108 protein-coding genes and 7 pseudogenes (2 of these 115 cut by a window edge) are annotated in these 112,615 nt (G+C 61.0%); 44 read left to right on the top strand and 71 right to left on the bottom strand.

What is annotated here, in order from left to right:
* Positions 1–368: the 3' portion of a peptidoglycan-binding protein LysM gene (gene lysM, locus ACZ5YA_RS18435; protein ID WP_054459342.1), read on the top strand. Its footprint begins 79 nt before the window's first position; the window shows 368 of its 447 coding nt (coding positions 80–447); its start codon lies beyond the left edge, outside the window; the stop codon is at positions 366–368.
* Between the two features lie 294 nt (positions 369–662).
* Here lysM and ffh read toward each other — a convergent pair whose 3' ends face one another.
* On the bottom strand, positions 663–2,069 hold the full coding sequence (gene ffh / locus ACZ5YA_RS18440) for a signal recognition particle protein (RefSeq protein WP_054459340.1): 1,407 nt from the start codon (positions 2,067–2,069) through the stop codon (positions 663–665).
* 106 nt (positions 2,070–2,175) lie between these two features.
* Here ffh and ACZ5YA_RS18445 point away from each other — a divergent pair, with 106 nt between their 5' ends.
* The 4 genes from ACZ5YA_RS18445 to ACZ5YA_RS18460 all read left to right on the top strand — a co-directional run bounded on the left by ACZ5YA_RS18445 (position 2,176) and on the right by ACZ5YA_RS18460 (position 4,572).
* Entirely contained in the window at positions 2,176–3,018 is an 843-nt protein-coding gene (locus tag ACZ5YA_RS18445; RefSeq protein ID WP_059373914.1) for a cytochrome C assembly family protein, read from the top strand.
* A 1-nt stretch (position 3,019) separates the two neighbouring features.
* The gene (locus tag ACZ5YA_RS18450; RefSeq protein WP_059373915.1) at positions 3,020–3,283 is read left to right on the top strand and encodes a PP0621 family protein; all 264 of its coding nucleotides are present in this window, start codon (positions 3,020–3,022) and stop codon (positions 3,281–3,283) included.
* 72 nt (positions 3,284–3,355) lie between these two features.
* Positions 3,356–3,934 (top strand): 1,6-anhydro-N-acetylmuramyl-L-alanine amidase AmpD, encoded by a 579-nt coding sequence (ampD, locus tag ACZ5YA_RS18455; protein WP_251878910.1) that lies wholly within the window; start codon positions 3,356–3,358, stop codon positions 3,932–3,934.
* A 17-nt stretch (positions 3,935–3,951) separates the two neighbouring features.
* Positions 3,952–4,572 (top strand): glutathione S-transferase family protein, encoded by a 621-nt coding sequence (locus ACZ5YA_RS18460; RefSeq protein ID WP_059373917.1) that lies wholly within the window; start codon positions 3,952–3,954, stop codon positions 4,570–4,572.
* A gap of 17 nt (positions 4,573–4,589) precedes the next feature.
* Here ACZ5YA_RS18460 and ACZ5YA_RS18465 read toward each other — a convergent pair whose 3' ends face one another.
* Positions 4,590–5,408 (bottom strand): IclR family transcriptional regulator, encoded by an 819-nt coding sequence (locus ACZ5YA_RS18465; RefSeq protein ID WP_059374026.1) that lies wholly within the window; start codon positions 5,406–5,408, stop codon positions 4,590–4,592.
* Positions 5,409–5,737: 329 nt separating this feature from the next.
* Between ACZ5YA_RS18465 and ACZ5YA_RS18470 the strand changes: the two genes are divergently transcribed.
* Genes ACZ5YA_RS18470 through ACZ5YA_RS18485 form a run of 4 tightly spaced genes read left to right on the top strand, consistent with a single transcriptional unit; the run spans position 5,738 to position 9,900 of the window.
* Positions 5,738–6,739, top strand: a complete 1,002-nt coding sequence (locus ACZ5YA_RS18470) for a 2-dehydro-3-deoxygalactonokinase (RefSeq protein WP_059373918.1) — start codon at positions 5,738–5,740, stop codon at positions 6,737–6,739.
* A 9-nt stretch (positions 6,740–6,748) separates the two neighbouring features.
* Positions 6,749–7,402: a 2-dehydro-3-deoxy-6-phosphogalactonate aldolase gene (locus tag ACZ5YA_RS18475; protein ID WP_280015946.1), complete on the top strand. Its 654-nt coding sequence runs from the start codon at positions 6,749–6,751 to the stop codon at positions 7,400–7,402.
* Entirely contained in the window at positions 7,399–8,547 is a 1,149-nt protein-coding gene (gene dgoD, locus ACZ5YA_RS18480; RefSeq protein ID WP_059373920.1) for a galactonate dehydratase, read from the top strand. Before ACZ5YA_RS18475 ends, dgoD begins: the two co-directional genes overlap by 4 nt.
* Positions 8,548–8,589: 42 nt before the next feature.
* Positions 8,590–9,900 carry an MFS transporter gene (locus ACZ5YA_RS18485; protein ID WP_118931497.1) on the top strand — a complete coding sequence of 437 codons (1,311 nt, stop codon included), beginning with the start codon at positions 8,590–8,592 and terminating at the stop codon, positions 9,898–9,900.
* Between the two features lie 77 nt (positions 9,901–9,977).
* Here ACZ5YA_RS18485 and ACZ5YA_RS18490 read toward each other — a convergent pair whose 3' ends face one another.
* The 3 genes from ACZ5YA_RS18490 to ACZ5YA_RS18500 all read right to left on the bottom strand — a co-directional run bounded on the left by ACZ5YA_RS18490 (position 9,978) and on the right by ACZ5YA_RS18500 (position 12,921).
* Positions 9,978–11,177 (bottom strand): MFS transporter, encoded by a 1,200-nt coding sequence (locus ACZ5YA_RS18490; RefSeq protein WP_059373922.1) that lies wholly within the window; start codon positions 11,175–11,177, stop codon positions 9,978–9,980.
* Between the two features lie 183 nt (positions 11,178–11,360).
* Positions 11,361–12,134: an IclR family transcriptional regulator gene (locus ACZ5YA_RS18495; protein WP_059373923.1), complete on the bottom strand. Its 774-nt coding sequence runs from the start codon at positions 12,132–12,134 to the stop codon at positions 11,361–11,363.
* Complete coding sequence (locus tag ACZ5YA_RS18500) at positions 12,124–12,921, bottom strand: IclR family transcriptional regulator (protein ID WP_118931585.1); 798 nt, start codon at positions 12,919–12,921, stop codon at positions 12,124–12,126. Before ACZ5YA_RS18500 ends, ACZ5YA_RS18495 begins: the two co-directional genes overlap by 11 nt.
* A 175-nt stretch (positions 12,922–13,096) precedes the next feature.
* Here ACZ5YA_RS18500 and ACZ5YA_RS18505 point away from each other — a divergent pair, with 175 nt between their 5' ends.
* The 6 genes from ACZ5YA_RS18505 to ACZ5YA_RS18530 all read left to right on the top strand — a co-directional run bounded on the left by ACZ5YA_RS18505 (position 13,097) and on the right by ACZ5YA_RS18530 (position 20,636).
* A complete protein-coding gene (locus ACZ5YA_RS18505; RefSeq protein ID WP_464091056.1) occupies positions 13,097–14,263 on the top strand; it encodes an acyl-CoA dehydrogenase family protein in 1,167 nt (388 codons plus the stop codon).
* A gap of 62 nt (positions 14,264–14,325) precedes the next feature.
* A complete protein-coding gene (locus ACZ5YA_RS18510; protein WP_118931493.1) occupies positions 14,326–15,309 on the top strand; it encodes a Bug family tripartite tricarboxylate transporter substrate binding protein in 984 nt (327 codons plus the stop codon).
* Positions 15,310–15,327: 18 nt separating this feature from the next.
* Complete coding sequence (locus tag ACZ5YA_RS18515) at positions 15,328–16,299, top strand: tripartite tricarboxylate transporter substrate binding protein (protein WP_464091057.1); 972 nt, start codon at positions 15,328–15,330, stop codon at positions 16,297–16,299.
* A gap of 3 nt (positions 16,300–16,302) precedes the next feature.
* Complete coding sequence (locus tag ACZ5YA_RS18520; protein WP_464091058.1) at positions 16,303–17,466, top strand: acyl-CoA dehydrogenase family protein; 1,164 nt, start codon at positions 16,303–16,305, stop codon at positions 17,464–17,466.
* Positions 17,467–17,484: 18 nt separating this feature from the next.
* A complete protein-coding gene (locus tag ACZ5YA_RS18525; protein ID WP_280015950.1) occupies positions 17,485–18,480 on the top strand; it encodes an acrylyl-CoA reductase family protein in 996 nt (331 codons plus the stop codon).
* Positions 18,481–18,497: 17 nt separating this feature from the next.
* Positions 18,498–20,636 carry an acetate--CoA ligase family protein gene (locus ACZ5YA_RS18530; RefSeq protein WP_464091059.1) on the top strand — a complete coding sequence of 713 codons (2,139 nt, stop codon included), beginning with the start codon at positions 18,498–18,500 and terminating at the stop codon, positions 20,634–20,636.
* Positions 20,637–20,736: 100 nt separating this feature from the next.
* Here the strand turns inward: ACZ5YA_RS18530 and ACZ5YA_RS18535 are convergent, their stop codons facing one another.
* The 3 genes from ACZ5YA_RS18535 to ACZ5YA_RS18545 form a co-directional block, all read right to left on the bottom strand.
* A complete protein-coding gene (locus tag ACZ5YA_RS18535; RefSeq protein ID WP_059373930.1) occupies positions 20,737–21,006 on the bottom strand; it encodes a helix-turn-helix domain-containing protein in 270 nt (89 codons plus the stop codon).
* Between the two features lie 112 nt (positions 21,007–21,118).
* On the bottom strand, positions 21,119–23,017 hold the full coding sequence (gene htpG / locus ACZ5YA_RS18540; protein ID WP_059373931.1) for a molecular chaperone HtpG: 1,899 nt from the start codon (positions 23,015–23,017) through the stop codon (positions 21,119–21,121).
* A 173-nt stretch (positions 23,018–23,190) separates the two neighbouring features.
* Positions 23,191–24,594: a DKNYY domain-containing protein gene (locus tag ACZ5YA_RS18545; RefSeq protein ID WP_464091060.1), complete on the bottom strand. Its 1,404-nt coding sequence runs from the start codon at positions 24,592–24,594 to the stop codon at positions 23,191–23,193.
* Between the two features lie 181 nt (positions 24,595–24,775).
* On the opposite strand from ACZ5YA_RS18545, the gene ACZ5YA_RS18550 reads away from it, so the two are divergent.
* Positions 24,776–26,164: a uracil-xanthine permease family protein gene (locus ACZ5YA_RS18550; protein ID WP_059373933.1), complete on the top strand. Its 1,389-nt coding sequence runs from the start codon at positions 24,776–24,778 to the stop codon at positions 26,162–26,164.
* A gap of 824 nt (positions 26,165–26,988) precedes the next feature.
* On the opposite strand, the gene ACZ5YA_RS18555 is transcribed toward ACZ5YA_RS18550, so the two are convergent.
* From ACZ5YA_RS18555 to ACZ5YA_RS18615, 13 genes are read right to left on the bottom strand one after another with little or no spacing between them, the layout of a single operon-like run.
* Entirely contained in the window at positions 26,989–27,288 is a 300-nt protein-coding gene (locus ACZ5YA_RS18555; protein WP_086911755.1) for a DUF2274 domain-containing protein, read from the bottom strand.
* Positions 27,285–28,586: a TraB/TrbI/VirB10 family type IV secretion system protein gene (locus ACZ5YA_RS18560; protein ID WP_086911754.1), complete on the bottom strand. Its 1,302-nt coding sequence runs from the start codon at positions 28,584–28,586 to the stop codon at positions 27,285–27,287. Before ACZ5YA_RS18560 ends, ACZ5YA_RS18555 begins: the two co-directional genes overlap by 4 nt.
* Before the next feature lie 2 nt (positions 28,587–28,588).
* Entirely contained in the window at positions 28,589–29,602 is a 1,014-nt protein-coding gene (gene trbG, locus ACZ5YA_RS18565; protein WP_086911753.1) for a P-type conjugative transfer protein TrbG, read from the bottom strand.
* Positions 29,599–30,303 (bottom strand): conjugal transfer protein TrbF, encoded by a 705-nt coding sequence (gene trbF, locus ACZ5YA_RS18570; protein ID WP_086911752.1) that lies wholly within the window; start codon positions 30,301–30,303, stop codon positions 29,599–29,601. The genes trbG and trbF overlap by 4 nt, the downstream gene beginning before the upstream one ends.
* A 12-nt stretch (positions 30,304–30,315) precedes the next feature.
* Positions 30,316–31,701: a P-type conjugative transfer protein TrbL gene (gene trbL, locus ACZ5YA_RS18575; protein ID WP_086911751.1), complete on the bottom strand. Its 1,386-nt coding sequence runs from the start codon at positions 31,699–31,701 to the stop codon at positions 30,316–30,318.
* A 5-nt stretch (positions 31,702–31,706) separates the two neighbouring features.
* Positions 31,707–31,985 carry an EexN family lipoprotein gene (locus tag ACZ5YA_RS18580; protein WP_086911750.1) on the bottom strand — a complete coding sequence of 93 codons (279 nt, stop codon included), beginning with the start codon at positions 31,983–31,985 and terminating at the stop codon, positions 31,707–31,709.
* Positions 31,986–31,995: 10 nt separating this feature from the next.
* A complete protein-coding gene (gene trbJ, locus ACZ5YA_RS18585; protein ID WP_086911749.1) occupies positions 31,996–32,724 on the bottom strand; it encodes a P-type conjugative transfer protein TrbJ in 729 nt (242 codons plus the stop codon).
* Complete coding sequence (gene trbE / locus ACZ5YA_RS18590; RefSeq protein ID WP_086911748.1) at positions 32,721–35,189, bottom strand: conjugal transfer protein TrbE; 2,469 nt, start codon at positions 35,187–35,189, stop codon at positions 32,721–32,723. Before trbE ends, trbJ begins: the two co-directional genes overlap by 4 nt.
* A gap of 10 nt (positions 35,190–35,199) precedes the next feature.
* Positions 35,200–35,472 (bottom strand): VirB3 family type IV secretion system protein, encoded by a 273-nt coding sequence (locus ACZ5YA_RS18595; RefSeq protein WP_086911747.1) that lies wholly within the window; start codon positions 35,470–35,472, stop codon positions 35,200–35,202.
* Entirely contained in the window at positions 35,469–35,801 is a 333-nt protein-coding gene (locus tag ACZ5YA_RS18600; protein WP_086911746.1) for a TrbC/VirB2 family type IV secretion system protein, read from the bottom strand. The genes ACZ5YA_RS18595 and ACZ5YA_RS18600 overlap by 4 nt, the downstream gene beginning before the upstream one ends.
* Positions 35,798–36,829, bottom strand: coding sequence for a P-type conjugative transfer ATPase TrbB (gene trbB / locus ACZ5YA_RS18605; RefSeq protein ID WP_464092859.1), 1,032 nt, complete (start codon positions 36,827–36,829; stop codon positions 35,798–35,800). Before trbB ends, ACZ5YA_RS18600 begins: the two co-directional genes overlap by 4 nt.
* A gap of 7 nt (positions 36,830–36,836) precedes the next feature.
* The gene (locus ACZ5YA_RS18610) at positions 36,837–37,313 is read right to left on the bottom strand and encodes a ribbon-helix-helix protein, CopG family (RefSeq protein ID WP_086911745.1); all 477 of its coding nucleotides are present in this window, start codon (positions 37,311–37,313) and stop codon (positions 36,837–36,839) included.
* Positions 37,310–39,331, bottom strand: a complete 2,022-nt coding sequence (locus ACZ5YA_RS18615; protein WP_086928645.1) for a conjugal transfer protein TraG — start codon at positions 39,329–39,331, stop codon at positions 37,310–37,312. The genes ACZ5YA_RS18610 and ACZ5YA_RS18615 overlap by 4 nt, the downstream gene beginning before the upstream one ends.
* A gap of 605 nt (positions 39,332–39,936) precedes the next feature.
* On the opposite strand from ACZ5YA_RS18615, the gene ACZ5YA_RS18620 reads away from it, so the two are divergent.
* A complete protein-coding gene (locus ACZ5YA_RS18620) occupies positions 39,937–41,256 on the top strand; it encodes a Rieske 2Fe-2S domain-containing protein (protein WP_220637671.1) in 1,320 nt (439 codons plus the stop codon).
* Between the two features lie 15 nt (positions 41,257–41,271).
* A complete protein-coding gene (locus tag ACZ5YA_RS18625) occupies positions 41,272–42,261 on the top strand; it encodes a PhnD/SsuA/transferrin family substrate-binding protein (protein WP_086911742.1) in 990 nt (329 codons plus the stop codon).
* Between the two features lie 59 nt (positions 42,262–42,320).
* Here the strand turns inward: ACZ5YA_RS18625 and ACZ5YA_RS18630 are convergent, their stop codons facing one another.
* The 3 genes from ACZ5YA_RS18630 to ACZ5YA_RS18640 are packed head-to-tail and all read right to left on the bottom strand — an operon-like array spanning position 42,321 to position 45,077.
* On the bottom strand, positions 42,321–42,899 hold the full coding sequence (locus ACZ5YA_RS18630; RefSeq protein ID WP_220637672.1) for a MarR family winged helix-turn-helix transcriptional regulator: 579 nt from the start codon (positions 42,897–42,899) through the stop codon (positions 42,321–42,323).
* A 13-nt stretch (positions 42,900–42,912) separates the two neighbouring features.
* Positions 42,913–44,112, bottom strand: a complete 1,200-nt coding sequence (locus tag ACZ5YA_RS18635) for a Gfo/Idh/MocA family protein (RefSeq protein WP_464091061.1) — start codon at positions 44,110–44,112, stop codon at positions 42,913–42,915.
* Positions 44,109–45,077, bottom strand: coding sequence for a PDR/VanB family oxidoreductase (locus tag ACZ5YA_RS18640; RefSeq protein WP_464091062.1), 969 nt, complete (start codon positions 45,075–45,077; stop codon positions 44,109–44,111). The genes ACZ5YA_RS18635 and ACZ5YA_RS18640 overlap by 4 nt, the downstream gene beginning before the upstream one ends.
* A gap of 233 nt (positions 45,078–45,310) precedes the next feature.
* Here ACZ5YA_RS18640 and ACZ5YA_RS18645 point away from each other — a divergent pair, with 233 nt between their 5' ends.
* The 4 genes from ACZ5YA_RS18645 to nadC are packed head-to-tail and all read left to right on the top strand — an operon-like array spanning position 45,311 to position 47,727.
* Entirely contained in the window at positions 45,311–45,646 is a 336-nt protein-coding gene (locus tag ACZ5YA_RS18645; protein ID WP_157896436.1) for a type 2 periplasmic-binding domain-containing protein, read from the top strand.
* A 41-nt stretch (positions 45,647–45,687) separates the two neighbouring features.
* On the top strand, positions 45,688–46,341 hold the full coding sequence (locus ACZ5YA_RS18650) for a Bug family tripartite tricarboxylate transporter substrate binding protein (RefSeq protein WP_157896435.1): 654 nt from the start codon (positions 45,688–45,690) through the stop codon (positions 46,339–46,341).
* 19 nt (positions 46,342–46,360) lie between these two features.
* Entirely contained in the window at positions 46,361–46,849 is a 489-nt protein-coding gene (locus ACZ5YA_RS18655; RefSeq protein ID WP_086911737.1) for a bacteriohemerythrin, read from the top strand.
* Positions 46,850–46,869: 20 nt separating this feature from the next.
* The gene (gene nadC / locus ACZ5YA_RS18660) at positions 46,870–47,727 is read left to right on the top strand and encodes a carboxylating nicotinate-nucleotide diphosphorylase (RefSeq protein WP_464091063.1); all 858 of its coding nucleotides are present in this window, start codon (positions 46,870–46,872) and stop codon (positions 47,725–47,727) included.
* A 277-nt stretch (positions 47,728–48,004) separates the two neighbouring features.
* Here nadC and ACZ5YA_RS18665 read toward each other — a convergent pair whose 3' ends face one another.
* The 7 genes from ACZ5YA_RS18665 to ACZ5YA_RS18695 all read right to left on the bottom strand — a co-directional run bounded on the left by ACZ5YA_RS18665 (position 48,005) and on the right by ACZ5YA_RS18695 (position 55,544).
* The gene (locus tag ACZ5YA_RS18665) at positions 48,005–49,009 is read right to left on the bottom strand and encodes a Bug family tripartite tricarboxylate transporter substrate binding protein (RefSeq protein ID WP_086926855.1); all 1,005 of its coding nucleotides are present in this window, start codon (positions 49,007–49,009) and stop codon (positions 48,005–48,007) included.
* A 216-nt stretch (positions 49,010–49,225) separates the two neighbouring features.
* Positions 49,226–50,239 carry a Bug family tripartite tricarboxylate transporter substrate binding protein gene (locus tag ACZ5YA_RS18670; RefSeq protein WP_086911734.1) on the bottom strand — a complete coding sequence of 338 codons (1,014 nt, stop codon included), beginning with the start codon at positions 50,237–50,239 and terminating at the stop codon, positions 49,226–49,228.
* Positions 50,240–50,413: 174 nt separating this feature from the next.
* Positions 50,414–51,751 (bottom strand): IS1182 family transposase, encoded by a 1,338-nt coding sequence (locus tag ACZ5YA_RS18675; protein ID WP_086910894.1) that lies wholly within the window; start codon positions 51,749–51,751, stop codon positions 50,414–50,416.
* 106 nt (positions 51,752–51,857) lie between these two features.
* Positions 51,858–52,841, bottom strand: a complete 984-nt coding sequence (locus ACZ5YA_RS18680) for a PdxA family dehydrogenase (RefSeq protein ID WP_157896434.1) — start codon at positions 52,839–52,841, stop codon at positions 51,858–51,860.
* A gap of 16 nt (positions 52,842–52,857) precedes the next feature.
* Complete coding sequence (locus tag ACZ5YA_RS18685; protein WP_086911732.1) at positions 52,858–53,688, bottom strand: alpha/beta fold hydrolase; 831 nt, start codon at positions 53,686–53,688, stop codon at positions 52,858–52,860.
* Positions 53,689–53,718: 30 nt separating this feature from the next.
* Positions 53,719–54,216: an aromatic-ring-hydroxylating dioxygenase subunit beta gene (locus ACZ5YA_RS18690; protein ID WP_157896433.1), complete on the bottom strand. Its 498-nt coding sequence runs from the start codon at positions 54,214–54,216 to the stop codon at positions 53,719–53,721.
* Positions 54,217–54,227: 11 nt separating this feature from the next.
* Positions 54,228–55,544 carry an aromatic ring-hydroxylating oxygenase subunit alpha gene (locus ACZ5YA_RS18695; RefSeq protein ID WP_210570454.1) on the bottom strand — a complete coding sequence of 439 codons (1,317 nt, stop codon included), beginning with the start codon at positions 55,542–55,544 and terminating at the stop codon, positions 54,228–54,230.
* Positions 55,545–55,674: 130 nt separating this feature from the next.
* Between ACZ5YA_RS18695 and ACZ5YA_RS18700 the strand changes: the two genes are divergently transcribed.
* The 11 genes from ACZ5YA_RS18700 (at position 55,675) to ACZ5YA_RS18750 (ending at position 65,851) form a co-directional block, all read left to right on the top strand.
* Entirely contained in the window at positions 55,675–56,301 is a 627-nt protein-coding gene (locus tag ACZ5YA_RS18700) for a MarR family winged helix-turn-helix transcriptional regulator (RefSeq protein ID WP_220637679.1), read from the top strand.
* A gap of 31 nt (positions 56,302–56,332) precedes the next feature.
* Positions 56,333–57,403, top strand: a complete 1,071-nt coding sequence (locus ACZ5YA_RS18705) for a DODA-type extradiol aromatic ring-opening family dioxygenase (RefSeq protein WP_220637680.1) — start codon at positions 56,333–56,335, stop codon at positions 57,401–57,403.
* A gap of 8 nt (positions 57,404–57,411) precedes the next feature.
* On the top strand, positions 57,412–58,632 hold the full coding sequence (locus ACZ5YA_RS18710) for an NAD(P)/FAD-dependent oxidoreductase (RefSeq protein ID WP_220637681.1): 1,221 nt from the start codon (positions 57,412–57,414) through the stop codon (positions 58,630–58,632).
* 23 nt (positions 58,633–58,655) lie between these two features.
* A complete protein-coding gene (locus tag ACZ5YA_RS18715) occupies positions 58,656–58,991 on the top strand; it encodes a non-heme iron oxygenase ferredoxin subunit (protein WP_220637682.1) in 336 nt (111 codons plus the stop codon).
* Positions 58,988–60,016 (top strand): amidohydrolase family protein, encoded by a 1,029-nt coding sequence (locus ACZ5YA_RS18720; RefSeq protein WP_464091064.1) that lies wholly within the window; start codon positions 58,988–58,990, stop codon positions 60,014–60,016. Before ACZ5YA_RS18715 ends, ACZ5YA_RS18720 begins: the two co-directional genes overlap by 4 nt.
* A gap of 38 nt (positions 60,017–60,054) precedes the next feature.
* Positions 60,055–60,846: a 2-keto-4-pentenoate hydratase gene (locus tag ACZ5YA_RS18725; RefSeq protein WP_464091065.1), complete on the top strand. Its 792-nt coding sequence runs from the start codon at positions 60,055–60,057 to the stop codon at positions 60,844–60,846.
* 11 nt (positions 60,847–60,857) lie between these two features.
* Entirely contained in the window at positions 60,858–61,799 is a 942-nt protein-coding gene (locus ACZ5YA_RS18730) for an acetaldehyde dehydrogenase (acetylating) (RefSeq protein ID WP_086911723.1), read from the top strand.
* Between the two features lie 13 nt (positions 61,800–61,812).
* A complete protein-coding gene (gene dmpG / locus ACZ5YA_RS18735) occupies positions 61,813–62,868 on the top strand; it encodes a 4-hydroxy-2-oxovalerate aldolase (protein WP_086911722.1) in 1,056 nt (351 codons plus the stop codon).
* A gap of 178 nt (positions 62,869–63,046) precedes the next feature.
* Positions 63,047–63,911 (top strand): IS5 family transposase gene (locus ACZ5YA_RS18740; protein WP_156445078.1). Its coding sequence is split into 2 segments (ribosomal slippage): positions 63,047–63,465 and positions 63,464–63,911, totalling 867 coding nucleotides; the frame shifts between segments, so codons are not numbered across the junction.
* Between the two features lie 69 nt (positions 63,912–63,980).
* Positions 63,981–64,253 (top strand): hypothetical protein, encoded by a 273-nt coding sequence (locus ACZ5YA_RS18745; protein ID WP_464091066.1) that lies wholly within the window; start codon positions 63,981–63,983, stop codon positions 64,251–64,253.
* A gap of 5 nt (positions 64,254–64,258) precedes the next feature.
* Positions 64,259–65,851: a methyl-accepting chemotaxis protein gene (locus tag ACZ5YA_RS18750; RefSeq protein ID WP_220637686.1), complete on the top strand. Its 1,593-nt coding sequence runs from the start codon at positions 64,259–64,261 to the stop codon at positions 65,849–65,851.
* Here ACZ5YA_RS18750 and ACZ5YA_RS18755 read toward each other — a convergent pair.
* From ACZ5YA_RS18755 to ACZ5YA_RS18805, 11 genes are all read right to left on the bottom strand, one after another.
* Positions 65,746–66,021 (bottom strand): transposase, encoded by a 276-nt coding sequence (locus ACZ5YA_RS18755; RefSeq protein WP_370632954.1) that lies wholly within the window; start codon positions 66,019–66,021, stop codon positions 65,746–65,748. The two genes, ACZ5YA_RS18750 and ACZ5YA_RS18755, sit on opposite strands and share 106 nt — an antisense overlap.
* Positions 66,022–66,082: 61 nt before the next feature.
* Positions 66,083–66,712, bottom strand: coding sequence for an IS630 family transposase (locus tag ACZ5YA_RS18760; RefSeq protein ID WP_464091067.1), 630 nt, complete (start codon positions 66,710–66,712; stop codon positions 66,083–66,085).
* Between the two features lie 41 nt (positions 66,713–66,753).
* Complete coding sequence (locus ACZ5YA_RS18765; protein WP_464091068.1) at positions 66,754–67,200, bottom strand: helix-turn-helix domain-containing protein; 447 nt, start codon at positions 67,198–67,200, stop codon at positions 66,754–66,756.
* 90 nt (positions 67,201–67,290) lie between these two features.
* Positions 67,291–68,106, bottom strand: a complete 816-nt coding sequence (locus ACZ5YA_RS18770) for a sulfite exporter TauE/SafE family protein (RefSeq protein WP_464092860.1) — start codon at positions 68,104–68,106, stop codon at positions 67,291–67,293.
* A gap of 217 nt (positions 68,107–68,323) precedes the next feature.
* Positions 68,324–69,322: a dihydrodipicolinate synthase family protein gene (locus ACZ5YA_RS18775; RefSeq protein ID WP_086926849.1), complete on the bottom strand. Its 999-nt coding sequence runs from the start codon at positions 69,320–69,322 to the stop codon at positions 68,324–68,326.
* A gap of 211 nt (positions 69,323–69,533) precedes the next feature.
* Positions 69,534–71,927 carry an efflux RND transporter permease subunit gene (locus ACZ5YA_RS18780; protein WP_464091069.1) on the bottom strand — a complete coding sequence of 798 codons (2,394 nt, stop codon included), beginning with the start codon at positions 71,925–71,927 and terminating at the stop codon, positions 69,534–69,536.
* 5 nt (positions 71,928–71,932) lie between these two features.
* Positions 71,933–73,021 carry a YCF48-related protein gene (locus ACZ5YA_RS18785; RefSeq protein WP_086911717.1) on the bottom strand — a complete coding sequence of 363 codons (1,089 nt, stop codon included), beginning with the start codon at positions 73,019–73,021 and terminating at the stop codon, positions 71,933–71,935.
* A 135-nt stretch (positions 73,022–73,156) separates the two neighbouring features.
* A complete protein-coding gene (locus ACZ5YA_RS18790; RefSeq protein WP_464091070.1) occupies positions 73,157–74,518 on the bottom strand; it encodes a DUF1329 domain-containing protein in 1,362 nt (453 codons plus the stop codon).
* 10 nt (positions 74,519–74,528) lie between these two features.
* Entirely contained in the window at positions 74,529–76,202 is a 1,674-nt protein-coding gene (locus ACZ5YA_RS18795) for a DUF1302 domain-containing protein (protein WP_464091071.1), read from the bottom strand.
* 102 nt (positions 76,203–76,304) lie between these two features.
* Complete coding sequence (locus tag ACZ5YA_RS18800) at positions 76,305–77,840, bottom strand: aldehyde dehydrogenase family protein (protein ID WP_013801316.1); 1,536 nt, start codon at positions 77,838–77,840, stop codon at positions 76,305–76,307.
* A gap of 75 nt (positions 77,841–77,915) precedes the next feature.
* On the bottom strand, positions 77,916–78,824 hold the full coding sequence (locus ACZ5YA_RS18805; protein ID WP_086911714.1) for a VOC family protein: 909 nt from the start codon (positions 78,822–78,824) through the stop codon (positions 77,916–77,918).
* Positions 78,825–79,095: 271 nt separating this feature from the next.
* On the opposite strand from ACZ5YA_RS18805, the gene ACZ5YA_RS18810 reads away from it, so the two are divergent.
* Both ACZ5YA_RS18810 and ACZ5YA_RS18815 read left to right on the top strand, forming a co-directional pair.
* Entirely contained in the window at positions 79,096–79,686 is a 591-nt protein-coding gene (locus tag ACZ5YA_RS18810) for a MarR family winged helix-turn-helix transcriptional regulator (RefSeq protein WP_464091072.1), read from the top strand.
* Between the two features lie 98 nt (positions 79,687–79,784).
* A complete protein-coding gene (locus ACZ5YA_RS18815; protein WP_005801445.1) occupies positions 79,785–80,864 on the top strand; it encodes an IS630 family transposase in 1,080 nt (359 codons plus the stop codon).
* 34 nt (positions 80,865–80,898) lie between these two features.
* Here the strand turns inward: ACZ5YA_RS18815 and ACZ5YA_RS18820 are convergent, their stop codons facing one another.
* From ACZ5YA_RS18820 to istA, 14 genes and pseudogenes are all read right to left on the bottom strand, one after another.
* Positions 80,899–82,359 carry an aldehyde dehydrogenase family protein gene (locus ACZ5YA_RS18820; RefSeq protein WP_220637694.1) on the bottom strand — a complete coding sequence of 487 codons (1,461 nt, stop codon included), beginning with the start codon at positions 82,357–82,359 and terminating at the stop codon, positions 80,899–80,901.
* A gap of 4 nt (positions 82,360–82,363) precedes the next feature.
* Positions 82,364–83,413, bottom strand: coding sequence for a cupin domain-containing protein (locus tag ACZ5YA_RS18825; protein WP_464091073.1), 1,050 nt, complete (start codon positions 83,411–83,413; stop codon positions 82,364–82,366).
* Positions 83,414–83,452: 39 nt separating this feature from the next.
* Positions 83,453–84,415: a dihydrodipicolinate synthase family protein gene (locus ACZ5YA_RS18830; protein ID WP_464091074.1), complete on the bottom strand. Its 963-nt coding sequence runs from the start codon at positions 84,413–84,415 to the stop codon at positions 83,453–83,455.
* Positions 84,416–84,492: 77 nt separating this feature from the next.
* Positions 84,493–85,107 (bottom strand): glutathione transferase GstA, encoded by a 615-nt coding sequence (gstA, locus tag ACZ5YA_RS18835; protein ID WP_464091075.1) that lies wholly within the window; start codon positions 85,105–85,107, stop codon positions 84,493–84,495.
* Positions 85,108–85,185: 78 nt separating this feature from the next.
* Positions 85,186–85,881 carry a TetR/AcrR family transcriptional regulator gene (locus tag ACZ5YA_RS18840; protein ID WP_464092861.1) on the bottom strand — a complete coding sequence of 232 codons (696 nt, stop codon included), beginning with the start codon at positions 85,879–85,881 and terminating at the stop codon, positions 85,186–85,188.
* A gap of 187 nt (positions 85,882–86,068) precedes the next feature.
* The gene (locus ACZ5YA_RS18845) at positions 86,069–86,659 is read right to left on the bottom strand and encodes a 2-hydroxychromene-2-carboxylate isomerase (RefSeq protein ID WP_007179242.1); all 591 of its coding nucleotides are present in this window, start codon (positions 86,657–86,659) and stop codon (positions 86,069–86,071) included.
* 158 nt (positions 86,660–86,817) lie between these two features.
* A complete protein-coding gene (locus ACZ5YA_RS18850) occupies positions 86,818–87,336 on the bottom strand; it encodes an aromatic-ring-hydroxylating dioxygenase subunit beta (RefSeq protein WP_464091076.1) in 519 nt (172 codons plus the stop codon).
* Between the two features lie 29 nt (positions 87,337–87,365).
* Positions 87,366–88,724, bottom strand: a complete 1,359-nt coding sequence (locus tag ACZ5YA_RS18855; RefSeq protein ID WP_464091077.1) for an aromatic ring-hydroxylating oxygenase subunit alpha — start codon at positions 88,722–88,724, stop codon at positions 87,366–87,368.
* Between the two features lie 56 nt (positions 88,725–88,780).
* Positions 88,781–89,614 carry a 3-(cis-5,6-dihydroxycyclohexa-1,3-dien-1-yl)propanoate dehydrogenase gene (hcaB, locus tag ACZ5YA_RS18860; protein WP_086926839.1) on the bottom strand — a complete coding sequence of 278 codons (834 nt, stop codon included), beginning with the start codon at positions 89,612–89,614 and terminating at the stop codon, positions 88,781–88,783.
* Between the two features lie 98 nt (positions 89,615–89,712).
* Positions 89,713–90,741, bottom strand: a complete 1,029-nt coding sequence (locus tag ACZ5YA_RS18865) for a 2Fe-2S iron-sulfur cluster-binding protein (RefSeq protein WP_464091078.1) — start codon at positions 90,739–90,741, stop codon at positions 89,713–89,715.
* 23 nt (positions 90,742–90,764) lie between these two features.
* Positions 90,765–91,106 (bottom strand): non-heme iron oxygenase ferredoxin subunit, encoded by a 342-nt coding sequence (locus tag ACZ5YA_RS18870; RefSeq protein ID WP_086926838.1) that lies wholly within the window; start codon positions 91,104–91,106, stop codon positions 90,765–90,767.
* A gap of 233 nt (positions 91,107–91,339) precedes the next feature.
* Positions 91,340–91,465: pseudogene (locus tag ACZ5YA_RS18875) on the bottom strand (IS4 family transposase); the annotation flags it as partial.
* 274 nt (positions 91,466–91,739) lie between these two features.
* On the bottom strand, positions 91,740–92,084 hold the full coding sequence (locus tag ACZ5YA_RS18880; protein WP_007179249.1) for a hypothetical protein: 345 nt from the start codon (positions 92,082–92,084) through the stop codon (positions 91,740–91,742).
* A pseudogene (istA, locus tag ACZ5YA_RS18885) lies at positions 92,074–93,604 on the bottom strand (IS21 family transposase). Before istA ends, ACZ5YA_RS18880 begins: the two are co-directional and overlap by 11 nt.
* A 183-nt stretch (positions 93,605–93,787) precedes the next feature.
* Between istA and ACZ5YA_RS18890 the strand changes: the two are divergent.
* The gene (locus ACZ5YA_RS18890; protein WP_157896431.1) at positions 93,788–93,994 is read left to right on the top strand and encodes a hypothetical protein; all 207 of its coding nucleotides are present in this window, start codon (positions 93,788–93,790) and stop codon (positions 93,992–93,994) included.
* On the opposite strand, the gene ACZ5YA_RS18895 is transcribed toward ACZ5YA_RS18890, so the two are convergent.
* Together ACZ5YA_RS18895 and ACZ5YA_RS18900 are read right to left on the bottom strand one after the other, a co-directional pair.
* A complete protein-coding gene (locus tag ACZ5YA_RS18895; protein ID WP_086911705.1) occupies positions 93,963–94,982 on the bottom strand; it encodes a universal stress protein in 1,020 nt (339 codons plus the stop codon). The genes ACZ5YA_RS18890 and ACZ5YA_RS18895 overlap by 32 nt on opposite strands.
* Before the next feature lie 140 nt (positions 94,983–95,122).
* The gene (locus ACZ5YA_RS18900) at positions 95,123–95,467 is read right to left on the bottom strand and encodes an FAD-dependent monooxygenase (protein ID WP_236748516.1); all 345 of its coding nucleotides are present in this window, start codon (positions 95,465–95,467) and stop codon (positions 95,123–95,125) included.
* Between the two features lie 78 nt (positions 95,468–95,545).
* On the opposite strand from ACZ5YA_RS18900, the pseudogene ACZ5YA_RS18905 reads away from it, so the two are divergent.
* The 6 genes and pseudogenes from ACZ5YA_RS18905 to ACZ5YA_RS18930 all read left to right on the top strand — a co-directional run.
* Positions 95,546–95,842: pseudogene (locus ACZ5YA_RS18905) on the top strand (IS110 family transposase); the annotation flags it as partial.
* Positions 95,814–96,665, top strand: a pseudogene (locus ACZ5YA_RS18910) (IS5 family transposase); the annotation flags it as partial. The pseudogenes ACZ5YA_RS18905 and ACZ5YA_RS18910, both read left to right, overlap by 29 nt.
* Positions 96,666–96,803: 138 nt before the next feature.
* Entirely contained in the window at positions 96,804–97,133 is a 330-nt protein-coding gene (locus tag ACZ5YA_RS18915; protein WP_157896430.1) for a hypothetical protein, read from the top strand.
* A gap of 38 nt (positions 97,134–97,171) precedes the next feature.
* Positions 97,172–97,945, top strand: a complete 774-nt coding sequence (locus ACZ5YA_RS18920) for a hypothetical protein (RefSeq protein ID WP_086911703.1) — start codon at positions 97,172–97,174, stop codon at positions 97,943–97,945.
* Positions 97,946–98,205: 260 nt separating this feature from the next.
* Positions 98,206–98,721, top strand: a pseudogene (locus ACZ5YA_RS18925) (hypothetical protein); the annotation flags it as partial.
* A 221-nt stretch (positions 98,722–98,942) separates the two neighbouring features.
* The gene (locus tag ACZ5YA_RS18930; protein ID WP_086911694.1) at positions 98,943–100,322 is read left to right on the top strand and encodes an IS4 family transposase; all 1,380 of its coding nucleotides are present in this window, start codon (positions 98,943–98,945) and stop codon (positions 100,320–100,322) included.
* 73 nt (positions 100,323–100,395) lie between these two features.
* Here the strand turns inward: ACZ5YA_RS18930 and ACZ5YA_RS18935 are convergent.
* From ACZ5YA_RS18935 to ACZ5YA_RS18985, 11 genes and pseudogenes are all read right to left on the bottom strand, one after another.
* Positions 100,396–100,787 (bottom strand): annotated as a pseudogene (locus tag ACZ5YA_RS18935) (aldolase/citrate lyase family protein); the annotation flags it as partial.
* 520 nt (positions 100,788–101,307) lie between these two features.
* Positions 101,308–103,263, bottom strand: a complete 1,956-nt coding sequence (locus tag ACZ5YA_RS18940) for a relaxase/mobilization nuclease and DUF3363 domain-containing protein (protein WP_086911693.1) — start codon at positions 103,261–103,263, stop codon at positions 101,308–101,310.
* Positions 103,264–103,590: 327 nt separating this feature from the next.
* Positions 103,591–104,103 (bottom strand): S26 family signal peptidase, encoded by a 513-nt coding sequence (locus ACZ5YA_RS18945; protein ID WP_086911692.1) that lies wholly within the window; start codon positions 104,101–104,103, stop codon positions 103,591–103,593.
* On the bottom strand, positions 104,100–104,606 hold the full coding sequence (locus ACZ5YA_RS18950) for a DUF2840 domain-containing protein (protein WP_086913973.1): 507 nt from the start codon (positions 104,604–104,606) through the stop codon (positions 104,100–104,102). Before ACZ5YA_RS18950 ends, ACZ5YA_RS18945 begins: the two co-directional genes overlap by 4 nt.
* An 11-nt stretch (positions 104,607–104,617) precedes the next feature.
* The gene (locus ACZ5YA_RS18955) at positions 104,618–104,881 is read right to left on the bottom strand and encodes a chromosome partitioning protein ParB (protein WP_086911691.1); all 264 of its coding nucleotides are present in this window, start codon (positions 104,879–104,881) and stop codon (positions 104,618–104,620) included.
* Positions 104,878–105,612, bottom strand: a complete 735-nt coding sequence (gene parA, locus ACZ5YA_RS18960) for a ParA family partition ATPase (protein WP_236748648.1) — start codon at positions 105,610–105,612, stop codon at positions 104,878–104,880. Before parA ends, ACZ5YA_RS18955 begins: the two co-directional genes overlap by 4 nt.
* Before the next feature lie 202 nt (positions 105,613–105,814).
* Positions 105,815–106,627, bottom strand: a pseudogene (locus ACZ5YA_RS18965) (replication initiator protein A); the annotation flags it as partial.
* Between the two features lie 43 nt (positions 106,628–106,670).
* Positions 106,671–106,958 carry a helix-turn-helix transcriptional regulator gene (locus tag ACZ5YA_RS18970; RefSeq protein WP_418134768.1) on the bottom strand — a complete coding sequence of 96 codons (288 nt, stop codon included), beginning with the start codon at positions 106,956–106,958 and terminating at the stop codon, positions 106,671–106,673.
* Positions 106,959–107,050: 92 nt separating this feature from the next.
* Entirely contained in the window at positions 107,051–107,590 is a 540-nt protein-coding gene (locus ACZ5YA_RS18975; RefSeq protein ID WP_236748649.1) for a DNA -binding domain-containing protein, read from the bottom strand.
* A gap of 13 nt (positions 107,591–107,603) precedes the next feature.
* On the bottom strand, positions 107,604–107,849 hold the full coding sequence (locus tag ACZ5YA_RS18980) for a transcriptional regulator domain-containing protein (RefSeq protein ID WP_236748650.1): 246 nt from the start codon (positions 107,847–107,849) through the stop codon (positions 107,604–107,606).
* Between the two features lie 117 nt (positions 107,850–107,966).
* Positions 107,967–108,308, bottom strand: coding sequence for a DUF2958 domain-containing protein (locus ACZ5YA_RS18985; RefSeq protein WP_086911689.1), 342 nt, complete (start codon positions 108,306–108,308; stop codon positions 107,967–107,969).
* A gap of 146 nt (positions 108,309–108,454) precedes the next feature.
* Here ACZ5YA_RS18985 and ACZ5YA_RS18990 point away from each other — a divergent pair, with 146 nt between their 5' ends.
* A complete protein-coding gene (locus ACZ5YA_RS18990) occupies positions 108,455–108,763 on the top strand; it encodes a helix-turn-helix domain-containing protein (RefSeq protein ID WP_086911688.1) in 309 nt (102 codons plus the stop codon).
* A 13-nt stretch (positions 108,764–108,776) separates the two neighbouring features.
* Here the strand turns inward: ACZ5YA_RS18990 and ACZ5YA_RS18995 are convergent, their stop codons facing one another.
* Positions 108,777–109,121, bottom strand: a complete 345-nt coding sequence (locus ACZ5YA_RS18995; RefSeq protein ID WP_418134783.1) for a DUF2958 domain-containing protein — start codon at positions 109,119–109,121, stop codon at positions 108,777–108,779.
* Positions 109,122–109,703: 582 nt separating this feature from the next.
* On the opposite strand from ACZ5YA_RS18995, the gene tnpC reads away from it, so the two are divergent.
* Entirely contained in the window at positions 109,704–111,134 is a 1,431-nt protein-coding gene (tnpC, locus tag ACZ5YA_RS19000; protein ID WP_013801324.1) for an IS66 family transposase, read from the top strand.
* An 833-nt stretch (positions 111,135–111,967) separates the two neighbouring features.
* On the opposite strand, the gene ACZ5YA_RS19005 is transcribed toward tnpC, so the two are convergent.
* Positions 111,968–112,615, bottom strand: partial view of a DUF932 domain-containing protein gene (locus ACZ5YA_RS19005; RefSeq protein ID WP_086911686.1) — the 3' portion only. 180 nt of this gene lie beyond the right edge of the window; only the last 648 of its 828 coding nucleotides appear in the window; the start codon falls outside the window, past its right edge — the gene reads right to left on this strand; its stop codon occupies positions 111,968–111,970.

A 112,615-nucleotide genomic window follows, 5' to 3' on the forward strand; every position in this document is an offset into this window, starting at 1 on the left:
AATTGAAGAAAGAGCTCGATAAGCACGGCCTGAATGCCGACGGCTTGCAGATCTCGGTCGATGGCGACAAGGTCACGGTGGCGGGCGAGGCCCTCAGCACGGAAGCGGCCGAGAAGATCACTCTGGCGCTGGGCAACACCGTGGGCGTGGCCCAGGTGGACAACCAACTGAAGGTGAAGCAGGCCACCCCGGAAGCCAAGATGTACACGGTACAGAAGGGCGACAACCTGTGGAAGATTGCCGAGGCGCAATACGGCAAGGGCCAGGGCGCGAAGAACAACCTGATCTTCGAAGCCAACAAGCCCATGCTGACCAGCCCCGACAAGATCTATCCGGGCCAGGTGCTGCGCATCCCGCCCCTGTCCTGATCATTGCGATAAATCGGACAGGCCGGAAGGCACCCATGCGCTTTCCGGCTTGCATCGCGGCAGGCGCCCCCTGCTAGCCGCGATTACTTGGCCAGACGCAACGTCTGGCCATTTTTTTGCCCGTCTCTCCAATAAAAAATGCCCCAACAGGGGCATTCCAGTCGGGCGCAAGAAGGCCTTTTTCCGCCGGGCCGCCCCAAGGAAAAAGAGCCCCCTCGGGAGGCAGAGAGCTCACGCAGTGAGCGAAGCGTGGGGGCACCGCAAGCGCACGCAGTGCGCGCGCCGTGGGTGGCCTCACTTCATTCCAAAGCGGCCCAAGCCCTTCATGCCGCCCATGGCGCGCATCATCTTGGCCATGCCGCCCTTCTTCATCTGCTTCATCATGCCCTGCATCTGGTCGAACTGCGCGAGCAGGCGGTTGACTTCCTGCACCGGCACGCCGGAACCGGCCGCGATGCGGCGCTTGCGCGAGGCCTTGATGAGTTCGGGCTTGGCGCGTTCGGCCGCGGTCATGGAATTCAGGATGCCTTCGGTGCGGCGCAGCTGCTTTTCAGCCTGCCCACCCTGCAGCTGGCCAGCGGCCTGCTGGAACTGGGCCGGCAGCTTTTCCAGCAGCGAGCCCATGTCGCCCAGCTTCTTCACCTGGCCGAGCTGGTCGCGGAAGTCGTTCAGGTCGAACTTGTTGCCCGACTTGATCTTCGCGGCCAGCTTCTGGGCTTCGGCGATGTCGATGTTCTTCTGAGCCTGTTCGACCAGCGACACGATGTCGCCCATGCCGAGCACGCGTTGCGCCATGCGCTCGGGGTAGAAGGGCTCCAGGCCATCGAGCTTTTCCGAGACGCCGACGAACTTCAGCGGCTTGCCGGTGACGTGGCGCACCGACAGGGCCGCGCCGCCGCGGGCGTCGCCGTCCAGCTTGGTCAGCACCACGCCGGTCAGGGGCAGCGCTTCGGCGAAGGCGCGCGCGGTGTTGACCGCGTCCTGGCCCTGCATGGCGTCGACCACGAACAGCGTTTCCACCGGCTTGACCAGGTCATGCAGCGCGCGGATTTCGCGCATCATGGCCTCGTCGATGCCCAGACGGCCGGCCGTGTCCAGGATCAGCACGTCATAGTGATGGCGGCGCGCATGGTCCACCGCGTTGCGGGCGATGTCCTCGGGCTTCTGGCTGGGGTCGGACGGCAGGAAGTCCACGCCAACCTGGGCCGCCACGCTCTTCAGCTGATCGATAGCGGCTGGGCGATAGACGTCGGCGGACACCACCAGCACTTTCTTCTTGCCGGTCTTGCGGCCGTGCTGGGTGTGCTGGCCTTCGCTGAGCCAGCGCGCCAGCTTGCCGGTGGTGGTGGTCTTGCCGGCGCCCTGCAGGCCTGCCATCAGGATGACGGCGGGCGGCTGCACCGCCAGCGACAGTTCGCCGGAGTCGGCGCCCAGGTCGCCGCCCATCAGGGCGGTCAGCTCCTTGTGGACCACGCCCACCAGGGCCTGGCCCGGGCTGAGGCTGCTGGCGACTTCTTCGCCCAGCGCCTTTTCCTTCACGCGCGCGACGAACTCGCGCACGACGGGCAGGGCCACGTCGGCTTCCAGCAGCGCCATGCGCACTTCGCGCAGCATCTCCTGGGTGTTGGCCTCGGTCAGGCGGGCTTCCCCGCGCAGCGTCTTGACGACGCGCGACAGGCGTTGAGTTAGGTTATCGAGCATGAGAGGCGTTTCCGCTTAAACTAGTTGATTGAACGGTGGCCGCAGGCGCGGATTCTGCGCTTTCGGGCGGCATGCGCCCCAAGGCCCCATCCAGACAACGGTTTCTATGTCACTAGGCATTGTATTTCACACGGCGGCTGCCTTGGCGTACGCGGTGCTCGGGGGGTCGCTCTGGATCCGCCTGGCCGGCGCCGGCGGCGTGGAACAGACGGGAAAAATCGCCCGCCTGTGCCTGCTGGGAGCCCTGGTTCTCCATGGAATCGGGCTGCAACAATCGATGCTGGGCACCCAGCACCTGTTCATAGGGTGGGCGCTGGCCCTGTCCGCCGCCATCTGGTTGGGCATGGTGGTGTTCTGGCTGGAAAGCCTGCTGGTGCGCATAGACGGCCTGCAATTGCTGCTGCTGCCGGCAGCCACCATCGCCAGCGGCCTGGCCGCCATCTTCCCCCAGGGCCAGTTCGTGCCCCACGCCAATGACGCCTGGCTGCGCGTCCACCTGCTGATCGCCCTGGCGGCCTACGGCCTGATCACCATCGCCGCGCTGCACGCCATGATGATGGCGCTGCTGGACCGCCACCTGCACCGTCCGCTGGACGCCCCCGCCGAACGCAGCATCATCGGCCGCGTGCTGGACTCCCAGCCGCCGCTGCTGGTGCAGGAACAGCTGCTGTTCCGCATCATCTGGATCGGCTTCATCGTGCTGACGCTGGCCGTGGGCACGGGATCCGTGGCGTCCATGAAGCTGACGGGCAAGATCCTGCCGTTCGACCACAAGACCGTGTTCACGCTGTTGTCATGGCTGACCTTCGGCGTGCTGCTGGCCGGCCGCCACATCTGGGGCTGGCGCGGCCGCGTCGCCCTGCGCTGGACGCTGACGGGTTTCGGGTTCCTGATTCTGGCCTATACCGGCAGCCGGTTCGTGCTGGAAATGATTCTGCATCGAGGTTGAAGTGGGCAAGTTGCTGTTCTGGATTGTTCTGATCATCCTGGTGCTGTTCGTGGCCCGCCTGGCCGGCCGCATGGCAGCCGCGCGGCAAGCCGGCCAGCAGGGCGCGAAGAAGCCCAAGACCGATGCGCGCGGCCCCAAGCCGCTGGAGTCCATGGTGCGCTGCGCCCACTGCGGCATCCATCTGCCCCGCTCCGAGGCCTTGCAGCAGAACGGCCAGACCTGGTGCAGCGCGGAACACGCGCGTCTGGGCCCGGCCCGGCACTGATCCGCCTGATTAGAGGCTTGCCGCCCCGCACGGCATAATGCGTGTTGGAAACCACACGCATGCTCTCTTCCCATGGCCTTGCTTCTGGATCGTCATGGCTGGCTGGCGCCAGCCCCGGGTGTTTCGCTCATGCCCTCCCCCAACTGCGATGCGCGCCCCGCCGGCGCGCAGGCGTCGCTGCTGGTGCTGCACAACATCAGCCTGCCGCCGGGCCAATTTGGCGGCCCTGAAGTCGCGGGGCTGTTCCTGAACACCCTGGACTACGGTTCGCATCCCTGGCTGGAACGGCTGCGCGGCCTGCGCGTGTCGGCGCATTTTTTCATCCGCCGCGACGGCAGCATCGTCCAGTTCGTGTCCACCGACGAACGCGCCTGGCATGCGGGCGTGTCGCGCTTTGCAGGCCGCGAACGCTGCAACGATTTTTCCATCGGCATCGAGCTGGAAGGCACTGACACCTTGCCCTATGCCGAACCCCAGTACCTGGCCCTGCGCAAGCTGACGCCAGTGCTGCGCGCGCGCTATCCCCTGGCGGCAGCCTGGGGGCACGAGCACATCGCCCCCGGGCGCAAGACCGACCCCGGGCCCGCTTTCAACTGGACGCGCTTTGCGCGCGACAGCGGCTTTGCACGGCGGCAGCTGCCGCCCGTCTGACACTACAAGGAATGGTTATGTTGAAGATCTGGGGACGCCTGACTTCCGTCAACGTTCAGAAAGTCATGCTGGCGGTGCGCGAACTGGCGCTGCCACATTCCTTCATTCAGGCGGGCGGCCCGTTCGGCGTGGTCGACACGCCCGAATTCGCCAAGCTGAATCCCAACCGCACCGTGCCACTCATCGACGACGGCGGCTTCGTGCTGTGGGAATCGAACGCCATCGTGCGCTATCTGGCCGCGCGCTACGGCGCGGGCAGCCTGTGGCCGGAAGACGTCTGCATGCGCGCGGATGCGGACCGCTGGATGGACTGGCAGGCCACCGAATGGCAAGGCGTCATGGGGCCCGCGTTCCTGGGCCTGATCCGCACGCCCGAGGATAAGCGCGACCGCGCCGCCATCGAAAACTCGGTCAAGCGTTCAAATGCGCGCGCCCAGATCCTGGACCAGGCCCTGCAGGGCCGCGAGTTCATCGCTGGCCGCCACCTGACCATGGGCGATATCGCCCTGGTCTGCTCGGCCCACCGCTGGCTGGCCCTGCCGATCGAACGGCCCGACACGCCGGCGCTGTCGGCCTGGTACCGCCGCGTCATGATGCGTCCGGCCCCGCAGGGCGTGCTGACGCTGCCGCTGGAATAAGACGCAGGGCCGCGGCCTCAGCCGCGGTCCACCTTCCACCCCAGTTCCGCTGAAATCCCCGCCGCGGCGCCCTGCACCACGGCGACCATGTCGCGCATGCGCTCCAGCGACATGTAGGGCACCGTGCTGGACACGCTGATCGCCGCGACGATGCCGCTGGAAGCGTCGCGCACGGGCGCCGCCACGCAGCGGATCGACGGCTCGTTGTCTTCCAGATCGAACGCATAGCCGTGGGCGGCATAGTCGCGCATGCGGTCGCGGAAGGCCTCCCAGGTCGGGCTGCCGCCTCCCGCGCGCGACGACACCGGCGCGCCGACGCGGTACAGCGCTTTCCATTGCGGCTCTTCGGTATCCAGCAGCAAGGCCTTGCCCACGCCGGTGGCGGCCAGCGGCATGCGGTGCCCCACGCGGGAGCGCATCTCCAGCCCCTTCTTGCCGGGGATCTTTTCCAGGTACAGGACTTCGTCGTTGTCGCGCACGGCCAGGTGGATGGTGTCGCCCGTCTGCTCAGCCAGGCTGTCCAGGTAGGGACGCGCCAGCGTCGCCATCGGAAAGGCTTCGCGCGCCTGGAAGCCCAGTTCGATCAGCTTCGGCCCCAGCACATAGCCCACGCCGGGCAAAGACCGCAGATAGCGTTCCTGCACCAGGCAACTGGCCAGCCGGTGCGTGGTGCTGCGCGCCACGCCGATGCGGGCGCAGATTTCCTTCAGGTCGCGCGCGCCGCCGGACACGGCCTGCACCACCGCCAGGCCGCGCATCAGCGTCTGCGTGCCCGCGGGCGCGGCGGCATCGGGATCCAGGGTGGGCGTACGGTCGGGAGTCTGCGTGGAGGTCATGAAAGCGGGGCCGGGCAACAAGAGACGAGTGCAAGCATAACCGCCGCGATCGCGGCGGGATGCGGGGATAAGACGCGGATTGCGGGCGATTCCCGCAAAGAACGCCGAGGAGGTGAAACAAGCTTCACCTCCATTTATTCCCTCTATATGGGATTTAATTCTATATTTTGAGATTTTTCAAGCGCTGATCTAGAATTTTTCCCATCGCCCGCCGCGCGCTCACCTACGCCCGGCAGGCATGAGACAACAAGGTCCGCAGAACCCTGCCCCGCGCCAGCCTCACCGCGCGTCCGCAGCCCGGTTTGCGGCCGGAAACGAGACAGCTTCTGATGACTACCGGATCTCCCGCCCGCGCGGCGCTTATCGCGCTGGATTGGGGCACCTCCTCGCTGCGCGCCTACCGGCTGGATGCCGCCGGCCGCACGCTGGATACGCGCCATCTGCCCTGGGGCATCATGCGCCTGCCGCAGCCGCTGCAGGACGGCGCCGCCACCACCGCCCTGTCGGGCTTCGAACTGGCTTTCGAACAAGCCTGCGGCGACTGGTTGCGCGCCGAACCGGCCCTGCCGGTGATCGCCTGCGGCATGGTCGGCAGCGCCCAGGGCTGGAAGGAAGCCGCCTACCTGGACGTGCCGGTCGACCTGCAGCGCATCGGCACGCTGCTGACCAAGGTCGAGCGCGAGGGCGGCCCCGCCCTGCACATCGTGCCCGGCCTGATCCAGCGTCACGGCCTGCCCAACGTCATACGCGGCGAAGAAACCCAGGTCGTCGGCGTGATGGCGGACCAGGCGACCCGCAGCGCCGACAGCGTCCTGATCGGCCTGCCCGGCACCCATTCGAAGTGGGTCAGCGCCCGCCGCGGCCGCGTCACCCACTTCGACACCTTCATGACTGGCGAGGTCTACGCCGCGCTGCGCGGCCACACCATCCTGGGCCGGACCATGGCGGACGCCGCCAGCGCCGACATGGCCGCCTTCGAACGCGGCCTGAAGGTCGCCGGGGCGCCGGCCGGGCGCGCGGGCGTGCTGTCCACCATCTTCAGCACGCGCGCGCTCGGCCTGACCGGCGAACTGGCGCCCGAATCGCAGGCCGACTATCTGTCGGGCCTGCTCATCGGCCATGAAATCGCGGCGCTGGCCGGCATGCTGCAGCAGCAGGGCGAACTGCCCCGCATCGTGCTTTGCGGCGACGCCGCGCTGTGCCGGCGCTACATCCAGGCCATGCAGCACTACGGCCTGGGCACGCCCGAACAGGCGCAGAACGCCACCGAGCGCGGCTTGTGGCACCTGGCCGTCTGCGCCGGGCTGGTCGCCTCGCCCTCCACGGAATAGGAATCGAACATGAACCATCCCGGTCTGCAAACCGCCATGGCCCACTGCGGCCTGATCGCCATCCTGCGCGGCATCAAGCCCGCCGAGGCCGAAGCCATAGGGCTGGAGCTCTACGCCGCCGGCTTTCGCCTGATCGAAGTGCCGCTGAATTCGCCCGACCCGCTGGACAGCATCCGCGCGATGCGCGCGGCGCTGCCCACCGACTGCCTGATCGGCGCGGGCACCGTGCTGGACCCCGAGGACTGCGCCCGCGTCCAGCAGGCCGGCGGCGAACTCATCGTCATGCCGCACAGCGACGCCGCCGTGATCCGCGCAGCCAAGGCGCTGGGCATGGCCTCCTGCCCCGGCGTCGCCACGCCCACCGAAGCCTATGCCGCGCTGGCCGCAGGCGCCGACGTGCTGAAGATGTTCCCGGCCGAGCAGCTCGGCCCCGCCGTGCTGAAGGCCTGGCGCGCCGTGCTGCGCCCGCCGATCGCGCTGGCGCCCGTGGGCGGCATCACGCCCGACAACATCGCCATCTACGCCCAGGCGGGCGCCAGCGGCTTCGGCCTGGGCTCCGCCTTGTACAAACCCGGCCTGTCGGCCGCCCAAGTCGGCCAGAACGCGCGCGCATTCATCGCGGCCTGGCAACGCGCCTATCCCGCCCAGGAGACCCAAGCATGAAGATCACCAAGCTCACCACCTACATCGTGCCGCCGCGGTGGTGCTTCCTGAAGATTGAAACGGACGCCGGCATCGTCGGCTGGGGCGAGCCCGTGGTCGAAGGCCGCGCCCATTCGGTCGCCGCCGCCGTCGAGGAACTGTCCGACTACCTGATCGGCAAGGATCCCCGCAACATCGAAGACCACTGGACCGTGCTGTACCGCGGCGGCTTCTACCGCGGCGGCGCCATCCACATGAGCGCGCTGGCCGGAATCGATCAGGCCCTGTGGGACATCAAGGGCAAGGATCTGGGCGTGCCCGTGTCGCAGCTGCTGGGCGGCAACGTGCGCGACCGCATCCGCGTGTACTCATGGATCGGCGGCGACCGCCCGGCCGACACCGCGGCGGCCGCCAAGAGCGCCGTGGAGCGCGGCTTCACCGCCGTGAAGATGAACGGCACCGAGGAGCTGCAGTACATCGATTCCTTCGACAAGGTCGAGAAATGCCTGGAGAACGTGGCCGCCGTGCGCGACGCGGTCGGCCCCAACGTCGGCATAGGCGTGGACTTTCATGGCCGCGTGCACAAGCCCATGGCCAAGGTGCTGATGAAGGAGCTGGACCCGTTCAAGCTCATGTTCATAGAAGAGCCGGTGCTGAGCGAACACTACGAAGCGCTGAAGGAACTGGCCCCGCTGACCTCCACCCCGATCGCGCTGGGCGAACGCCTGTTCTCGCGCTGGGACTTCAAGCGTGTGCTGTCCGAGGGCTATGTGGACATCATCCAGCCCGATCCCTCGCACGCCGGCGGCATCACCGAAACCCGCAAGATCGCGGCCATGGCCGAAGCCTATGACGTGGCGCTGGCCCTGCACTGCCCGCTGGGCCCGATCGCGCTGGCCACCTGCCTGCAGATCGACGCCGGTTGCTACAACGCCTTCATCCAGGAACAAAGCCTGGGCATCCACTACAACGCCGCCAACGACCTGCTGGACTATGTCAGCAATCGCGAAGTCTTCGCCTACGAGGACGGCATGGTCGCGATTCCGCAAGGCCCCGGCCTGGGCATCGAGGTCAACGAGGAATACGTGAAGGAGCGCGCCGCCGTGGGCCACCGCTGGCGCAACCCTGTCTGGCGCCACGCCGACGGCAGCTTCGCCGAATGGTAAGCCGATAAAAATCAGCCGATAAAGAGAAAGAGGAGACATCCCTTGTCCACAGCCACCCACGCCGGCCTGCAGAGCGCCCAGCGCCCCACGCGCAGCCGGTACCTCATCATGGTGATGCTGTTCATCACCGTCGTCATCAACTACCTGGACCGCAGCAACCTGTCGATCGCAGCACCCGCGCTCAAGGACGAGTTCGGCCTGGACACCGTGCATGAAGGCCTGATCCTGTCGGCCTTCGGCTGGACCTACGCCGCCATGCAGATCCCCGGCGGCTGGCTGGTGGACCGCGTATCGCCGCGCCTGCTGTACGCAGCCGCGCTGATCCTGTGGTCGGCAGCCACGTTCTTCATGGGCTTTGCCGGCAGCTTCGTCATCCTGTTCGTGCTGCGCCTGGCCGTGGGCGCGCTGGAAGCGCCCGCCTATCCAATCAATAACCGCGTCGTCACCACCTGGTTCCCGGAACGCGAACGCGCCACCGCCATCGGCTTCTATACCTCGGGCCAGTTCGTCGGCCTGGCGTTCCTGACGCCGGTGCTGGCCTGGCTGCAGCACCACTATGGCTGGCACATGGTGTTCGTCAGCACCGGCCTCCTGGGCATCGTGTGGGGCGTGCTGTGGTTCATGATCTATCGCGAGCCGCGCCAGTTCAAGGGCGCGAACGCGGCGGAAATCGAGCTGATCCAGCAAGGCGGCGGCGTGGTCGACCTGGACCGCAGCGTCAAGGAAAAGAAGGCGCCGTTCAACTGGAACGACCTGGGCCTGGTCATGAGCAAGCGCAAGCTGTGGGGCGTGTACCTGGGCCAGTTCTGCCTGACGTCGACGCTGTGGTTCTTCCTGACCTGGTTCCCCACCTACCTGGTCAAGTACCGCGGCATGGACTTCATCAAGTCCGGCTTCCTGGCCTCGGTGCCGTTCCTGGCGGCCTTCGTCGGCGTGCTGTGCTCGGGCGTGCTGTCCGACTTCCTGATCCGCCGCGGCGCCACCGTCGGCCTGGCGCGCAAGCTGCCCATCATCCTGGGCCTCCTGATCTCCACGTCCATGATCGGCGCCAACTTCACTGATTCCACGCCCTGGGTGATCTTCTTCCTGGCCCTGGCCTTCTTCGGCAACGGCCTGGCATCGATCACCTGGTCGCTGGTGTCCACGCTAGCGCCGGTGCGCCTCTTGGGCCTGACCGGCGGCGTGTTCAACTTCGTGGGCAACCTGTCGTCGATCTGCACGCCCATCGTGATCGGCTTCCTGGTGACGAAGGACAGCTTCGCGCCTGCAATCGTGTACGTGTCGTCGCTGGCCTTGCTGGGCGCGCTGTCGTACATCTTGCTGGTGGGGAAAGTGGAGCGGATCGAGGCTTGAAGCGCTGCGGTCCTCCGGCATGAAAAAGGGCGCCTGCATGCCACAGGCGCCCTTTTTGCTTGCTGCGTGTCGCGCGCTCAGCAGCCCTGCATCGCCACCTTGCGCTGGCGCTCGTTGCTTGCGCGCTGCCACAGCACCAGGCCCAGGCCGGCCGCGGCGATAACGGCGCCGGCTACAGGCACCGCGGCATAGCCCATGCCCGCCGAGATCACGCCCCCGCCCGCCGCCGCGCCCAGCGCGTTGCCCAGGTTGAAGGCGCCCACGTTCACCGACGAGGCCAGGCCCGGCGCATCGGTGGCGGCGCGCATCACCCGCATCTGCAGCGGCGGCACCACGGCGAACGTGCCGAAACCGAAGATCAGCAGCGCAATGGCTGCGCCGGTCTGCGTCGTGGCCAGCCACGGGAACGCCAGCAGGTCGGCGATGATCAGCACCAGGAAGGCGATCAGGCTGCCGTCCAGCGAACGGTCGGCAAAGCGCCCGCCCATCGTGTTGCCGAGGGTGAAGCCGATGCCGATCAGCACCAGCATCGCCGTGACGAAGTTGGGCGAAGCGCCCGTCAACTCCGCCAGGGTCGGCGCCACGTACGTGTAGAGCGTGAACATCGCGCCCGCACCCAGCACCGTGGTCAGCAAGGCCACCAGCACCACCGGGCTCTTCAGCACGGCGAGTTCACGGCGGATGTCGGGACGGCGACCTGCCTCACCCGCCGGCAACGCGAACCATAGCGACAGCATCGCGATCAGGCCCAGCACCGAGGTCGCGGCAAACGACATGCGCCAGCCGATGACCTGGCCCAGCCAGGTGGCTGCTGGCACCCCGCCGACGTTGGCGATGGTCAGTCCCAGGAACATGGTGGCCACGGCGCTGGCCTGCTTGTGGCGCGGCACCACGCTGGCCGCCACCAGCGAACCCAGGCCGAAGAACGCGCCATGGTTCAGACTGGTGACCAGGCGCGCCAGCAGCAGCGTCGTGTAGTTGGGCGACAGCGCGGACAGCACGTTGCCCACCGTGAAGATCGCCATCAGCACCAGCAAGGCGTTGCGGCGCGACCAGCGCGACAGGGCCAGCGTCATCAGCGGCGCGCCCACCATCACGCCGATGGCGTAGGCGCTGATCAGCATGCCGGCGCTGGGAATGGACACATCCACCCCTTCGGCGATGACGGGCAACAGGCCCATGGGAGAAAACTCGGTCACGCCGATGCCGAAGGCACCGACGGCGAGCGCCAGCAATGGCAGGCCGGCCTTCACCGGCTGGGAGTCCTGGGGATTCATGTGGTTTCCTTGGGTTCGATTGCGCCGACCAGGGACCGGGCCGGCGCAAAGGGCCGGAGCGCGGGAAAACCCGATCGGAAGGCAGGCGGCCAGTATGCCGCCGTCATCCTTGCGGAAAAAGGCAGGAAACAGCGAAACACTTTTGACTTGGAGTCATGAATCCAGGAAACGGGCCGAGTCGTCTCAGGCCAGCCCGAGCAGCCTTTCCGTCTCGCGCGCCAGGGCGACCAGCCGCGGGCCGATGTCGGCTGCGCGCTCGCGGTAAGGCCCATCCTGCGCCGGCACGCCGCAATTGAAGACGTACAGCAACGACTGATAGGGCCTGCCCAGCGGCGCGGCAAAGCCATAGGCGTCCGGCCGCCACTCCAGATTGTTGCCGCAATAGCCTTTGCGCTCCAGATCGCGGCGCGCAGCCGCCAGGCTGGGAAAGTGGACCTCGTAGTGCCGGGGATCCGCCACGCGCAGCTGGTTCAGGACGACCGCCCTCTCCTCATCCGACGCCCGCGCCAGCCACGCCTTGCCGGCGGCGCTGGACAGCAGCGGCAGCGACGCGCCTATGTCGGGCCGCGTCTGCAAGGCCTCGTTGGAGCGGGCGGTTTCCACGTACACCATCTGCAGGCGGTCGCGCACCACCAGCGACACGGCGCCGCGCGCGTGGTCGGCCAGCTGCTTCATCAACGGCCGCGCCAGCTGCCGGATCTGCATGCTGGCCAGCAAGGGATAGCTCAGCGCCAGGACCGAGGCACCCAGCCGGTAGCGCGCGGGTTCGCCTACGCTCTGCAGAAAACCCAGCTCCACCAGCGTGTGGGTCAGGCGCGCCACGGCACTGCGGGACAACCCGGTCTGCTGCGCGAAGTCCTTGTTGGCCAGCACCGGCCGGTCGGCGCGAAAGCACGCCAGGATGTCGATGCCGCGCGCCAGCGTGGTGGTGAATTCGCGGTCCTGGTCATGCGTCATGCTGGCGCTCCAGCATTTTTTCCACGCGCGCCACCAGCGTCAGCAGGCGCGGCGCGATGCGGCCGCGCAAGTCGCCCGGCCGCAACCGCGTCACGGGCACGCCGCAGTTGAACACCAGCGCCTGGCCGTCGACGGGCGTGCGCATGGGTACCGCCACCGCATGCACATCGGAATGCCAATCGCCCTGCCCCACGCAATAGCCGTGTTCGGCGTAGTCGCGCTGAGCCTGATCCCAGTCTGGCGCGTGGCGCCGCCAGATGGCGGGATCCTGGCGCCGCAACGCCGCCAGCAAGGGCTCCGCCTCGTCCGCCGGCGCCTGCGCCAGCCAGGCCCGTCCCATGGCCGAAGGCAGCAGCGGCAGCAAGGCGCCGATATCCGGCCGGAACGACACGGCGTCGTGTCCGCGGCAGGTTTCCACGTACACCATGTTCAGGCCGTGATGCATGCCCAGCGAGGCCGAGCCGCCCGCCGCGTCCGCCAGGCGCTTCATCAGCGGGCGCGCCAACTGGCGAACCTTGATGCTGGCCAGAAGCGGATAGCTCAGCGACAGCACCGCCGTGCCAAGCCGGTACCGCCGCAAGCCCCCGTCGTAACGCAGCAAGCCGCGCTGCATCAGTGTGGTGGTCAGGCGTGAAATCGTGGCCTTGGACAGGCCGGTGCGGTCCGCCAGCTCGCGGTTGCTGAGCGCGGGTTCGCCATGCCGGAACGCCTGCAGCACCGACAAGCCGTGCGCCAGCGTGGTGGCGAAGGCGGGATCGGCATGGCGCTCGCCGGGGCGGGTGGTCATGGTGGAGGTCCTGGGCGCGGAATGCGCGGTCTGTCCCTGCCGATGATAGAGCAGCGACGGCTCGCCATGCATTCAAGATATCGAAACACTTGTCTCAAATCCCTTGGCCTTTTGCTAGCCTGGATTCAACACGGCGCGGCACGCATCAGCGCCCATGATGAAACGGAGACTAGCCATGATCAGGGACCCCGACGGATTCCCGCAATTCCTAGCATCGCTGCGCCGCTACGTGCGAGAGCAACTGGCGCCGCGCGAAGCCGAGGTCGCCCGCCTGGACGAGGTGCCGCAGGACCTGGTCGCCAGCATGGCCGCGCAGGGGCTGTTCGGGTACTCCATTCCCGAGCAATACGGCGGCGCGGGCATGACGACCGAGGAGCTGATCCTGGCCGCCATGGAACTGTCGCAATGCTCGGTGGCGTTTCGCGCCCGGGTCGGAACCAATACCGGCATCGGCTCCGAGGCGCTGGTGGCCGACGGCACCGACGCGCAGAAGGCCCGCTACCTGCCGCGGCTGGCCTCCGGGGAACTGACCGGCTGCTTCGCCCTGACCGAGCCGCAAGCGGGTTCCGACGCCACGGCCCTGCGCACCACGGCCGTGCGCGACGGCGACCACTACGTGCTGAACGGCGAAAAGTGCTTCATCACCAATGCGCCGCTGGCGGGCCTGTTCACCGTCATGGCGCGCACCAATCCCGATGCGCCTGGCGCCAAGGGCATCACCGCCTTCATCGTGGAGCGCGGCACGCCGGGCCTGTCCACCGGCCAGCCCTACGACAAGATGGGCCAGGCCGGATCGCCCGTGTCCGCCGTGCATTTCGAGGACTGCCGCGTGCCGGCCGACTGCATCATCGGCGGCCAGGAAGGCTTGGGCTTCAAGACCGCGATGAAGGTCCTGAACAAACAACGCATCCATCTGGCCGCGCTGTGCATCGGCCCGGCGATCCGCATGCTGGACGACACGCTGCGCTTCGTGGCCGAGCGCCAGCAGTTCGGCAAGCCGTTGATGGACTTTCAGCTGATCCAGGCCATGCTGGCCGACTGCCAGACCGAGATCCAGGCCGCCCGCGCCCTGGTGCTGCAAACCGCCCGCGAGCGCGATGCCGGCGCCGACGTGACGCTGAACGCCTCGATCTGCAAGTATTTCGCGTCCGAGATGTGCGGCCGCGTGGCGGACCGTTGCGTGCAGATGCATGGCGGCTACGGCTACATCGCCGATCACGGCATAGAACGCTTCTACCGCGACGTGCGCCTGTTCCGCCTGTACGAGGGCACCAGCCAGATCCATCAATTGAACATCGCCCGCCATACGCTGAGCCAGGCGGGCTACACGCCCGGCCGCTAGGGCAATACAGGGACCGCAGCCGCAAGAAGCCGGCGGCCCGCCAACCAAAGGAGACTTCCATCATGCTGCACAAGCACCTGCCGAAGTGGATCGGCGCCATGGCCGCCGCCTTCGCCTGCGCGGCGCTGCCGCCGCAAGCCGCGGCCGCCTATCCCGACAAGCCCGTGAGGCTGATCGTGCCGTTCGCCCCCGGCGGCTCGACCGACATCCTGGGCCGCCTGCTGGCCGAAGCGCTGCATCCCATCCTGGGCCAACCCGTCATCGTCGAGAACAAACCCGGCGCCGGCGGCAACATCGGCGGCGACTTCGTGGCCCGCGCCGCGCCCGACGGCTACACGCTGCTGTTGGCGGCGGCCGGACCCACCGTCATCAATCCCAGCCTGTACGCCAACATGCCGTTCAATCCGGCCAAGGACCTGGCGCCCATCACCTGCCTGGAGCGCGAACACAATCTGATGGTGGTGACCAAATCCATGCCGGTGAAGACGCTGCAGGAATTCCTGCAGTACGCGCGCAACAACCCCGGCAAGCTGTCCTTTGGCTCTCCTGGCAACGGTTCGCCGGCGCAGCTGGCTGGCGAACTGCTCAAGCAGCAGACCGGCATCCAGGCCGAGCACGTGCCCTACAAAGGCACCGGCCCCGCCGTCACCGACCTGGTGGCCGGCCACATCGATTTCATGATCGACAACATGCCGGCGCTGCTGCCGCAGGTAAAAGCCGGCGGCCTGCGCGCGCTGGCGGTGCCCAGCGACCAGCGCGCCACCGCGGCGCCCGACATCCCCACCTTCGATGAAGCTGGGCAGAAGGGCTTTGTGGTGATGGCCTGGAAGGGGTTGATGGCGCCTGCCGGCACCGATCCGGCGGTGATCGAACGGCTGCACGCAGCGGTGGTCAAGGCGCTGCAGGACCCGCAGCTGCGCACCCGCTTCCAGGAGCTGGGCGCGGAACCGCTGGCCAGCACGCCGGCCGAGTTCGCCAAGCAGATCGCGGACGAAACCGCCTGGTGGGGCAAGCTGGTGCAGTCCACCGGCACCCGCATCCAGTAGGCCCGCCGGGAGACCGCCATGCAAATCCTGATCCGAACGCTGCGCGCGCTGTGCGCCGTCGCCCTGCTGGGCGCGGCCGGGGCGGCACAGGCCGCCGCCTATCCCGACAAGCCGATACGCCTGATCGTGCCCTACGCGGCCGGCGGCGGCACCGACACCGCGGCGCGCATGATCGCCCGCAAGCTGGCCCCCTTGCTGGGCCAGCCCGTGGTGGTGGAAAACAAGCCCGGCGGCGCGACGCAGATCGGCACCGCCTTGGTCGCCAGCGCCGCGCCCGACGGCTACACCCTGCTGATGGGCACCGCCAATCTGGCGACCAACAGCGTGCTGTACTCCAAGCTGCCCTATGACGTGAAGAAGAACCTGACGCCCGTGGTCTGGGCGACGGACGTGCCGGTCTACCTGCTGCTGCCCGCCGCCAGCCCCATACGCAGCCTGGAAGACTTGAAGCGCGCCGCCGCGCAGCAGCAGGGCCTGACATTCGCCACCGCGGGAACGGGCAGCATCCCCCATCTGGCGGGCGAGCAGTTCGCCCACCAGACCGGCATCGCGCTGCGGCACATCCCCTACAAGGGCAGCAGCGAAGCCGCCACCGCGCTGGTCGGCGGCCAGGTCCAGATGAGCTTCGACAACCTGCCGCCGGTGTATGCGCAGGTCAAGGCCGGGCGTCTGCGCGCGGTCGCCATCGCCTCGCAAACGCGCAATCCCGAGCTGCCCGACGTGCCCACGCTGGCTGAACTGGGCGTGCCGTTGTCGGCCTCGTCCTGGTGGGGCGTGATGGCGCCCGCCGGTACGCCGAAGGACGTGATCGCCCTGCTGAACCGGCAGATCAACGCCGTGCTGGCCGATCCGGAAGTGCGCAGCTACTTCAACGGGCTGGGCATGCAAGCCACCGGCGGCACGGCCGAAGCGTTCGGCCGGCACATCGCCGACGAAACCGACAGATGGCGCGCCGTGGTCAAGCAGGCCGGCGTCAAGATCGAGGAATAAACCATGCAGTCCAAGCAAGAACGCAACGGCGGCGACGCCCTGCAAGAGGTATGCGCGCGCGTGCGCCGCTTCGTCGACGAGGTGGCGATACCCGCCGAGTCCCCCGCCATTGCCCGCGACGTGGCCGCGCTGGATCGCTGCGTCGCCCAACTGCGCATACAGGCTCGCGAGGCCGGCCTGTATGCGCCGCAGTTGCCGCGGGAATGGGGCGGGCTGGGACTGGGCTGGCGCGCCCTGGCCCAGGTGCTGGAAGAAGCGGGGCGCGGCTTCCTTGGACCCGCGGCGCTGAACTGCGCCGCGCCCGACCAGCCCAACATGCTGACGCTGCTGCGCCTGGGCAACGCCGCCCAGCAGGAACGCTTCCTCGCGCCGCTGGTGCACGGCGAACAGCGAGCCTGCTTCGCCATGACCGAGCCCGCGCCCGGCGCCGGTTCCGATCCGTCCATGCTGCGCACCCGCGCCGAACGGCGCGGCGCGCGTTGGGTGCTGAACGGCCACAAGCAATTCATCAGCGGCGGCGTGGGCGCGGATTTCGCGCTGGTGCTGGCGCGCACCGATACCGGCGCCACACTGTTCCTGGTGCCGGCAGACACGCCGGGCTACCAGGTGGTGCGCGACATCGGCATGGTGACGGGCTACCAGATCGGCGGCCACGCCGAGATCCTGCTGCGGGACTGCGAGGTCGACGATGAAGGCGTGCTGGGCGAGCCCGGTCGCGGCCTGGAGTATGCGCAGCTGCGGCTGGAGCCTGCCCGGCTGTCCCATTGCATGCGCTACATCGGCCGCGCCCGTCGCGCGCTGGAGACGGCGCAGGCCTATGTGATGCAGCGCGAATCCTTCGGCTCGCGCCTGGCCGATCTGCAGCAGATCCAGGCCATGGTCGCGGACTCCCACATCGACCTGCACGCCAGCCGCCTCATGACGCTGGATTGCGCAACCCGCATGGACGAGGGCCTGTCGGTGAAGCAGCACAGCGCCATGGCCAAGGTCTTCGTGTCCGAGGCGGTGAACCGCGTGGCCGACCGCGCCGTGCAGATGATGGGCGCATCGGGCCTGTCGGACGACACGCCCGTGTCCATGGTCTGGCAGGAGATGCGCCCCTTCCGCATCTACGACGGCGCCAACGAACTGCACCGCGCCACGCTGGCGCGCCGGCTGCTGGCCTGAGCCCTCAAGGAGACGAACATGGAAAACCTCGAATTCCAGGCCTACCGCCTACATGCGGGCGCAGCGGGCCAGCCCCCGCAAGGCCGCTACGAAACCTTGTCCGCGGACCAGCTGTCCGCGGGCGACACGCTCATCAAGGTGGCCTATGCGGGCCTGAACTACAAGGACGCGCTGGCCCAGGCCGGACGCGGCGGCATCATCCGCGAGTATCCGCGTATCGGCGGCATCGATCTCTCGGGCACCGTGGTGCATTCCGCCGACCCGGCGCTCGCGCCCGGCCAGGAGGTCGTGGTGCACGGCTTCGGCATCGGCGTGGACTGCGACGGCGGCTACGCCGAGTATGCGCGGGTGCGCCATGACTGGGTGCTGCCGCTGCCCCCAGGCATTGGGTTGCGCGACGCCGCCGTGCTGGGCGCGGCGGGCTACACGGCCGCGCTTTCGCTGCACTGGATGGAACATTGCGGACTGACGCCGGAACAAGGCGAGGTGCTGGTCACCGGCGCCACCGGCGGCGTTGCCGGCGTCGCCATCGACATCCTGAGCCAGCGCGGTTATCGCGTCTGCGCCATGTCCGGCAAGCCGGCTGCAGCGGACTATCTGCGCTCGTTGGGCGCGCAGGAGGTGATCGCTCCGCCCGACCTGTCGGCCGGCATCAAGCCGCTCATGAGCGCGCGCTGGGCGGGCGTGGTCGACTCCGTGGGCGGCCCGCTACTGGCCCACGCGTTGGCCAGCCTGAAGCCGGACGGCGTGGCCGCCGCCTTCGGCAACGCCGGCGGCGCGGAACTGCCCACCACCGTCATCCCCTTCATCCTGCGCGGCGTCAAGCTGCTGGGCATCAACGCCAACAGCCCCATGCCGCTGCGGCGCCAGGTATGGAACAAGCTCGCCGCCGAGTATCGCCCCGCGCATCTGGACCTGATCGCGCGCGTCATCGAACCCCGCGAGCTGCCGCTAGCCCTGGCCGCCATGCTCGAACGCGGCAGCACGGGCCGCAGCGTCGTGCGCTACTCCTGATTCTTCATCGCCACATCATGACTGACTCCTCCCTGTCCCGCCTCTTCAATCCGCAAGGCATCGCCATCGTCGGCGCCTCGGCCACGCCCGACAAGATCGGCGCGATGCCGGTCAGGCTGCTGCTCCAGCACGGCTACGGCGGCCGCATCATTCCCGTCAACCCGCGCGCGGACGCCATCGCCGGCCTGCCGGCCCTGCCCGGCCTGGACGCGCTGGACGCGGACGTGGACCTGGCCATCCTGGCCGTGCCTGCCGCCCATGCCGCGCAGGCGCTGGAACGCGCCCGGCCCGGCCAGGTCGGCGCCGCCGTGGTGTTCACCTCGGGTTTTTCCGAGACCGGCGCGCAAGGGACCGCGCAACAGGAACGGCTCTGCGCCATCGCGCGCGAGCGGGGCATCCGCCTGCTGGGACCGAATTGCCTGGGCCTCATGAACGTGCGGCGCAATGTCTACGCGACGTTCTCGCCCGCCCCCGCCAACGGCATCGTCGCCGCAGGCGGCATCGGCATGGTGTCGCAGAGCGGCGCATTCGGCGCTTATGCCTACAGCATGGCGCGCGAGCGCGGCCTGGGCCTGTCGCACTGGATCAGCACCGGCAACGAGGCCGACATCGACGTGGCCGATTGCATCGAATGGCTGGCTTGCGACGCCGATACCCGCGTCATCATGGCCTACATGGAAGGCTGCCGCGACGGCGCCAAGCTGCGCCGCGCCCTGGCCGCGGCGCGCGCGGCGGGCAAACCCGTGGTCGTCACCAAGATCGGCCGCACCCAGGCCGGCGCGCAAGCCGCCGCCTCGCATACGGCAGCGCTGGCCGGCGACGACGCCGTGTACGACGCGCTGTTCCGCCAATACGGCGCCCTGCGCGCGCGCACCATCGAGGAATTCTTCAACCTAGGCTATGCGCTGGACACCTGGAAACGGCCGCCGCAGGGCCGCCGGCTGGGGATCTTCACCATCTCCGGCGGCGTGGGCGCGCTGATGGCCGACGAAGCCGAGGACACCGGCCTGGCGCTGCCCGAACCCGCCGCCGAAGCTCAGGCCCGCCTGCTGGAGCGCGTGCCCTTCGCCAGCGGCCGCAATCCCGTCGACGTCACCGGCCAGGCCGTGTCCGAACCCGGCCTGCTGCTGGCCACCGCCGACGACATGCTGGCCGATGGTCGCTACGACGCGCTGGCCGTCTTCCTGGCCGCTGCTGGATCCTCCGAAGCCTTGTGGCCTACCTTCGAGGCTTTCGCAAGGCAGATGCAGGCCCGCCATCCGGACGTGCCGCTGGCCATCAGCGCACTGTTTCCGCCCGCACGCCGCCGCGAGCTGGAACAGCTGGGCTGCCTGGTGTTCACTGATCCCAGCGCCGCCATCCGCACGATAGGCGCGGTGGCCGGGCTGGCTGCTCATACGGGTAGCGACGTTGCTGACGATGCTCCCACGATGCCCGCGGCGCACACACCGCCATTGCTGGACGCCTACAACGAAGTCCAGGCCATGGCGCTGCTGCGCCAGGCCGGCTTGCCGGCCTCGCCCTGCACGCTGGCCGCCGACGTGAACGCGGCAGTGCGCGCCGTCGCCGAGCTGGCTGCTACGAACGGCGACGCCGCTCCCGTCGTTCTCAAGGTGGTATCGCCCGACATCACGCACAAGAGCGACGTAGGCGGCGTGAAGCTCAACATCCGCGGTGAAGCCGCCGTGCGGCAGGCCTATGCCGACATCATGGCCGCCGTGCGCCAGCACCGGCCCGACGCCCGCATCGACGGCGTGCTCGTCGCGCCCATGGCGCCCAAGGGCGTGGAATGCATAGCCGGCGTGCATTGCGACCCGGTGTTCGGCCCGGTCGTCATGTTCGGATTGGGCGGCGTCTTCGTCGAAGTGCTCAAGGATGTGAGCTTCCGCCTGGCCCCCTTCGGGCGCGACGAAGCCCTGGCGATGATCCGCGAGATCAAGGGCTACGCGCTGCTGCAAGGCGCGCGTGGCGCGCCTCCTTGCGACGTCGACGCGCTGGCCGACGCGCTGGCGGCGCTATCCCGCTTCGCCCACGCGCGGCGCGCGGACTTCAGTTCGGTGGAGATCAATCCCTTACTGGCTTTACCTGAGGGTAAGGGAGTGGTGGCGCTGGATGCTGTAGTGATACGCGGCGAGGGGGCCGCGCAGACGGTCTAGCCGATGGGGCCGCGGACGGCTACGAAGCGCAACGGCCGCTCGTCGAACAAGCGGCCGACCTTGCGGTCCGCGTGATAGATGTCCAGCGCATCGGCGACGGTCATGGCAGACTCGGGCGCTTGGGCGCTACCTGCACTTCCAGGCCCAGCAGATCCAGCATGTCCAGCACCTTCTGCAATTGCAGCGTGGGCTTCCCGCGCTCCAGATCCACCACATAGCGGTTGCCGGTGCCGGACAGGCCAGCCAGATCCGCTTGCAGCAAGCCCTGCGAGCGCCGGACGGCCTTCACCAATTCGCCCAATTCGGTCGATGTGCGAATCGTTACGCCGGCCCCGCCTGCGAGCGCGGCAGGAACATCGTTCGAGGCCATGTCTATCCCCAAAATTACCGATCGGTAATTTTTAAACCACTGCTTGTGAAGCGTCTCCCAGACGAAAAAAAGGCGCCAGAGGCGCCTTTCCTTCTTCCAACGGATGCGCTGCTTACTTCAGCAGCAACGCATTCAAGCGCTTCACGAACGCGGCCGGGTCGGCGATCTGCGCGCCTTCGGCCAGCAGCGCCTGATCCAGCAGCAAACGCGCCCACTGGTCGAACTCGCCGTCTTCGGCGGCGCGGATGCGGGCCAGCAGCGGGTGCTCGGGGTTGATTTCCAGCACCGGCTTGACGTTGGGCGCTTCCTGGCCGGCGGCCTTGAGCATGCGCAGCAGATGCGGGCTGAGTTCGTTCTGGCCCACCACCACGCAAGCCGGCGAGTCCACCAGGCGCAGCGTCACGCGCACTTCCTTGACCTGGTCTTCCAGCGTCTTCTGCAGGCGCTCGACCAGCGGCTTGAAGTCCTCGGCCACTTCAGCCTGGTGCTTCTTTTCTTCCTCGTCGGCCAGCTCGGCCAGGTCCAGGCCACCCTTGGCCACCGACACCAGCGACTTGCCGTCGAATTCACGCAGGTAGGACAACATCCATTCGTCCACGCGATCCGACAGCAGCAGGACTTCGATGCCCTTCTTGCGGAAGATTTCCAGATGCGGGCTGTTGCTGGCCGCGGCGAAGGTATCCGCCGTGACGTAGTAGATCTTGTCCTGGCCTTCCTTCATGCGCGACACGTAGTCGGCGAACGACACGGTCTGGGCCTGGTCGCCCGTGTGGGTCGAGGCAAAGCGCATCAGCTTGGCGATGCGTTCCAGGTTGGCGTGGTCTTCGCCCGCGCCTTCCTTCAGCACCTGGCCGAACTCGGACCAGAACGTGGCGTAGTCTTCCGGCTTGTTCTCCGCCATGTCTTCCAGCAGCGACAGGATGCGCTTGGCCGAACCCTCGCGGATGGCGCGCACGTCGCGGCTTTCCTGCAGGATCTCACGCGACACGTTCAGCGGCAGGTCGGCCGAATCGATCACGCCGCGCACAAAGCGCAGGTACGAAGGCAGCAGCTGATCGGCGTCGTCCATGATGAAGACGCGCTTGACGTACAGCTTCACGCCGCGGCGGCCGTCGCGGTCCCACAGGTCCATGGGCGCGTGCTTGGGCACGTACAGCAGCTGCGTGTATTCGCTGCGGCCTTCGACGCGGTTGTGGGTCCAGGCCAGCGGGTCGTCGTAGTCGTGCGACACCGTCTTGTAGAACTCGCGGTACTGGTCTTCAGTCACGTCCGACTTGCTGCGGGCCCACAGCGCATTGGCCTGGTTCACCGTTTCCAGTTCTTCGGTCTTGATCTGCTCGCCCTTTTCCTGGTCCCACTCTTCCTTGGCCATGCGGATGGGCAGGGAGATGTGGTCCGAGTAGCGGCGCAGGATCTCGCGCAGCTTCCAGCCGTTGAGCAATTCGTCTTCGTCGGCGCGCAGGTGCAGCGTGACGTCCGTGCCGCGCGTGGCCTTCTCGGCCGCGGCGATGGTGAATTCGCCCTGGCCGTCGGATTCCCACTGGATCGCGTCCGTGGCGCCGGCGCGGCGGCTGACCACCGTGACCTTGTCGGCCACGATGAACGAGGAATAGAAGCCCACGCCGAACTGGCCGATCAGCTGCGCGTCCTTCTGCTTGTCGCCGGTCAGCTGCGAGAAGAATTCCCGCGTGCCGGAGCGCGCGATCGTACCCAGGTTGGCCACCGCTTCTTCGCGCGACAGGCCGATGCCGTTGTCGGAGATGGTGATGGTGCGGGCAGCCTTGTCGTAGCTGACCGTGATGGCCAGTTCGCCATTGCCTTCCAGCAGCTCGGGCCGGTCGATGGCCTCGAAGCGCAGCTTGTCGCAGGCGTCCGATGCGTTCGACACCAGCTCGCGCAGGAAGATTTCCTTGTTGCTGTACAGCGAATGGATCATCAGGTGCAGCAGCTGCTTCACCTCTGCCTGGAACCCCAGGGTTTCGGACGTGGAAGGCGTGGCGGTTTGGCTCATAGTTCTACGTGGCTAGGTAAAAAATTAGGGACGGTTATTGGCTGCCGGGACTTCTGGCCCGCGCGGCCGCCGGGAAACCCTACTGATGTAGGGGCCAATGGCGCATTTTCAAGGGCGGGCAGGAAAACCCCGGCCGGCCCCAACCTCCCATTTTGGGGAGTGGCGGCGGCGCCTCAGAAAATGGAGAACACCTTCCGATAACGTGTCTTGGCTTCCAGCACGGTTTCATACTGCGGCACTGCCAGCTTGCCAGCCCGGACCAGCTTGCGGATGTCGGCAGCCGTGATCTGCCGAGTTTCTTGCGAGCGCAGCAGGAAATCCGCCGCGTCGCGGTCCATGATCTGATAGATCGAATGGAAAATCAGCTGCGAGGGTCCGAGCTCGTCGAGGTAATAGAGTTTCTCGCCCTTCTGCCAGACCGTGCCGAAGTTGTGATAAACCACGCCGCGCTTGATCCATTCCCCAGCCGGCGCATCCGTCAGCTGATTGACCAGCGTGGAACGGGACACCAGCCCGCCGCCCCCGCCCCGCGAGTTGCGAGCCCAAACTTCCTGCGCCTGCAGGAACAACGTCTGTTTGCCGTCCGTGTACACGTATGGCGACAGCTCGGTGAAGGATCCCGAAGCGAAGGGGTCGTCCCCCGCCCGTTCCACCTGCCGCGTCTGCGTGTTGTAGAAAAAGATGCCGTTCTTGCTGCGGAACAGCGCCTGGTACACATGCCGGCCGTGCTCGTTCAGCAGGCGGTACGGCGCATGCGCCGCGTCGAAGGGCTGCGCGCCCACGTACACCATGCCGTCGCGCGGATCTTGTAGATAGGGCTGGCGGTACAGGTCGCCCACCATGAAGGTATACAGCGCGGGATCATCCGACAGCGGCAGCAACTGCTCGTGGAAATAGACGCGGCGGCCGTCGGCGAAAAAATCGTCGCTGGAACGGACATCGCCATCCCTGCCCGCGGGCAGGCGGCGCAACGAAGCCGGCGCCGCCTGCGGCATTTCGCGGCCCCGGTAGTACACGCGCACATCGTCAGTGGCCAGCTCGCGGTCCAGCAGCGGCCGGTAGGGCCGGACGCTGGCCGGCAGGACGACGAACGGATACAGGTAGGTCTGCGGCTTGGGGCCGGCGTCCGCCTGGTACTGGATCTTCTGCCAGAACTCGTCCAGCATGCCCAGCTTTTCGTTGCGCACGCTGTGCATCGAACAGAAAACCGTGACCGCGCCATCGCTGAAATAGCTGTTGCCCAGGTAGCGCGCGGACGCGGGCTTCATGTCCGGCAAGACCTGGTTGCCGCAATACACGTGGCGCTGGTCCCTGGCCGCCTGCCTGCCGTCGAAAGCCCCGGTATCGAAGGCCGTGAAACTGGCTGGATCGGCGTCGTCCATGCGGTAGTAGCCGTTGCTGGGGACGGCGGCGTAAACGCCGCCCTGATAGTTCTTATAGATGCTGTTGCCGTAGGACTGTCCACGGTCGACGGCCGCGAAGTCGTCGCCGTCCATCAACCAGAACAACAGGAACATCGGCAGCGCGGCGATGATCAGGACCAGCGAGATCACGGCCCATTTGGCGCGTTTTTGCATGGAGTGGCGGGGCTGACCTGCCGTTGATTGGCGACCAGGGATTCTAACCAGCGGCCGCAATCCCGGCCCGGGTCTGCGGCGCATCTGCGCCCCCTCCCGGTCCGTCCCCGGACGGCGCGAGGCCTTCCCCGCTAAAATCCCGCACTTTCCCCCCTACCCATCCCTGGCCGGCCCATCCGCCATGCAACCCGCCTCCCTGACCCAACCCGCCCCCCACGGCTCATCCGACGCCGACCCCAGCCCTGACCTGGTCTACGGCCCCGACGACCGCCCCGCGCCTCCCGTGGCCTTCGTCGCCGCCCTGCAGCACCTGCTGGCCATCCTGGTTCCCATCGTCACCCCCGGCCTGCTGATCTGCCAGGCCCTGGGCGTGAGCTCCCGCGACACCACCCTGATCGTGTCCATGTCGCTGGTCATCTCCGGCATTGCCACCTACGTCCAGTGCAAGCGTTTCGGCCCCCTGGGCGCCGGCCTGCTGATCGTGCAGGGCACCAGCTTCAACTTCGTCGGCCCGCTGATCGCGGGCGGCTCGGTCATGGTCAAGCAAGGCACCCCGGTCGAGGCTGTCATGGCCGCGATCTTCGGCGTCGTCATCGCTGGCTCCTTCGTCGAAATGGGCATCAGCCGCATCCTGCCCTTCGTCAAGCGCCTGATCACGCCGCTGGTCACCGGCATCGTCGTGCTGCTCATCGGCCTGACCCTGATCAAGGTCGGCCTCATCAGCATGGGCGGCGGCTATAGCGCCATGGGCAACGGCACCTTCGCCAGCGCCGAGAACCTGACCCTGTCGGGCCTGGTCCTGGGCACCATCATCCTGCTGAACCGCGTGCCAGTCGTGTGGGTGCGCAGCACCGCCCTGGTACTGGCGCTGGCCGTCGGCTACATCGCCGCCGCCTACATGGGCCGCCTGGACTTCACCGGCGCCCGCGAAGCCGCCCTGTTCCAGATCCCCACGCCGCTGCACTTCGGCCTGGGCTTCTCGTGGGCGCTGTTCGTGCCCATGCTGATCATCTACCTGGTCACGTCCCTGGAAGCCATCGGCGACGTCACCGCCACCAGCAAGGTCTCCAAGCAGCCCGTCGAAGGCCCGCTGTGGATGCAACGCATCAAGGGCGGCGTCCTGGTCAACGGCGCGAATTCGCTCCTGGCCGGCGTCTTCAACACCTTCCCCAGCTCGGTCTTCGCGCAGAACAACGGCGTGATCCAGCTGACCGGCATCGCCAGCCGCCACGTCGGCGTGTGGATCGCCGGCATGCTGATCCTGCTGGGCCTGTTCCCGGCCGTGGCCGGCATCCTGCAGGCCGTGCCCGAGCCCGTCCTGGGCGGCGCCGCCATGGTCATGTTCGGCGCGGTCGCCGCGTCCGGCATCAACATCCTGGCCGGCATCCACCTGGACCGCCGCGCCCTGCTGATCATCGCCGTGTCCCTGGCGCTGGGCCTGGGCGTGTCGCAAGTGCCGGAAATCCTGTCGCACCTGCCCCATGCCGTGAAGAGCGTGCTGGAGTCGGGCGTGGCTACTGGCGGCATCTGCGCGCTGGTGATGAACTGGTTCCTGCCTGAGAAAAAGTAAGGCAGCGGATTCCTCGGAAAGCCAGTCCCTACCTGCCCCTGTGTGCGGACGGACTGGCCCCTGTCAGATGGCTGGATCCAGGGCCGCCTGACAATTTTTCCCAGACCGCATATAATCGCCGTCTTCGCTTCTCCCGCGACCGTCGTTTGGACGTGTCCGCGACCTCCTAGCCCGGGTGGTGAAATTGGTAGACGCAGGGGACTCAAAAAGAGGTTTGTGTACCTTTTTTTGAAATTCGTGAACACCACGCAACACTAGGCGGGATAATGGTTTGCGGCGACTGGTCGAATAGAGACCCAAAGGGCTTGTTGAGACCTAGGAGCCAAATAGGAGCCACGGCGAAAAGCCAAGAGGCAGCAAGTAGAATTGAGACGTTGATCTGACATATTGAGCCTGCGGCGAGATGGAAGATCAACCACGGTTGAACAGAAAATTCTGGCCCAGTCCAGAGAATTCAAAGCCCGGGTGGTGAAATTGGTAGACGCAGGGGACTCAGACCAAATTTGAGCCCTCTTGAAGAAATTCTTGAGGTGAAGCCCGTCAAACTCGGCGAAGGCCCTGGACGCAAGTCCGAGCTAATACCGAGCCAAGCCGCTTTTTGAAAAAGAAGCGGAAGGTGTAGAGAGCAGACGGCGGGCACCTAAAGCGCGAAAGCGCTATGGTGAAGGCGTGCTCCAGACCACGAACGCCGTTCCTTTGGGAACGTCGGCGGCGAAAGCCGAAGTGGTAAGAAAATCCCCCGCCGCAAGGCGTGCCGGTTCGATTCCGGCCCCGGGCACCACCACAGGCCCTTCCAGCGATGGAAGGGCCTATTTTTTTGTACCTCATTCAGGGAGCGCATCAACTCTGATTGCGCCAGTTGAGCCGTTGGCAGCTCGCCTTCGAGTCAAGGCGTCTGGCCCGGCAGCATGCTGCTTCTTGAATCCTCGATCCCGCATGATGAACGATTCCAGCATATGCGGAATCAGCGTGACAGCATCGACCGGCTCACCATAGGCCTGTGCATGCAGCGCGGCGTACCGCTCCAGATCAGCCTTCAATGCCGTCGTCAGCACAATGGTCAACTTCACCGTTTCAGTCTTGGGCAGCGGCCCCAACCGCAGCTTGCTGACAGACGTACTCATTGCGAAGACCCTCTCACAAAGAACAAAGGCTGATAGGGCCGCAAAACCAAATCCTTGCTCACCATCACACGCATCGGAAACCCAGGCCGAATCGTCAGTGTCGGTTGAATGCTCATATTCCGCTTGGTAATCTCCTGACCAACCTGGTTCACCGTGTCCTGCGCGCCCTGCCGTATGGCGACAATCACCTTGCCATCGCTACCACCGCGATCCGGCGCCGCCAGTTCGGCACCCACACCCAGCAGCGTGGACAGCGCCGCACCCGCAAGAATCCGGTCCCAATGCCAATCAACACCATCCTCCAGCCCTGCATAACCCGCAGGGTCAATCCCCGGCAAACGGTCCAGTGCAATCGACGACGTATCTGGCAGGATCAACCGCGTCCACACCAGCAACACCCGCCGCTGCCCAAATGACACCTGGCTGTCATAGCGCCCAATCAGCCTTGACCCCTGTGGAATCAGCAGATAGCGCCCCGTGGCCGTGTCGTAAACCGCCTCCGTCACATTGGCGATGACCTGCCCCGGCAAGTCAGAATTAATACCCGTCACCAGCGCAGCCGGAATGACAGTCCCTGCCATCACCTGGTAAGGCGAAGCAGGCATCTGCAGACTGGCCAGATTGCGCGTAGCCGTGTCGCTCGCATTCGCGACGAAAGCTGCCTTCTGCTCCTGCCGATTCTGCGCAGCGGTCGGGTCAACTGCCTGAGCAGTGGCAGACGTCGGTGTCATTGGATTGAACGGCTGGTTGCCTGACACCGATACGGATGGACTGCCAGCCGAAGCAGTGGTCACAGTGGCTGCTGACTTGGCACCATTGCCACTGCTCCTAAAAAACACCGTAGAGCGCGCTGCCTCCTCCGCATCACGCAGCCGCGTCAAACGATCCGCATGCGCTGGATCGTTATACGCCGCCGATACATTCGCTTGGCGCTGGCGCTCGGCACTGAGGATGGCCGGCCCCAAATCACCCGGCAGCGGCTCCCCCAACACAGGTATGGTGGGTTTAACCGGCACCGGAATCTTCGAATAGTCTTTGGGCAACTGGTCTAGGCTCTCGGCCCGCGAGACGCGATCCACGTTGTACAACTCGGTGGCCGGGTTACGCTCACGCTTGTGAGTCTGCAGCGACCACAAGGTGCCTCCGAGCACGGCAGCGGCCAGCGTGCCCGCACCAAGCGCCAGCATGCGCCGGTTCAGCCGTACCACCGGACGCGGCGGCGCACGCAGGGTCATGCTGTCCGGATCGACCTTGGGGGGCACCGGCGTGTCAGCCTGCGGTGTGGCGGGCGTACTCATGCTCAATTCCTCCGTTCCGCGCTGGCAACGCCATCAGTACGTTCGATGCGCACCACCTGGGCCTTGTCTGCCCCAAGTCGCAGCTCGGCCGCACCGAACAACCGGTCTACCACGTAGTACGGTGAACGGAAGCGATAGTTCACCAACTGTCCATCGCCCTGCGGCCCAATCACGAACAGCGGCGGCAACTCCCCCTGCGCAATACCCCCAGGAAACTGGATGTACACCCGCTGCCCGTCGTCAAAAGCACGCAGCGGCTTCCACGGCGGACTGTCACCCGTGATCGCATAGCGGAACCTGATCTGCTCCAGCGACAAACCAGAATCGACCGGTGCAGTTGCCTGAGCCTGCTGCGCCTGCTTCTGCAAGGCCAACATCCGATCCTTCGGGTAATCCCAGGACACCGAAGCCATCCAGGCCTGCGGCGTCGAAGACAGCTCCAGCAGGTACATGCGCCGGTTCGTAGTGATGACCAGGTTCGTCTTCAGACCGGTACGGGTGGGTTTCACCAGTACCGTCACACGCAAGCTGGCCCCTGAGCCGCTGGCCGTGTCGCCAACAACCCAACGCACCGTGTCTCCCGCTGACACCGTCACCAGCTCCTCGCCCTCCTGCAGCGCGACGACCGTGACCCGGCCCGGACTTGTGTAGACCTGGTACAGCGCGCCATCGGCATAGGGCCAGACCTGGATGGCATTGACGTAGCCCTCGCGGCTCGGTGCCACACGCGCTTCCAGATTGGCCCGTGAGACGCGAACCTTCTCGTCAGCAGCTTCCGGCACACCCTTTGTCTCCGCTTCTGCCGATATCGGCTTTAACTGCGCTGGCAGTGGCAGCGGTTCAGGCAGCGTCACGACCTCGATGGGTTTGGGCAGCTCAGGCAGCAGGTGCGCGGCCACGGGCTCATCCAGTGTGATGGTGGGCGGCGGTTTGCCGTGTGTGGCACAGCCGGTGATGGTCGCCAGGGTGGCGACCATCACCAACGGCAAAGCGTAAATACGGATCAATGGTTTCATGGTTTTACTCCTTGTGTCGCTTCGAGTTCACGGCTCCAGGACAGGCCGTTGACATAAATGCCCAGTGGATTGCGGCGCAAACGCTCTTCGGTCCGGGGCGGTTGCAGCACCACCGACACCACTGCCGTCCAGCGTTCCGTGCCCGAGGGCGCACCATTCGAATAGCTTCGCTCAATCCAGCGCATCTGGAACGAAGATTCGCTGGCACGGACCACGCTCGTGACTTCCACCGAAACAGAGTTCTGCCCGATGTGGGCAAACGGGTCGTTGGCGCGGGCATAGTCGTTCAGCGTGGCCGCACCTTTGTCGGTGGTGTACTCATAGGCTTCAAGCCAGTTCTGCCGCACCACGATGGGATCGATTGACAGTGAACGTACGTCGGTGAGAAAGCGCGCCAGGTGATAGGCGATCTGCGCATCGTTCGGTTTGTACGGCGTGGCCGCTTCACCGACGGCCCGCACCTGCCCCGCGCTGTCGACCTCGACGACATACGGTGTCACGATGGACTGTGCGGATCGCCAGACCAAGCCACCCGCCATCAGCAAAGCCAGCGACAGGCAACCGAAGGCCATCAGCCGCCAGTTCTTGGCCTGCACACGGGCGTTGCCGATGCGGTTGTCCCAGACCTGCGCAGCAGCCTGGTAGGGGGTGACGGGCTCGGGCGTGTCCGAGTAGCGCACCTGGGGTCGTTTGAATAACATAAAGTGATCTCCTTAATGGTTGGAGTCGTCGCGCAGGCTCGGACTGGCTCCGCCCCCGCCGTGGTCACCGGAGCGAAGCGTGTGCGCAGCGGTAGAAACCCCGTGTGAGAGACGCTGATTGCGTTGCAGGCGCTTCGCCCAGGCCGGTGCAGGCGGTGGCGTGTCGGAGGTCGTTGCGTTGGCGCCAGTTGTGGCAGTTGTGGCAATTGTGGCTGAAGCCGGTGCAGCCGAATCAGATACAGCCGATGCAACGCGGTCCTTGACGGCCTTGGCGCCAGCCGCAACCCGCTGGCCAACAGCACTCGCACCACTCTTCGCCACATTGGCAAATCCAGCACCCGCAGCGCCTACACCGCCCCCACCTGATGCGGAGGCACCCGCCTGGTAGGCCGACTTCGCGCCAGCAGCCATCGAGCTTGCCAAACGAGCCGCGCTGGCACCACCCCCAACAACCGCACGTGCCGCCCCAGGTGCCATGCGCGCACCAGCGGCTACGGCTGCACCGCCTGTGGCAATCGCCGCGCCACCGGCCACAGCCAGACCCGCAGCACCCAGCACGGTTCCCGCTGCAGCACCGGCTCCCAACTGCGGCGCGCCCGATACCAGCCCGGTCGCGATGCCGGGACCAAAGATGCCCAAACCCAGCAGCGTGAGCGAAGCCAGCATGATGACCAGCGCATGGTCAATCGATGGTTCCGTCCCCGGTGGCGTCTGGAACTCCGCAAACAAGCCAGAGCCAATACCGACGATCACGGCCAACACCAGCACCTTGATGCCCGACGACACCACGTTGCCCAGCACCCGCTCCGCCAGGAAAGCCGTCTTGTTCCACAGAGCAAAAGGCACCAGCACAAAACCCGCCAGCGTCGTCAGCTTGAACTCGATCAGCGTCACAAACAGCTGAACCGCCAGCACAAAGAAGCTCACAATCACCACCAGCCAAGCCAGGAACAGCACGCTGATGACGTCCAGGTTGGCGAACACCTCGGGGAAACCGGTCAGGTCGCTGATCTGCGCCATGAGGGGCCGCCCCGCATCCACACCGGCTTGCGCGAGCCGTCCCGGCTGCAGCAACTGCGCCTGGGTCATCGTGGAACCAGATGCCACCAACCCAAGCCCCGCAAACGAGCGGAACAGGATGCCCGCCAGGTTATTGAAGTTGCCGATGATGAAGGCAAAGGCTCCGACATAGAGAACCTTCTTGACCAGCTTGGCTATCACGTCGTCACCACCCCCACTGGCATGGCTCATAGCCCAGAACAGGCCTGCCAGCGTCATGTCGATACCGACCAGCGTGGCCGTCAAGAACGCCACCTCGCCATGCAGCAGTCCGAAGCCCGAATCGATGTAGCGCGAGAAGACGTCCAGAAAGCGGTCGATGACCGACAGATCGTTCATAACGGTCAATCCTTCGAGGTGGCCGGTGGCGTCGGTTTCGGCACGGGATCGTTCACGTAAGGCGACTTGCCATCCCCCATGAAGCGCCGCCGCGTGGCCTCGGACACCGCAGCGCAGACGGCATCCCCCACCTTGGCATGGTCAGCCTTGCACTGGGCGCGAAGCTCTTTCAGGCGCTCAGGATTCACAACCAGTGATTCCACGGTGTCGGTCGATGCCGACTTGCCGCAGCCCGTTATCAACGATATCGACAACACGAAGGAAATAATCAGAAGTTGTTTCATGGTGATCCCCTCAGTTGCTGTAAAAGTTGACCGTGTACGGGGTGTAAGGCGTACCTTCACCCTGAAACCGCCGACGTACCTCGCGCGCCCGCTCCTGCACCGCCACCTGCCGCGCCTGCTCCAGGGCGGTCGCCCGGTCCTGCGTGATTTGCAACTGCTGCGCCTGAATCGCCTGGCGGGCTTGCAAGGCCAACAGCTGGTTGGTTGCTTGCGTGGCCTGCAGCGCACCGACAGCCGACTGGCTGCGATTCACCAAGTCCGTCAGCGTCTGCTCGTCGGACCTGAAGTTCTGCACCGCCTGCGACTGCACCTGCGTCGCAGTCCGCAGCGCCTCCAGCGAGTTGCGCCAGCGCTGCCGTGCATCCAGCGCCATCTGACCGCCTGAGGTAGATGCGGAATACGCATTCGGATAAAGCCGTGAAAACTCCCCGTCCATCTGCGACACATTGAAAGCCATCCCCTGCGCCTGCTGGATCAACTGGTTCGTCGCGGACAGCGCAGACCGCAACTCGGCCAGTGCGCTGAAATTCAGACCCGTCAGGTTCTTGGTCTGGTTCATCAGCATCTGCGCCTCGTTCTGCAACTGCCGGATCTGGTTGTTGATCTGCTCCAGCGTGCGCGCGGCGGTCAGGATGTTCTGGGAATAGTTGGACGGATCGAACACCACCCACTGCGCCTGAGCAGCAGGCATGGCGGTCACAAGCAACGCCGTAGCAACCGCCAGCAAAGTCTTCTTCATGGTGATTTCTCCTGAGGGATTGACGGTGAGGGCGAAAACGGAGGAAACGACGGAATCAGGTCTGCCGCCCAGTCCAGACCCCGATGACGCAACCATTCACTTGCGAAGTCCGCAGGCGGAGCGGATGCCGACACCGCATCCATGGCGCGCTGGTCCTCGGGCTTGGCTGCACCAGCAAACGCCAGCGCCACCGGCCCGAGTCCCAAATCAAAGACCCGGTTGCCCAGCCGAGACTGGTAGTAGTAGTCCCGTTTGGGCTGCGCCTGCGCGACGATGTCGATCTGTCGGCTGTTGAGTCCAAAACCTTCGTAGATGACGCGAATCTGCGGTTCGGTGGCCTGCGGATTTGGCAGAAAAATGCGACTCGCACAGCTCTCGATGATGGCCGGGGCGATGGCCGAATCCTTGATGTCCGCCAGCGACTGCGTCGCAAAGATCACCGACACATTCTTCTTGCGCAAGGTCTTGAGCCACTGGCGGATGCGCGATGCAAACACCGGGTCGTCCAGGAACAGCCAGGCTTCGTCCAGGATCAACAGCGTCGGAGCCCCATCAAAGCGTTCCTCGAAGCGCGCGAACAAATAACCCAGCACGGCCAGCATCGCTGCCTTGCTGTGCATCAGCTCTTCCATCTCGAAACCCTGCACGTCAGCGGTGCCAAGCCGGTCTGAATCCGCATCGAGTAGTTTGCCGTGCGCGCCGCCCAGCACATAGGGCTGTAGGGCCTGGCGCAAGGCGTTGGATTGCAGCAGAACCGACAGGCCCGTCATGGTGCGCTGATTGACCGGCGCACTGGCCAAACTGTTCAAAGCCGACCACACCGCGTCCTTCTCGGATGGGCTGACCGGGACGCCTTCGTGAATCAAACGCCCGGCTATCCACTCCGCCGCCCAGGCACGATAGCCGTCCTGGTCAATATGCGCCAGAGGCTGAAAAGCGATGGCAGCGCCTGCCCCTCCATCATTGCCGAGGTCGTAATGCTCCCCACCCAGCCCGAGGATGGTGGCGCGAATGGAGCGCCCCATGTCGAAGGCCAGAATGCGTGAACCGGCATAACGACGGAACTGCATGGCTAACGTGGCTAACAGCACCGACTTGCCCATGCCGATGGGGCCAACTACCAGCGTATTGCCCACGTCGCCGATGTGCGTGACCAGCCGGAACGGCGTCGCGCCATCGGTGCGCGTCACGATCAGTGGCGGTCCATCCAGATGCGCATTGCGCTCCTGCCCGGCCCAGACTGCCGACACCGGCATCATGTGGGCCAGGTTCAGGGTCGAGACAATGGGCTGACGCACATTGGCGTAGGCGTGCCCCGGAATCGAAGACAGCCAGGCATCGACCGCATTGAGGGTTTCCGGGATCGTCACAAAACCCCGGCCCTGAATGGTTCGCTCCACGGCGCGCAACTTCTCGTCAGCAGCCGTGGCATCCGCATCCATCACCGTGACCGTCGCCGTGACATACCCAAAAGAAACCTGGTCGCTGCCCAGCTCCTGTAGCGCCGCATCAGCATCCGTCGCCTTGTTCGACGCATCGGAATCGACCAGCGGGCTTTCCTGCTGGAAGATGGTCTCGCGCAGCAGCGCGACGATGTTCTTGCGCTTGGCAAACCACTGGCGGCGCAAGCGCGTCAGTTCTTTCTCGGCTTCTGCCTTGTCCAGGCACAGGAAACGCGTGCTCCAGCGGTAGGCAAAACCCAGACGGTTCAGGTCATCCAGTAAACCCGGCCAGGTCGAGGTCGGAAAGCCGCGCACCGACAGCACACGCAGGTGCTGATTCCCAAGCATGGGCGCAAGCCCGCCCGTCAACGGCTCATCGGCCAATAGCGCGTCCAGGTGCATCGGCACCTCGGGCACGGCCACCGGATGCCGGCGCGTGGACACACAGCCATGCAGATAGGTCAAGGTCTGGCTGTCGTCCAGCCAGGCAACCTCGGGCATCACCCCTTCGAGCAAACCAAAGAAGCGTTCCGTTTCCGACACAAAGCCTTCCAGGCGCCCTCTCCAATTCGGCCAGTCCACGCCCTCGGCCTTGGTGTTCTCGTACAGCAGTTTGGCGGCACGCGCCTGAGACTCCTCAGGTGGCAGATACAGCAGCGTCAGGTGGTAAGCGCTCTCGAAGTGGCTGTCAGCCTCCTCGAAAGCCGCCCGGCGCTCTTCATCGATCAACCAGGACAGCGGCTCCGGGAAAGAAGATTCGGGATAGTCCGCCGCTTCGCGTCGCTCGGCCTCCACGAACAAGGCCCAGCCCGACCCCAAGCGGCGAAGCGCATTGTTCAGCCGCGCAGAGGTCGCGACCAGCTCGCCCTGCGTCGCGCTGTCCAGGTCCGGCCCCCGGAAACGCGCCGTGCGCTGGAACGAGCCATCCTTGTTCAGCACGACACCCGGTGCGACCAGCCCGGCCCAGGGCAGCCAGTCGGCCAGCAAGGCCGGGCGCTTGCGGTATTCGGCGAGGTGCATCATGGTCGTGACCTCATGCGTCCAGCAGCACGCGGTGCTTGATGTGCCGTGCAAAGACCTGCATGAATTGGGGATCCAGGCGTGCGCCCCAGACCGCCAGTGAGTGGCCAATGACCCACAGCGCGATACCTGGCAGCCAGAGCTGCAAGCCCAGTCCCACCGCAGCAGCCAACGTACCGTTGGCAATCGCCACGGTGCGTGGCGCACCACCCAGCAGGATCGGCTCGGTCAGCGACCGGTGCAGCGGCACCTCAAAGCCCGGGGTGTTGGCCGTGATGGCACTCATGTCAGCACCGCTCCACCCGAGAAGCTGAAGAAAGTCAGGAAGAATGACGACGCGGCAAACGCAATCGACAGCCCGAACACGATCTGCACCAGCTTCCGAAATCCGCCGCTGCTATCGCCAAACGCCAGCGTCAGACCGGTGGTAATGATGATGATCACCGCCACAATGCGGGCCACCGGTCCCTGAACCGATTCGAGGATGGACTGTAGCGGTGCCTCCCACGGCATGTTCGAGCCGGCGGCATGGGCGGGCATGGCGATAGCCAGCAGCAGCGCCGTGATGGCAGCAGCCTGGAGGACTGGCTTTACGGAAATACGTGAAGTCGTCATGACGATTCTCCGGTGGTGGGTAAGTGGGGCGATGGGATGGAAGGGAACGAAGGCATCAGATCGGCGCTGAGCTGGTAGCCATGGCTGTCAAAGCCGACGACCCGCGCAATCTCCTGCACGCGCCGATGACGTCCGCGACCGGCGATGAAGACAATGACATTGACCGCCTCGGCAATCAGCGCGCGGGGAACGGTGACGGAGACCTCCTGGATCAGTTGCTCCAGCCGGACCAAGGCACCATGGGCTGAACCGGCGTGCACGGTGGCAATGCCGCCCGGATGCCCGGTACCCCATATCTTGATCAGGTCCAGCGCCTCTCCCCCGCGTACTTCGCCAACCACCACCCGATCAGGCCGCAATCGCAATGTGGCGCGCACGAGGTCGGCCATGGTGCTGACACCCGGTTCAGTGCGCATGCAGACATGGTCGTCGGAGCGGCATTGCAGTTCCACCGTGTCTTCGAGAATCATGACCCGATCGCCAGTATCGGCAATCTCGTCCAGCAGCGCGTTGGCCAGCGTGGTCTTACCGGTACTGGTGCCGCCACATACAACAATGTTGAGCCGCTCACGCACGGCAGCACGGAGAAATCCGGCCTGGGCCTCGGTCAGGATGCCGTCGACCACGTAATGGTTCAGCGTCATGATGCGCAACGCCCGCTTGCGGATCGCAAACGAGGGCGCGCGTACCACTGGGGGCAGAACCCCCAGGAAGCGCTCCCCGGTCTCGGGCAATTCAGCCGACAGAATGGGCGCCCCGGCATTCACCTCGGCCCGCACGTGCGCTGCCACCAGGCGGATGATCCGCTCGGCCACGGCTGGCGGCAGCGTCGTCCCGGTCGGCGCGCGGCCAGTACCCAGCCGGTCCAGCCACAGCGAGCCGTCCGGGTTCAGCAGAACTTCCACGACTTCCGGGTCTTCCAGTGCCGCTGCAATCTCCGGCCCCATTGCGGTGCGCAGCATCCGTATGCGGCGCTCCAATGAGACGGCGGCGCTGCCACCGTCCACGCGGTCCACGCCGCCCCCCATATCTTTGTCAGGCTTGTGGCTCATTGGATGTCTCCCCTTCCTTTTGTTCTGGTGTGGTCGCCTGCGAAGTCAGGTCATCCTGGGCAACTTCTTCGTGGACTTCCCGGACCAAGCTGCGTCCGCGCTGGATATGACGGGCGAGCTGTTCGATGAACTGGCCATAACGGGCGCGGCCCTGCGCACGGGCCGCATCCTGCTGGCCTTCGGGTACAGGCACCGAGACCATGAGGAAGTAGCGGATGTAAAGCGCCACCGTTTCGATCAGAATGCCTTGGTCACGCTCCAGCCGGTCGAACTGGCGCGAGAGGCGGTCCAGCCGTTTGCCCATGGCCGCCTCGCGCTGGTCGGCCGCATCGGGTGAAAGGAACGAAGCCAAAGCAGCGGCAATCACCGCCGACTTGGACACGCCCTTGTGCGCGGCGAGCTGGTCCAGCCGCTTCGCGTGATCGGGCTCAATGAAGATATTGAGACGGGTCCGAGTCATAGCGCAATCCCGTCATCCGGATCCAATGCTGCGAGCCGCGCATTGCGCTGCATTCTTGGGTCTGTATCCCCAATGTCCCGCCTATCCCGCTTCAGGCTGTGCGGTTGCGGCGGCAAGTCGTCCTCGTCATCGAGCACCAGCAGGTCGTCGATGTCCATCAAGGGCTGGGCATCAAACGCAACGTCCAATTCAGGCTTGAGCTGGTGACCGCCTTCGTCGGCAAAGCCGCCTGACTGGTTTGCAGTCAAGGCCTGAGACATGGCAGGGATCGCCAGTTCACTCCAGTCGTCCATTCGTGCAGTGGGTTTGTCCGCATAGCCCTCCAGTGCCAGCACCGGCGGCGCCAGCATCCGCAGCATAAAGTTCCGGTCCTGGTAGTAGCGCAGCTTTGCGGCTTTGATCGGTGGATGGCCGGAGATCATCACGACTTCTTCATCAGGCGGCAACTGCATCACTTCGCCGGGCGTGAGCAAGGGACGTGCGGTTTCCTGGCGCGACACCATCAGGTGCCCGAGCCACGGGGCCAGCCGGTGGCCTGCGTAGTTGCGCTGCGCCCGCAGTTCGGTGGCAGTGCCCAGGGCTTCAGAGATCCGCTTGGCCGTGCGTTCGTCATTGGTCGCGAACGCAATGCGCACGTGGCAGTTGTCGAGGATCGAATGGTTCTGGCCATAGGCCTTGTCGATCTGGTTCAGGGACTGCGCGATCAGGAAGGCACGCAAGCCGTAACCCGCCATGAAGGCCAGCGCTGACTCGAAAAAGTCCAGGCGACCCAGCGCCGGGAACTCATCAAGCATCAAGAGCAGCTTGTGTTTCCTGGCAATGCCGTCGCTGCCGTCCAGTGATTCAGTCAGCCGTCGACCGATCTGGTTCAGGATCAGCCGGATCAGCGGCTTGGTGCGACTGATGTCCGACGGCGGCACGACCAGGTACAGCGATACCGGGTGTTTCGCAGAGATCAGGTCCGCGATGCGCCAGTCGCAGCGCGAGGTGACTTCGGCCACCGTGGGATCTCGATAGAGGCCGAGGAAACTCATCGCGGTGGAGAGAACGCCGGAGCGCTCGTTATCGCTCTTGTTGAGCACTTCGCGGGCGGCCGAAGCGACCACCGGATGGGTGACGGCGCCCAGGTGCCGCGTCGTCATCATCCGATGCAGCGTGATCTCGAACGGGTGGGCTGGATCGGACAGAAAGTTGGCGACGCCACGCAAGGTTTTATCGTCACTGGCGTAGAGCACGTGCAGGATCGCACCGACCAGCAATGCATGCGAAGTCTTCTCCCAGTGGTTGCGCCTCTCAAGCGCGCCTTCGGGATCGACCAGGATGTCGGCGATGTTCTGCACATCACGCACCTCGTGCATGCCGCGACGTACTTCGAGCAGCGGGTTGTAGGCCGCTGAGCGTGCATCTGTGGGATTGAACAGCAGGCAGTGCGAGAAACGTGATCGCCAGCCTGCCGTCAAAGTCCAGTTCTCGCCCTTGATGTCGTGGATCACGGCCGAGCCGGGCCACGAAAGCAGCGTCGGCACCACCAAGCCGACACCCTTGCCAGAACGGGTCGGTGCGAAGGCCATCACATGCTCGGGACCCTCGTGGCGAAGGTAGTCACCTTCCTTGGTCCGCAGCCTCCCAAGGAACACGCCCGCCGGTTGGGTCAGGCCCGCCGCCCGAACATCTTCAGGCTCGGCCCACCGTGCTGAGCCATAGGTTGTGACGCGCTTTGCTAGACGTGATCGCCAGACGGCCATCGCGATGGCGGCACCGGTTGCGAGCAGTCCGCTGGATGCCGCGATGATGCCACCGCGCAGGAAAACGTCAGGTGCATAGGCGTCGAAGAAGTACCACCACTCGAACAGCCGCCACGGGTGATAGATCCGGACGCTGAACAGGTCGACCCAGGGCAGCCCAAGCCGGGCCGGATAACCCAGCGCCGCCGCCGTCCATTGCGTAGCTGTCCAGATGCCGCCGAGCGTGACACCGAGCACTACCGCAATCTGTCCGAACCTGATCCCTGTAGGCATGCTTTCCATTTGTACGTTGATTCCACGTCCGCGCATGCCACAGCGACAGCGACAGCGTCTACGTGAGTCTGGCTTCAGAGAGCCGCGCCGCACACCCATGCGGGGGTAGCGCAGCGCAGTTCATCGACGAGAATCCAACGACGCCGTTGGCTTTGACCGCAGACACCCTCCAATATTGACTGGCATTGACCAGAGCGCGCAATCGCGCGTGCCTTGCCTTTTACACCCCAAGTCTTGCCTTGCACCGTATCTGCATGAAACCTCGACTCGTCTCAGAAATAGATGTCCGCATGCTTTGCAGCACAGCCAAAATTGATCGGGTGCCGATCTCCAAGTGACCAGGCCAAATCTCCGAATGGCCATAGCCAGCAACCTGTCTACCAGGAGATTAAGTGGTCACCAAAAAGTTGGTAAATGCAATGCTGAACGGTCAATTCGGCATTGACGCACACACTCAAGGCGGCGAAAGATCAAAGACATGGGTGGCTCTAAGAATCCGGCATCGGCACGGATTCATCTTCCATCATTAGGGTTAACCCTTATATAAATTGCTTAGGTATCTAATAATAATTGATTTTTTACATCCATTTCTGAGGAGTGCTTTTATGATGACGAGTGAAGAGAACAATCTGTTGTGCCGAGTCGTCGGCGATGCCCCCATGGGGCAGTTGATGCGACGTCATTGGACGCCCGTGTGCTTGATCGAGGAAGTCGCTGAGGCCGATGGAACTCCGGTGAAGGCGCGCGTGCTCGGTGAAGAGCTGGTCGTGTTCCGCGACACGGAAGGCCGTGTAGGCGTACTTGACGAGAAATGCCCGCACCGCGGCCCTTCACTGGTTTACGGCCGTAACGAAGAAGGTGGCCTGCGCTGCCTGTATCACGGCTGGAAGATGGACGTTGCCGGCAATGTGCTGGAGATGGTGTCCGAGCCAGCAGCCAGTGGCTTTGCCGAGAAGGTCAAGCATAAGGCCTACCCGGTGAAGGAATGGGGCGGTTTTGTGTGGGCCTGGTTTGGCCCGGCTGATGCGGTGCCAGAGTTTGTGCCGCCGCCTTGGGCCCCCACCGCAAACACCCGCGTGTCCATCGCCAAGGTGCACCTGCCCTGCAACTATGCACAAATTCTGGAAGGTGCCATCGACTCGGCCCATAGCTCTAGCCTGCACTCGTCGGATATGGTGCCTGCCCGTGTCAGCGGTGCCGAGGCCACCGGACAAATCTGGCTGCGTCCATCGACCGACAAGGCACCGCGTATGCAAGTGCAGCGCGATGGCTACGGCTTTCGATATGCGGCGATTCGCCGCCCTATCAACAATGCAGCAACACACGATTACATCCGATCCACGGTGTTTGTCGCACCCTACACGGTGTTGATTCCACCCAACAATCTTTACAACGTTGCCAATGTGAACGTCCCCATGGATGACACCAACACGGCGTTTTATTTCATCGGCTGGGGCCACCCATCGCAGACACCCGAGACTGAAACCTGGCGCAAATTTCTCCATCAGACCGTGGGAGTCGATCTGGACGAGCACTACCGCCCTCTGCGAAACGAAGAAAACAAATTTTGGCAAAACCGCCAGGCCATGAAGGCTGGCAATTTCACAGGGATCACCGGATTTCCAAACCAGGATGTGGCGATGTGGCTGACCATGGGCCCGATTGCCGACCGCACCAAAGACCGACTCGGTGCCAGCGACATGGCTGTTGTCGAGTTCCGCAAGCAGATGGTGGAAGCCGTGCGCGATTTCCAGGCAGGCAAGTCGGCCATCGGCACCGGAGATCAGGCGATTCCGAAGAACGTCTGTTCGTTCCAGGGCGTGGTACCAAAGACCACCGATTGGCGCGAATACGAAACCACCTATGTGTGGGCAGATGGCATGGATCGCAGCGAGTTCGAATCTTCCTACAACGTCAAAGCCTGAGGCATCAGGAAACGCATGTCCAAGCTCCAACTCTCCGTCGCCATGGGCGACTACGACCGTACTCGTGCACTGCTAGACGGGCGCGTATTGATTGACGGTGTCGATCCGGTCTACATGACCCTCAACCCGGAGGAAATGTTTTTCCGGGCGATGCGTAGCCAAGATTTCGACATCAGTGAACTGTCGTTTTCGAGCTATGCCGTTAAGACCGCCAAGGGCGATTGCCCCTACGTGGCTGTTCCGGTATTCCTGTCGCGTGCATTTCGCCACACGTCCATCTACGTGCGCAAAGACCGCATCAAGAAGCCGGAAGACCTCAAGGGCAAGCGCATCGGCCTGCCCGAGTACCAGTTGAGTGCCAACGTGTGGGCTCGCGCCATCCTGCAGGACGACTATGGCGTGGCGCCGGAGGACGTGACCTGGGTGCGCGGCGGCATCGAGACACCAGGTCGCCCCGAGAAGATTGCGCTGCAGTTGCCCCCGGGCGTGAAGCTGGAAAGCGCACCCGAGGGGGTGACTATTTCCGATTTGCTCGACCGGGGCGATATCGACGGCTTCATGGCGCCCCGCCCGCCCAGCACCCACGTGCTGACCAACCCGAATGTGGGGTGGCTGTTCGACGACCCGACCGCGGTGGCCAAGGACTACTACCGCCGCACCAGCGTGTTTCCCATCATGCACGTGCTGGGGGTGCGCAAAACGCTGGCAGAACGGCACCCCTGGTTGCCGGGCGCGGTGTTCAAGGCCTTCAGCCAGTCCAAGGCGGCTGCGCTCGAAGCCTTGTCTGATACCTCGGCCACCAAAGTCACGCTGCCGTTTGTGGAAGAGCAACTGAAAGCTGCGCGAGAGACCATGGGCCATGATTACTGGTCTTACGGTGTCGAAAAAAACCGCGCCACGCTGGAGGCTTTCTTGCATCATCACCATGCACAGGGCTTGTCATCGCGCCGGTTGTCAGTCGACGAGATATTCCATCCGGCGACGTACGAAACTTACGCGATCTGACTGAGTTCATGTTTCACGCTGCCACCTCCTGCAAGGTGGCAGCGCCTGCATTCTTCGGGTCACTGGCTTGGACTGTCAGTTCGAGCAGGCGGGCTTCTTACCTCGTCAATACTGCGGCCTATCGCACCCTCTGAAGCAACCGCTGGCTCAGCTGCGACCGTCTCATCGGCCGCCAGGTTCTCTATCATGGTCAGCAAGCACTTGCGTACCGTGGCGACGGTTTTCTCGTGGAGACCGCTCACACTGATGTGGTTGACCTCTTCGGCCAGAGGTACCAGCACGTCCTCAAGTGCGCGGCCCGAGGGCGTGAGGAATACGTGCATGTTCTTGCGGTTGCCGGGCAACTGCCGACGTTCAATGAATCCCATTTTTTCCATAGCCTTCATGGCGCTGAAGGTGGTGGGCTCCATCACGCCGGCCAGTTCGCTGAGCTCGCGCTGGGTCAGCCCGTCCTTGATCCACAAGATGCGCAAAAAGGTCCAGTGACCGAATGACACCCCGTGTGCGCCCAGTCGCAGTTGCAGGGCGCGCATCTGTGCGCGCGCCACATCGCGAATGAGGTGGGCGAGACGATCGTCCGGGACGGCTTCGCGCCAATGGCGCAGCAGGTAGTGGTAGGTTTTTTCGGTAGGTGACATCGGGGCCTGGCGCTCAGTGGCGGGGAAGTGCCACTTGGTGCTTGAGCATGATATCCTCCCCCGCACGTTGCGACTCAAGCAAGGCTAGGCACACCTCCATTGTCGCTTGCGACCAGCGCCCGCCGTGCAGCGGCACACGGCCTTCACGCGCCACCGCCCACAACTCATCGATCACCTCGGCGCGTGGCACGGCAGGCACAACGGCAGGCACAAAGTGCGAGCCGTTTTCATCGAACACCTGCACGCCACGCGGCGTCAAACGCAGGTCGCCGTGCTCGCAGCTCACCAGCACCGGGCCGAAATGCTGACAGGCATCGGGCGCTTCGGTTGCAGCGAGCGTGAACAGGCTGCCGCCGAAGTTGCGTTCGGTCTTGGCAGCGGCCTCCTGGGCCTCATCGGTCACAGTCTTCATGCGTACGCGCGTCTGGTAGTGTGCGTCGCGGCTCTTGGGTCGACCCATTTCGCCCACACCGTCCATCAATAGGTCGGTGTCGTAGAAGCCGTAGCCGTTGTAGGTGGCGCTGGCGAATGCGCCGTTGGCAAACGTGAGCAGCGCGCTGTAGGCGCCCTCGGTGGGCCGGGTCGGGTCCCAGCGACCGGTGAGTGCGCGCACGCTGGACACCTCGCCGCCGGCCAGCAGGCGCACGATGTCCACTTGGTGCGCGGCCTGGCTGAAGACCACGCCGCCCCCTTGCGCAGTATCCAACTCCTCAGGTCGGCGCGGGCGGTAGAGGAAGTCAGTGTATTGCATGGCGTGCACCATGCAGACCCGGCCGAACGCGCCGCTGTCTATCAGCTGGCGCGCCAGCAGCACGGGTGCATTGAAGCTGTGGCTGTGACCCACGATCAGTTGCGTACCGGCGACTTCGCAGACATCGATCATTTTGGCGCAGTCGGCCAAGCTCAATGCCATGGGTTTTTCCACCAGAACGTGTTTGCCGTGTCGTGCAGCCAGTTGCACCTGCTCGGCATGCATCTGGTGCGGCGTGGCCACATAAACCCACTCCACATCGGGGTCGGCGCACACGGCTTCGGCCGATTCGTGGACTCGCCCGCCAAAAGTTTGCGCGAATGCGGTGCGCGCGTCCGGGCGTGGATCGAATGCGGCCACCAATTTTACGCGCGAATCGGCCATGAATGTGGGCAGCATCAGCGTGAAGGCGCGGCCCAGGCCCAGCACGCCCAGGCGAACGGGATTGGCGCTGGGGCTCATAGATCGAGCACCAGACAGGACGACTTGGCGCGCGAGACACAGACCATGATGTGGTCCGTCTTTTCCTCATCCAGAAGCACCAGGTCGCGGTGATCGGCCTCTCCCTCGATCAAGCGTGTCTTGCACGAACCGCAGGTACCGCTCTCGCACGAGCTGGGAACGTTCACGCCGTGTTCCCGCGCGATATCAAGAATAGACTTGCCAACCGGCACGGTGAGGGTCAAGCCACTACGCGCCAGGCGCACATCAAAGGGCTGGTCGTCGGCGTGAGGCTTGGTGTCACCGCCGAAGCTCTCGAAGTGAACAGCGCTGCTGGGCCAGTGGCCAGTCATGTCGCGCACTGCATCCATCAGGGGTTTGGGGCCGCAGCAGTAAACATGCTGGCCTGTGACGCTGCCGGGTTTTTCGAGGACAGGCCAAAGATCAAAGCCACGCGCCGGGTCACCTTGGTCATGATGTAGCACCACGTGCGACGCAAATTCGGGAGCGCGCAGTTCGTCCAGGAAGGCCGTGCCTTCAGCATCACGGGTCAGGTAATAGAGTTTGAAGCGGCGCATGCCCTCGGTCAAGAGCGAGCGCGCCATCGCCATCATGGGCGTGATACCGATACCACCCGCAATCAGCACGAAGCTGCTGGCCTTGGCGTCGAGTTCAAACAGGTTCTCGGGAGCGCCCACTTCCAGTGTTGCGCCCGCCTTCACGCCATCGACCAGGCTCAGCGAGCCGCCACGGCCGTTGACCTCGCGCTTGACCGCAATCACGTAGCGGTCGCGTTCGGCCGGGTCGTTACTCAGGGAATACTGGCGAGTGGCGCCGCTGGGGGTCCTGAGCTTGATGTGGGCGCCCGCAGTGAAGGCCGGCAGTTTCTCGCCGGCTGGGTGACGAAACTCGAACAACTGAATGCCGCGCGCGGCGGGTTCAGCACGGACGACCTGCAAGCGCAGCATGGCGGTATCGGTGGACATGGGGATGTCTCCAGGTGGATGTGAAAAGTAATTATCAGGGCCAAGAGTTTTCAACCTTGACAAGCATTAAGCGGTCTGAGACAATTATTATCTTAGATGGCTAAGAAAAAATCAAGTCATCATGTTGTGCAGTAAGTCGCAGTCCGTGCTTTCTGTAGCATGTGGCGGGCAACCCGCACCATGGGCTTTTCCTCGACCGACCGGGTTCGATCCTTTGTGAATGGAGACAATACATGCAACGCAGAACCCTAGCCGCCATGGCCCTCGTAATCGGATTGGCGCCTTTGGCTGCAATGGCCCAGGGCGCCTACCCCAAAAAGGCTGTCAAGTTCATCGCGCCCTACGCTGTTGGCGACCTTCCCGATACGGTGGCCCCCGTGGTGGCACAATGCCTGACGGATCGGCGGGGACAGGCCGCGGTAGTGAACAACAAGTCCGGTGGCAACGGCGTGGTTGCCTGCCAGGCACTGCTGAAGAGCAATCCATCCGATGGGCATGCATTCATCGTCTCGGACGGCTCCATGCTGTCCACACACCGCAGATCAACAAGGCCGTCAAAGGATTGTTAACAATAACAAATAATTTGTTCAATTTACAAAGGTATTTCGCTGTGAAATTTTCTCTGAATTGCTCAAGTTATTTCAAAGCGAGCGCCAACTACCGATCGAGCAAAGACATCCTCCCCGTGTCGCTGATCGCGCGCGCGCAGCGCTTCATCGTGGTCCACCCCAAGACCGGCGTGAACACCCTGCAGGCGTTCGTGTCGCTTCTCAAGAAGAAACCGGGTGAGTTCACTTACGGCTCGTCGGGCATTGGCAGCACCCACCACCTAACCATGGCAGCCTTGAAGTCGGCGTTGAGCCTGGATGTGCGCCACATGCCTTTCCGCAGTTCCGGTCAGTCCACCCCCGCGTTGGTGGGTGGTCAGGTCGAGTTCTCGGTCGCGGCGCTGCCATCCATTTCAGGTTTCGTGAAGAGCGGTCAGTTCAAGGTGCTGGTCAGCAACGCACCCACCCGCTTCACCCAGGCGCCCGACATTCCGGCCATCGCCGAAGTGGTCAAGATGCCCGAAGTCATCAAGACATTCCACACTACCGTGATCGATCCGGTGGGCGCGGGCCCCGGCCGAATACGGCAAGGTGATCGCGCGCGCGCTGATGTCCAAGGCCGGCAAGGCCGCCGATCTGAAAATCGATTGGTTGCTCACGCTTGGCCCTCTGTTACGGGCCTTTCTGACGTTGCTGGCACTGCTCTTGGTGTGTAAATAGAAAAGAAATAGGCATATGGAAACGAAAACTTACTTGGATTCTTCAACGGTCGCACCGCTGCAGTGGAGCGATGCCCTGCTGCTCGGCTATGGCCCAATGGACGCGGTGCACCGCGAATTCGTCGACACCGTGCAGGCGTTGCAGACCGCGCAGGACGCGGATCTACCACGCTGCCTAGAGGCGCTCGTCGCGCACGCCCGTTCGCACTTCGAGACCGAGGACCTCTGGATGGTCGAGACCGACTTCCCGGCGCGCGCATGCCACATCGAAGAGCACGCCGCCGTGATGGCCTCTGTGGAGCAGGTGCGGCAACTGCTGGCCCAGGGCAACATTGCCGAATGCCGGCGCTTGGCCGACGAGTTGGCGCGCTGGTTCCCCGGCCACGCCGATTACCTCGATTCGGCGCTGGCGCACTGGATTTGCAAGCAGCGCCTGGGTGGCAAACCGGTGGTGTTGCGTCGCGACTTGGGCCTCATGACTGCATCTCATCTGAAAACGGAATAACTTCTGAAGTCGAATCGAAAATGAACTCAGAGAAATTTCACGTTCAAGTTGAAGAAGACGTTCGCCGCGCGCTGCAAGAAGACGTAGGCAGCGGAGACCTCACCGCTGCGCTGGTGCCGCCGGAGCAGATGGCGCAGGCGACCATTTTGTGCCGTGAGTCTGCGGTCATCTGTGGTCAGCCTTGGGTGACGGAGGTGCTCAAGCAAGTCGCACCCACATCGCTTGCCACGTGGATGATCGAGGACGGTCAGTGGTGTGGGTCGAATCAAAAAGTTGTGGAAATCGTCGGCCCCGCACGTGATTTGTTGACCGCCGAGCGCACCTGTCTGAACTTCATGCAGACCCTCAGCGCGGTGGCCACGAAGACGGCTAAGTACGTTAAGGCAGTGGAAGGCACGCAAGCCGCCATCCTGGACACGCGTAAGACCATTCCCGGACTGCGGTTCGCCGAAAAGTACGCAGTGCGTTGCGGTGGCGGCAAGAACCACCGCATGGGCCTCTACGACGCCATCCTGATCAAGGAAAACCACATTGCTGCCGCCGGTGGCTTGACGGCTGCTTTCAAGGCCGCACAACGGATGTCGGCTCAGTCGAAATTCATACAGGTCGAAGTCGAAACGCTCAGCCAATTGGAGGAAGCTCTTGAAGCTGGTGTCGCCATGGTGTTACTGGACAATATGCCGCTGGATCAAATCCGAAGAGCGGTTGACCTTGCGCGAGGGCTTTGTAGTCTGGAGATTTCAGGCGGAGTGACCTTTGAAAATCTCAGAACTTATGCGGAGACAGGGGTTGATCGCATATCTGTTGGTGCGTTGATTAAAGACATCACTGCGGTTGATTTTTCGATGCGTTTCATGGATAAACCTGTCGAGCGGTGAGTTCCAGCAACTCGTTGAAATTGCGTGGACTCTGTCAGATCGATGCGGTAGAAGCGATGGATGTCCAACAGGCACGGGGACTCGTGGGCGGTGAAGGATGAATTTTGGAAGCGGGTCACGACCGGCCAAGCCCCCCACCCATGGTCTTCGAGGCCATCGTGTACGTGCTGCAAGCTCGCAAGTACCTTGGCGGCTTTGCGCTAGGAGATATTCAATGAATATTCGGTGCTTGGTTTGGCGGTCACGGATTTAGGATTGAGTTCTTACTCGGGATGAGTTACTCGCGTTCGATACCTTCGTCAGCCACCAGGCGCCTCCAGATATCAAGTTGCGAGCTCACGAAACTTTTCATTTCGTCAGGGTCAGGATACGAATCTTGCACAGACACTCCCTGTTGTTCCAGTTGCTTAACAACCTCTGGACGTCGCAGGATCACACTCATCTCTCTTGAAAGGCGGTCTATTACGTCGCGCGGAGTTCCCGTCGGTGCAAAGACTCCGCCCCACGGAATTACCGTGATCCCGCTAAAGCCAGCCTCGGCAAACGTAGGCACCTCAGGAGCCAATGCGTTGCGCTTGTCGCCTATGACCGCCAGCACCTTTAATTTGCCTTCCTTCGCCATGGTCAGGAGGCTGATGGTCGAGGCCAGCATGATCTGGACGCGACCAGAAAGCAGATCCGGCACTGCAGGCGCTTCCCCTTTGTACGGGATCTTGGTCACCTGCATAGCAGCAAGGCGCCTCATTTGTACAAATGCTAACTCCCCAGTTGAGTTGCCAGTGGCGTAATTCAGCTTGCCTGGGTTGGCCTTCGCAAAACCAATTAATTCTTTGAGATTATTCGCTGGTACGCTGGGGTGCATGAAAAGAAAGAACGCTGATTGACGACTCCAAAAGCCTACCGGTGTTAGCGCTGACAGCGGGTCATAAGGGGGCTTGAGCCGCAAAGTGGGTACCGCAAGAATGGCGGTGTTTGTCGCAAATAGCAGCGTGTGCCCGTCGGGTCGCGACTTGATCACCTCGTTCGTCGCGATTGCGCCATCAGCTCCAGGCTTGTTGTCGATGATGACTGGCTGACCGAGTTGCTGAGCCAGGCCCTGACCAACAATTCGGGCCGCCGCATCCACAGAACCACCGGCCGAAAACGGCACGATCAGCTTGACGGGCTTGTTGGGGTAGCCGTTCGCCTGGGCCCAGGCGGTAGGCGCGAGCAGCATGCCGCCGATGGCGGCAGCAATGGCCAGGCGCGTGCGCGCGGCTTTGAAATTGAGGGATGTCTTCATGGCTTGTCTCCGATTGTTGTAGGTTAGTGAAAGCGAGGTATCAGGTTAACAAGAATGCGCTTCCCGAGGCCAGTGCGGCGGCCGTTCGCAGGCCGGCCATCAAGCCGCATACGCTGCTGGACCTGGCTCGATTCCGGCGTTCATCCACATCAGCGACGGCAAGGTGGGCTGGTTCTGTGTCTTAGTCACAGGTCCTGCCTCTTTCGGCGGCGGCTCTCAGTCGCCCTTGATGTTGAGGTCGCGGATGAGCTTGCTGTAGCGTGCCTGATCCTTGACGATGAGTTTGCGGAACTCGGCTGCTGTGCCAGGGTAGGGCTCGGCACCGACGCCCGGCAACTTCTGCTGGAACTGCGGGTCGCGCACGATCTTCAGCACGTCAGCCTCGATCTTGTCAACGATGGCCTGCGGCGTGCCCTTGGGGGTGACCACGCCGGCCCAGGCGCCGACCTCGAAGCCGGGGAAGCCGGCTTCGGCGAAAGTCGGCACCTCAGGCGCCATCGGCGAGCGCCTGGCGCCACCCGTGGCCAGGATGCGTATTTTGCCCGCCTTGGCGAACGGCACAGCCGTCGAGATCGCCGAGAACATGGTCGTCACCTGGCCGCCCACCACATCAACCAACGCTGGTGAGCCGCCCTTGTAAGGGATGTGTGTGAGGTCCACTCCGGCCAGCATGCGCAGCGCTTCCATCGACAGGTGATGCGGGCCGCCAGAACCGCCCGAGGCGTACTCCATCGGCCGCTTTTCCATCTCGCGTGTCTTGGCCAGTGCCACGAACTCGCCCACGGTCTTGACGTCGGCCTTCTGCGGGTTGACCACCAGGGCCAGCGGCGTGTAGGCCACCAGCGCGGCGTTCATGAAGTCGTTGATGGGGTGGTAGGGCAGGGTCTTGTAGAGGTAGGGGTTAATGACGAACGGGCCGTCAGTGGCCAGGTACAGCGTGTAGCCGTCGGGCACGGCCTTGGCTGCCAGTTCGCTGGCCAGGATGCCGGCGCCACCGGGTCGGTTGTCGATGATCACTGGTTGGCCCCAGGCCTGGTTGAGTGCCTGTGCCAGTGAACGGCCCACCAGGTCGGCAAAGCCACCGGGCGGAAACGACACGATCAGCTTGACGGGCTTGTTGGGGTAGCCGTTCGCCTGGGCCCAGGCGGTAGGTGCCACCAGCAGGGTGCCGAGGGCCGCAGCGATGGCCAGGCGCATGCGGGCGATCTTGAAAGTGGGAGATAATTTCATTGCTAGGAGTCTGGGCAGCAGAACATTTTGAGCCAACTCCAATCGCCTCCCAGCGGCTGGCAGCGACGTAGGCTGTGGTGAACGCACTCACCGCAGCCGATCTCTATGGCGCGGTTGAAGCAGCCCAACCACGCTCAGAAGTCGCAGCCGGCACTTTGCCTCGCATTTCCCGCCTCACCCCACCTGAATGGCCCCCATTCTGCGCAGGTTCAGCGCCATGCACACGAGCTTGAACTCGGCTTTTGCCTTCTCCAAACCGCGCATGCTGAACTGGCGGAACCCCAGCACGTTCTTGATCCAGCCGTTGGGCGGCTCGGCGATCCACTTGCGCTTGCGGTAGTCCTTCTGGCCTTGTTCGGTTTGCAACTTGGCCGCCATGGCCACCGTGTACGGGTAGCGGTTTGCGTCTTTGGGCGTAGCCCGTGCCTTGCCTTCGCGTCCCAATGCAATCACCAGTTCGGTATCCGGATAGACCTGGGCCAGCTTGGCCATTACGGCTTCACTGCGGTAGCCGGCATCGGCCAGGACTTGTGCTGGCTGTACACCCGTGTGGGTCTGGACCGCATCCAGCACCATGGGCAGTTGCTGTACATCTGCGCTGGTGTTCACCACCTCGGCGGCCACAATGATGTGGGCTGTCTCGTCCACTGCGGTCTGGGCGTTGTAGCTGTAGTCAAAGCCGCCACCTGCGCGCTTCATGATGCGGCTGTCGGGGTCGGTGAAGCTGTCCTGGGCTTTGGACTCGGGGATGCCGAAGTCGCGTTGGTAGGGGCGGCCTGCTTTGGGCTTGCCGTCTTTGTCGCGGGGATTGCGCCCATCGCCGTGGCTGCGGCCGCGCTGTGTATCGGCTTGGGCTTGGCGTGCCTCCAGCCGGGCCTTGGCTGCTTCAATGGCGGCCAGCCGAGCTTGCCTGCGCTCTAGCTCTGCGGGGATGTCCAGCTCGGGCTCGTTCTTCTCGGCCTCATCGGTGTGGGCCGCCTTATGCAGCAATGCGGCTATCTGGGCTTTGAGTTCAGTCTCGGCGGTTTGCATGCGCGCGTAGCTCATGGCTTTGTGGCGGCTGGCGTTGGCTTTGATCTTGGTGCCGTCTACAGCGATGGTGCCTAGTTTGACCAGACCCATCTCCCGGGCCAGGCGCACGACTTGGGTGAAGAGTTCGGTGAACTCACCCAGGTGTTGGGCCCGAAAGTCCCGGATTGTGCGGTGGGCGGGGAAGTTGTGCGCTGCCAGCACCCGAAAGGCGATGTCTTCATGCAACCTGCGGGCGATCTTGCGTGAGCTAAAGCACCCTGTGGCGTAAGCGTAGACCAGAACTTTGACCATCATGGCCGGGTGCAGGGGCTGGTTGCGGGAGCCACCGCTGGCGTAGCGTGCGTGAAAGGCGCTCAGATCCAGGCTGTCTACGGTGTCGCTGATGAAATAGGCTAGGTGGCCCTGCGGGAGCCAGTCTTGCAGGGCTGGCGGCAGCAGTTGCTGTTGTTCGGGGTGGTAGGCGACGTAGCTGGTGCTCATTCTTGAACACAGCAGGCTTCGTGCCAGCTTTCATCCCCCGAGGCGGGTTTCTGCCGCCCAGACTCCTAGTCCCCTGTTGTTGTTGCGGGTCAGTGAACGCTGGTAATCAGGTCGTCAGGAATGCGCTTCCCGAGGCCAGTGCGGCGGCCGTTCGCAGGCCGGCCAGCAAGCTGTCGTGCTGGGCCTTGCCCTGGCCGGCAATGTCAAACGCGCTGCCGTGCGGCACGTTGATCATCACGTAGGGCAGGCCCATGTAGATCGTGCAGGCGCCCGCGAAGGCGGCGGTCTTCACCGCGATCTGGCCCTGGTCGTGGTACATGGTCACCACGGCGTCGTAGCGGCCCTCGAGGTTGAGACGGAACACCGCATCGGGCGAGATCGGGCCGCTGGCGTCGATGCCGGCGGCGCGGGCCTGCTCGACGGCGGGCGCGATCTCTTCGCGGTCTTCCTCGAACATGGCATGCGGGTTGAGCCCGGCCACCGCAATGCGTGGTGCGGTCATGCCCCAGCGCCTGAGATGGTGGTCGAGCCGGCGGATGAGTTCGAGCACGGTGGCCTGCTTCACGGTGGCGGCGATATCGCGCACGCGTATGTGCTCGGTGATGGGGACCACTCGCAACGAGCCGTTCAGACGAAGCATGTGGGTGTCCGGCGGCTGCAGTTCATCAATGTCCTTCACCAGGCCACCGAGCTTGAGCGAGACGCTGTCCACCGGGGCCAGCACCAGACCGTCTATGCGTCCGATTTGGCCAAGCTGCTGGCCCAGGCCGATCCAGTTCACCACCGCCTTGCCGGCTGCCGCCGAAGGCGAACCCACTGCGTAGTCGGTGGGGACTACATCGCCGGGGTCGAGCACGGCGATGAAACGCTGGCCGCGCGCTTCTTCGGGCGCGCTCACGTGGCGTACCTCGCGGGTGATGCCACAGACCTGCACTGCCCGCTGCACCGCGCCAATCTCGCCGATCAGCACGTTGTCACAAAGGCCGTCAAGTTCAGCGCTGGCCAGCGCTTTGGCGCAGACTTCAGGACCTATGCCCGCTGGGTCGCCGATCATGGCGGCGATCAGGGGCTTGTTCGATGTCTTTGACATGGTTGGCGTGGCGCGCTCAGGCGGCAGCCAGAAAGTTCTCAACCACTCCCACGAAGCGGTCCTTTTTCTCGATCTGCGTCCAGTGGCCACACTGGCCAAAGACATGCAGTTCGGAGCGTTGCAGCAACTGGTGCAGGCGCAGGCTGCTGTCCAGCGGGATCACGCGATCCTCGCGGCCATGCACCAGCAGCACTGGTTTGTCCAGCGCACGCAACTTGTCCTCGGGCGTGGCCAGCGCGGCGATGTGGCGCTGACGCGGTGCCGGGAAGAGGCTGGAATACGACTCGTGAAAGCCAGGGCGGATGCTGGCATCGTAGCGCGAAGCCACCAGTGCCTCGGTCAGCAGCGACTTGTCGTAGGCGAACATCTGCACGATTGTGCGCATGTTCTCGACCGAGGGCTCATATCCCCACACTGCGTCAAGTTCGTGGGTGAGCGTGAACTCGGTGCCCGCAGAGCCCATGAGCACGACCTTGCGCACGCGGTCCGGGTGGCGCGTAGCCACGGCAAGCGTGAGGGCTCCGCCGAAGGAGTTGCCAACAAAATCGGCTTGTTCTATCTTCAGTGCATCGAGAAAACCAATGATGTGGCGCACCCAGTAGTCGAGGTTGTAGACCACGCCGGCCTTGCGCTCGGTGTAGCCGAAGCCAGCCAAATCAGGTGCCAGCACACGGTGGGTCTTGGCGAATTCGGGAATGGCCAGACGCCAGTTGGCCCAGGCCGTGACCCCTGGCCCTGAACCATGCAGCAGAACCAGCGGCGCGCCGCTGCCTGCTTCGAGGTAGTTGGTACGTATGCCAGCCGCTTCAACGCTGTGGCCGATCTCGGGGTTATTGTTTTGTGTCATGGAGGTCTCGTTCCTTGTGTCGTTGCGCGTTCAGATAATGAAAGTCATGTTGCCGAGCACGCTGTCATTGTTGACCAGATAGACCCGCTTCTCGCGCATTAGCCAGGTGTCGCTGTGGCGTTCGAGCACATGGTGCTGGCGTCCAGCCCACACGGTGATGCGGTCGGTGCGCACCTCGGTAAGGTTGAAGCGCGAGCTCACTTCGCCACCGGTGGCGGGGTCGAAGTTGTGCAGCCGCACATTGCCGACGATGCGCGAAAGGCGCGAGCGGGGGTTCTGCGAGTGCGCGTGCTTGGTGCCCAAGCGGAACAGGCGTTCTTCGAGTCGGGGGCGGTCGTCAAAGATCAGCGAGACCTTCTTGGTCGGGTCAATGTTGTCGGCGTTGCAGGGTACCCAGTACAGCAGCTCGGGTGTCCACAGCGCCAGCCAGTCGTTGTAGGCGTGCTCATCGGCCAAGGCGGCTTCTTGGTAGAGGAAATGCTCGATGTCGTGTACCAATTCGAGCGAGTGCGTGGTGGTGGCGTTCATTGCTGGGATCCTTACTGGGCGGTTTGGGCGGTCATGAGTTCGCGCCATTGGCGCATCTGACCACGTTGCGTGACTTCGTCCGAGATGCGTCCGGTGATAACGCCATCGGCCCCGTGTTCTTCGCGGTGCAGGCCGCGCGAGATTTCCAGCCAGGGGTTGACCTGGGCCATCATCCCTTTCTGCACGCGCTCGAAGATCTCGGCATCGTCGGGCGAGCCAGAGCCCGCAGGGCCGTAGAAGGACTCGTGCTGGCGCAGTCGCAAGGCGTTGATCTCGGGGCTCACGCCCTCGAACAGCACGGGGAACATGATCACTTCGCATTCCTCCGGCGAAATCGGGTTGAGGATGCGGATCTGGTTGTTGATGAGCTGCAGGTTGGGGTAGATGCCCACATGCGGATCGCCTGAGAGCGAGATCAGCAGGCGCGAACGCTCCTCGCCGTGCTTGGCCTTCATGGTCTCGATGTAGTCGGTGCCACCGGGCAGTTTTTCCAGCATGGCGGTGAATTGGTCGTAGTGGCCCATGCGGTGCTGGGTCAGGTCCAGCATCACATGGCCATGTCCCAAGTCGCGCGTGCGGCTGGCGGACTCGTCATCGAAGGGGTCGCCGCGGTGGGTGGCAGCAATGCCGGAGTCCGGGTCGCGGTTCCAGGCTGCAATCACCGACGCATGTACATAGTGCACGTGGTAGCCGTCCATGCCGACCAGTTTCCAGTTGCCCTTGTAGACGGTCTTGTGCACGCCGGCGTCCACGCGCAGTTCGCCCACGGGGGAGGCGTCCACCATCAGGTCGATCACGGCCTTGGCTGGACCCAAGTGATCGCTCAAGCTGGGAACATCCGCGTTTAGGCTGGCAAAAACGAAGCCACGATAGGTTTCCACGCGCGGTGGCTTGTTCAGGCCCATGGCCTTCTGGTCGAACTCGGGGCCGTAGGCGCCCTGGCCCGGCACCTGCATCAGGTTGCCGCTGGCGTCGTAGACCCAACCGTGAAACCAGCAACGCAGGTGCTTGGTGTTGCCCGCCTCGCCCTCGCACACCATCGCGCCACGGTGGCGGCAACGGTTCATCAACACCTGCACTTCGCCTTCGCCGTTGCGGATCATCAAAACCGGTTGGCGACCCATGCGGCGCGCGCGGTAGTCACCGTGCTTGGGCACTTCGGAGGTGTGGCCTATATAGACCCAGGTGCCCTCGAAGATGCGTTCTTGTTCAAGCTTAAAAATTTCTGCATCGGTGAAGGCGCTCGAATGGACGCGGCCATCCTGCACCAGGGCGCCCACGTCGGAGCCGCTGGCGCGGCTGGGGTGAAATTGAATGGTCTGTGTCATCTCGGCTGTCTCCTGAATGTGTGAGTGGGTCGGTCGCAGACAGTGGCTCTTGCTTGCGTCAACTTAGAAGAAATTATGTCATAATTTGAACTATTCACAAAATGAAGTAAATAAATTTTGAAGGTGATTCATGAAACCAGCAACCAAGAGCTTGACGCGGCAAGCCGAGAAGGAGGGGATTCCCTTGCCTTACCTCAGTGAACAGGTCGCTGTTAGTGCGGCGCTGGACAAGCAGCTTGATGGCTCGGCGCTGTGGGTCTTGCTGGCGGTTTACCGGGCGTTTGCGGTGCTCGATCGCGATCAGTCCGATGAGCTCGACTCCATGGGCGTGTCACCGCTGCAGTTCAACATCCTCACCACGCTGCAGCGAGTGAAGCAGCCTGCCACCATGGGGGCTTTGGCGTCCATGCTGGTGGTCAAGCCCAACAACCTGTCGGGCAACATCAACACGCTGGCCGAGCGCGGCTTGGTGCGGAGGGAGCTCAACGTGTCGGACCAGCGCTCGCTGCTAGCGGTGCTCACCCCCGAGGGCGAAGCGTTTCTGGCCGAGCACCTGCCCGCCCACTGGCGTCGCATGGAGCACCTCATGGGTGGCCTGTCGCGTGAGCAGCGCCTGCAACTGGTGGCCTTGCTCAAGCAGATGGTGCTGTCCATTGATGCCGCGCAGCAGCCGACGAGCGTTCGCGAACGCGCAGGCAAGAAAGCCAAAAGATCACCTGAGCGGGCTGTATCGGACGCGCAGGCACCTCACAGGTAGATCACACAAGACCAACGACTGGAGACAACACATGGCAGAAATCCTAGGGCTGGGGCTGTCCCACTACCCCCCTTTTTCCACGCCCGATGCGCAGATGGCCAGCATCCTGCGCATGACGCTCAAAGACCCCGGCATACCGGCCGAGCGCAAGCTGGCCCAGAACTGGGCACCGGCGATGCAGGCCGAATGGGGCGACGATCAGGGCGTGGCGGCAGCCGCGGTTCACCGTGCGGCGTTGGTCGAGCAGTTCAGACGTGTGCGTGCAGCGCTCGACGATTTCAAGCCCGATGTGGTGTTGATCTGGGGCGACGACCAGTACGAGAACTTCAAGGAAGACATCATTCCGCCGTTCACGGTCTGTGCGTACGACGACATGGATCTCTACCCCTGGCGCCATGCGCAGGGCTCGTCGATGATGGCCAACGGCAAGCCCAATGCCTGGGGTGAAGGGCCAGACATGCACTACCGGCTCAAGGGCCGGCGCGACATCGGAAAGTACCTGACCTGCGGCCTGCTTGACGCCGGCTTCGACATGGCTTATGCCTACAAGCCGCTGCACCACGAGAGCCTGGCTCACGCCTTCGCCAACGCCATCCTCTATCTCGATTACGACCGCAAAGGCTGGGACTACCCGACCCTCACTGTGCCCATCAATTGCTACGGTCGCAAGGTTATTTCGGCCCGCGGCTTCCTCACCAACGTCGATGACAAGCTCGACCTTGACCCTCCGGGTCCATCGCCCGCGCGCTGCATGGACATGGGCGCGGCCACCGCACGCATCTTGCGTGACTCCCCTTGGCGTGTGGCATTGATCGCTTCGTCGAGCTGGTCCCACGCCTTCTTGTGCGACCGCACGTCACGTCTGTGTCCCGACACGCCCAGCGACCGCGTGCTTTACCGTGCGCTGGTGGAGCAGAACCACGGCGTCTGGCGTGGCAACACCACCGAAGACTTCGAGAACGCCGGCCAGCAGGAATTACTCAACTGGTGCCCGTTGCTGGGCGCCATGGGCGAACTTGGCGCATCCTTGTCGTGGAGCAACTTCGTGGAGACCCACGTGTTCAACTCCAACAAGGTATTTGCCATTTACCAGCCTGCCTGATGAGTGCCATGGAAACACATAACGACCGGGTGGTGATTGTGGGCGCAGGGCTGGCCGGCTTCGGTGTGGCCAGTGGCCTGCGCAAGCTCGGCCATGTCGGGCCTATCACGCTGCTTGGCGAAGAGGCCCATGCGCCCTACGACCGGCCGCCGCTGTCCAAGCAATTCCTGATCGACGGCGATGAGGCTGCATTGCGCCTCTCGCCCGAGCCCTTGCCAGAGGTGCAATTGCTCAGCGGCTGCCCGGCCGTGGCGCTGGACCTAGAGCAGCGCACGGTACAACTGCAGGATGGCCGGCGTCTGCCCTGGGACCGTCTGGTGCTTGCCACCGGCACGCGGCCACGCATGCTGCCCGCGTTGGCCACTTCGCCACGGGTGATGAGCCTGCGGACCCTGGATGATGCGCGCGCGTTGCGCCAGCGCCTGGGCGCCGCCACACGTCTGCTGGTGGTGGGCGGTGGTCCCATAGGGTTGGAGTTGGCCGCCACGGCGCAGCAACTGGGCTGTCACGCCACCGTAGTGGAGGCAGGGCCGCGCCTGATGGGGCGCAGTGCGCCCGCGCTGATTGCCGAGCACCTGCTGCAGCACCACCGCAGCCAGGGGGTTGACATCCACCTCGGCCGCACCGTCGTATCGGTGGACGACAACGGCCTCGCGCTGCTGGACGATGGCCAAGTCCTGCAGGCCGATGTCGTGGTAGTAGGTATAGGCGTGTTGGCTAACGACGGTTTGGCCGTGGCTGCTGGCATCGCCGCTGACGACGGCATCTTTGTCGATGGCTGGTGCCGCACCAATGTGGCTGGCGTGTTTGCCGTGGGCGACGTCACGCGTCAGGCCCATCCGCTGAGTGGGCGGGTGGAGCGCATGGAGACCTGGTCCAACGCCCAGGGCCAGGCCGCGGCATTGGCCGCTGCGCTGGTCGAGCCTGCAACTGCCAAGCCCTACGACGAAACGCCTTGGTACTGGTCCGATCAGGGCAGTCTGCGCCTACAGTGTGCTGGCCTGACAGAGGGCGACACCCATGCCCTGCGTGGCGACCCCGCCAGCGGCAGCTTCGTGCTGCTGCAATGGAAGGCGGGCCACTTGTGCGGTGTTGGTGCCATCAACGCCGCACGCGACTTCAACCTGCTGCGCCGCCTGCTTGCGGCCGGCAGCCCCCTGGCGCCCGAGGTGCTGGCCGCACCCGATGCCAACCTCAAGCAACTCGTTCAACAAGCCCAGTCGGCCTGAAGCCGGCCCGAAGGAGAAACCCCATGCACGCCACCGCCCTTTGCCCGCTCAACGATCTGTGCAATGGCACCATAGGCAGCGCTTTCCTAGAAGACGGTCGCCGCATTGCCATCTATCATGTCGACGGCAATGTCTATGCCACCGATGACCGCTGCACCCATGGCGACGCCTCGCTGGCCGATGAAGGCAGCCTGGAGGGCCATACGGTGGAGTGCGGCCTACACCTGGGCGCCTTCGATGTGAGGACCGGCGCGGCCACCTCTGCGCCCTGCGTGCATGCAATCAAGACCTACCCGGTGGAAGTGCGCGACGGCCAAGTCTGGCTGTCGGCCGAAGCAGCCGCGTGCGACGCCACGTGAGCGCGTGTGCCTGTGGACTGATCGACGCCCATACCCACTGGGTTCCAGATCATTTTCCGGCGTTTCTGGGTCGACGAAAGGGCGTGCCTTGGCCCTCCATGGCGCCGGCCGACTCGGCTTGCCAGCGGCATGTGATGATCGATGGACGCGTCTATCGAACCGTGCCCGATTCTTCTTGGGACGCGGAACGCCGCGAGGCCGACATGGCCCGCACCGCCGTAGCGCATCAGGTGGTTTCGCCCATGCCCGAGCTTCTGTCGTACTGGCTGCACGCCGACGATGCGCTGGCGCTGACGCGGTTCATGAACGATGAGCTCGCGCTGCTGGTGCAGGCGCGGCCGCAACGCTTCACCGGGTTGGGCGCGGTGCCATTGCAGGATGTGGATCTGGCCATGCGGGAACTCGATCGCCTGGTGTGCGACCTCGGCTTGGCCGGGGTGGAGGTGGGCAGCAATATCAATGGCAAACCGATCGGGCATCCCGATTTCGAACCTTTCTTTGCGGCTGCCGAATCGCTGGGCGCGGCCATTTTCGTGCATGCCCTGCGCCCCTGCGGCATGGACCGTTTGGTCGGGCCGCCGCTGCTTGAGCAGGTGCTGGCCTTTCCCGGCGAGGTGGGCCTGGCCGCGGCCTCGCTGATGACATCGGGCACCTTGCTGCGCCATCCCCGCCTGCGCGTGGCCTTCAGTCATGGCGGTGGCGCCTTGCCCATGATTCTGCCCCGCCTGCAACACGCCTGGGAGCACATGGCTCCTGTGCACCAGTGCATGACTCAGTCGCCACGCGACCTTGCGCGGCAGATGTTCTACGACGACCTGGTGTACGACGGCGCGGCCATCGACTACCTGTTGGACGTCTACGGCCCCACGCAGGTGATGGCCGGTTCGGACTACCCCTTTGCCATCATGGACCGCGAGCCTGCCACACGCATTGCCGCGCTTGGGCTGGATGAAGCCACGCAACGCCAACTCCGACGTGACAATGCACTGCGCTGGCTGAGCATCGTCAAGCCCTGGGCAGAGTGACTGCCACGTATTCCAACGCACAGTTTAAAAAGGATGATATGAGTACACACAACAACCCTGCGATCACAGCAGCGGCGTCAGCACTGCTGCAGGCCAGAGTCACGCGCACGCCCATCGCCCCCATCAGCACCAGCCACGGCATTGCCGGACTGGACGTCGCCTACGCCGTGGCCGAACTCAATACCCAGGCGCAGCTGGCCGCAGGCCGGCGCATTGTCGGCATGAAGGTTGGCCTGACCTCCAAGGCCGTGCAGCAGCAGCTGGGCGTCGATCAACCCGACTTCGGCGTGCTGTTCGACGACATGGAAGTCTTGAGTGGCCAGGACGTACCCATGGCGCGCCTGCTGCAACCCAAGGTCGAAGCAGAAGTGGCTTTTGTCGTGGGCCGCGACCTCACCGGCCCGGCACCGAGCTACGCTGAATTCTTGGCCGCCGTGGCCTACGCGCTGCCCGCCATCGAGATCGTCGACAGCGCAATTGCCGACTGGAAGATCACGCTCGTTGACACCGTCGCCGACAACGCATCCTGCGGCTTGTACGTACTGGGAGACCAGCCGCTTCCTATGGGCCAAGTCTCGCTGGGCGAGCTAGGCATGACCATGACCAAGAACGGCCAGACCGTGTCGGTGGGTACCGGTGCGGCCTGCCTGGGCCACCCGCTGCGCGCGGCTTACTGGCTCGCCTGCACCATGGCTGAACGGGGCCAGGGCCTCAAGGTCGGTCAGGTCATTCTCTCTGGCGCTTTGGGCCCCATGGTGCCCGTGGTCGCAGGCGACGTGGTCCGGGCGCAGATCGGCGCGCTGGGCAGTGTTTCGTGCCGCATGGTTTGAAGGTAGAAAATATGAGCAAGAAACTCAAGGCTGCCATCATCGGCAGTGGCAACATCGGCACGGACTTGATGATCAAGATCCTGCGCCACGGCATTAACATTGAAATGGGAGCCATGGTCGGTATTGATCCGACCTCCGATGGTCTGGCACGCGCCGCCCGCATGGGTGTGGCCACCACCCACGAAGGCGTAGAAGGTCTGACGCGCCTGCCCATCTTTGCCGACATCGACTTCGTGTTCGACGCCACCAGCGCCGGTGCCCATATCAAGAACGACGCTTTCTTGCGCAGCCTCAAGCCCGGCATCCGCATGATCGACCTGACGCCCGCAGCCATCGGCCCGTATTGCATCCCGATCGTCAATGGTGAAGACCACCTCGACGCATTGAACGTCAACATGGTCACCTGCGGCGGCCAGGCCACCATTCCGATGGTGGCAGCTGTCAACCGTGTTGCCAAAGTGCACTACGGCGAAATCGTCGCCTCCATCTCCAGCAAGAGCGCCGGCCCCGGCACGCGCGCCAACATCGACGAATTCACCGAAACCACCTCCAAGGCGATTGAAGTAGTGGGTGGCGCGTCCAAAGGCAAGGCCATCATCGTGCTGAACCCCGCTGAGCCGCCGCTCATCATGCGCGACACCGTCTACACCCTAAGTGACTTCGCTTCAGAAGACGCTATCGCCGAATCGGTCGAGCGCATGGCCGCCGCCGTCCAGGCCTACGTGCCCGGCTACCGCCTGAAACAAAAGGTGCAGTTCGACCGCATCGAGCCCAGCCACCCCATCAACATCCCCGGTGTCGGCCCCCGCATGAGCGGCTTGAAGACCTCCATCTTCCTGGAAGTCGAAGGTGCTGCCCACTACCTGCCCGCCTACGCCGGCAACCTGGACATCATGACCAGCGCCGGCCTGCGCACCGCCGAGCACATGGCTCTTCGCATGCTCGCCGCCTGAAGGAGAAACTGACATGGACAAAAAAATCTACATCTCCGACGTCACCCTGCGCGACGGCAGCCACGCCATCCGCCACCAGTACAGCGTCGAGCAAGCCAAGCAAATCGCCAAAGCTCTGGACGACGCCAAGGTGGACTCCATTGAAGTCGCCCACGGCGATGGCCTGCAAGGCGGCAGCTTCAACTACGGCTTCGGTGCCCACTCCGACGTCGAGTGGATCGAAGCCGTGGCCAGCGTCGTCAAGCATGCCAAAATCGCCACCCTGCTGCTTCCCGGCATCGGCACCGTCCACGACCTGAAGGCGGCCTATGACGCCGGCGCCCGCATCGTGCGTGTGGCAACCCACTGTACGGAGGCCGATGTCTCCAGACAGCACATCGAATATGCCCGCCACCTGGGTATGGAAGCCGTTGGCTTCCTGATGATGAGCCACATGCAGACCCCCAAGGGCCTGGCCGAACAGGCCAAGCTGATGGAGAGCTACGGCGCCACCGTCTGCTACGTTGTCGACTCCGGCGGCGCTCTGAGCATGAACGACGTGCGCGACCGTTTCCGCGCCTTCAAGGACACCTTGAAGCCCGAAACCCAGACCGGTATGCACGCCCACCACAACCTGAGCCTGGGTGTGGCCAACTCCATCGTCGCCGTCGAAGAAGGCTGTGACCGCGTGGACGCCAGCTTGGCCGGCATGGGCGCAGGAGCGGGCAACGCCCCGCTGGAAGTGTTCATTGCCGCCGCCACCCGCTTGGGTTGGAACCATGGCTGTGACTTGTACAAACTGATGGATGCGGCCGACGACACCGTGCGACCGCTGCAGGACCGCCCTGTGCGCGTGGACCGCGAGACACTGGCGCTGGGTTATGCGGGGGTCTACAGCAGCTTCCTGCGCCACTCAGAAGTGGCAGCGAAGAAGTACGGTCTGAAGGCGGTCGACATCTTGGTGGAACTGGGCCGGCGCCGCATGGTGGGCGGCCAGGAAGACATGATCGTCGACGTCGCATTGGACCTGCTCAAGGCGCAGGAGCATGAGCGCCAGCATGCCCAGCCGGTGATGAGCCAGGCGGGATGAAGACTGAGGCCCTGGTGGAAACGCTGGTCTACGCCAACCGCATCCTCTACGACAGCTAGTAGCCACCGTGTTACCCTCGTGTTTACTGTTAACCCCAGAGGACTTTCACATGTTAAGGATCTATCCGTAAATTAAACTATGTTCCTGAGTCGCCCGTGATGCGGCGCAGGAGGTGTAGATGGCCAAGGCGCATGCCAATTCGTGGGAAGTGACGGACGAGTTCTGGAGCCGGGTGGAGCCGCTGGTGCCACAGCCTGCGCGCGATCCTGACAAGCAGTACAAGCGCGCAGCCGGAGCGGGCCGCCCGAGCAAACCGCCACGGCTGGTGTTCGAGGCCATCATGTATGTGCTGCGCACTGGCTGCCAATGGAAGGCATTGCCTGCTGAGCGCTTCGGCAGCGCCAGCGCGATCCATCAGAAGTTCATGCTGTGGTCCAAGGCCGGGTTCTTTGAGAACCTGTGGCGTGCAGGCCTTGCTGAGTACGATGATTTCGAAGGCGTTGCCTGGCGCTGGCAAAGCATTGATGGGGCCATGTTCAAGGCGCCATTGGCACAAGAGGCTGTGGGGCGCAACCCGACGGATCGGGGGAAAAAAGGGCAGCAAGCGTCACCTGCTGGTGGACGGGCGTGGCGTCCCGTTGTCACTCGTCGTGACTGGGGCCAACGCGCACGACGTGACGCAACTTGAGGCTGTGCTGGCGTCCTGCATGATCAAGCGCCCCACACCCAAGCAGCGGCGCAGCAAGCACCTATGCGCTGATGCCGGCTACCGGGGAAAGAACGCCATGAAGATCATCCTGGCCCACGGCTATATCCCGCATGTAGTGGGCCGCAAGAGCGAGGCAGAGCGCAAGAAACGCAATCCGCAGAAGAAGGCGCGCCGCTGGGTGGTGGAGGCATGCCATGGGTGGTTCAACAGATTCCGCAAGCTGCTCGTGCGCTACGAAAAGCTGGAGCACACGTTTCTCGCGCTTAACCATCTGGCCGCCGCCATCATCACCTTGCGAAAGATCAGTCTACCTGTCAATATTATTTACGGATAAATCCTAAGAAAACTATCCGCTATCGCACTGGCTGTATCTTTCCTGGCCATGGCAACATCCGGGCTATTGATGTTTGTCATTGAAAAACCCTCTTTCACCATCCAGATGCACCCTGTACATAAGCTGTTCGGCCTGGTCATGGTGGTGGCCGCCTCCATTCATATCTGGTTCAATTTTCGCGGTTTAAAGGCTCACTTGCAAAATCACAAAGCGGCGATCTTCGGCGGCGTGCTGGTGGTTGCCTTGGTGCTGCTCTACGCCGTTGCCATCAACAACAAACTACCGGACGACCTGGCACAGCAAATGGACTCAGCTGCAGCGGCAGCCGAACAGAAAAAATGATTCCAATGCAACATCCCCGCCTTGTTTGGCCGAAATTTTCGGCCCTGAACCATCTCAGCATTGCCATGCGCCTCCATATCGGCTTCGCACTGGTGCTGTTGCTGTTGGCCGTCATCGGCATGCTCGGCTGGTTCTATACGGGCGCGCTGGCGGCCCGCACACAGAATGTCGTTGACCTCGACTACCGACGTGCGGAAATCGTGAGCACGATGGAGAAGGCAGTATCGGACATGGCCTTGTCAGTGACCTCCATGTCGCTGAACGACGATCCTGAGGATATTGCCTACGAAGTAAAGCGTTTGGAGCAATCATCCAAAATTTACGAGGAACGCGTCAAGGAACTCGATGCGTCGATCCGTGAAGGCGACCAGACTATGGGACTTGCAACGCAGATCAAGACGCTGAATGAGACAAGCAGCGGGGCCCTGACAGCGATGAACCAAATCTCCTTGAAAGCCACGGCCGGTATCAGTCGTGAGCAGTTGGCCCAGTTCACGATCAACCAACTCCGTCCGTCACAGGACGCGTGGTTCCTCACGCTCGACAAGCTCAAGCAAAGCGTAAATTCCACGATGCATGAAGCGGCCCTCGAATCGAAGACCACGGCTCGGCAGGTGCGGACCGTCATGGCTGTGGCGGTAGGGGCCGCGCTGGTAGTCGGCTTGCTGGCAGCGGGACTCATTTCACGCAGTATTGCCCAACCACTGGCCCAGGCGGTAGTACTCGCACGCGCAGTAGCACAAGGCGACCTATCGGCATCGATGGTGACCACCCGGCGCGACGAGGTTGGTGCCTTGCTCGATGCCTTGACTGACATGCAGCGGGGTCTGCGGAGCATCGTCAGTGACATCCAGATGACGGCCGACAGCATCCACTTGGCTAGTAGTGAGATGGCAGGAGGCAATTCCGACCTATCGCACCGAGCCGAGCTGACCGCCACACGACTGCAACAAGCCACGGCTTCAATGCAGCAGTTGACAAGCGCAGTGTTACAAAGCGAGCAAGCAGCCTTGTCCGCAGACGACCTTGCGAGCGCCGCAGCGCAGGCTGCGCAGCGTGGTGGCGCAGTCATTCAGCAAGTGATCGGTAACATGGAGGCCATCGCCGATTCAAGCCGCAAGATCGCCAACATTACTGGCGTCATCGACAGCATCGCCTTCCAGACCAACCTGCTGGCATTGAACGCAGCCGTCGAGGCGGCACGGGCTGGCGAGCAAGGCAGAGGCTTTGCGGTAGTGGCCGCTGAAGTGCGCTCGTTGGCGCACCGTTCGGCCGTCGCAGCCAAAGAGATCAATGCACTGATCGGCGCCAGTGTCGAGAAGGTCGAGTCTGGCAGCAAATTAGTGAATAGCGCTGGCGCGACGATGGCGGACATCGTCGGTTCGGTACAGCGTGTGGCTGTCGTGATCAGTCAGATCACCGATGCGACGCGGCAGCAGAACGACGATATCCGCGATGTGAGTTTGGCACTCGAACAGGTGGAAACACTGACTCAGCAAAATGTCGCGCTGGTGGAGCAGAGTGCCGCAGCGGCGGGTCTGCTGTCGGAACAGGCCTCGCGTATGAATGCACTGAGTGGCACCTTCCGGCTAACGTAGCCCGCATTTGACCAGACAGCGCATACTTGTCCGCGCATCAACTCCGGTGTCTGGCTGATGTCGCTGCCGTTGGCCGCCGTCGTTGTCAAAGCGTGTACCAGCCCTGAGTCCTTATCCACGCCAATAGGCGCTTTCATGCCGAAATGCTTGGGTCCTGTTTTGCGGTCCATTTAGAACTTATCCGGGTGTTGGGGTCAGGTCTTGCATTGAAATATTAGCCGCTCTAGTACATCAACACGAAAGTTGAGAAACATAATTTCGACCCATCTTTTTGTCCGCATCCTGTCGAGTAAAGTGCCACTCGATAGTTCGCTCTTTCTCGTTGCGGGCTTGCTGCCAGGCAGCAACCTCGGATTCGAGTAATTCACGATTGGCAATGCGCCGATCCAGGCATTGGCGACTGAGAATGCCAATCTCGATTTCTGCCATGTTCAGCCAGCTCGCGTGCTTTGGGGTGTAGTGAAACTCCACCCGATGCAGGAGCTTGGCGGCCGCACGACTGCCCAGCACATCATCAAAGCACTTTCTAAAGTGCGAGTTCAGGTTATCGAGCACCAAGTGAATTCGTCGTGCCTTGGCGTATACGCCAGTGAGCAATTCTTTGATGAAGGCGACGAAGTCAACCTTTCCTCGTCGCTCGGTGACAGATACGATTCGCTGTCCCGCCTTGGGCTCGACAGCCACGAACAGATTGGTGGTGCCGTTGCGTACGTACTCGTAGCCATGCTTGGTTGGGCTGCTCGCCGCCATGGCCAATGGAGGTCGGCTATGGGCGATAAGTTGCAGGCTTTTCTCGTCGATGCAAATGACCGGCTCGGCTTTGGATATTGGTCGCGCGTACAGTTCGAGCAGGACATACATCCGAGCACGGTACTCCTCGGTCAACGCCCCAATGCACCACATTACCCGGTGCCAGGAACAAGAGAAATAGTTTTTTTGAGCATGCGTCGAACGGTTTCCCGGCTCACGGATTGCATGCCAGGCTCCTGGCGGGCGGCGCGTTCGAGCTCGACCATGGTCCAGCGCTGGCGTCCCTTGGGCGGGGCTGAGCAGGCCAAGGCGATCACACGCGCCTCGGCGTTGGTGTCGTATTGGCGCGGGCGTCCTGAGCGCTGCACGTCGAACACCGCCAGCTCCACCCCGCCTTGCAAGTAGGCGGCGCGAGCACGCCACACGGCGGTGCGGCCAATGCCAAGCACTGCCATGATCTCAGATTCGGGAATGTCGCGGTCCAGGCATGACAGCACATGGGCTCGATTGACCTCGCGCGCCTGATGCACCTCTTTGCTGCGAATGGCTTCGATCGTCGAGCGATCCTCCTCGCTCAAGTTCAGCTCCGTCTGACGCATGACCACTCCTCGTTATGCCGAATGGCGACATTCGTAGTGTAATCATGTGCCGTTATTTTCGTGTCAATGTACTAGGAGGCTCAGCCTCACTCAGGTGCTGAGACCCTTGTAGAGCATATAGGCCGCGAGTAAGTAAAAACTGCCGGCAAACACCAATTTGAGCTTGTCTACGGGAATGCTGTGTACCACCCGGGCGCCCAGCGGCGCGGCGAGGAAGCTGCACACGGCAATTATGCCCAACGCCGGCAACCAGATGTAGCCGAACGAGCCCACCGGCAAGTCCTGCACGTTTCGCCCGCCGATCACGTAGCCCAGCACGTTTGTAACGGCAATCGGAATTCCAAGCGCTGCAGAAGTGGCCACGGCGCTGTGAATCGCCACGTTGCACCGAGTCATGAAGGGCACGCTGATAGTGCCGCCGCCTACACCAACCAAGCCCGAAATAAAGCCAATAGCTCCGCCCGCCGCCAACTGACCCGCCGTACCAGGCATTTGGCGTCTGGGTTTGGTTTTTTTGTCAAGCAACATCTGTGTTGCCGAAAAAATCACGAACAGGCCGAAGAAAATGGCCAGGTAAGCGCCTTTGAGCAGCGCGAACACCCCCAAGCTGCCAATGAGGCTACCTACGACAATGCCGGGAGCCAGCCGTTTGACGATGTCCCAGCGCACGGCACCCCGTTTATTGTGGGCCCGAACGCTCGAAAGGGATGTAAAAATGATGATGGCCATGGAGGTTGCGATGGCCATTTTCACCGCCAAATCGGGCGACACACCGCGGCTTGACAAGAGGATGGTGATGAACGGCACCAGCGTCATACCGCCACCAATGCCCAGCAAGCCCGCAAGAAAACCGGTACCGATGCCCAGTGCGGCAAGTTCAAGGATTAGCAGAGATTCGAGATTCATTTGTGGTTGACGTGTTTGGTAGGACTCGCCGCTGCAGCCCATTAAAAAGGGGTGACCCGGGTGCTGTTCGAAGCCGGAAAGACCGAAGACACTCGAACCTGAAGGATTCATGGCCGACATAGACATAAACCGCCGTTACAGTTAGCCTGGTGGCTGAAAGGACTCATGAAATCGAAGTGAAAGTCGATCGTCTTTGCCCTTTCTCTCAAGCATTCGACTATTTCCCCGAAGATTCCGTTTCAAGTTGCTTGTGCAATTCGGCCCACCGTTGCCCTGAGGCTTTCCAGGAGTCAAGATAGCTGGCTGGGCAGATGTCGTTATAAGGTGGGCGAACGGGGCCGGCGTTCATCCAGCCTGCAGCATCGATTCGGCCTTTTTCCAGCGCAACGTTGTAAATAGAAAAGGTCTTGAAGCTATCTTCGGGAAATGGCGCAGCTGTTTTCACAAGTCGACCCTGAAATGCGTGGGCATCGGTCCAGTCTTTGGTTCGCCGAGCTGCGATGACCTTGTCGCGAAGCGTCGTCGAAACCAATGGCCCGCACACGGTACCGCTGGACCAGAAGGCATCAACGAAGTCATCCATACGTGCCGCAGCATAGTATTGGTAGTCGAGCGGCAGCAGCTTCATGCGGTGCTTGGTCAGATGTAGATCCTGCAGCAGGAACTCGATACCGATATATTTCGCTGCAACGACTTGCCGAATCTCTGAAACCCGAGCCCAGAACGCGCGGGGAAAATCAAATTTGAAAGCCTCGGTATTCGCGTAGATAGCGATATTCATCTCTGGAACAGCTTCGGCGACATCTTTGTAGTACTGAACAGCCATATCAACGCAGGGATTGCACCACATTGGTATTCCCAACATTGTTCCGTCGGCCCCAATGGAGTGGGCGTACCTTGTCTGCTCGATCGTGTCGCGGGTATTAAGCGTTGTGGTGCCAACGAACACTGGAACCCTTCCTCTCGCGGTCTCCACGATGGTTTGCATGAAGACTTTCTTTTCCTCCCAGGTTAGCGATTCACACTCACCCAAAGTACCCATGCTCAGAATCCCGTTCGCGCCAGCCGCGATAAGGCCTTCAACGGCGCGGGCAGTCTCATCCAGATCAACGGTGTTAGTCGCACGCCAGTCACTCGCATCCGGTTTGGATGGTGTCGGAAGAATTGACCATACTCCATGAATATCCGATGCATTCAACAGTCCTGACTTAGCCATAACTTATCCTTTGTATTAAAAAAATTCCAAAAACCGCCACAAATAATATTCTCAGGCATCTTGCGAAAACCCAAAGACATCAATCGTCACATACTCATCTTACCCGACCGACTGACGGTCGTTTTACCCCAACTCAATGAACCATCCGGGATTTGGCTTGACGTGAGGCGGACACTTCCAAGCCCGCCTCGTTAAACTTCAACGCCTTACGTCAATTGATGGGCTTCAAAACCATTGGTTTTAATAAAAAATGTGCGAGCGCGGGCAGCAACACCAGTGCTCCGATCATGTTGCCCACAAACATAAAGGCGAGCAAGAGTCCCATATCAGCCTGAAACTTGATGGGACTAACCACCCAGGTGACAACGCACAAGGCAAGCGTGACACCAGTCAGGAGTACAACCTTTCCCGTGAAGAGCAACGATTGGTAGTAAGCCTCGGAGAGGCTATCGCCAACCTTCAATCTCGCCAGAAGAATGCTCATGACGTAGAGCGCATAGTCCACCCCGATGCCCACCCCCAATGCGATCACGGGCAATGTAGCCACTTTCACACCAATGTTCAGCGCTACCATCAAAGCCTCGCACAGCACCGAGGTCAGAATCAGCGGCAACACAGCACACAGCACCGCACGCCAAGAGCGGAAGGTGATCGCACACAGAACGATCACCGCGCCGTAGACCCAAAACAGCATCTCGCGGTTCGCATCCCTGACGACAATGTTCGTCGCCGCATCAATGCCGGAATTGCCGGCGGCGAGAAGAAACTGGACTTGCTCAGTGTTGTTTTCCTTGGCAAAGCCCTCCACCTCGTTGACGAGGGAAGTTAGTGTGTCGGCTTTATGGTCCTTCAGGTAGGCCGTCAGCGTCAACAAGCTGCAGGTATCGTTGTAAAGGCCGCGGGGTGCCCCGGAAGTGATCGTGTTGAGCATCGACTGGCTGTTGATCAACTCATACCACTTGGTACTGCCTTCATTCAACCCTGCTAACACACGCCGACTCAGTAATGCCAAAGAGTTCGTGTCCTCCACCCCCGGCAAAGCACGCATTTTCCACTCCAGCGCATCAACCCTCATCAAGGTGTCATATTGGCTGCACTCGCCGTCTGGCGTCTTGACCATCACTGCAAAGGCATCGCTGCTGGCTCCATAGTGTGCGGTCATGTAAGTGTTGTCACGGTTATAGCGACTGTCGGCACGCAACTCAGGTGCACCAGACTCCAAATCGCCAATCTTCAAGCGCTGCGCAACCACGAGTCCCCCTGTACCAAGGAGCAGTGAGACCGCAACGACACCTGCCGCCCAGCGTCGCTGGGTGAACAAGTCCAACAGTCTCCATAACGGATGTCGTGCCCCGCCCCGCTGGTCCGCCAACTCTTCCTTCAGGCTGAGTTGAGCAGCTACTGGACTTACGCCCACATAACTCAGCAGTATCGGCAACAGTATCAGGTTGGTGAAGACCAATACTGCAACGCCAAGGCTGGCAATGAAAGCCAGATCTCGGATCGCCTCAATATCGATCACCATCAAGACGCCGAAGCCAACGGCATCGCACAGCAGCGCAGTCAGTCCCGCAAGAAAAAGGCGCCTGAAAGTGTAGCGCGCAGCAACCAAGTTATTCGCACCACGCCCAATATCCTGCATGATGCCATTCATTTTCTGAGCACCATGACTCATGCCGATCGCAAAGACAAGGAACGGAACCAGCACGGAGTAGGGGTCCAACTCGTAGCCCAACAAGGGCATCAACCCCAGTTGCCACAGCACGGCAACCAGCGAACAACTGACAACCAGCACTGCACTGCGCACGCAACGCGTGTAGGCATAGAGCATGGCCGTCGTGATGAGCACGGCAGCGACGAAGAATCCTAGCATCTGCCAAATACCCTCAATCAGGTCACCCATGACCTTCGCGAATCCGGTGATGTGAATACTGATCCCATCACTCTGATATTTGACCCTGAGCTTCTCCAGCGCATCAGAAAAATCAGCGTAATCCAGTGGAACACCGTTCGCGTCTTTTGACAACAAGGGCAGATAGACGATTGAAGAACGTTGATCCAACGCGACCAGTTGACCGATCTCGTTGCTGCGCTCGATGTTCAAACGCACCGTGGCAAGGCTTGTAGGCGACCCGTCGTAGCCATCCGGGATGACTGGACCGCCATCCATGCCCTCCTCGGTGACGCCGACCCATCGCGTATTCGGAGTCCACAGCGACTTCATATTGCGCCTGTCAACGCCAGGGAGCAAAAAGGCCTCGTCGCTTAACTGCTGAAGTACCTTTAGATAGTTTGGGTCATAGATGGACTCACCTGTTGTGGCGACGGCGATGCGCACAGCGTTGCCAAGACCTCCCAGCTCTTGACGATGAGCGAAGAAGTTTTGGATGTAGGGATGGCTCCTGGGGATGATCTTCTCAAAGCTCGCGTTGACACGCAGATTACTGGCACTCCAGCCGAGCACGACCGTCAGCACCGCGCAGAAAAGGAGGATCAGCTGGCGGTGATTGAAAAGAGCCCGTTCAATAGCTGAACCTGACCGTGGATCGAAGTCGGTCAAAGGTGTTCGCTCATCCTTTGAGACTGTTTGGTTAACGACTGACATGAGGGTCACTTAGGAAAAGGAAGTTCACGAACACCACGCAAGCTGCTGGCAAGCAGACGACTGCCATCAAGTTCGACAACGGCAGTCAACGGTGGGCCTGGCGGCCATGAAACAGACGTCCATCTTCCCCCTGAATCACGACTGATCAATGCCTGCCCGGCCTGGTTAAGGGCGAGCACACTACCGTCATGCATCAGCGAGAGACAGCCAATCGTGACAGGAATGGGCACCTCGCACTGGCTGAAACCGGCAGGGCTATACGTATAGATATTGCCCTTCAGACCAGCCAGCAACCACTTGCCGTCGGGCAACGCAGCCACGGCGAACCAGCTGCCCGGGTAAGGGGAGCTCAGTCGGACGAAGGTTTTTCCTCCATCGACGGATTGCAACAGCAACCCTTGCTCGCCGACTATCAGAATGCGCTGTCCCTGCACCGCAAGCGCGTTAAAGTGCAGGGCCTTCGGATTGTCCAAGCGATCCATCCAGGGCGACCAGGTTTCACCACCGTCTGCGGTTGCAAAAATAAGCCCATAGGCCCCAATCACAAAACCTCGCTTTCGATCGAAAAAGTGCACGTCCAGGAAGGGCTTATCAGGGCCGTCCGACACCAAGCGTTGAGCCTCCTGCAAACGCTTGTCGCTGTCATCGTCGTTCTTTGATCCTGCCGACGCTTCTGCACGCCATAGATCCGCGGCTCTCTTTCCTTCCAGCTGAAGCCGCCAGGTTCCACCGCCGTCTGAGGTTGCGAGCACAACACCTGAGTGACCTGTGACCCAACCATACTTTTCGTCTACAAAGTTGACGGCGGTCAGCGTGACACTGACTGGCACACTCGCCTGCTGCCATGTGGCACCAACATCATCCGAGAACAAAACAGCACCGCGCTCCCCGACCGCGACAATGCGTTTGCCAGACTTGGCAACATCAAGCAAGACGCCCCCCCTCACGTGCGGCGCTACAAACGCAGGACGACGCAAGGCATCAAGCACGGGGTTAGCCCAGACCGCCTCCATGCTGACCAGCGGCACAGTAGCTACAAAGCACAGGGCGCGGCGTCGCCCGATGTCAAAGCGCTCTTTCTTAAATTTTTTCATCAGAATTCCACCACATAAACAACTCAACCAAATCCGGATTCCATCAGCCTCACGGGCTCACCATTGCCAACAGTGGAGCGACCAACCGAAGGTCGATCCACCAGATGTAACACGTCGCCCTTAAGCTTTTTAGCTTTACCGAATACCTTCACTAGCCATCGAATCTGGCGAATAGGTTGATGCGGGGAATGGTTTCTCCTCAACGCGAATCTGCACCGACTCATCGTTGTACAGGCTACCCAAGTAAGAGTTGCCACCTATCAGATCATAGAGACCGAAACTGCTGCGTATGAAAGCGGGTACATCCGGCGCCACAATGGGCAAGAGATACATTGTGCGCGCCAATTTTCCTTGCGCATCCCAGCGATCTCCAAGCAAGGCATACCAACTGTCTTCATCAATGTAGTAACGACTTTTAGGTGACACGTGACGCTTTCCTGCCTTCAATGTGGCGTCTACAACCCAAACCCTATGCAATTCCCAACGCACATGATCAGGGTTGAGGTGGGCTCCCGTGATCACATCCGCAGTCTTGCTTGGCACCATTGTGCGGTTGCTGTTGTAGGGCACCAGCACTTCTTTCTTGCCGACCAGGTTCCAGTCAAAGCGGCTCATGTCGCCTTCAAACACGGTTAGCTCATCAAAAGTGAGGATACCAGCTGAAAACGAGAGCTGCGTATCACAGCAGACGTTCGGCAGCTTGCGCACGCGACGTTGCCCTGTGAGGTAAATCCACCCCAGTGTTTTATCTTCATTGACATTGAAGTGCTGCATGACCGCTTCACCGGCTCGGATGGCCGGACCGATATTGGTCGAACGGACTTTGTACCACCACTGACCATCCTCAACATTTACACCCTTGGTGTTGTAAGGGAAAGTAAAGTAATTTTCATAATGTGAAACCAAGACAGCCTGACCGCTGCTGTTCACAGTGAAGTTCTTCGCCCTTTCGTAAACTTGTTCGAGCTTATAGGAAAGCTGATGGTTCACCATCACCTCAGCACCATTCTTCGGAATGGGGAACGGAATGCCACCCAAGGCCCCCACAGCATAGGGATTATCGAGACCCGACAGCTTTACCTTTGTGGCGTTTTCAAACGTCTTGTCATAAAACCATTGCGGCGCGACATAAGTGCGCTTTGAAGGATATACATCAACCCTGAAAGTGTCCGGGTATTTCTGCAGCATCGCCTTTGTGCCATCCGTCAATTTGTCTGCATATTGCGCCATATTCTTTACAGTGATACTGTACAAAGGCTTGTCGGAAGCGAAAGGGTCTGGACGGCGGCCACCTTTTTTGTAGCCGGGCGTCGGTGTGGTGTAGCCACCGGTCCATGCGGGAATCGAACCGTCTTTATTGCCAGCTTTTTCAGCACCCATGGGTGTCAAAGTGGATTTCAGCGCAGCGGCTTCATCGGCTGACACCGCAGCAAAAGCTGCTCCAGCCAAAAAAGCGTAAGCAATGATCGTGGAAATGGGTTTGATCATAAATTTCATTTTTTTCCAATCAGAATGTGTAACGAGCGGTGAACGAGATGAAATCTCGATCCCGAAGGGTTTGACCCCAGCCGAACGCCTGGTTAGCTCCCGTGTTAAACGTGCGGGCTGTACCGTAATAGTGGGTGTAGTTCAAACCGAAGTTCCAAGAATCCAGGTAAGTCCCATTTAGTCCTATGCTGATATCCCCTCCCCCTTCAGGGATCCAGGCGTTGGGTGTCATTGCCATTGGCCGGGAGCCTTTTGGCGCGTAGCCGATGCCGATAGGCACACCTAGATCCAATCCTGGCAGGACTTGCCGGTACTTCGGCTCAAAGACGACTCGCATCGCGACACCATCGCGTGTTGCATTTGGATCCGCGGCGGTCGCGTTTTTGGTGATTTTCAGCACACGGTTCCAAGCAATTTCGCCAGCAATCGTAGCTTCTCCCCAGAGAGGAGTACGCGGCACGGAGCCTAACACCGAGATATTCAAGTGGGCCGTGCGGCCGACTGCATAGGCTGGATTGCTTGAGTTATTGTTTGCGACCGGCGCGAGCGCGCTCGTGTCGAAACCCTGCGTACTCGCCAAGTCTTGGTTATCGCGAAAAGACAGCTCAGCTGCAACGTTGTAATCGCCAAAGGTCTTGCTGGCACTGGCACCAAAAGCCTTAATTTTTTCTTGATACGCGATGTAATGGCCCACCGGAGCCGGCCCGACCGGAGTCATTCCAAGCTTCGGCACGACTTGTGGCAATTTGTTGTGAAACTGAATCAGATAGAAACCATAGTCGATATCACCACCTTTCACCTTCAGCTGCACCCCCCCCTGTCCAGAATCCTTGGCCTTCATATCGGAAAATCGTGGGCTGGGTGCACCAGGCCCAAAAAAGATGTTTTCAGCGCCATCGACAGCGTAATCCGTGTTGGAGAAATAGCTACCTGCAGCGGGCAGACGACTTCTGGATGAAGCTACCTGTATGTAGGCCCCAACCGAGACATCTGGGGTGATCTGTACTTGCCCCGAAACCATAGGGACGGGACGAATCGCTTCCTTAAAAGGCGTACCGGGTACGGAAACAAGCTTGACCACATCCACCGGCATTTGGGCACCGGCAATGGCATTGGCACCAAAAAACAGGCTTTCGCCCCAAAGCAGCGAGTGCCGACCGGCACGAACCGAGGCGCTCCGCTCGAACAGGTCAAATTTACCAAAGACGAAAGCATCCAGTACCTCACTGCCACTGCCATGAACATCTCGCGTGCCGGCAGTGAATTGGTTGTAGGGAACCGAGGTCTGGTTCGGGAACGCGCCACCGGGAAAACCCGGGTTGGCGTTGGAACGGCCATAAACAGAATCGTTCCAAGCAGCCGCACTGATGCGAAAACCCATGTTCTTCTTATAGATGAAGTCCAATTCCGACAGCAAGTCAAAGCGACTGGAAATGAGTCCTTTGCCAAAATTTCGGTCGCCGTCGTCGTTGTTTGGATTCGAGATCAGAACAGATGATGGCTCGTCAAGACGCCGCGCAGCGCTGTACTTGATGGTATTGTCCCAGCGGACATTCAAGTCAGGATTTCCTGTGTCAAGCACAACAGCCAAGGCAGGTGTCGCTCCGATGGAGAGTCCACCACACAATGCGGCAATGCCACGAATGTGGGCCGACGGCATCAAGTACTTTCGCCGTGATTTTAGGAACTTCATCTTGCTGTCTCTCTTTCTTTGGTTATGAATGATCGCCACATTGCTTGTAAACAGCGGTAACGCAGCGATTCTTTTTCCTACTAAATGAAAATGACCAAGGTTTTAATGGTCAAACAGCCCAATGGGTCCTTCTTGCAGGGAAACGATCACACTCTTGAGTTGGGTGTAGTGGCTCAGAACGTCGAGTGAAAATTCGCGACCGAAACCACTTTGCTTGTAGCCACCGAACGGTACATTGGGGATCATGTTGAAGTAGCGGTTGACCCACACGGTCCCCGCTTCGATCTCGCGCGCCATGCGATGGGCTTGCGTGATGTTTTTGGTCCAGAGACCAGCCGCCAAACCAAATTCAGTGTCGTTAGCCTCGCGTATGACTTGAGCCTCGTCTTTCCATGGAATGACCACACCGACCGGCCCAAAAATCTCCTCTTGAGCGATGCGCATTTTGTTGCGCACATCAGTAAACAAGGTCGGCTCAATAAAGTAGCCTTGCTCAAATCCGCTCACCGTTGCGCGCTTACCCCCCATCGCCGTTGTCGCACCCTCATTGCGCCCGATATCGAGGTAACCAAGAACCTTGTCGAACTGCATCCTGGAGGCCTGAGGCCCCATTTGCGTCGAAGGGATCATAGGGTCGCCAACACGAATCTTGCGAAGAATGTTTTGAACCTTCTCCACAAATGCATCCATCACTGACTCATGGACGAAGTGGCGTGTCGCGGCAAAGCAAATTTCGCCCTTGTTCACCACGATGCTCATGGCTGCGGACTCTGCCGCTGCATCCATGTCAGCGTCCGCGCAAATAATGTTGGCCGATTTTCCACCCAACTCCAGCGTTTGAGGAATCACATTGACGGAGGCATATTGCATCAGTTTTTGCGCGGTCGGGCGTGAGCCGGTGAACGCTACCTTGCGGACATTCGGGTGGGTCACAAGCGCTTCACCGACATTTGGCCCGTAGCCGGTAATGACGTTCAGCACGCCTGGCGGCAGCAGGTCAGCCATCTCACGGATGAACTCCATGACCGCCAAACAGACCGACTCGGCCGGCTTCAGCACAATGGTATTGCCCGCAGCGAGAGCAGGCGCAATCTTTGTCGCCATCATGACAAGGGGCACGTTCCAGGGAATGATCTGTGCCACGACACCAAGCGGCTCGCGGTGAATAATCGCCACACCTTGTGTCGCGTCTATGGTCTGCCCATGCAAACCAAATGCAGCACCAGCAAACAACTCAAACTGCCCAATCGTGGCTGGGATATCGATATGCAGCGCCTCCATGATAGGCTTGCCATTGTCGAGCGACAACATCGCGGCGTAATCATTGGCCCGTGCGCGCAGGCGACGCGCCATTTCATAGAGCGCAGCCTGACGCTCACTGGGTGTGCTGCGAGACCATTTCGGGAAAGCCTGTGTGGCGGCCTCCACGGCACGGTTTACATCCTCAGCGTTGCCTGACTGGATATAGGACAGCACCTCCAGATTGGCAGGGTTAATCATCGCGATTTTTTCGCTGCTGGATCCACCGACCCATTCACCATTGATGAAATGGCCATACTCCGCCTGGAAGTACTTCATAGCAAGCTCACTGCGAGCAGAATCCGGTTTTTTCGATTCAGTCTTCATTTCTTCACCCATAGCAATCTCCTTACTTCGATCCTTAATGACCTTATTCCCTGAAACTCACTCCCGCTGGAAGTGAGTAAATTCGTGTCAATTTTCGCTGCGAAAATTAACGCCACCGACGTATTGCGCTTTATCGAGGTCATGCCCAAAAACGTCACAGCGAAAGTGCTCCTGCTGAGCCGGTGCGCATACCCCACTCCAACCGGGCTCCCACAACCAACCAGACGGATTGGCCGCATAGAAACTCAGCGCTCCGTCATTGCTATGCACGCCCAATTGCACAGCAATGTCGATACCATGCTTATGCACCTTGTCCAACGTCTGCCCCAAGTCCCGCATGTCCTGGTATTCAACCATCAGGTGATTCGCACGCTTGGGCATCGGACCGAACATCAAGGCCACGGAATGCTCACGGTTATTGCATTTCAAGAAAGGAATCCGAACCGGGGTGCCATCTGTCAACTTCAAAAGGTAGTCAGAGCTTCCAGTAACCCCAAGCACCGCAAAGAAGCGCATCGTCGCCTCCGGGTCTACGGATCGCAGGATGATGTGACCAACACCCTGATCACCCGTTTTGAAGCCCCCAAACATCGGACGTCCTGGGTGGAATGGCTTGTGCCCATCCACCAGTGGCGAGTAAAAAATTTCGTGCGCATTGCCAGCAGGATCCTGCAACTTCAGCAGACCCAGAACACGGCGCTCTGCAGCTTCTGCCTCGGTGCCGCGACGAACCTCAATACCTGCAGCCGTCAATTTGGCAGCCATCTGCTCCAGTTCTTGAGCACCCGCTACTCGCCAGCCGACATAGGCAAGGTCATCGTCACCACCGGTATGCACCACAATGCGGTGATGCCAGAGGTCCATGCGCAGATAGAAACGATCAGCCTCACCTTCGTCGACCAGTTGCATACCCATCACCTCGGTCGCGTAGTTCTTCCATGCAGCAGCATCGCTCACGGAAATCCCCAAGTAACCCAGTTCAGTTACGTTTGCCATAAAAACTCCTTTTACAAAGATTAAGGATACAGACCCAGCAGCATAGCTATGAACACTTATGTGCAACTCAGCCACGGCTACGAATATGATTTCTGTTATTAGAGCCTAAAATTAGTTAGGTTCCTATTGGTATTTTCCCTAGCGATTAGAGAGCAAAGAATCGTCATATGATCCTGCTTCTTACTTCACTAGCACGCCCCTCAAGTGACAAATAAACGCATCCCCTCAAAGTTGCCCCCCCCCCCCCCCCCCCGCAGAACGAGTTTTTCCAATGAACTTGGACAGCAGCCTCGGTTTTCTTATCTCTGACACGGCTCGCCACGTCAAGCGGCTGCTCTACCCTGGCATTGCCCAACTCGGTATTCGTGGTGGTAGCTGGTACGTGCTGCGTGCACTCTTTGAGGCGGACGGCGTGACACAGAGAGAACTGGCGAACCGACTTGGCACAACGCAGCCTTCGACGCTTGAAATGCTGCGTTCTATGGAGAAAGAGGGCCTTGTCCACTTCCAGAGGGATACGCTTGACCGACGCAAGCTGCGCATCTACCTCACCGATAAAGCACTCAAGTTGAAAACGCCTCTGTTGCGTGCCGCAGGCGAGGCCAACTCGATCCTGCTGGGCGGACTCACGCAAGCGCAGGAGATATTGCTGAAGACTATGTTGGGCACAGTGCGCAGCGCCGCCGCCGATGCAATCGCGCAGTTTGAGTTGCAATCTGCAGTCAAAGAATCTCCGATCAGGCTCCATCTTCGGGAGGAAGAAAGGCAGGCCAAGGAAACCAAACGGACTGCCGTCGACGGTAGAGGACCTCGCATAGAAGCGCAACAAATAGCCTCATCGATCAGAAAGCGCAAAGCCTGACACGCGGTGAATGTCAAGCTAGTGTGGTGTCTCAAAAATAGATAGAACTATTTTGACCGGTGTTGGTCGAATCAGCTTCCTTATAGGAGACTACGCTGATGGCCCACCCTGGACGCCCCGCCACGAAGCTGCAGATCACCGATGCCGAGCGCGCAGAGCTGCATGCGCGACTGCGCGTACGCAAAGCGCCCGAGGACGAGAAGCTGCGCATGCGAATCGTGCTGGGCTGCGCAGATGGGGAGTCGGGCACCATGATTGCCCAACGCTTGGGCACGACGGTGCAAACTGTCTCCAAGTGGCGGCGGCGCTACCGGGCGTATCGTCTGGCGGGTTTGACCGATGCCCCGCGCGCTGGCCGCCCGCGCAGTGTGGGCGACGAGCAGGTTCAGCTCATTGTGGACAAGGTTCGCCAGAGCAAGCCTGACAACGCCACGCACTGGAGCGTGCGCCAGATGAGTCGGCACGCTGGCGTATCGCCCGCGACGGTGCAGCGCATCTGGCATGCCTTTGGGCTGAAGCCGCACCTGCAAGAAACCTTCAAGCTATCGACGGATCCCCATTTCGTGGACAAGGTACGGGATGTGGTGGGGCTGTATATGGCACCACCCGATCGCGCCTTGGTGCTGTGCGTGGACGAGAAGAGCCAGATCCAGGCTCTGGATCGCACCCAACCAGGGTTACCACTGACGTTTGGCAAACCCAGCACGCGCACGCACGATTACAAGCGCCATGGCACAACGTCGCTGTTTGCAGCGCTGGATGTGGCCACTGGCAAAGTCATAGGACAGCTCAAGCGCCGTCACCGCAGTGTGGAATTCCTGCAGTTCCTCAAAGCCATCGATGCAGCGGTGCCTGGCGAACAAGACATCCACCTGATCATGGACAACTACGGCACGCACAAGACGCAGGCAGTGCGGGCCTGGCTAGCAGCCCATCCTCGCTACCACGTTCACTTCACGCCCACCTCAGCGTCCTGGCTCAATCTGGTCGAGCGTTTCTTTAGCCAGATCAGCGAGCAGTGGATCAAGCGCAGCGCCCACACCAGCGTTGCTCAGCTGGAGCAATCCATACGGGAATACATTGATCGTCACAACGAGGATCCCAAGCCGTTCGTGTGGCATAAAAGTGCGGACACCATCTTGGCATCTGTGGCGCGGGCAGCGAGTACCATTATTTGATGATTACTTTTGAGACACCACACTAGTTGTCGCTTCACAACACCACATGAACATTCTTGGTCTGGGTCCATGCAAGCAATTCAGATACACCCTCCTCACGCCCAAGACCTGATTGCTTGTAGCCACCAAAGTCTGCCCCGATAAAGTGGGCACTGACGTGATTGATCCATACATAGCCGGACTCAACGCGAGATGCCAGGCGATGGGCGCGGGCCAGATCCTTTGTCCATATTGAAGCGGTCAAGCCGAAATCCAGCCCATTGACCATGCGCAGCAGATCTTCCTCTTCGTCCCATGGAATCACAGCCAAGACCGGGCCGAACACCTCTTCGCGGAACAAACGCATGGCAGGGGTGACATCAGCAAACACGGTAGCCGTTACAAACCAGCCGTTGTCCAACGCTTTGTCGCTCGGACGAACGCCACCGCACACAAGACGAGCGCCCTCTTTATGAGCGGAATCAATGAAGGACATGACCTTTTCGTACTGCGCCTTGGACACCAGGCAGCCCATCGTGGTCGCGGGATCCGTTGGCAGTCCACAACGATAAAGTTGTGAAATTTTCTGCACCATCTCTTTAATGACTCGGTCGTATACTGATCGATGAACGAAGCAGCGAGATGTCGAGCCGCAACTCTGCCCCGCCCAAGTGAAGTTCATCCCTTTGACCGCACCCTCAATGGCTTTGTCCATGTCCGCCTCTGGACAGATGATCAGAGGATTTTTTCCACCCAGCTCCAGGCTTACGGGCATCACCTTCTCGGCTGCTGAGCGCAAAATTGATTTGCCCGTGGCGGTGGAGCCAATCAACGACACCTTCTTGACCAAAGGATGGTCGACGAGCGCTTGTCCGCACGGTGTGTCGCCACTAAGCACATTGACTACGCCGGGAGGAAAGACATCCTGCAACAATGTAGCCAGGCGGTAAGCGGACAAGGGGGCTTGCGTCGCAGCCTTCAGGATGACGGTGTTACCTGCCGCGACGGCCGGTGCCAACTTGGCCGCGAGAAACATGAGCGGATGGTTGTAAGCCACGATACGCGCGACCACACCGTAGGGCTCGCGCACCGAGTAATTGAGCACGCCATCCCCCATTGGAAGGGTGTCGCCTTTGGCTTCATGAACCAAGCCCGCGAAGTAGTCGACCTGCGTTGCGGCAAAATGCACGTCCGCTGCCATCTCGCGCACGGGGTTGCCGCAGTTGATGGCATCCAGAAAACCCAGCTCCTCAGCGTGGGTCCGCAGCCTGTTACCGAACTCCCGCAGCGCCGCAGCACGAACCGCTGGCTTCGTATGGCGCCATGACTGAAATGCCAAATGAGCCGCCTGTACAGCGGCATCCACATCTGCTGCGTTGGCGTTGGAGACGGGCCCCAGATCCTCCTGGGTCGCGGGGTTCAGAGTTCGACCGTAGCCTCCTTGCGGCACATGAAAGCGTCCGCCGTAGAACAGATTGCGGCACTCCGGCAACGCGTAGGCGTGTTCAGTGTGCATCGGTTCACTCCCCAAACGCTTCTGTGAAAAGGCCCAGGCGACGGTAAATCTCGCGGGTTGAAACCTGGAAAATGCGTGCTGTGCCGCCCTTGGCCTGATGGCTGGCCCACAGGTTGGCCGGCATCGTGAAGACATCATGAGGCGACCACTCGATAGTTTTTTCACCGATTTGGCTGACCCCATGGCCTTCGACGACGAAGCACATTGCCGCTGCGGAGCTCTTGTACTTGCGCGTCGATTTCCCGGATTCCAACTGAAGCAAGGTGCTGTCGATCAGGTCCATGGAGGGACCGCCAGTTAGCGGGTTGCCGTAGCGCACCTCCCGGGAACCATCTGATGCCGCAGGTGAGGCAACGAGCGCACGCACCGCATCTACCCACGGATAGCGGAAGATGGGTGAATAGCTACGGCTTGCATGGTCGCTGCCATCGAGCTTAGGCACGATGCCTGCTGCCGTGAATGCCGAGTCCGCCAACTGGGGTCGCACATCGCGTGCAGGGCCAGGCTGGAAGCCCGTGGTGCCCAGAAAGTGATGCAGCATCACATCCAAAACATCAAGCCAGATGATGGGATCCTTTCCTTCGTTGACATGTTCATGCCAGCACCAACCAGGTGTAAGAATGAGATCACCGGGCTCCATTACGCAGTCCTTGCCATCCACGATGGACTTGACGCCCCCGGTGCATTGCACGACAAAGCGCAAGGCGTTCATCGGATGACGATGGGCACCAGCCCGCTCACCAGGCATCACACACTGAAAGTCGAACATGAGCGGGCCTGTGCCTGCCTCATCCCAAACATGGAGTCGCTTCGGATTCGTCATCAGCAACACGCGTCGATCCAGTACGTGTGTGGCGCGCATCTTGGCGGTCTCTTGGATGATCGGTAACATGGTAGACCAGCGCCAGATCTGCGCCTCCTCAATCTGCTTTCCAAAGCTTGTCGCCGGAACACTCTCCCAAAGGGGAACAATACTGTTGTCTTTGTAGGACTGACGGAGTTCCGGCGGAACGACGTCTTCTGTCACTGGTTTCGAATGGTCACTCATGGTCATAAACCTTTCTGTTGGATTGAAAGAGATAGGGGGTTGAGATCAGGCCGAGAATTCGCTCTCAAGCTGCTTCCATCGGCGACCGCACTCGATGGCACCGTCGCGGTAGTTGTCCGGCAACTCAAGGTAAGGCGGTCGCGGAGGACCCGGATTTACAAGGCCGGCTGCTGCAAAACGCAAATGAGCGATCTGGATGCTGTAGTCCATAAAGGCCGCCAAATCTCCGCCCACAAACATGGCCGACTCCGCCCAGTTGCACTTTTCTGAAAGCTCCTTGGCGCGCTGCCAGTCACCTGCCAGTATGGCTTGCGACAGCGCCATGTTCACAGTAGGTGCGCATGCCACGCTGCCAGACCAAGCAGCGAGGGCAAGTTCTGGCAATTCTTGGGCTGCAGCCAGCCACGCAGTAGCCAAGGGCAATATCCGCATCTTCTCACCCACAGCACGCATGTCTTTGGCCAGTGCAGGCCCACCGGTGTGCTTGGAAGCAACCACCTCTGGTATCTTTGCCAGTTCCAAGTAGGCCTCGGTGGAAATCTTGCCTTTGAACGCCACCGGGTTGTCGTAGGCCACCATCGGTACGCCAGGTAGCGCAGCAGCAATGTCCTGGTAATAGCGGACGATAGACTTGTCATCCATAGCCAACCACATCGGGCGGCCAACGAACAGACCATCGACACCGATGTCCACCAACGCACGAGCACGCTCAATCGTGTCGCGCGTATTCAGGGTCGTCACACCGGCAAACAAGGGACGCGAACGTTTGTTGGTTTGCACCACACAGTCTACAAAGAGCTTCGTTTCAGGCCAAGTCAGCGTGGCACCCTCACCGAACGTACCGGTTGTCGCCAAGATGTCAATCTTGGCCGTGTTCAAAAACCGAACCATCTTTTCGGTTTCCGACAGGTTCACGGATTGCTGCGTTTGCCAATTACTGGCATCCTCGGTAGCGGGCGTCGGCATGATGCCGAAGACACCGCGGATATCGGAGGGGGTAATTTTCATCGGGTTCTGTAGTTGAGTTAGTTGAGTTATAAAATGCTTCATGCGTGGGTTGCGTCCAAAGTGCAAGGCAATTTGCGCTACTTGACCAGCCCTTCTGCACGCATGGCTGCTTCAACGGATGGCCGTTGTGCGATGCGACCAAGGTAAGAACCCAGTCGCGTCAGTTCCTGAACATCAATGCCGGTGAACTTCGTCCAGCCTGCAACGACGAACAGATAGACATCAGCAACCGTGAACTGCTCGCCAACAAGATAGGTCCGCCCGGCAAGTTGCGCATCGACCCAAGTCAGCCGCTGTAGCACTCTCGCACGACTTTGTGCCTTGACTTCTTCGCTGGCCTCCGGCATGAACAACGGAACGAATGCCTTGTGAAGTTCACTGTTAATGAAAGAGAGCCACTCCTGCAGTCGATAGCGCGGCAGCGCGCCCGCTGGTGGTGCCAGTCCTTTTTCCGGCGCGAGGTCAGCAATGTACTGCAGAACAACCGGCACTTCAGTCAGAATCTGCCCGTCCTCCAACTCAAGCACTGGCACGTATCCCTTGCTGTTCAAGTCAGCCAGGCTGCGGCCGTCCGAGGTCTGGCGGGTTCGAAGGTCGACAGGGACGTAATTGAAAGTCAAACCAGCCTCATGCAACGCGATGTGTGCGGCCAGTGAGCAGGCGCCAGGGGCACCGTAGAGTTTCTTAATCATTTGAGTCTCCTATGTGAATTTATAACTCTGCTATTAAAACCAGATGATTTGAAAAATTGGGTCATGGGACAATCGGTTCTAGAGCGCGCTACGGTGCTGATTTTGAATGGTTGCGACGATAGCTTGCGAGTCGATCACCTTTTTCATCGCGTCCTTGACGATTCGTTCGGCACGCCGATTGTTCACCCCCAAACCACGCAGCAATGCCATGCAGATGCCTTGCATCACCTCGCGCAGATGTAGGAATTCGTTTTGCACTTCCAGCAAACGAGCAAGACCAAGATCAGTCAAACCCATCAGCAAAACCAGACCGGCGTCCAGGCTGGATAGCTTGAAAATGCCCTGTTGAATCCCTCGGTGAAACATGGCCAAGATAGGCGCGTTGTCTGCCCGCGCCGGATTAACAACATCTGCAGGCATGTGCAGCAGCACCCGTGCCGTGATCTTGTTTTCCAGCCCAAAACGAAACACAGCCAGCAAACCCAGCGTGAGATATGTTGCGGGATCCTCGACCTCGGCGCTTATCGCATTGATGATCACAAACAATTCGGCCCGAACGGCATCATGAGCATGCGCCTTGAGTGCATCGCGATTCGGAAAATGCTTGTAAAAACTTCCCTTGGCAACATCCGCTTCGCCGACGATGTCGTCGATCGTCGCGCTATCCATGCGGCCATCAGAAATCATCCGTATAGCAGCTCCCACTAAGGCCTTGCGAGTGAGAGACTTGCGCATTTTCATCGGGATGGAAAGCGTTAAACAGGAGGATTTCATCACTGAATGTGTTTCATATTTGACTTGTTAGCAAAAAAAATTAATCCTCGCCGTAGCCGACTTTGCCGCTGACGCATTGCACCGCATGATCTCGCCATCGCCTGAAATAGATTTTGGTGCATCGTTATCGCTTGTAGAAAGAATGCCAGATTCTCGCCACAGTTGGATCGAGGGTGTCATACGCATCTCAATTCGAAGCGCGCGATTGCAAGTATTCGTCGACGAAATCGAGGCGGTCATTTCCCCACCACATTTCGTCTCCGATCACCACCATTGGGACGCCGAAGACGCTGCGTGCAATCCCTTCGTCGATCGACTGCTTGTATTCATTTGCGCCATCCACGGAATCTGTGAACTGCATAAAGTCATCGACATTCCAACCCATCTCTGAGGCAATCGATCGCAATACCGGTTCACCGCTAAACGCTTGCCCCATACCCCAGGTCAGGTGAAAAGCGCGGCGTACATACTCGGCCTCGCGAGCTTCCCCTGCAGCATAGAAGAAACCTGTATTCAAACGTCGGGAGTCGAAGCTTGGAGGGAACTTCAGCGGTGTGCCATATCGTTGCGCCCAGCGTTGCAGATCCCTGGAAAGGTGGGTGAGCTTGACCGGCATATCCCGGTTAGACGGCCCCACGTTGCCAATCGCACGCTTGGCACATGCAATATCAATCGGCTTGTAAGAAACCGAAATGCCATAGCGTTGCACAATCTCAGGCAACCGAATGCTGGCGAGATAGGAGAACGGACTCACAAAGTCAAAATAGAAGGAAAGCATAGAAGGATTTCCTGGAAGAAAAACGGCCATGCCACAAGCTGCCATAATGCATTTTGAGTAAATGAAGGTCAGCCAGGAACCAGCGGAGGTTGACGGTAGACCGTCCGCTTTTCTTACGAAGTTAAAAAGCTGTTCATGCTTTCAGTGTCTTCAATTGATCACAAGAAGAAGTTCACATTCTTACCAAGAAGAAACCGCTCATCGAGACTCACGACTCTCTTGAGTAACTGCAATCCTGCTTCGCCTCTGACCCATTCTTCCTCACGACCATAGGAATAGGTGGTTTCATCATGAACACGGCGGTTACGCACAACGAAGACATTGAGGAAAACCTGATAGTTGCCAGTACTTGAGGCCTTGAAAACCTCGATGTTTGACAAGGACCTCCGAATCCGCTCCGGTGGGTCAACGGACCATTGCACGCCCGATTCAAATTGCCTGATGCGCGCATCCAAAAAGTCAAAGCGCTCATCAATCGCATAAACTTTGTCAGGAAGCTTGTATCTTTTGTCCTTGCGGTACCGAAGCTGTTGGAAGTAGGCTTGGTATTGGATATCTGGATGTAGCATTTTCATCCACTCTCGATACTCCTCATGGGCGAGCAGCCGAGCTTCTCGATAGAGCGTGCTGACGACTTCTTCGCTTTCAGATCCACGCACTGGTATGAGTTCGTTCATTTTCATCTCCTAGATTGCTGATTTGCCTGTTATTGACCCATGAGTTCATGCTTCCAGGCGTCCGGATCTAATTTCAAGATCGCCTTCCAGTTGTCTGCGCCCATAATTTCCTTGTAGGCCCGGTAAAACCCTCTGTAAGAGGTTTCACCAATGGCAGATTGCCCGATCACCCCAGGAAAGTCGGGATCCAACTTGTCGAAACCGAGCCCCAGTTGTGAGTTCAACTTCCCTTCACGGGTCATTCGCCCCCGGTTGTTTTGCGTCATGGTTTCCATGTTGTCACTGTCGTCGGCTTCAAGCATGCCAGCGCTTCCGAACGTCGAATTCATGCCTGATACAACGGCATTTTTCAGTTCAGCTGGCATCTCTTTTTCCACGATCGCCCACGTGAAGACCTCAATTTGACGAGGACCACGTGGCACCCACAACTTGAACGTGTTGGTACCTAAAAGGAAGGAATTGTTCGGGAAAATCGTGCCATTGAGGTGCGAGCCATAAATGCGACCGACTTTCGCTCCAAGCTTCTCCACCATCTTGGGCTTCCTGCTGGCAAACCACTCCCGGTAGAGAGTGCCCGCCTTGGAATTCACAGCATGTACCGCTGGAGCAACATCCCATAGGGCGCCAAAGCCATGCCCAAATCGCGATGTCACCTGTATACCAAGACCTTCGTTGGGCGGGGCCTCATTTCCACCAATTGCCGCAAGTTCGCCGCCAAGAGCCATCAGGGATGCGAGGTGAGTCCACCCCACGTGGTAGGCATCGCCGACGAAATTTTCGGCAGGTGTCTTCCAGTTGCAGTTCAATAATGATCGACTTGGCGGCCCGACCAACTCAATGCCGCCATTGATATCCATCCAAATATCCAGGTAGAACTTCACGTCACCAAGATAGTCATTCAAGCTAGGCGCTTCAGCGTCGAAGTTTCCGTAATAAAGACCTCTGTAACTTTCAACGCGGATTTCCCGAAGGCCGAATTTCGATTTATCCAAAGAATCACGATAGAGCTCTTTTTCCATCGGCACCACCTTCAAGGCACCATCCAAGCCGAAAGACCAGCCGTGATAAGTGCAACTGAACGCACGCGCATTGCCGGCTTCCGCCGCGACAAGCCGAGCACCACGGTGAGTGCAAACATTCAGAAAGGCTTTTACGGATCCATCGTCTTGACGCATGACAATCACTTCATCTTCGGCCATGTACCCAGTGGTGAAATCGCCAGGGTTCGGAATCAAGCTGTCATGGGTGAGGAATTGCCAGCACTTTCCAAAAATCTGTTCAATTTCAAGATCGTAGATCTGTTGATCCCAAAAAATTCTCTTGGCTTGTATTCCGCTTTTAACGTCAACGAGAGATTCCACGTCGACCTGGGTACGATTGGTACTCATCTGCTTCTCCTGTAATAAGTCAACCACTTAACACTGGCATGCCGAGAAGTTGTCCCTCAGCCGCCGAATTTTTCTAGTAAGCCCTTGCCACCGCTGGCAGGGCCAAGGACGCTTCGCACACCCATGCCACCATCGCAGTTGATGATCACGCCGGTTGCTGGTGCTGAGTTGCGGGCAGAAGCCAGGTAGACATAGCTACCGGTGTACTCCTCTGTGTCAGACAGCCTGCCGATCGGGGCAATGTCTTTGACGAGGTCGGCCAAGGGTACAGAGGTTATCGACTGCTCACCCATCCCAAGCGACTTCGGTCCACGCAGATCAGAAGCAATCCCGCCAGGTGCCACACCGTTGACGCGCACATAGGGGGCCAACTCATGCGCCGCCTGCTTAATCAGTCCCACTGCCGCGTGCTTGGCTACGGTATAGAGCACGCCGCCGCCACCTGCATAGAAAGCGGAGCTTGACAGGGTCAAGATAACTGACCCTCGGGAGCGCACCAACGCCGGCGCTGCGGCTTTGATGCCCATCACGTAGCCCATTAGATTGATTCCAATGACCTCATCAAAGGCTTCGCTGATGGCATCGTCCGGCAGGTCGACAAGGGGGACACAATAATCCCAGATGCCGGCGTTGCCGATGAAAGTATCCAGCTTGCCGAAACGCTCCACAGCCAGTTCGACGGCCTTGCGGTTATCGGCCAAGTTGCGCACATCGCCGGGCGAGCCCGCGACCCGTCCCTTAAAACTTTCAACGAGCTCATCAAGCCCCCGTGCATTTCGATCCAACACAGTGACGTTGGCACCTTCTTCTACAAGTCTTTTTACGAGCGCTCGACCGAGACCTGCAACACCACCCGTCAAAAAAACGCTTTGTCCTTCAAGCCATGCCATGTTCACTTATCCTTTAGTTAAAAATTAAATTGCGGTTTGCCTCCCCGGCAAAACCGGGGGATTACCTACTAGATTTATTTCGGCGAAAAACATACGACTCAAACAAAGCGATCGAAATGTAGTTGTTCAGATGGCACACGGTAATTTAGAACCAACAGCTTGTGCACCGCATCCGTCATAGGTGGCGGGCCGCAGAAATAAAAGTCGTATTGCCCTGGGTTCGGGCCGATGTGCTTCGCTAGCACCTCATGGATCAATCCGCGCTCACCATCCCAATTGGCACTCTCAGCGTTTACATCGGAGATCGCGCTAAATAATTCGACACGTCGCTTCAACTCAGGCTCACCCGCAAACACGTCTGCAACGCAATGATCCAGCGGCGTTCGGCCACCATAGAACATCAGCAGGCGCCGTTCGGTCATTGCCGGATTGCACACTGCGCCGCGCAGGATTGACAACATCGGAGAAAGTCCGGAGCCGCCACCAATGCAGACGACATCTCTACCGGTTTCGGTACGCAGATAAGCCGCCCCGTAAGGACCCTCCAACTCAATAGCATCACCTCGCTTCAGCACATCGAACAGCACCGCGGTTCCACAACCACCCGGTTTGCGTTTGACGATGAAATGCCATTCGCCAATGCCATTGGGCAGGTTGCTCATCGAGTACGCCCTTGTGCCGACCACGCCAGGCAAGCGAAGCAGCGCATACTGGCCAGGCAAAAACTCAGCTGGAGCCTCCGTACGAAACTGGAACTCGAACATGTCTTGCGTCAGTGGCACGACATCGACCAACGCCGCATGCTGACGCGTCGGAATCACCTGCGGGACATAGCCCGGCTTCAAGCGCAGCTTGATTCGACAGTCACTACCTGGTGTGCTCTGGCAGCCGAGGTGCATGCCGCATTCACGAGCTTCGGCATTCAAACCCGGCGCATTCGACCACAAATCCTTGACATCGCCCTCCAGCAACTGAAAGCGGCAACTGCTGCACGATCCGGATTGACATTCATAGGGAAATCCAAGCCCAGCCTTGAGCGCCGCAGCGAGTAGCGTTTCATCAGTGGAACACTGAAAGACGGGCGTGTCACCGGCGCCAATTCTGACTTGAAAGCTTTGTGGACTCATAGCCGTCTTTGCTTGAGGGCGCATCATATTTTGACAAACACCTGGCCATCTTTGACGACCACAGAAAAAACCTGCAGACGCTCTTTGCATGGGAGGCTTTTCGCCTCGCCAGTGCGCACATTGAAGCTGCCACCATGCATCGCGCACTCAACAAGTTCACCCTCGAAGTAACCATCGGTCAGCAGTGCGACCTCGTGCGTGCAAATATTGCTGGTCGCCAGGTATTCGCCGTCAAGGTTATATATCGCCAGCGGCGGAAGATTGGCAACGTCACACGCCCTCATCTGGCCGGGCGCCAACGAATCTGCCGCGCAAATTGGTACCAGGGTCTGTATATCACCTGCTGTGGCGTTGCTCTTAGTCATGTTCACTTATTTCCTTTCAATTAGCATCTCTACAACTGATGCTTGGCAATCACCGCATTCGCAGTTGCATATCTTCATCTCATCCACCTAACATCATTAGTGGTTAGGAACCTATACAGATGTTAACCCGAAGCACAAGAATATTTCCATAGGGAATACCCCAATAAGGCTAAAGATGCACTAGATAGTCATTTTGAACGGCCGCGGGTTTTGAGGAGGCTCAACTCATTTCGTTATACACAACGCCGTGCCGCCTGAAGCTCACGTGAGAACCTGAGGCCAGCGGCGAAGTCCAGGATGCGCTGCATGCCCAGCCAGATGGTTTTCACGCCCGGCTCGCCATCGCCCGTGGGTGCTAGGGAAACGCAGATTTATTCGCAGAATTTGCCAACCGCGACAGGAGTCAAACGTTATAGACAGGTACCTGCCGTTCATTCTGGAGACCTTGAAGAAGTTCCCTGACCTCAGGGCCAGCCGCTTGTACGCCATGGTCAAAGTGCGCGGCTACCAAGGCGGACCTGACCACTTTCGCCACCTCATCGCCCACCATCGACCCCGCCCCATCCCTGAGGCGTATCTGCGACTGGTCACCCTCACCGGTGAACAAGGCCAAATTGACTTGGGCCACTTTGGTCACCTGCAAATCGGTAAAGCCAAACGCCCCCTGATGGCGTTCGTGGCCGTCTTGTCCTGGTCACGGCACATCTTCTTGCGCTTCTCGCTGGCCCCGCCGATGAGCGACCTTGCCCGGAAGACAAAACCCTGACGGTGGGACAGGCCTTTGAACAAGAGAAGCCATGCCTGCTGGCCTTGCCTGCGAATCCTTATCCGGTAGAAAAGCGTGTGGTCGTTGCGGTGGGCAAAACCCCCTATGCCCACATCATTTGGTTTGCCCTCGTGTGTTGTCAATTCATCCCACGCATGCGCCATGCCGTGCAGGCGCAGCTCTTTGAGTTCAGTGCTGACATCACAACGCATGGCTGATCTCCTGGGTCTGTACGACCTGTACATCAGCGCCCAGTTCTCTGAGACTGTCGTAGCGTTGGGTATTGGCCAGCGGTGGTGCCTTAAGCGCCAGGGTGGTTTCAACAGAATCTGGCACAGGCTTGGCATTGAGGCGGGCCAACACGTTGAGAACATGCTCGGCACTGAGTGCGCCAGATTCAACAACCAAGTCCACTGCCACCAACACGGCCTCCAATCCGGCTGTAGGCACAGCGGCCAATACCTGCGCCATGCTCCGGTCACCTCCGGCGTGTTTCATCAGCCCAAGGCGCAGTCGTTGCAGAGATTCAGGCATGTCGGCACGGCGCACCGTTTCTCAGCGCTCCCGGTTTACGCTGCACCAGCGCGATGTAGTGCTGCCAGTCGTAGCAGGTATGACCCCGGTCTGAGGCCCGCTCGTGGCTGGCCACCACCAAGTCACCAGCGACGACGTAGACTCGGCTGGGATAGAGCCGGGTGCTGACCCTGTGGTTGGCCCATTCACAGGGTACCGAGTAACGGTTGCGATCCACACTGACCAGGCAGGTGCTTGAGACCTTGGCAGACTTCTCCACATAGCCGTCAAAGGGGGTGGGCATGAGCATCATCGCCAGGCGTTCCTGTTCCAGCATTTCCAGCACGCTGAAATGGCCAAACTCAGGGTGGCGCAGTTCGCTCCAACAATCGCGACAGCGCTGGCCCAACCAGGCATTGAGTTCATCGAAAGAGCTCCACTTGCGCTTTTGGGCATCCAGCCAGATGCGCCTGCGGCTGTCTTGGACGTTCTTCTCGACCACGCCTTTCTCCCAACCACTGGCAACATTGCAGAAGTCGGCATCAAACAGGTAGTGCGCACACATGGCCGTGAAGCGGGCATTGACCACACGCTGCTTGCCCTTTTGGACTTTATCGACAGCCGTCTTCATGTTGTCGTAGATGCCCCGCCCAGGGATGCCTCCCAGCGCCGCAAACGAGCGGGTGTGGGCATCAAACAGCATTTCATGGCCCTGGCTGGGGTAGGCCACCAGCCAGAAGCCCCTGCTGGCGCACAGTTTCATGTGCGAGAGTTGGACCTTGTTGTAGTAGATGCCTCCCACCAGCAGACCCTCGGTGCTCCAGTCAAACTGGAACGCTTCACCCAACGCAAAGCTCAAAGGCACGAAGGCGCGGGGTGCTTTGCCAGCGTTGCCTCGCCACTCTCGCACAAAGTCGGTGACGCGGCTGTAACCGCCGCTGTAGCCCTGCTTTTTGATTTCGACAAACAATGCCCGGGCTGTGCGACGGTATTGCTTGGTGCGCAATGCATCAGCCTTGAGTGCCATCTCCAGCGCCGCGTGAAACGCCGTGAGCTTGCCTGGTGCCGCCTTGCGCCGGTACTCGGGCTCATCGCCCTCTTTTGCATCGCGCACCCATTTACGGATCGTGTTTCTCGATAGCCCCGTGCCTTTGGCTATCTCACGCAGCGACCTCTTGTCGCGCTTGTACATCCGTCTGACTTTTCCAAACATTTCCATGGTGATCACCTTGTTTGCTCCTGCCCAAAAAGTAGGCAGAGCGAGTAAAACACCTGGCTCAGTTTTGGGTCGGCACAACCTCTAAAAAGTGGCTCAGTTTTCGGTCGGCGGCAACACGCAAACGGGTCAAATCATGAAGCACGCCATTAGCAATTGCCTTCAGGTCTGCAATCGGGTCTGCCGATGGTGATTGACGATGACTGGAGCACCGAGCAGGTGGTGGCGGTGGCTGAGTTGCTGGAGGATTTGCTGCTTGCAGAACGTTTGGACTCGAATTCGCATAAAACGGGAATGCACATTATTGCGGCCGATGGCAATCGGGCGAATCTGGTTCTCGATCCAGTATCAGTTATTATTACTACGCTGGTAACAAATTCGCTATCCGCGTAAACAATCGACTGAACTCCGCAGAGGGTAAGTCACCAAAACTTGGATCGTTATTGCCTTCGAAAGCAACTGCGATCTCATCCCAATCAGACTCTTGGAAACGATCTTTCGCCAATGGCAATACTACAGTCTCCTCAAGCTGCATGTGCGCCCACACTGCATCTCCCAGTGTGCGGATTTGATCCTTCAGTACTTGATCAGACGCAGAGTCTCCTGACTTAACATCATTCGCCAAACGAACGACCTCGTTGACCAAGGAATGTTCACGGACATGCTGGGCTTCAAGCTCAAGCAACAATTTCTCGCTCTCAGGTGCACGTTGACGCAGACGGCGGTGAATAAAGAGCTCTTCCTTGGGATGGTGCTTCTGTAGCGGAAATGCCTGCAGGTAGGCCAACATGGCTTCAAGGCTGCGAATATCCAAACTGCCTTCGGGCTCATAGGCTTGTTGGACCAAATCTAGCATGCCCCGCACCACCACAGCAATTGAACGATGTTCATCCTGTATGACAGAAAGTGCTCGCTCACTTGCTTTGATCGGATCACTGGCAGCTACACGTGTAATCAGTAACGCCACTGGAGATTTCTTCAGCACGCGTTCTGTTTGTGAGCTGTGCAACCAACTCGCAAGCCCGCGTACACCGCGCGAAGCCATGACAATTAGATCGCAGCCGTGCAGTTTGACTGCTTCCAAAATGGCTTCTGCTGGATGGTCACATACCTTGTGCTCAGTTTCACACGAAACCCCTGCGACCAGTGCAATGATCTTGGCCTTTGACAATACCGCGTTGGTATCCCCGATCGCCGCATCAAGGAACTCGCTGGGTGCCATGGTTCTTAGCAATGCACCCTCACCAGTTGCAGAAAGATCTGGAGTTGCATGGAAAAATGTAATTTTTGCGCCGAGTTGAGATGCCAAACGCACAGCCGAGCTTACGTTTGCAGCGGACAGCATTGATTCATCTACGGGTACTAAGATATGTGAGTACATCGTGTTCCTTATCTATTCGTGTCGTTATCGTTTACATGCGTAAGAAATATGAGTTAGCTGAGATGTCAGTCCAATGCACCGAGCTTTAGTGAGCCAAGGTAGAAAATCGCCTGTAACTTGTTAATTTGTATCATCATTTATCATGATAATCTCGATATTTTGAATTTATAAAGTATCTTTTGCAGGACTTGTCTGATCTGAGAGCGTCGGACGATTTTGCCCAACGGGCACGTCATCCGAGTTCCCCCAAAGCCTTTAATGACCAGGATGTCAACGCCCTGGCGGGCCAGCAACGCAGCACAGGCCAGACCTGTGGGCCCGGCGCCAACGACGAATACATCTACGGCGATCGACTTCAACGGTGCTCTCCTGCGGGCGAATGAGCGCCCATTACAAGGCGAATATGTATAGGAACCTATGTAGTGTATGGCTAGAGCCAGAATGGCTACATAGTACAAACCCTGATCGGCGAGTTCCGACCGCACACCTAATCGCGCATTACATGGACATCTCTAGGAATGCAAGAGTCAGCGGTGTGAAAATTCAAGGGGTTGCAACCTTACATACGGACTATTTGTATTGATTTTGCAAAGAACGTCTTTGCGGTCCACGGCGTTGGACCCTCAGGGAAACCTGAATTTGTCCGCCCTGAAGTTCGCCGCAGCAAGCTGCTGGAGCTTGTGGCGTCCTTGCCGCCATGCCTGATCGGAATGGAAACGTGTTCTGGTGCCCATCACTGGGCGCGCGAGTTCGAGAAGCACGGGCACATAGTTCGCCTGATGGCCCCCAAATTCGTGGCGCCGTATCGGATGTCTGGCAAACGCGGAAAAAATGATGCCAACGATGCAACAGCCATCTGCGTGTCGCCGCAGCAATGCCGGACGCCCCAAGCTGCCCATTCGCCTGATGGCCAGCCTGCTGTACCTCAAGCACAGCTTCAACCTCAGCGACGAAGAACTCGTTATGCGCTGGAGCGAGAACATCCTGTGGCAGTTCTTCAGCGGCATGGATTACTACGAGCATCGCCTGCCCTGCGACGCCACGCAGATTGGACGCTTTCGCCGCGACCTGGGCGAGGAGGGCTTGGAGCTGCTGCTCAAGGCCACCATCGACACGGCCGTTGCCATGGAGGCCGTCAAACCTCAAGACCTGGAGCGCGTGATTGTTGACACCACTGTGCAGGAGAAGGCCATCGCCCATCCGGTGGACAGCCGCTTGCTGGAGATCGCTCGCCATAAGGTGGTCAGTGCCGCCAAGCGCGCAGGCATCGGGCTCAAACAGACCTTTGCCAAGGAAGGCAAGGCCTTGCGCTGGAAGGCCGGCGGCTACGCCCACGCCAAGCAGTTCCGGCGTCTCAGACGCGTACTCAAACGCCAGCGCACGATTCTTGGCATCGTCATTCGCGAGGTGCAACGCAAAATGCAAGGCGAGGGCTTCGCACCTGAGCACCCCAAGGCCGCAAGTGACTTGTCGATGTGGCTTGCGCGAGCTGAACGCATCCGCACGCAACAGCGTCACAGCAAGAACAAGCTCTACGCGCTGCACGCGCCGGAGGTCGAGTGCATTGGCAAGGGCAAGGCACGCAAGCCCTACGAGTTCGGTGTCAAGAGTGCGGTGGTGGTCTCACACCAGCATGGCCTGATGCTGGGTGCACGCACCTTCCCCGGCAACCCCTACGACGGCGGGTGCGATTCAAACTGATGTGGCGTTATTCTCGGCCATCTATCCATCCAACCAAGGGGCGACGACATGACTGAGCCATTAATGAGTGACGCGGAGTTGGTAAGAAGATTAGGGGCGCATCCTGATCTGCGAAGCCGAATGGAGTCCCTGCTGCTGGCCGTCGAAGATGAGACGGGAGAGCTCAAGACTGCCGATGCGGCTGAAATGCGGGTAATCGAGGAAATGCGACGCACCGGCCAAGTTGCGCTTCAATCATGGGCGACACGCCAGGTAATGCAGACCTCGCAAGAGCTCAAGCAAACCGCTGGCGTATGGAGCGAGGGTAAAAAAAACTCTGCTGGCACACCACCTTTGGTGACATCTGCATTGACGAGCCTCAATACCGCAACGCCACCAAAAGAGTCCGCCCGTTTGCGCAAAGCGCCCAAGTCAGCAACCGCGGCTGCTCACGCCCGCTACAGCGCGTAGTCACCGACTTCGGTGCTGACCAACCCTTTGCCCAAGCCATGGACAAACTCGTTGAGCACTATGGCGTCGTGTTGAGTGAAAGCACCATTGCCCGCATCACCGAGGGCCATGCCAAAAAGATATTTGAGTCGGCCCCGCCACCCCAAGGCTGGCCCACACAACCGGGCACCAGCACCGCAGTCATTGTGCAGACAGACGGGGGCATGGTGCCCATCATGGAGCCTGATGTCAACAGTGCAGACAAGCGCAAAGGAAAGAAGCTTCAGTGGAGAGAGGCAAAAATATGCCTTGCACACCCGCAGGGGAGCAAGACACTGGCCTTCGCCGGCACGCTGCTGGGAGACGTTGACACAGCCGGGCAATGCCTCTTTGAGTGTGCTGTTCAGGCCGGCTTTGGTACCGGCACGCCAATTCATGGCGTAGGCGATGGAGCGCCATGGATAGCCGATCAGGTTGAAAAGAAATTTGGTGCACAGGGCCGCTACCTGGTTGATTTCTTTCATGCGTGTGACTACCTCAGTGCAGCCGGCAAGGCCATCATCAGCTCAGGGCAGGAACACAAAACGTGGATGGACAAGCAAAAAACGCGACTCAAAACAAACCAGGCAAACGACGTATTGCACGAGCTGCAAACGCATCTTGAATCGCCACAGGTTCAGGACAGCGAGGCCCCGGTAAGGCAGTGCCACCGCTACCTGTTCAACAGACCAGACCAACTCAATTACCAAGACGCAATCAAGCGCGATTTACCCATTGGTTCGGGGGAAATTGAAAGCGCCCACCGCTACATTGTTCCATGCCTATCCGGTTAACGCCCAAAAGCTCGGTGCGGCCACTACAGGTAGCGTCTGGCGCCGGGTCAAGCTACCACCTATAGTGTCCTTGGGTGCCAACCGGATAGGCATGCATTGTTCAACAGCGCATGAAACGCCCGGGCGCTTGGTGGCGTGCGCACAATGCCGAGCACATGCTGGCATTGCGGCTCAATCGCGCAAACCGTCAGTGGGACAGCTATTGGCAGCGAATTTCAAACAACCAGCATGATCAACTCACCACATCAGTTTGAATCGCACCCTACGACGGCCACATCCTGAGCGCAGTCCTGGAACAGGCAACGAACTTGATGCAAGACTTGCCTGTCAAGCTCAAGCACATCGTGGTCGATCTGGGCTTTCGCGGCGTGGACGCCGACAACCCGGACAAAGAGATCATTCACCGGGGCAAGTACAAGCGCCTGAGCACCAAGCAAAAGGGCTGGCTCAGACGGCGCCCGGCCATCGAGCCAGCCATAGGCCACTTGAAGTCTGATCACCGCATGGATCGCTGCTGGCTGCAAGGCGCGCTGGGCGACGCTTTGCACTCCATCAGTTGTGCTGCTGGCTACAACCTGCGCTGGTTGCTGCGCGCCATTGCCCGTCGGGGCATAGGGGCGGTTTTTTTGCGCCTGTTGCAGGCTGCGTTGTCACCGCCATGGACGAAGGGAACATTACAGCGCTCTCATGCTTGCGTTGGGACTTGGTGTTTGAGCAACGGCGCCGGGGCGGTCGAAAAACCGAATTTTGGCCAGACCGCATGGGCTGGATTTTGAAAAATGAATTTTGCAGGGCCGACTAACTATAGCGGGTAGTCTGCGTTTCCTCCCTCTTTGAATTGGAATTCTTGAATTGAATGGCACTTACTTAAGCCTCACAACCTTGAAGTCACGGGCGTAAGCATTTGAATTTGAAGAAAAAAGGAGGTGGCTGACCAAGGGATTGATAGGATGGTTGTTACGAAGCTTCCAAACCATCTTTCGAAAGGCCAGCCACCATGAATCGTAATGCACGAAGCGCTTTGCATCAACGTCGAAGCAGGATCGGACGCCGGGCACGGGCAACCCCGGCGGTGGAGTTCTTCAACGTGCTGACCAGCCCGGAATTGCTGGCGACAACCGAAGCGCTGCTGCCTGAGCATCGCGAGCGGCTCTATCCGCCCACGGTTGCGCTGTCCATGTTCATGCGTCAGGTGCTGGAGGCCGATGGCTCGTGCCAGAAGGCGGTCAACGGCTGGGCAGCGCAACGCGCAGCCGATGGTCTGAGCCCGTGCAGCGTTCGCACCGGCGGATACTGCCGGGCGCGCCAGCGCCTGCCGCTGGAGATGGTCAGTACGCTCACGCGCGAAACAGGGCGCTTGCTCAGCCAGAAGGCGCTGGCGCCATGGCTGTGGCGCGGGCGTTCGGTCAAACTGGTCGATGGCACCGGGATCTCGATGCCCGATACTCCGGAGAACCAAGCCTTGTATCCCCAGCCCAACACCCAGGCGCCCGGAGTGGGTTTTCCTCTGGCGCGACTTGTCATGGTGATTTGCCTGGCCAGCGGCGCGGCGCTTGATATGGCGGTAGGACCCCACAGCGGCAAGGGCAGCGGCGAACTCGGACTGGTGCGCGGCCTGCTCGAAGGCTTCTCCCCAGGCGATGTGATGCTGGCCGATGCCCTGTACTGCAATTATTTCTTGATCGCCACTCTGATGGCCACAGGCGTGGATGTGTTGTTCGAGCAAAACGGCTCGCGTATCACCGACTTTCGCCGTGGCCAGTCGCTGGGCACGCGCGATCACTTGGTGCACTGGCCCAAGCCTGCGGCGCGCCCAGAGTGGATGACGCCCGAGCAGTACGCTCACTTCCCCGACGAACTCATGGTCCGTGAAGTCAAAGTCGCCCACCAGGTGCTGGTCACCACGATGCTCGATCATCGCAAGGTCAGCAAGGACGATCTCTCGGCGCTGTATGCGCGTCGCTGGAACGTCGAGCTTGACCTGCGCAACCTCAAGACCACCACGGGCATGGATGTGCTGAGCTGCCAGACGCCGCAGATGAACGAGAAACAGCTGTGGGTCCATCTACTGGCCTACAACGTGATCCGGCTGCTCATGGCGCAGGCCGCCTGCAATGCCGGTGTCGACCCGCGCGAGCTGAGCTTCAAGCACACGGTGCAATTGTGGACCGAGTGGGTCTCGCGCGGTCTGTCGGCAGCGAAGGATGGCGGGCGGCTGTTCACATTGATCGCCCAGTGCAGAGTGGGCAATCGATCCGGACGTATCGAGCCGCGAATGCGAAAGCGACGACCCAAACCCTACTCATGGTTAAAGGTCCCGCGTGCCCATGCTCGCCGGAAAATCAAGATGCATGGTCACGACTGGGATCCAAAGTAAGTGCCATTCCGCTTAAGCCTTGCGCCACAAGGGGTTGCAGGAGTGCCAGATCGTCGGCATGCCAGACGGTGCTGGCGGCACTGATGCGAACCACTACCCGGGCGCGCTGGGCCGGCGTCATCTTTGAAGATGCTTGCACCAGTTGCGCCTGTGCATCTTCCTTGGCATCGAGCCCCACCGCATCTTCCAGGTCGATGATGACCGCATCGGCACCAGAAACCAGTGCTTTGGCAAAGCGCTCGCTCCGGTTGGGGTCACCGGCCTGGAACGGCCCGTAGGGTAGATGCTGGCGTGCGCAGCGGCGGTACGCGGCGGCGGGGCGGCACCATCAAAGGCGTAATACATCGGCTAACTCATCCACTCCGCCAGGGCTTCGAGCATCGACACGTCAATATGGCTGCCCCGCCCGGTCTTGGCGCGCAACAGCAGGGCCGAGAGGATCCTGCTGTAAGCGTACATGCCAGCGGGGCAATATCGGCCACCGTTTGGAGCCGTGCGCAACGCCCGCCCTACAATTTGCGCAGCGCAACTCTTGCACGCTGCGCAACCGGTCACGATCGCTGGAATAGGCACTTGCCGCCTGGAAGTGGCACCGCTGGCCAGTACATTGGCCAGACTCTCGCACTGCTGCAAGATGTGAAACACGTCGCCATGACAAGGCTTGTCCTCCCAAACAATCTTCTGTCCGGCGCGCAGTCCAGTACACTGGTCAGCCACCGTATAGTCGGGATTGAAGCCTTGATCACGGGCGTACAGCAGATGGATGGCCCAGGTGTCGGCATCACGGTGTTCCTCCAACCCTACACAGTAAATTCATGAAGCCAGATGTCGAAATGCTATTGAAACGCTCGGGCTCCTTCCGTAAATTTGGAGACGACGCGCGAGTCAGGCAGTGCAGTTTCCGCAAAGGGAGCTTTGGCATTTTCAAACCGGTCGACCTTAATTGCGCATGCGTTGCTGGTAACGGCAGCGTATGGCCCTGCGCCTACCGTCCACGCTGCCGCCCCATATCCCAACTAACCGATGACCCACGCACCACAGCAGCCACTTGCCTCCCCAGCCACTGCTCAACTACCGGCCGCCATGGCACAAGGCTGAAACCTATGCCGTCGTCCAGCATCGCGAAACGGCCGCTGGCGAGTTGGACTGAGCGGCGGTAGACGCCGTCTGCGCGCCCACCATCACGTAGCGGACGGTGAATTAACCCAGTCTCATTTTGAATCGCTTTGCCCACCTCGGTCAGTTCCCGATCCCGCAAAGTGGACAACAGGTTGCGCGCTAAAACCACACGCGAGCCGCGCCGCTCGGCCAAACCTTGCTCCATGAGGAAACCCATCCTGTCCTGCAAGGCATCACGCACCTGGGCACCAAAGCCCAGCGGCGACAGCTCCATGGCATCGCCCGCCATTTTTTGGTCCAACCATGTCGCGCCCTGAACGCGCACTTGATGCTCGATGGATAGGTGCGAACGCAGTTCGACGGTAATCCTCGCAGCCCGCTGTACATCATGGGCCTGAGCGCGCGACGAAAAGTCAGCTGGTACGCGCCACACACCATCAGCCATACGCTCCACGACCCTGGATCGGCGCAGTGCTTCGAGCCGACGCACGTGAACATCTACCGAAGTTTGTGGGTCTGTTGCGCCTTCCTGCCGGAACAGTGCAAGGTGATCAACGGTACGGTAAAGACCCTCACGCACGATACCCGCGATGTTGCGGTCCACCGCTCGTTCTCCTCCAGTGACTTTCACTTCCACAATGCCACCCACCGGCAGTTCGGCCAGGTCAACACCAACCGGCAGGCGAACATAATGCGCGCGGCCATCAATGCCATCCACCACCAGATAGCCCCGGTCATTGAGCTTATCGGCCAGGCCCTTGGCGGTGATGCGACCGATGATGGGTGTTGCTGGCTCAGTTTCCAGTACAAAGTCCCGTTGCTGCCCCTTCAGCGCCTTGTGCATCGTGCGCAGGATATCGCCGCGCTCGCCCATGGTGGTCAGTGTCTGTTCCATGTTTGAGGATAGTCGCCATTGGTTCGCGTCGATGCGCCCGGCCAGTTCCATCGCCTCCAACCGCTGCAACCGAGCACGAAGAAGGGTCTGGCGCTGTCGATCATTGGGTTGCTGGGTCAGGTCCACAATATCCACGGTGGCCTGTCTCTGTAGCGCCCGGTCCAGACTCGTCAGCCGCTCCTGCTCAACCTCCCGCAACAAACCCTGCCGGATATCCAGCTCGGTACGCGGCCCCAGCCATTCGGTCGCCAGCTCGCTGGCCCGCATGCGCATGCCGTGCGCCATGTAGTCCGGCGCAATTACCAGGTCCTGGCCCTTTCCCCGGCCCTCCCCAGCGCGCCCGCGCAGCACAATGTGCGTGTGCGGGTTGTCCGTATCCCAGTGATCGACGGCCACCCAATCCAGCTGAGTTTCCAGGTCGGTGGCCATGCGCTGCATGAACTCTCGCGTGTAACCGCGCAGGTCTTCCAGCTCCCCGGCATCCTCCACCGAGACAATGAAGCGGAACTGATGGCGGTCCCCTTTACCGCGTTCCTCGAATGCCTTAAGGTCAGCGGTGTCCGTCTCCAGCCCGTAGGCCTGGCCGCGTTGCCCGTCGCGGGTTACGCCGTCACGCTCGATGTAACGCAAGTGCGTTGAAGCAGATTTAGCCCCAGCCTTCTTCAACACCACATAGCGGGACTTGATGACCACGCGTCGGGCGGTAACCGCCAGCGTTTGCCCCGCCCTTCCGGCTGCAACGCGCCCCCGACCGAACGTCGATGCAGGCCGGGCACCACCCAAGCCAGAAGCCTTCGCACCGGACTTCGAGACCTGCTTCAACACCTGCGAGACGAAGCGCTGCGCACGTTGTCCATTGCCTGCGCCGGAATCGCCCTTGGGCGCTCCCGACTTGACTCTGAAACGGTCATCGTCACGTGAGACCATGGCACAAGCTCCCGCGCAATGCAGCGAATCGCATCCAAGACGGCACGCGGCCAACCCTGATGCCCTGCGGGTTTGCGCTCCTTCGCGGCACACCGGCTGCAAGCCGCCGTGCCGCGTCAACCCCACGTGCAGACTGGTGTTGCGGCCGGGTGCGTGCCGGCCCTTTTATCTTGCCCTCTGTCTTCACCGGTCCCTGACGCCTTCGACTTCCTGCCCGGTTCCGAATCCACGCCAGCCGCATGCGATGCTTGCAGCGCTGCCAAACAGGCAGCGCTGCAGCCCGAGCTGCACGCTGGCGGCAAAGCATCTGCACGACAGAAGATATGTTCATGGCGTGCTCCACGTCCAAATCGGCCGCGCAACGCCAATCACATCCGATGCACGGATGGGGCCGACGTAACGACTGTCGAACGATGCCGGATTGGTATTGCTCAAGAGAAAGAGTTCACCGTGCGCCAGGCGTCGGCACTGCTGCCAGGCCGGTAGCGAACGGCCGCGTCCATCAACATGCATCATGACGGCTACCGTCAAGTCGTCGATGCGTACCGATGCGCCATCAACGCACACCCGTTGTGGTGCCACAGCACCAATGCGCTTGAGCAATGGGATGCCAGCTGGCAGGTAACCGCGCTGCGCCGCCAGCGCTGCAACCGGTGCCGGAAGTCGGGCCAGCACGATGCTGCCAACGTGCAGCGAGTCTGCAGGCCCGATGCGGTACCAGCCGCGCGGCACGCTGTCGCTGGGGTTGTAGACCAGGCGCACGCGGTTGGGGATCGCAAGCGGCATCAGCAGTGCCACCAGGCCGATGTCCATGCAGAGAATCACCGCAGCCCGCTTCATTGCAGCGCTCCGCGCGCCATGCGCGCCGCATGTCGCTCGAAGGTGTATTCTGGCAGCGGCTCGCGTGCAGCCAGCCGGTTGCCAACCGTGCGCCAGTACGTCACCGCCACGGTACACGGATCGATACCCAACTGCTCAATAGCGTCAGTCACTGCAAGCACGGCCTTGACCTGCAGTTCACCTTCGGCAAGCAGCAGGATGCGCGCGCCTGGCACAACACCCGCGACGCGCTGTCCGCCGTCGAGTGGCATGGGTGCCTGCAGCACCATCAACTGCCAAAGTGCTGTGCCGTAATCATTAGCAATCCACTTCACGCGGCAGCAAACCGCGCCAGGTTCGAACACCGCGACGCGCCGCCAGCGGTTCAGTACGGTCTCGCGCACCGGCTTGCCGAAGCGCAGCCACACATTCACCCGCAGCTCGACGAAGGCAAGGGAAACCTGCATAGGTACGGGTCTATGCGCCGGCAATTCAGGACGCATCGTCTGTACCACTGCCTGCATGTTTGGTTGCATCATGACGTGCCCTCCTGAAACTCGCGCTCCAGCAGTTCACGCAACATCTCGACGGCCGTAACGCCGCGCTGAAACGCGACGACCTTGATGCGTCCGCGCATCACCGGTGTGACATCGATGGTGAGCCGTGCGGTGTAGATCGATGCCTTTGCGGTTGCAATCACTGCATCGACCTGCTGCACCCAGGCAGATGCTGGATCGGCACCGGGCCTGCGGCCAATTGGTGCCCGCCGCTGCGAATTGGACGGCTGTGGTTTGGTCATCCCAACACCTCCCGCACCGCCTGCGTCAGCGCCGCGATCTCGCGCGCGGCTGCGCAATTTGGTGCCACTTCAAACGCCAGCCGACCAGCAGCCACACTGTCGGCAAACACAATGCGCTGGGAGACTTCCACCACCAATGCGGGAAACGGTTGGTCGGCCAGCGCGGCACGCGCCTCGCGCCCGATAACCGTACCCACCACGCGCCGGTTGATCACAAAGGCCGCGCGCAGTTGCGGCCGAAACACCCGCGCCTCGGTGATCAGCTGCACCATCTCATGGCTGGCCCACACGTCATATGCACTGGGTTGGACTGGAATCAGCACCAGGTCCGCGGCCAGCAGCGCGGAGCGCGCGAGTGCCGCGACCCGAGGTGGTCCATCAATCACCACGAAATCCGCCTGCAAGGCGATTTGCGGCGCTTCCTGGTGCAAGGAGTCCCGCGCCAGACCAAACACGCCGTACAGACGACCGTGGCCGCTTTGCGCCCGCCGCTGTGCCCAATCAAGGGCAGAACCTTGGGGGTCGGCATCCAGCAGCGTCACGCGGCTTCCCGTCAAAGCGAACTCACCCGCGAGGTGCGTGGCCAGCGTGGTCTTGCCCGCACCGCCTTTCTGGTTGAGCAGCGCGATCACCTTGCCGGGTGGTTTTTCTCCTTCTGTCAAACGGTATTCGATGTCTTTAGACGAAGGATTGCCCGTTTTTTGAGCAGCGGTGTTTCCTCTTTTATCCATGGTTATGTCTTTAGTTAGATTAGTTAAGGAGGTCCGAGACCGTTGCTGGGCGTGGGCTGGCGCTCGATGCGCACGTGTGATTACCCGTGTCGTTTGCGGGCGATTCCCCGAATGTCGTGCGGGTGATTCCCGAGTCCGGACACAGCTTGTTCACCGACTTGTCAACAGCGGCTATGGATAAGTCGGACTGGGGTGTACCGCGTGGCCAGCTGCGGAATCTGAGCCAGTCCGTGCTGCCGACGTGCTCAAGCGAGAGCCAGTAGCCCGGCAGCGATTGGCGATGCACCAGGCGCCGCAACTGAACGGCGAAGTCGGCATAGCGCTGCAAGCTGCCCGACTTCAGGTGCAGGTGACGCAGGTTGAAGCGCCAGCCCTCCACTTGACGGCCACCGTGCTTGCGCACCAGGCGGTACAGCCAGCGCTCGAAGCCACCGGTAAGCTTGAAATAGGCCGGGTCCAGGGTCAGGACCAATGCATCCTCCATCACCCCGGCATAGAACCAGTCCGCCAGGATCAGCTCGATGCCGCAGGCCCGGCCATGGGCACCGGGCAGTTCCTTCCACTCGTTAATCCAGGAGAAGCGGTGCATGCGCCGCCCTGCGGGCTGGCGGATCGACGTTGCGACCGTGGTGGATTGCAGCCGGTCCAATGCGGCCTTGAGCATCAGGTAGTCCTTGAAGCCGGTTCCGCGCTGCACGAAGGTCAAGATCTCGTGCGGGGTTGCCGCCATCAGGCGCGAGGTGCGCAAGCCCTGGTCCCGTGCTTGAACGATGTGGCTTGCGGCCCAGATCAACACGTCGGCGTCCCAGATTGTGGCGATGCCGTGTTCCGGCACCCCTTCGACCGTCAAGGTCACCCCACCCGCCGCGAAGCGGATCGGCACCACCCTGCGCGACTTGGCCAGCGAGAAGAACGGGTAGGCCATCAGGTCCTGCGCATCGCGCGGGGCCATGTCACCACCTGGTAATGCGCGGAACAGCATGAGCTGGTCGCGTTCACTCAAAGGCTTGACCATGACCACAAGACTTTTGGTAAATCGGACACTTAGTCAACACCGATCAGCGAACTGAAGCCCGCTGGGGGCAGCCGGGGTCAGAGGTCATGCCGTAAGCACGGCCGTCGGCCCAGGTGCGCAAGTCGCCCACCGCGTAGAGCACACGCGCACCGAATTTCCGGTAACGTGGACCACCACCCAGCACACGTTGCTTCTCCAGCGTGCGTGGCGAGAGGCGCAGAAAGGCCGCCGCTTCGTCATTGGTCAGAAACTCGGGATTGCCCGGGGTTGCAGCAGACGGTTGCGCAGCCCCGGGTAAGGGACGCAAAGGCAGAGAATTCGCAGTTGCCATGAAGGCCTCCATCGACGGTCATCGTCTGGCAGCGAAATGCCGCCAGATGGAGGGAGTCTCAGGAAAGCCTGGTCAACTGCGAAGGGAGATATTCAGTGCGCGGGTTCGTCTCCGGGGGCGCTGTTGTACTGCTGGCGTACCCCAGCCAAAACCAGATAGCCGCCGCGCATCAAACCCTCGGCACGGGTCAGGAGGTGGCGAACTTGCGCACGCAGCTCACTGTCCGCTGTCCAGCGCTTACCCACAGAATCAACGCCGAACAATGCCCCGGCAATGTCGCGATGGTGCGCACCAGCCTGCCACGCATCGAGCGCCTGCAGGGCGTGCAAATGCAACAAGGAAGCGCGGGTAATTCTTCTGGCGTCAGCAGAAGGCCATTTCCCCTGGATGGCGTTGGCCTGCACCTGGTACCCGGTTAATCGCGAGCGCAGGTGGGCATCGAGCGGCACGGTCAAGCCATAGGCTGCACCATCTTCCAACTCAGAGGACAGCGACGCCCGCAAGCGGTTCGGTCCGTAGTCTGCTGTGATGTTCAGTTGCGAGCCTGCATGCGACAGGTGCTTGCGACCGGGAATCTTCCAGAAGCTAAATACTGGCCAAGTACTTGTATCATGCGCGTTGATAGCGCGCACTTGTAGCGGCGCGTCAGCCGCTGCGGTCCAGAGCGGGTGTGCCCGGCGAGCATCGAGCCGCGGGTCTTCGGCTACTTTGCAACCCCCAGCGGGATACCGAGGCGCGGCGTTGCCTGCTGAGCCAGTCGGCCTGGTAACCCGCATGGCGCCGCAAATACTCCCATGCCAGTGCAGGGCCGTCCAGGTCCAGCGTGTAGAAGTAGGCGGCCGCAGCGCGCCACGGCGCGCACAAGTCGGCAGGGTCGTGATGAATCGTCATGGCGATGGCTCCCTTCGGTATTTTCGGGAGGATGCCACGAATGGCTTCGCAAAGTGTTACCTAAATAGTTACATATTGCGACTGGCAAAAGGTCAGCAAATGCGTTTACCGCAAGGGTCAGTCGTTGATCGATCCATCGCGCATTGCCTCGGCTGCGTAGGCCGACAGCGGTTGACGTGGCTTGAAATGCGGATCGACCACGATGCGCAGGCCACGCGGCCCGCGCACACCCTCTAAAGCGGACAGGCTCACAGACCCCAGCTCTGGAAATCCGGTTCCGGCATCGCACAGCCCATAGGCCTGGTCGCCATCGGCGTCCAGACTCACCAACAACCAGACGGCACCGGCGTCCAGGGTGTAGAGCTTGACAACGGGGAACGGATCGATGGCTTCGCCACGCGCGCGGGCCACGCCGTTGGTCAGCATTTGCGTGCGCTGCAGCTCAGTGAGGAAGGTCATGGTGCCTCCGTGGGATAATTTACAGAATATTACTGATACATCACCGCCCTGAACATCCCCCCAAACCCTAATGAATGTTTGCATTCAAAGCAAATGAGTTAAATATAACGTGGTTTAAAGTATTCTAAACACCGACGCTCCTGTCCATGCAAAAGCGTGGAATTCAGCGAGGAAGGCCAACAGGCGCGACGACCTTTGAAGCCGCGCCTGCGCAAGCGTTCGGGGCTGCGGTACGGGCCGTGAGAACCGAAGACGGCATCGCCCAGGAAACGCTGGCGCATCTGGCGGGTATCGAACGCTCGCACATGGGCAAAATTGAGCGTGGTGAGCATATGCCCACGCTGGCCCTGGTATTCAAGATTGCCCGGGCGCTGGGCCGTAGCGCCGGTGAGCTGATGCTGGAAACGGAAGCCAGGCTTCCGATGGAATGGCATCAACCGCCGAACGACGGTTGATGCCCCGTGGCGCCTACGCCACGATGCGGCCCGACATCCGGGCTTCGCGCGCATAGGCGCTGATGGACTTGTCAGCCTTGAAATGCATATCCCGCTCCACCGGCAATCCAAGACGGCCGCGCAGGGTAGCGAGTTCAGCCAGGCTCACATAGCCCAGCTCAGGGAAGCCGAGACCCAGGTCGCACAGTCCGAACGCATGATCATCATCAGGATCAATCTCGGTCAGCAGCCAGGTCGCACCCGCATCAGGCGTGAACAGCTTGACCACTGGCGGTGGATCGAATCCTTCGTCAGCGAGGGATTGACGGTCGTTGGCCAGCAACTGCGCGCGTAGTTCGTCGGAAATAAGGTTCACGATCGCAACTCCTTGAATGGACGCTCCCGATCGGAGCGCTGCGATCCAGGCGCACGCGCAAAGCGCGGCCGTCACACCCCGACTCGGTCGGTGCGGGCTGGGGGTTGACGGGCGGGCGGCGTACGCCAAGCTGCGCGGCTTGTCCGATTGGGATACGGCCAGGTCAAACAGGAATGCGCCACCATGAACACCGGCGACTTCGCATAGCACCACGGCAGTCCGGAATCCATGTGTCGAAATCGCAGGCCGATCAGGCACCGCCTGTTCGGCGGACTTCCAGGGGCGCCAAGCACCGCGCGGCGGGGACGGGCTTAGAGCCGGTCCCCTGGAGGGCAAGCGAAGCGCGCAGGCGTCAGGGATGGAAGCCCAAAGGGGCGAGACGCCATCGGTGGCTCGATGCGCAGCACGACAGCCCGACCCGGCATCGCCGGGAGACGCACAAAAATCCGTGGAACCTGCAATGCGTTTTTACTCAAAACCTCAAAAACACGGAACCGCATTCACGCATTTTCCAAGAACCGCAGAATCGTACATTCTTCGTAACTACTCAGCATCCCTTGACGCGATAAGGGACAATTCACGGCAATGCAAACCCCATCAAGCCTGAACCAGTTAAGCCATGCCGAGAAGGATGCACTGATTTTGATGTTGCAGGAGCAGATCAAGGCATTGCAAGAAGCGGTCATGCAATTGCAGACGCAAGGCAAACTCAATAGCCGCAACTCCAGCAAGCCCCCATCAAGCGATGGCCTGAACAAACCCGCGCCGAAGTCACTACGCGTTGCGGGCGACAAACCCACAGGCGGACAAAAAGGTCACACCGGCAGTACCTTGCGCCAAGCCACCCAGCCCGACAAAATCGTTGTTCACGGCGTACCAGAGCATTGCCAAGCCTGCCATCAGGAATTGCCCTTTGCCTATGTGAGCGAAACCCGTCAGGTCTTTGATTTGCCCGTGCTGCAATTTGAGGTGACCGAGCATCATGCCATGCAAGCCATCTGTCGCTGCGGGCATGTACACACAGCAGAGTTCCCCGCCGGTGTAAACGCGGCTGTGCAATATGGACCACGCGCGCAGGCGGCCATGGTGCACCTCAATCAAAACCATGCCGTCTCGGTACAGCGCACGGCGGCGCTCATGAAAGACTTCTTTGGTCTGCCCGTGAGTCAAGCCACCGTACTCAAGGCCGCCATGACAAGTGCGGGCATCTTGCAACCTACGGTAGATGCCATCGGCCAAGGCGCTGTCAACGCAGACGTGCTGCATGCTGATGAAACCGGGCTACGGGTGGCAAAGACGCTGCACTGGCTGCATGTGCTGGCCACCGACACGCTGACCTGGATGGGCTGTCACCCCAAGCGAGGAGGCGAGGCGTTCGATGCACTGGCGCTGCTGCAGCAATTCAAGGGTGTCTTGGTGCATGATGGCTGGCTACCCTACAAAGCATTGCAGTGCCAACACGCCCTGTGCAACGCCCACCACTTGCGCGAACTGACCTATCTGCTGGAAGAACAAGGTCAAGCTTGGGCCGGCGACATGATCGAACTGCTCACCCACGCCAGCCACCTCGATAACCTGCAGTGTGCAGACGGACAATCACCGAACTACAACACCAAGCAGTATCAGTGCGAGGTACGCGATCTGCGCGACCTGTACGAGGCCATACTGGCTCAAGCCCAGACAGAAAACCCCGTGGTGCCCTCTACTGGCAAACGCGGCAGACCCAAGCAAAGTAAGGCCACCAATTTGATTGGCCGACTGCGCGATTACAGAGATGATGTTTGGCGCTTCATGACCCAGCCCGGCGTGCCTTTTACCAATAACCTGGCCGAGCAGACCGTGCGCATGCCCAAGGTGAAACAAAAAGTCTCCGGCTGCTTTCGCACATTGTCAGGCGCACAGGCCTACTGCGTGATTCGCTCGTATTGCGCCACCATGCACAAGCAAGGGGGCAATGTCTTTGATTCACTTGTCGCCGCTTTCAAGGGCGTGCCGACTCAGCACAGCTTTCGCTGAAGCGTGATCGCAAGCCTAAATTTGGGCTGAGTAGTTACAAAAATGCAAAAAGAAAACAAACAAAACTTCGGTATCTATTCACGGTGTCAATGTCTGCATGCGCATTCCTTCCAAGGTTTTGAAAGCTGACCGGGTTCCAAGATTCGGAGCCCGTTGTTGCCTTCGGTTTGGCCGGCGTAGCGATCTGGGCCGATCGTTGCCGCCGTACTTCCTGAGTTCATCGCCCGCGAAAAACCGGACGACACGGCCAGCCCATCAAGGAGACAAGCGCAGGGGGTGGGGCGGCCCGCAGCGCAGCGAGGACACGGCCCTGCGCGCCTTGAGGGGTTGGCTGTGTCGGCTAAGGTCGCGGGAATAGCGATGAAGGAAGGCAGTACGGCGATCAGGGCAAAGTCGCCACTGCGACGGTCAAACGCCGCGCGGCGAGCGCACCCCGCGTGCCACAGGCACGCCTGGCTGGAGGTGTACAAAGCGCTGGCGCGACATGAACGCCATGCACGGGCCGATCAGGTACAACCTGTTCGGCGGCATTAAGGGGCGCCAAGCCAGCGCGGCGGGGTGGGCTGCAAGCCGACCCTTGGAGGGCAAACGCAGTGCGCAGCCTCAACCATCCGATAGGCATATCAGGCTGTCCAATGCGAAGCGTCAAACATTCATCGACCGGATGCGCAAAGTCAGGGATGGCGAAGTCATGCAGCCATCAGGCAGTCGGTATCCGACTGCCCGCCGCGCCGCCCAGACTGACAAGGCTGGGCGGCGCGGCCGCGTGGCATGGCCACCCGCAGCCGCAGTTCCCTGAAATGAGAAAAGAAGGGGCAAAGCCCCCTCGCCTGTCAGCCCTTGAGCCGTTTCATCTCTTCAGCCAGTATCCACAGCGCCCGGTTGACCTTGACGTTCTGGTCAATGCCCTGAATGGCACGGGTGTGGCTTCTGCGACCATTGGCTGTGCGTGCCGACAATCCCCCTTGAACAAGGTTTTCTTGCACGCGGTTGAAGGTGCTCCACAGGTCGGGGCGGTCATCGCCAAGGCGCCGGGGTTGCAACAGTTGCGCTTCCGTGATGGGCGCAGGCTTAACCGGGTCATCGTATTTGAGTGACAAGGCGGCGCGGGCGAACACTTCGGATTCGCCGTGCTCCAGCGTGATGGCCGCCATACCTTCACGGCGTTCGCGCACCAACTCAAACCCGTCCAGCACGTCATAGGCTCCTGCGAGCACTTTGCCAATAACATCGCCTTTGTGCGGAATGCGCAGGTCGGCCACGGTGTCGCCGCACACCAGCCCATTGCTGCACACAAAGCGAAACATCCCGGCCAGCATCTGGTAGCTGCTGGTGCCGTCGTGGGAGTTCAGCAAGATGATTTCGTTGGCTTCTGCGCCGTTGATCTGGTTGGCGTGCCGCAATCGCAGCATGTGCTTGGTGTGTTCGCGCTTGCCGGTGTCGCGTACACGGGTCTGGCACACCATGAACGGCTGAAAACC

This window comes from Achromobacter sp. JCM 18799 (assembly GCF_055395645.1).

Excerpts from the sequence above, each read along its gene's own strand:
- ffh (WP_054459340.1), bottom strand. The coding sequence starts at position 2,069 with ATGCTCGATAACCTAACTCAACGCCTGTCGCGCGTCGTCAAGACGCTG.
- ACZ5YA_RS18445 (WP_059373914.1), top strand. The coding sequence starts at position 2,176 with ATGTCACTAGGCATTGTATTTCACACGGCGGCTGCCTTGGCGTACGCG.
- ampD (WP_251878910.1), top strand. The coding sequence starts at position 3,356 with ATGGCCTTGCTTCTGGATCGTCATGGCTGGCTGGCGCCAGCCCCGGGT.
- ACZ5YA_RS18460 (WP_059373917.1), top strand. The coding sequence starts at position 3,952 with ATGTTGAAGATCTGGGGACGCCTGACTTCCGTCAACGTTCAGAAAGTC.
- ACZ5YA_RS18465 (WP_059374026.1), bottom strand. The coding sequence starts at position 5,408 with ATGACCTCCACGCAGACTCCCGACCGTACGCCCACCCTGGATCCCGAT.
- ACZ5YA_RS18470 (WP_059373918.1), top strand. The coding sequence starts at position 5,738 with ATGACTACCGGATCTCCCGCCCGCGCGGCGCTTATCGCGCTGGATTGG.
- ACZ5YA_RS18475 (WP_280015946.1), top strand. The coding sequence starts at position 6,749 with ATGAACCATCCCGGTCTGCAAACCGCCATGGCCCACTGCGGCCTGATC.
- dgoD (WP_059373920.1), top strand. The coding sequence starts at position 7,399 with ATGAAGATCACCAAGCTCACCACCTACATCGTGCCGCCGCGGTGGTGC.
- ACZ5YA_RS18490 (WP_059373922.1), bottom strand. The coding sequence starts at position 11,177 with ATGAATCCCCAGGACTCCCAGCCGGTGAAGGCCGGCCTGCCATTGCTG.
- ACZ5YA_RS18495 (WP_059373923.1), bottom strand. The coding sequence starts at position 12,134 with ATGACGCATGACCAGGACCGCGAATTCACCACCACGCTGGCGCGCGGC.
- ACZ5YA_RS18500 (WP_118931585.1), bottom strand. The coding sequence starts at position 12,921 with ATGACCACCCGCCCCGGCGAGCGCCATGCCGATCCCGCCTTCGCCACC.
- ACZ5YA_RS18505 (WP_464091056.1), top strand. The coding sequence starts at position 13,097 with ATGATCAGGGACCCCGACGGATTCCCGCAATTCCTAGCATCGCTGCGC.
- ACZ5YA_RS18510 (WP_118931493.1), top strand. The coding sequence starts at position 14,326 with ATGCTGCACAAGCACCTGCCGAAGTGGATCGGCGCCATGGCCGCCGCC.
- ACZ5YA_RS18515 (WP_464091057.1), top strand. The coding sequence starts at position 15,328 with ATGCAAATCCTGATCCGAACGCTGCGCGCGCTGTGCGCCGTCGCCCTG.
- ACZ5YA_RS18520 (WP_464091058.1), top strand. The coding sequence starts at position 16,303 with ATGCAGTCCAAGCAAGAACGCAACGGCGGCGACGCCCTGCAAGAGGTA.
- ACZ5YA_RS18525 (WP_280015950.1), top strand. The coding sequence starts at position 17,485 with ATGGAAAACCTCGAATTCCAGGCCTACCGCCTACATGCGGGCGCAGCG.
- ACZ5YA_RS18530 (WP_464091059.1), top strand. The coding sequence starts at position 18,498 with ATGACTGACTCCTCCCTGTCCCGCCTCTTCAATCCGCAAGGCATCGCC.
- ACZ5YA_RS18535 (WP_059373930.1), bottom strand. The coding sequence starts at position 21,006 with ATGGCCTCGAACGATGTTCCTGCCGCGCTCGCAGGCGGGGCCGGCGTA.
- htpG (WP_059373931.1), bottom strand. The coding sequence starts at position 23,017 with ATGAGCCAAACCGCCACGCCTTCCACGTCCGAAACCCTGGGGTTCCAG.
- ACZ5YA_RS18545 (WP_464091060.1), bottom strand. The coding sequence starts at position 24,594 with ATGCAAAAACGCGCCAAATGGGCCGTGATCTCGCTGGTCCTGATCATC.
- ACZ5YA_RS18550 (WP_059373933.1), top strand. The coding sequence starts at position 24,776 with ATGCAACCCGCCTCCCTGACCCAACCCGCCCCCCACGGCTCATCCGAC.
- ACZ5YA_RS18555 (WP_086911755.1), bottom strand. The coding sequence starts at position 27,288 with ATGAGTACGTCTGTCAGCAAGCTGCGGTTGGGGCCGCTGCCCAAGACT.
- ACZ5YA_RS18560 (WP_086911754.1), bottom strand. The coding sequence starts at position 28,586 with ATGAGTACGCCCGCCACACCGCAGGCTGACACGCCGGTGCCCCCCAAG.
- trbG (WP_086911753.1), bottom strand. The coding sequence starts at position 29,602 with ATGAAACCATTGATCCGTATTTACGCTTTGCCGTTGGTGATGGTCGCC.
- trbF (WP_086911752.1), bottom strand. The coding sequence starts at position 30,303 with ATGTTATTCAAACGACCCCAGGTGCGCTACTCGGACACGCCCGAGCCC.
- trbL (WP_086911751.1), bottom strand. The coding sequence starts at position 31,701 with ATGAACGATCTGTCGGTCATCGACCGCTTTCTGGACGTCTTCTCGCGC.
- ACZ5YA_RS18580 (WP_086911750.1), bottom strand. The coding sequence starts at position 31,985 with ATGAAACAACTTCTGATTATTTCCTTCGTGTTGTCGATATCGTTGATA.
- trbJ (WP_086911749.1), bottom strand. The coding sequence starts at position 32,724 with ATGAAGAAGACTTTGCTGGCGGTTGCTACGGCGTTGCTTGTGACCGCC.
- trbE (WP_086911748.1), bottom strand. The coding sequence starts at position 35,189 with ATGATGCACCTCGCCGAATACCGCAAGCGCCCGGCCTTGCTGGCCGAC.
- ACZ5YA_RS18595 (WP_086911747.1), bottom strand. The coding sequence starts at position 35,472 with ATGAGTGCCATCACGGCCAACACCCCGGGCTTTGAGGTGCCGCTGCAC.
- ACZ5YA_RS18600 (WP_086911746.1), bottom strand. The coding sequence starts at position 35,801 with ATGACGACTTCACGTATTTCCGTAAAGCCAGTCCTCCAGGCTGCTGCC.
- trbB (WP_464092859.1), bottom strand. The coding sequence starts at position 36,829 with ATGGGGGGCGGCGTGGACCGCGTGGACGGTGGCAGCGCCGCCGTCTCA.
- ACZ5YA_RS18610 (WP_086911745.1), bottom strand. The coding sequence starts at position 37,313 with ATGACTCGGACCCGTCTCAATATCTTCATTGAGCCCGATCACGCGAAG.
- ACZ5YA_RS18615 (WP_086928645.1), bottom strand. The coding sequence starts at position 39,331 with ATGCCTACAGGGATCAGGTTCGGACAGATTGCGGTAGTGCTCGGTGTC.
- ACZ5YA_RS18620 (WP_220637671.1), top strand. The coding sequence starts at position 39,937 with ATGATGACGAGTGAAGAGAACAATCTGTTGTGCCGAGTCGTCGGCGAT.
- ACZ5YA_RS18625 (WP_086911742.1), top strand. The coding sequence starts at position 41,272 with ATGTCCAAGCTCCAACTCTCCGTCGCCATGGGCGACTACGACCGTACT.
- ACZ5YA_RS18630 (WP_220637672.1), bottom strand. The coding sequence starts at position 42,899 with ATGTCACCTACCGAAAAAACCTACCACTACCTGCTGCGCCATTGGCGC.
- ACZ5YA_RS18635 (WP_464091061.1), bottom strand. The coding sequence starts at position 44,112 with ATGAGCCCCAGCGCCAATCCCGTTCGCCTGGGCGTGCTGGGCCTGGGC.
- ACZ5YA_RS18640 (WP_464091062.1), bottom strand. The coding sequence starts at position 45,077 with ATGTCCACCGATACCGCCATGCTGCGCTTGCAGGTCGTCCGTGCTGAA.
- ACZ5YA_RS18645 (WP_157896436.1), top strand. The coding sequence starts at position 45,311 with ATGCAACGCAGAACCCTAGCCGCCATGGCCCTCGTAATCGGATTGGCG.
- ACZ5YA_RS18655 (WP_086911737.1), top strand. The coding sequence starts at position 46,361 with ATGGAAACGAAAACTTACTTGGATTCTTCAACGGTCGCACCGCTGCAG.
- nadC (WP_464091063.1), top strand. The coding sequence starts at position 46,870 with ATGAACTCAGAGAAATTTCACGTTCAAGTTGAAGAAGACGTTCGCCGC.
- ACZ5YA_RS18665 (WP_086926855.1), bottom strand. The coding sequence starts at position 49,009 with ATGAAGACATCCCTCAATTTCAAAGCCGCGCGCACGCGCCTGGCCATT.
- ACZ5YA_RS18670 (WP_086911734.1), bottom strand. The coding sequence starts at position 50,239 with ATGAAATTATCTCCCACTTTCAAGATCGCCCGCATGCGCCTGGCCATC.
- ACZ5YA_RS18675 (WP_086910894.1), bottom strand. The coding sequence starts at position 51,751 with ATGAGCACCAGCTACGTCGCCTACCACCCCGAACAACAGCAACTGCTG.
- ACZ5YA_RS18680 (WP_157896434.1), bottom strand. The coding sequence starts at position 52,841 with ATGTCAAAGACATCGAACAAGCCCCTGATCGCCGCCATGATCGGCGAC.
- ACZ5YA_RS18685 (WP_086911732.1), bottom strand. The coding sequence starts at position 53,688 with ATGACACAAAACAATAACCCCGAGATCGGCCACAGCGTTGAAGCGGCT.
- ACZ5YA_RS18690 (WP_157896433.1), bottom strand. The coding sequence starts at position 54,216 with ATGAACGCCACCACCACGCACTCGCTCGAATTGGTACACGACATCGAG.
- ACZ5YA_RS18695 (WP_210570454.1), bottom strand. The coding sequence starts at position 55,544 with ATGACACAGACCATTCAATTTCACCCCAGCCGCGCCAGCGGCTCCGAC.
- ACZ5YA_RS18700 (WP_220637679.1), top strand. The coding sequence starts at position 55,675 with ATGAAACCAGCAACCAAGAGCTTGACGCGGCAAGCCGAGAAGGAGGGG.
- ACZ5YA_RS18705 (WP_220637680.1), top strand. The coding sequence starts at position 56,333 with ATGGCAGAAATCCTAGGGCTGGGGCTGTCCCACTACCCCCCTTTTTCC.
- ACZ5YA_RS18710 (WP_220637681.1), top strand. The coding sequence starts at position 57,412 with ATGGAAACACATAACGACCGGGTGGTGATTGTGGGCGCAGGGCTGGCC.
- ACZ5YA_RS18715 (WP_220637682.1), top strand. The coding sequence starts at position 58,656 with ATGCACGCCACCGCCCTTTGCCCGCTCAACGATCTGTGCAATGGCACC.
- ACZ5YA_RS18725 (WP_464091065.1), top strand. The coding sequence starts at position 60,055 with ATGAGTACACACAACAACCCTGCGATCACAGCAGCGGCGTCAGCACTG.
- ACZ5YA_RS18730 (WP_086911723.1), top strand. The coding sequence starts at position 60,858 with ATGAGCAAGAAACTCAAGGCTGCCATCATCGGCAGTGGCAACATCGGC.
- dmpG (WP_086911722.1), top strand. The coding sequence starts at position 61,813 with ATGGACAAAAAAATCTACATCTCCGACGTCACCCTGCGCGACGGCAGC.
- ACZ5YA_RS18745 (WP_464091066.1), top strand. The coding sequence starts at position 63,981 with ATGTTTGTCATTGAAAAACCCTCTTTCACCATCCAGATGCACCCTGTA.
- ACZ5YA_RS18750 (WP_220637686.1), top strand. The coding sequence starts at position 64,259 with ATGCAACATCCCCGCCTTGTTTGGCCGAAATTTTCGGCCCTGAACCAT.
- ACZ5YA_RS18755 (WP_370632954.1), bottom strand. The coding sequence starts at position 66,021 with ATGGACCGCAAAACAGGACCCAAGCATTTCGGCATGAAAGCGCCTATT.
- ACZ5YA_RS18760 (WP_464091067.1), bottom strand. The coding sequence starts at position 66,712 with ATGTATGTCCTGCTCGAACTGTACGCGCGACCAATATCCAAAGCCGAG.
- ACZ5YA_RS18765 (WP_464091068.1), bottom strand. The coding sequence starts at position 67,200 with ATGCGTCAGACGGAGCTGAACTTGAGCGAGGAGGATCGCTCGACGATC.
- ACZ5YA_RS18770 (WP_464092860.1), bottom strand. The coding sequence starts at position 68,106 with ATGAATCTCGAATCTCTGCTAATCCTTGAACTTGCCGCACTGGGCATC.
- ACZ5YA_RS18775 (WP_086926849.1), bottom strand. The coding sequence starts at position 69,322 with ATGGCTAAGTCAGGACTGTTGAATGCATCGGATATTCATGGAGTATGG.
- ACZ5YA_RS18780 (WP_464091069.1), bottom strand. The coding sequence starts at position 71,927 with ATGTCAGTCGTTAACCAAACAGTCTCAAAGGATGAGCGAACACCTTTG.
- ACZ5YA_RS18785 (WP_086911717.1), bottom strand. The coding sequence starts at position 73,021 with ATGAAAAAATTTAAGAAAGAGCGCTTTGACATCGGGCGACGCCGCGCC.
- ACZ5YA_RS18790 (WP_464091070.1), bottom strand. The coding sequence starts at position 74,518 with ATGAAATTTATGATCAAACCCATTTCCACGATCATTGCTTACGCTTTT.
- ACZ5YA_RS18795 (WP_464091071.1), bottom strand. The coding sequence starts at position 76,202 with ATGAAGTTCCTAAAATCACGGCGAAAGTACTTGATGCCGTCGGCCCAC.
- ACZ5YA_RS18800 (WP_013801316.1), bottom strand. The coding sequence starts at position 77,840 with ATGGGTGAAGAAATGAAGACTGAATCGAAAAAACCGGATTCTGCTCGC.
- ACZ5YA_RS18805 (WP_086911714.1), bottom strand. The coding sequence starts at position 78,824 with ATGGCAAACGTAACTGAACTGGGTTACTTGGGGATTTCCGTGAGCGAT.
- ACZ5YA_RS18810 (WP_464091072.1), top strand. The coding sequence starts at position 79,096 with ATGAACTTGGACAGCAGCCTCGGTTTTCTTATCTCTGACACGGCTCGC.
- ACZ5YA_RS18815 (WP_005801445.1), top strand. The coding sequence starts at position 79,785 with ATGGCCCACCCTGGACGCCCCGCCACGAAGCTGCAGATCACCGATGCC.
- ACZ5YA_RS18820 (WP_220637694.1), bottom strand. The coding sequence starts at position 82,359 with ATGCACACTGAACACGCCTACGCGTTGCCGGAGTGCCGCAATCTGTTC.
- ACZ5YA_RS18825 (WP_464091073.1), bottom strand. The coding sequence starts at position 83,413 with ATGACCATGAGTGACCATTCGAAACCAGTGACAGAAGACGTCGTTCCG.
- ACZ5YA_RS18830 (WP_464091074.1), bottom strand. The coding sequence starts at position 84,415 with ATGAAAATTACCCCCTCCGATATCCGCGGTGTCTTCGGCATCATGCCG.
- gstA (WP_464091075.1), bottom strand. The coding sequence starts at position 85,107 with ATGATTAAGAAACTCTACGGTGCCCCTGGCGCCTGCTCACTGGCCGCA.
- ACZ5YA_RS18840 (WP_464092861.1), bottom strand. The coding sequence starts at position 85,881 with ATGAAATCCTCCTGTTTAACGCTTTCCATCCCGATGAAAATGCGCAAG.
- ACZ5YA_RS18845 (WP_007179242.1), bottom strand. The coding sequence starts at position 86,659 with ATGCTTTCCTTCTATTTTGACTTTGTGAGTCCGTTCTCCTATCTCGCC.
- ACZ5YA_RS18850 (WP_464091076.1), bottom strand. The coding sequence starts at position 87,336 with ATGAACGAACTCATACCAGTGCGTGGATCTGAAAGCGAAGAAGTCGTC.
- ACZ5YA_RS18855 (WP_464091077.1), bottom strand. The coding sequence starts at position 88,724 with ATGAGTACCAATCGTACCCAGGTCGACGTGGAATCTCTCGTTGACGTT.
- hcaB (WP_086926839.1), bottom strand. The coding sequence starts at position 89,614 with ATGGCATGGCTTGAAGGACAAAGCGTTTTTTTGACGGGTGGTGTTGCA.
- ACZ5YA_RS18865 (WP_464091078.1), bottom strand. The coding sequence starts at position 90,741 with ATGAGTCCACAAAGCTTTCAAGTCAGAATTGGCGCCGGTGACACGCCC.
- ACZ5YA_RS18870 (WP_086926838.1), bottom strand. The coding sequence starts at position 91,106 with ATGACTAAGAGCAACGCCACAGCAGGTGATATACAGACCCTGGTACCA.
- ACZ5YA_RS18880 (WP_007179249.1), bottom strand. The coding sequence starts at position 92,084 with ATGCGTTGTGATGTCAGCACTGAACTCAAAGAGCTGCGCCTGCACGGC.
- ACZ5YA_RS18890 (WP_157896431.1), top strand. The coding sequence starts at position 93,788 with ATGGTGATTGACGATGACTGGAGCACCGAGCAGGTGGTGGCGGTGGCT.
- ACZ5YA_RS18895 (WP_086911705.1), bottom strand. The coding sequence starts at position 94,982 with ATGTACTCACATATCTTAGTACCCGTAGATGAATCAATGCTGTCCGCT.
- ACZ5YA_RS18915 (WP_157896430.1), top strand. The coding sequence starts at position 96,804 with ATGGAGTCCCTGCTGCTGGCCGTCGAAGATGAGACGGGAGAGCTCAAG.
- ACZ5YA_RS18920 (WP_086911703.1), top strand. The coding sequence starts at position 97,172 with ATGGACAAACTCGTTGAGCACTATGGCGTCGTGTTGAGTGAAAGCACC.
- ACZ5YA_RS18930 (WP_086911694.1), top strand. The coding sequence starts at position 98,943 with ATGAATCGTAATGCACGAAGCGCTTTGCATCAACGTCGAAGCAGGATC.
- ACZ5YA_RS18940 (WP_086911693.1), bottom strand. The coding sequence starts at position 103,263 with ATGGTCTCACGTGACGATGACCGTTTCAGAGTCAAGTCGGGAGCGCCC.
- ACZ5YA_RS18945 (WP_086911692.1), bottom strand. The coding sequence starts at position 104,103 with ATGAAGCGGGCTGCGGTGATTCTCTGCATGGACATCGGCCTGGTGGCA.
- ACZ5YA_RS18950 (WP_086913973.1), bottom strand. The coding sequence starts at position 104,606 with ATGCAGGCAGTGGTACAGACGATGCGTCCTGAATTGCCGGCGCATAGA.
- ACZ5YA_RS18955 (WP_086911691.1), bottom strand. The coding sequence starts at position 104,881 with ATGACCAAACCACAGCCGTCCAATTCGCAGCGGCGGGCACCAATTGGC.
- parA (WP_236748648.1), bottom strand. The coding sequence starts at position 105,612 with ATGGATAAAAGAGGAAACACCGCTGCTCAAAAAACGGGCAATCCTTCG.
- ACZ5YA_RS18970 (WP_418134768.1), bottom strand. The coding sequence starts at position 106,958 with ATGGCAACTGCGAATTCTCTGCCTTTGCGTCCCTTACCCGGGGCTGCG.
- ACZ5YA_RS18980 (WP_236748650.1), bottom strand. The coding sequence starts at position 107,849 with ATGACGATTCATCACGACCCTGCCGACTTGTGCGCGCCGTGGCGCGCT.
- ACZ5YA_RS18985 (WP_086911689.1), bottom strand. The coding sequence starts at position 108,308 with ATGACCTTCCTCACTGAGCTGCAGCGCACGCAAATGCTGACCAACGGC.
- ACZ5YA_RS18990 (WP_086911688.1), top strand. The coding sequence starts at position 108,455 with ATGCAAAAGCGTGGAATTCAGCGAGGAAGGCCAACAGGCGCGACGACC.
- tnpC (WP_013801324.1), top strand. The coding sequence starts at position 109,704 with ATGCAAACCCCATCAAGCCTGAACCAGTTAAGCCATGCCGAGAAGGAT.